Origin of the sequence: Agrobacterium sp. SOY23 (assembly GCF_027212525.1) — a bacterium.
GTDB classification, from domain to species: domain Bacteria; phylum Pseudomonadota; class Alphaproteobacteria; order Rhizobiales; family Rhizobiaceae; genus Agrobacterium; species Agrobacterium tumefaciens_I.
The window spans coordinates 113,612-194,381 of the sequence record NZ_JAPWDT010000009.1 but is presented as its reverse complement, the minus strand read 5'-3'; the positions used below and the strand labels follow the sequence as shown (position 1 = coordinate 194,381).

66 protein-coding genes and 1 riboswitch (1 of these 67 only partly in view) are annotated in these 80,770 nt (G+C 59.6%); of the genes, 39 read left to right on the top strand and 27 right to left on the bottom strand.

What is annotated here, in order from left to right:
- Positions 1-145: 145 nt before the first annotated feature.
- The 5 genes from O3S81_RS23245 to O3S81_RS23225 all read left to right on the top strand — a co-directional run bounded on the left by O3S81_RS23245 (position 146) and on the right by O3S81_RS23225 (position 7,895).
- Positions 146-1,096, top strand: coding sequence for a phosphoribosylaminoimidazolesuccinocarboxamide synthase (locus tag O3S81_RS23245; RefSeq protein WP_269347073.1), 951 nt, complete (start codon positions 146-148; stop codon positions 1,094-1,096).
- A gap of 2 nt (positions 1,097-1,098) precedes the next feature.
- Complete coding sequence (locus tag O3S81_RS23240; RefSeq protein WP_331284204.1) at positions 1,099-1,758, top strand: TetR family transcriptional regulator; 660 nt, start codon at positions 1,099-1,101, stop codon at positions 1,756-1,758.
- Positions 1,759-1,957: 199 nt separating this feature from the next.
- Complete coding sequence (locus tag O3S81_RS23235) at positions 1,958-3,160, top strand: efflux RND transporter periplasmic adaptor subunit (protein ID WP_269347072.1); 1,203 nt, start codon at positions 1,958-1,960, stop codon at positions 3,158-3,160.
- A 53-nt stretch (positions 3,161-3,213) separates the two neighbouring features.
- Positions 3,214-6,303: an efflux RND transporter permease subunit gene (locus tag O3S81_RS23230; protein WP_269347071.1), complete on the top strand. Its 3,090-nt coding sequence runs from the start codon at positions 3,214-3,216 to the stop codon at positions 6,301-6,303.
- A gap of 149 nt (positions 6,304-6,452) precedes the next feature.
- Complete coding sequence (locus O3S81_RS23225; protein WP_269347070.1) at positions 6,453-7,895, top strand: efflux transporter outer membrane subunit; 1,443 nt, start codon at positions 6,453-6,455, stop codon at positions 7,893-7,895.
- 114 nt (positions 7,896-8,009) lie between these two features.
- On the opposite strand, the gene efp is transcribed toward O3S81_RS23225, so the two are convergent.
- A complete protein-coding gene (gene efp / locus O3S81_RS23220) occupies positions 8,010-8,579 on the bottom strand; it encodes an elongation factor P (protein ID WP_269347069.1) in 570 nt (189 codons plus the stop codon).
- A gap of 251 nt (positions 8,580-8,830) precedes the next feature.
- Here efp and epmA point away from each other — a divergent pair, with 251 nt between their 5' ends.
- The 3 genes from epmA to O3S81_RS23205 all read left to right on the top strand — a co-directional run bounded on the left by epmA (position 8,831) and on the right by O3S81_RS23205 (position 11,522).
- A complete protein-coding gene (gene epmA, locus O3S81_RS23215) occupies positions 8,831-9,895 on the top strand; it encodes an EF-P lysine aminoacylase EpmA (RefSeq protein WP_269347068.1) in 1,065 nt (354 codons plus the stop codon).
- On the top strand, positions 9,892-10,956 hold the full coding sequence (locus O3S81_RS23210; protein ID WP_269347067.1) for a lysine-2,3-aminomutase-like protein: 1,065 nt from the start codon (positions 9,892-9,894) through the stop codon (positions 10,954-10,956). Before epmA ends, O3S81_RS23210 begins: the two co-directional genes overlap by 4 nt.
- Positions 10,957-11,333: 377 nt before the next feature.
- A complete protein-coding gene (locus tag O3S81_RS23205) occupies positions 11,334-11,522 on the top strand; it encodes a hypothetical protein (RefSeq protein ID WP_269347066.1) in 189 nt (62 codons plus the stop codon).
- Between the two features lie 187 nt (positions 11,523-11,709).
- On the opposite strand, the gene O3S81_RS23200 is transcribed toward O3S81_RS23205, so the two are convergent.
- Positions 11,710-11,946 (bottom strand): Lrp/AsnC ligand binding domain-containing protein, encoded by a 237-nt coding sequence (locus tag O3S81_RS23200; RefSeq protein WP_003521320.1) that lies wholly within the window; start codon positions 11,944-11,946, stop codon positions 11,710-11,712.
- A gap of 103 nt (positions 11,947-12,049) precedes the next feature.
- On the bottom strand, positions 12,050-12,976 hold the full coding sequence (locus O3S81_RS23195; protein WP_269347065.1) for a LysR family transcriptional regulator: 927 nt from the start codon (positions 12,974-12,976) through the stop codon (positions 12,050-12,052).
- 130 nt (positions 12,977-13,106) lie between these two features.
- Between O3S81_RS23195 and O3S81_RS23190 the strand changes: the two genes are divergently transcribed.
- The 4 genes from O3S81_RS23190 to modC all read left to right on the top strand — a co-directional run bounded on the left by O3S81_RS23190 (position 13,107) and on the right by modC (position 17,308).
- Positions 13,107-14,390, top strand: a complete 1,284-nt coding sequence (locus O3S81_RS23190) for an NAD(P)/FAD-dependent oxidoreductase (RefSeq protein ID WP_269347064.1) — start codon at positions 13,107-13,109, stop codon at positions 14,388-14,390.
- Between the two features lie 292 nt (positions 14,391-14,682).
- Positions 14,683-15,474: a molybdate ABC transporter substrate-binding protein gene (modA, locus tag O3S81_RS23185; RefSeq protein WP_269347063.1), complete on the top strand. Its 792-nt coding sequence runs from the start codon at positions 14,683-14,685 to the stop codon at positions 15,472-15,474.
- A 53-nt stretch (positions 15,475-15,527) separates the two neighbouring features.
- A complete protein-coding gene (gene modB, locus O3S81_RS23180; RefSeq protein ID WP_269347062.1) occupies positions 15,528-16,235 on the top strand; it encodes a molybdate ABC transporter permease subunit in 708 nt (235 codons plus the stop codon).
- The gene (gene modC / locus O3S81_RS23175; RefSeq protein ID WP_269347060.1) at positions 16,232-17,308 is read left to right on the top strand and encodes a molybdenum ABC transporter ATP-binding protein; all 1,077 of its coding nucleotides are present in this window, start codon (positions 16,232-16,234) and stop codon (positions 17,306-17,308) included. Before modB ends, modC begins: the two co-directional genes overlap by 4 nt.
- Here modC and O3S81_RS23170 read toward each other — a convergent pair.
- The 6 genes from O3S81_RS23170 to thiC all read right to left on the bottom strand — a co-directional run bounded on the left by O3S81_RS23170 (position 17,277) and on the right by thiC (position 22,542).
- On the bottom strand, positions 17,277-17,675 hold the full coding sequence (locus tag O3S81_RS23170) for a winged helix-turn-helix domain-containing protein (RefSeq protein WP_269347059.1): 399 nt from the start codon (positions 17,673-17,675) through the stop codon (positions 17,277-17,279). The two genes, modC and O3S81_RS23170, sit on opposite strands and share 32 nt — an antisense overlap.
- 3 nt (positions 17,676-17,678) lie before the next feature.
- Positions 17,679-18,683 (bottom strand): P1 family peptidase, encoded by a 1,005-nt coding sequence (locus O3S81_RS23165; protein ID WP_269347058.1) that lies wholly within the window; start codon positions 18,681-18,683, stop codon positions 17,679-17,681.
- Between the two features lie 85 nt (positions 18,684-18,768).
- Entirely contained in the window at positions 18,769-19,542 is a 774-nt protein-coding gene (locus O3S81_RS23160) for a thiazole synthase (protein WP_269347057.1), read from the bottom strand.
- 4 nt (positions 19,543-19,546) lie between these two features.
- Positions 19,547-19,744: a sulfur carrier protein ThiS gene (thiS, locus tag O3S81_RS23155; protein ID WP_269347056.1), complete on the bottom strand. Its 198-nt coding sequence runs from the start codon at positions 19,742-19,744 to the stop codon at positions 19,547-19,549.
- Complete coding sequence (gene thiO / locus O3S81_RS23150; protein ID WP_269347055.1) at positions 19,713-20,717, bottom strand: glycine oxidase ThiO; 1,005 nt, start codon at positions 20,715-20,717, stop codon at positions 19,713-19,715. Before thiO ends, thiS begins: the two co-directional genes overlap by 32 nt.
- Before the next feature lies 1 nt (position 20,718).
- On the bottom strand, positions 20,719-22,542 hold the full coding sequence (thiC, locus tag O3S81_RS23145; protein ID WP_269347054.1) for a phosphomethylpyrimidine synthase ThiC: 1,824 nt from the start codon (positions 22,540-22,542) through the stop codon (positions 20,719-20,721).
- Between the two features lie 95 nt (positions 22,543-22,637).
- Positions 22,638-22,749, bottom strand: a riboswitch (TPP riboswitch).
- A gap of 182 nt (positions 22,750-22,931) precedes the next feature.
- On the opposite strand from thiC, the gene O3S81_RS23140 reads away from it, so the two are divergent.
- Genes O3S81_RS23140 through O3S81_RS23120 form a run of 5 tightly spaced genes read left to right on the top strand, consistent with a single transcriptional unit; the run spans position 22,932 to position 28,720 of the window.
- Complete coding sequence (locus tag O3S81_RS23140) at positions 22,932-23,183, top strand: acyl carrier protein (RefSeq protein ID WP_003504852.1); 252 nt, start codon at positions 22,932-22,934, stop codon at positions 23,181-23,183.
- Positions 23,183-24,364, top strand: coding sequence for an acyl-CoA dehydrogenase family protein (locus O3S81_RS23135; RefSeq protein ID WP_269347050.1), 1,182 nt, complete (start codon positions 23,183-23,185; stop codon positions 24,362-24,364). The genes O3S81_RS23140 and O3S81_RS23135 overlap by 1 nt, the downstream gene beginning before the upstream one ends.
- Before the next feature lie 4 nt (positions 24,365-24,368).
- On the top strand, positions 24,369-25,277 hold the full coding sequence (locus O3S81_RS23130; RefSeq protein ID WP_269347049.1) for an amino acid--[acyl-carrier-protein] ligase: 909 nt from the start codon (positions 24,369-24,371) through the stop codon (positions 25,275-25,277).
- Positions 25,278-25,283: 6 nt separating this feature from the next.
- Positions 25,284-26,267, top strand: a complete 984-nt coding sequence (locus O3S81_RS23125; protein ID WP_269347047.1) for a DUF1839 family protein — start codon at positions 25,284-25,286, stop codon at positions 26,265-26,267.
- A complete protein-coding gene (locus O3S81_RS23120; RefSeq protein ID WP_269347045.1) occupies positions 26,264-28,720 on the top strand; it encodes a glycosyl hydrolase 2 galactose-binding domain-containing protein in 2,457 nt (818 codons plus the stop codon). Before O3S81_RS23125 ends, O3S81_RS23120 begins: the two co-directional genes overlap by 4 nt.
- On the opposite strand, the gene O3S81_RS23115 is transcribed toward O3S81_RS23120, so the two are convergent.
- Positions 28,688-30,508: an alpha/beta fold hydrolase gene (locus tag O3S81_RS23115; RefSeq protein WP_269347043.1), complete on the bottom strand. Its 1,821-nt coding sequence runs from the start codon at positions 30,506-30,508 to the stop codon at positions 28,688-28,690. The two genes, O3S81_RS23120 and O3S81_RS23115, sit on opposite strands and share 33 nt — an antisense overlap.
- A 344-nt stretch (positions 30,509-30,852) precedes the next feature.
- On the opposite strand from O3S81_RS23115, the gene O3S81_RS23110 reads away from it, so the two are divergent.
- From O3S81_RS23110 to O3S81_RS23095, 4 genes are all read left to right on the top strand, one after another.
- Positions 30,853-33,570: an ABC transporter transmembrane domain-containing protein gene (locus O3S81_RS23110; RefSeq protein ID WP_269347041.1), complete on the top strand. Its 2,718-nt coding sequence runs from the start codon at positions 30,853-30,855 to the stop codon at positions 33,568-33,570.
- 43 nt (positions 33,571-33,613) lie between these two features.
- On the top strand, positions 33,614-34,069 hold the full coding sequence (locus tag O3S81_RS23105; RefSeq protein ID WP_269347039.1) for a cyclic nucleotide-binding domain-containing protein: 456 nt from the start codon (positions 33,614-33,616) through the stop codon (positions 34,067-34,069).
- A gap of 190 nt (positions 34,070-34,259) precedes the next feature.
- The gene (locus tag O3S81_RS23100) at positions 34,260-35,120 is read left to right on the top strand and encodes an MBL fold metallo-hydrolase (protein WP_269347037.1); all 861 of its coding nucleotides are present in this window, start codon (positions 34,260-34,262) and stop codon (positions 35,118-35,120) included.
- Between the two features lie 267 nt (positions 35,121-35,387).
- Positions 35,388-37,082: an adenylate/guanylate cyclase domain-containing protein gene (locus O3S81_RS23095; RefSeq protein ID WP_269347035.1), complete on the top strand. Its 1,695-nt coding sequence runs from the start codon at positions 35,388-35,390 to the stop codon at positions 37,080-37,082.
- A gap of 32 nt (positions 37,083-37,114) precedes the next feature.
- Here O3S81_RS23095 and O3S81_RS23090 read toward each other — a convergent pair whose 3' ends face one another.
- Both O3S81_RS23090 and O3S81_RS23085 read right to left on the bottom strand, forming a co-directional pair.
- Positions 37,115-37,597 carry a class I SAM-dependent methyltransferase gene (locus O3S81_RS23090; protein ID WP_269347034.1) on the bottom strand — a complete coding sequence of 161 codons (483 nt, stop codon included), beginning with the start codon at positions 37,595-37,597 and terminating at the stop codon, positions 37,115-37,117.
- Between the two features lie 4 nt (positions 37,598-37,601).
- On the bottom strand, positions 37,602-38,942 hold the full coding sequence (locus O3S81_RS23085) for a nucleotide sugar dehydrogenase (protein ID WP_269347032.1): 1,341 nt from the start codon (positions 38,940-38,942) through the stop codon (positions 37,602-37,604).
- A gap of 127 nt (positions 38,943-39,069) precedes the next feature.
- Between O3S81_RS23085 and O3S81_RS23080 the strand changes: the two genes are divergently transcribed.
- Positions 39,070-40,167, top strand: a complete 1,098-nt coding sequence (locus O3S81_RS23080) for a glycosyltransferase family 4 protein (protein ID WP_269347030.1) — start codon at positions 39,070-39,072, stop codon at positions 40,165-40,167.
- Positions 40,164-40,907 carry a polysaccharide deacetylase family protein gene (locus tag O3S81_RS23075; RefSeq protein WP_269347029.1) on the top strand — a complete coding sequence of 248 codons (744 nt, stop codon included), beginning with the start codon at positions 40,164-40,166 and terminating at the stop codon, positions 40,905-40,907. The genes O3S81_RS23080 and O3S81_RS23075 overlap by 4 nt, the downstream gene beginning before the upstream one ends.
- On the opposite strand, the gene O3S81_RS23070 is transcribed toward O3S81_RS23075, so the two are convergent.
- The gene (locus O3S81_RS23070; protein WP_269347028.1) at positions 40,899-41,861 is read right to left on the bottom strand and encodes a glycosyltransferase family 32 protein; all 963 of its coding nucleotides are present in this window, start codon (positions 41,859-41,861) and stop codon (positions 40,899-40,901) included. The two genes, O3S81_RS23075 and O3S81_RS23070, sit on opposite strands and share 9 nt — an antisense overlap.
- A 210-nt stretch (positions 41,862-42,071) precedes the next feature.
- Here O3S81_RS23070 and O3S81_RS23065 point away from each other — a divergent pair, with 210 nt between their 5' ends.
- The 7 genes from O3S81_RS23065 (at position 42,072) to O3S81_RS23035 (ending at position 51,754) form a co-directional block, all read left to right on the top strand.
- Positions 42,072-43,964 carry an ABC transporter ATP-binding protein gene (locus tag O3S81_RS23065; RefSeq protein ID WP_269347026.1) on the top strand — a complete coding sequence of 631 codons (1,893 nt, stop codon included), beginning with the start codon at positions 42,072-42,074 and terminating at the stop codon, positions 43,962-43,964.
- Positions 43,961-45,862 (top strand): ABC transporter substrate-binding protein, encoded by a 1,902-nt coding sequence (locus O3S81_RS23060; RefSeq protein ID WP_269347025.1) that lies wholly within the window; start codon positions 43,961-43,963, stop codon positions 45,860-45,862. The genes O3S81_RS23065 and O3S81_RS23060 overlap by 4 nt, the downstream gene beginning before the upstream one ends.
- A 1-nt stretch (position 45,863) precedes the next feature.
- Entirely contained in the window at positions 45,864-46,862 is a 999-nt protein-coding gene (locus O3S81_RS23055) for an ABC transporter permease (protein WP_026363773.1), read from the top strand.
- The gene (locus O3S81_RS23050; protein ID WP_269347022.1) at positions 46,859-48,034 is read left to right on the top strand and encodes an ABC transporter permease; all 1,176 of its coding nucleotides are present in this window, start codon (positions 46,859-46,861) and stop codon (positions 48,032-48,034) included. The genes O3S81_RS23055 and O3S81_RS23050 overlap by 4 nt, the downstream gene beginning before the upstream one ends.
- 72 nt (positions 48,035-48,106) lie before the next feature.
- The gene (locus O3S81_RS23045; RefSeq protein ID WP_269347020.1) at positions 48,107-49,315 is read left to right on the top strand and encodes a glycosyltransferase family protein; all 1,209 of its coding nucleotides are present in this window, start codon (positions 48,107-48,109) and stop codon (positions 49,313-49,315) included.
- 43 nt (positions 49,316-49,358) lie between these two features.
- Positions 49,359-50,606 (top strand): glycosyltransferase family 4 protein, encoded by a 1,248-nt coding sequence (locus tag O3S81_RS23040; protein ID WP_269347018.1) that lies wholly within the window; start codon positions 49,359-49,361, stop codon positions 50,604-50,606.
- Positions 50,603-51,754, top strand: coding sequence for a glycosyltransferase family protein (locus O3S81_RS23035; protein WP_269347016.1), 1,152 nt, complete (start codon positions 50,603-50,605; stop codon positions 51,752-51,754). The genes O3S81_RS23040 and O3S81_RS23035 overlap by 4 nt, the downstream gene beginning before the upstream one ends.
- Here O3S81_RS23035 and O3S81_RS23030 read toward each other — a convergent pair.
- The 6 genes from O3S81_RS23030 to O3S81_RS23005 all read right to left on the bottom strand — a co-directional run bounded on the left by O3S81_RS23030 (position 51,720) and on the right by O3S81_RS23005 (position 58,940).
- The gene (locus O3S81_RS23030; RefSeq protein ID WP_269347014.1) at positions 51,720-52,460 is read right to left on the bottom strand and encodes a copper homeostasis protein CutC; all 741 of its coding nucleotides are present in this window, start codon (positions 52,458-52,460) and stop codon (positions 51,720-51,722) included. The genes O3S81_RS23035 and O3S81_RS23030 overlap by 35 nt on opposite strands.
- 77 nt (positions 52,461-52,537) lie before the next feature.
- A complete protein-coding gene (locus O3S81_RS23025; protein ID WP_269347012.1) occupies positions 52,538-53,743 on the bottom strand; it encodes an MFS transporter in 1,206 nt (401 codons plus the stop codon).
- A gap of 62 nt (positions 53,744-53,805) precedes the next feature.
- On the bottom strand, positions 53,806-55,239 hold the full coding sequence (locus O3S81_RS23020; RefSeq protein WP_269347010.1) for a M81 family metallopeptidase: 1,434 nt from the start codon (positions 55,237-55,239) through the stop codon (positions 53,806-53,808).
- Between the two features lie 12 nt (positions 55,240-55,251).
- Positions 55,252-57,171 (bottom strand): beta-N-acetylhexosaminidase, encoded by a 1,920-nt coding sequence (locus O3S81_RS23015; RefSeq protein ID WP_269347009.1) that lies wholly within the window; start codon positions 57,169-57,171, stop codon positions 55,252-55,254.
- A 44-nt stretch (positions 57,172-57,215) separates the two neighbouring features.
- Positions 57,216-57,998 carry an SDR family oxidoreductase gene (locus tag O3S81_RS23010; protein WP_269347008.1) on the bottom strand — a complete coding sequence of 261 codons (783 nt, stop codon included), beginning with the start codon at positions 57,996-57,998 and terminating at the stop codon, positions 57,216-57,218.
- Positions 57,999-58,076: 78 nt separating this feature from the next.
- Entirely contained in the window at positions 58,077-58,940 is an 864-nt protein-coding gene (locus tag O3S81_RS23005; RefSeq protein ID WP_269347006.1) for a MurR/RpiR family transcriptional regulator, read from the bottom strand.
- A gap of 243 nt (positions 58,941-59,183) precedes the next feature.
- Between O3S81_RS23005 and O3S81_RS23000 the strand changes: the two genes are divergently transcribed.
- A complete protein-coding gene (locus tag O3S81_RS23000) occupies positions 59,184-59,669 on the top strand; it encodes a hypothetical protein (RefSeq protein WP_269347004.1) in 486 nt (161 codons plus the stop codon).
- Positions 59,670-59,821: 152 nt separating this feature from the next.
- Here O3S81_RS23000 and O3S81_RS22995 read toward each other — a convergent pair whose 3' ends face one another.
- From O3S81_RS22995 to O3S81_RS22975, 5 genes are all read right to left on the bottom strand, one after another.
- Positions 59,822-60,934, bottom strand: coding sequence for an ABC transporter ATP-binding protein (locus O3S81_RS22995; protein ID WP_269347002.1), 1,113 nt, complete (start codon positions 60,932-60,934; stop codon positions 59,822-59,824).
- 190 nt (positions 60,935-61,124) lie between these two features.
- Complete coding sequence (locus tag O3S81_RS22990; RefSeq protein WP_269347000.1) at positions 61,125-62,357, bottom strand: ABC transporter substrate-binding protein; 1,233 nt, start codon at positions 62,355-62,357, stop codon at positions 61,125-61,127.
- A gap of 38 nt (positions 62,358-62,395) precedes the next feature.
- Positions 62,396-63,253 carry a carbohydrate ABC transporter permease gene (locus tag O3S81_RS22985; RefSeq protein WP_269346999.1) on the bottom strand — a complete coding sequence of 286 codons (858 nt, stop codon included), beginning with the start codon at positions 63,251-63,253 and terminating at the stop codon, positions 62,396-62,398.
- Complete coding sequence (locus O3S81_RS22980; RefSeq protein WP_269346997.1) at positions 63,250-64,134, bottom strand: carbohydrate ABC transporter permease; 885 nt, start codon at positions 64,132-64,134, stop codon at positions 63,250-63,252. Before O3S81_RS22980 ends, O3S81_RS22985 begins: the two co-directional genes overlap by 4 nt.
- A 13-nt stretch (positions 64,135-64,147) precedes the next feature.
- Complete coding sequence (locus tag O3S81_RS22975) at positions 64,148-65,329, bottom strand: Gfo/Idh/MocA family protein (protein ID WP_269346996.1); 1,182 nt, start codon at positions 65,327-65,329, stop codon at positions 64,148-64,150.
- A 440-nt stretch (positions 65,330-65,769) separates the two neighbouring features.
- Between O3S81_RS22975 and O3S81_RS22970 the strand changes: the two genes are divergently transcribed.
- Genes O3S81_RS22970 through O3S81_RS22955 form a run of 4 tightly spaced genes read left to right on the top strand, consistent with a single transcriptional unit; the run spans position 65,770 to position 69,656 of the window.
- Complete coding sequence (locus O3S81_RS22970) at positions 65,770-66,522, top strand: GntR family transcriptional regulator (RefSeq protein WP_269346994.1); 753 nt, start codon at positions 65,770-65,772, stop codon at positions 66,520-66,522.
- Between the two features lie 24 nt (positions 66,523-66,546).
- The gene (locus O3S81_RS22965; protein WP_269346992.1) at positions 66,547-67,569 is read left to right on the top strand and encodes an SIS domain-containing protein; all 1,023 of its coding nucleotides are present in this window, start codon (positions 66,547-66,549) and stop codon (positions 67,567-67,569) included.
- Positions 67,566-68,732, top strand: coding sequence for an N-acetylglucosamine-6-phosphate deacetylase (gene nagA / locus O3S81_RS22960; protein ID WP_269346990.1), 1,167 nt, complete (start codon positions 67,566-67,568; stop codon positions 68,730-68,732). Before O3S81_RS22965 ends, nagA begins: the two co-directional genes overlap by 4 nt.
- 3 nt (positions 68,733-68,735) lie before the next feature.
- Complete coding sequence (locus O3S81_RS22955; protein WP_269346988.1) at positions 68,736-69,656, top strand: ROK family protein; 921 nt, start codon at positions 68,736-68,738, stop codon at positions 69,654-69,656.
- A 12-nt stretch (positions 69,657-69,668) separates the two neighbouring features.
- Here the strand turns inward: O3S81_RS22955 and O3S81_RS22950 are convergent, their stop codons facing one another.
- Both O3S81_RS22950 and O3S81_RS22945 read right to left on the bottom strand, forming a co-directional pair.
- Positions 69,669-70,925, bottom strand: coding sequence for an FAD-dependent oxidoreductase (locus O3S81_RS22950; protein ID WP_269346986.1), 1,257 nt, complete (start codon positions 70,923-70,925; stop codon positions 69,669-69,671).
- A gap of 32 nt (positions 70,926-70,957) precedes the next feature.
- Positions 70,958-71,659 carry a phosphatase PAP2 family protein gene (locus tag O3S81_RS22945; protein ID WP_269347078.1) on the bottom strand — a complete coding sequence of 234 codons (702 nt, stop codon included), beginning with the start codon at positions 71,657-71,659 and terminating at the stop codon, positions 70,958-70,960.
- A gap of 175 nt (positions 71,660-71,834) precedes the next feature.
- Between O3S81_RS22945 and dxr the strand changes: the two genes are divergently transcribed.
- The gene (gene dxr, locus O3S81_RS22940) at positions 71,835-73,028 is read left to right on the top strand and encodes a 1-deoxy-D-xylulose-5-phosphate reductoisomerase (RefSeq protein ID WP_269346983.1); all 1,194 of its coding nucleotides are present in this window, start codon (positions 71,835-71,837) and stop codon (positions 73,026-73,028) included.
- 34 nt (positions 73,029-73,062) lie between these two features.
- Here dxr and hemA read toward each other — a convergent pair whose 3' ends face one another.
- Positions 73,063-74,280, bottom strand: a complete 1,218-nt coding sequence (gene hemA / locus O3S81_RS22935) for a 5-aminolevulinate synthase (protein WP_003521261.1) — start codon at positions 74,278-74,280, stop codon at positions 73,063-73,065.
- A gap of 371 nt (positions 74,281-74,651) precedes the next feature.
- Between hemA and O3S81_RS22930 the strand changes: the two genes are divergently transcribed.
- The 3 genes from O3S81_RS22930 to O3S81_RS22920 form a co-directional block, all read left to right on the top strand.
- Positions 74,652-74,903: a YMGG-like glycine zipper-containing protein gene (locus tag O3S81_RS22930; RefSeq protein WP_003504940.1), complete on the top strand. Its 252-nt coding sequence runs from the start codon at positions 74,652-74,654 to the stop codon at positions 74,901-74,903.
- Between the two features lie 175 nt (positions 74,904-75,078).
- Positions 75,079-77,004: an autotransporter assembly complex protein TamA gene (locus tag O3S81_RS22925; protein WP_269346980.1), complete on the top strand. Its 1,926-nt coding sequence runs from the start codon at positions 75,079-75,081 to the stop codon at positions 77,002-77,004.
- A gap of 45 nt (positions 77,005-77,049) precedes the next feature.
- On the top strand, positions 77,050-80,770 hold the 5' portion of the coding sequence (locus O3S81_RS22920; protein WP_269346978.1) for a translocation/assembly module TamB domain-containing protein. The gene runs 440 nt beyond the window's last position; the window shows 3,721 of its 4,161 coding nt (coding positions 1-3,721); the start codon lies at positions 77,050-77,052; its stop codon lies beyond the right edge, outside the window.

Genomic DNA, 80,770 nt, shown 5'->3' with positions numbered 1-80,770 from the left:
CAGTTTATGAGCATGGACAGGCCTGAAACGCCTCCCCCAGCTGGCGACTGGCCCTCCTCCGGGAAACATGCAATAGGAACGGACAGGATTTTTAGTCTGATCGGGGCGTCCGGCGCCCCTTATAAAGCCAAGAATTGGAGAGCCCGTGCGCATTCTTGATGAAGCCGTCATTCCCGAACTGCCGAATTATTACCGTGGCAAGGTGCGGGAAAACTACGATCTGCCCGACGGCAACCGCATCATCATATCCACCGATCGCCTGAGCGCCTTCGACCGGATCCTCACATGCATTCCTTATAAAGGACAGGTGCTCACCCAAACGGCGCGCTACTGGTTCGAGCAGACGAAGGATATTTGTCCTAACCATGTCGTGAGCTATCCCGACCCTAACGTCGTCATCGGCAAGAGGCTGGACATATTGCCGGTCGAAGTGGTGGTCCGCGGTTATCTGGCTGGCACCACCGGCACATCGATCCTGACCCTTTATAAGAAGGGCGAGCGGCAGATGTACGGCATGAGCCTGCCGGACGGGATGAAAGACAACCAGATTTTGCCTGAACCGGTGATCACCCCGACAAGCAAGGCATTCGACGGCGGTCACGACGAGCCGCTGACGCCGGCCGAGATTGTTGAGAAGAAGCTGTTGACGCAGGAGCAGTGGGACACGCTGTCCAATTATGCGCTGGCGCTGTTCAAGCGCGGTCAGGAGATTGCCGCAAAGCAGGGCCTCATTCTCGTCGATACGAAATATGAGTTCGGTACCGATGAAAACGGCACCATCATTCTCGCCGACGAAATCCACACGCCGGATAGCAGCCGCTACTGGATGGCCGACAGCTATGAAGAAAGCTTCCGCAACGGCACGCGGCCGGCGAGCTTCGACAAGGATTTCGTGAGAGCCTGGGTTGCCGAACGCTGCGATCCCTACAAGGACGACGTTCCCGAAATTCCACAGGACCTCGTTCTGCAGACCTCCAAGGTCTATATTGATGCTTACGAACGCATCACCGGACAGAGCTTCGTTGCCGACGATAGCGGCGAGACACCGCTTGCAAGAGTACGCCGGAATCTGGAGCCGTTCTTCCCCGGAGTCTGACCGTGAGCAAAATGATCGAACAGGCGAGAAAGGGTGACAGGAAGAACGACGCTTCCGTCAGACGCCGGCCTCGCCGTTCCGCCGAAGAAACGCGGCGGGACATTCTCGCCAAAGCCGAAGAACTTTTCCGGGAGCAAGGTTTCGGTGCGGTGGCAATTGCCGATATTGCCGCCGCGCTCGGCATGTCGCCCGCCAATGTCTTCAAGAATTTCAACTCGAAAAACGCGCTCGTCGACGCCATAGCGTTTGAGCAGATCAGCGAGTTCGAACGGAACATCCAGCCGCTGGACAAGGGCCAACCGCCGCTTTCAAGGCTGCGCCACCTCGCCCGCACCCTGATGGAGCTGCATCATCGGGACCTCAACGACAATCCTTATATTTTCGAAATGATCCTGATGACGGCCAAGCAGGATATGAAGTGCGGCGACTATTATAAATCCGTGATCGCGAACCTGCTGGCCGATATTATCCGCGACGGCATCGATGCCGGAATTTACGCCGAGGCCAATGTTCCGCCGCTTTCGGAAACCGTGCTTCATGCGCTCACAAGCGTCATCCATCCCGTTCTCATCGCACGGGAAGATATCGGCAATTTGGCAACACGTTGTGATCAACTCGTCGATTTAATCGATGCGGGATTACGCAATCCGCTTGCTAAGTGACGATTCCCAATTTACGTCACCTTCTCGCAATTGCTTGCGAAGCGCAAAAGCCTGCGCTTCTATGCGCGTGGCGGTCCGGACAGAATGAGCGAATCGGGTCCCTTCCAAGGCCCTCGCCTGTCGTGTCTGTTTCCGGACGCGCATCCGCCGAGCGACATTGCGCTTATAGTTGAATGCGATCAATACGCAGGGAAGAACGATGAGCCGACGTATTTTACCCCTATTTGCTTCTCTGTGTGTGGCCGCAGCTCTGGCGGGATGCAGCGATGGCGGCGACAGCAGCAAGACCGCCGGCCAGGGTGCCGAGCGGCCGCCGTCTCCGGTCAGCATCATCCTGATGAAGAACAGCGAATATCCCCTCACCACGGTTCTTCCCGGCCGCGCCAGCGCGTTCCAGACGGCGGAAATCCGCCCGCGCGTGACTGGCATCATCCGCGAAATTCCTTTCAAGGAAGGCAGCGAGGTCAAGCAGGGCGATATTCTCTACCAGATCGAGGACAACACCTACCTGGCAGAAGTAGCCCAGGCCAAGGCGAACGTTGCGAAGGCCGAAGCCAGCATTCCGAGCGCCCAGGCGAACCTTGCTCGCTATGAGCGGCTGGTCAATAGCGGCGCGACGCAGATCGAATATGAAAACGCCAAGGTGACACTGCTTCAGGCCGAAGCCGATGTGGCACAGACCAAGGCCGCTCTGGAAACGGCTGAGATCAACCTCGATCTCACCAAGGTCCGCGCGCCTTTCGACGGCATCACCAGCGCGACCGCTTTCAGCATCGGCAACGTGGTGACGGCAAACCAGACGACGGCCTTGACAACGCTGCGCCGTATCGATCCGATCTATATCGACCTGATGGAATCCAGCATCAATCTCCTGCGCCTGAAAAAGGCGATCTCGTCGGGCCAGCTCGGCGGCGATACGAAGGAGACCGGTATTCATCTGACGCTGGAAGACGGTACCGAATATAAGCATGACGGCAAGATCGACATGTCCGACATGGCGGTGAGCGAAACCACGGGCACCTTCTCCATCCGCGCCCTCTTCGACAATCCCGACGATCTTCTGCTTCCCGGCACCTATGTCCGCGCCACGCTGACCATCGGCAAGGAAAAAGGCTTCCGCATTCCGCAGCGCGCCGCAAGCCGCAACGCCAACGGCGAACTGACCGCAAAATTCGTGACAGCGGAAAACAAGGTGGAAACCCGCACCTTCCCGTCCAGCCAGCAGTCGGGCAATGCCTGGCTGGTGACGGAAAACGTCAAGGATGGCGACAAGCTCATCGTCGACGGTTTCCAGTGGATTGCCGATGGCGCGACGGTCGCACCGGTTGAAGTGACCATCGACGATCGCGGTATCGTCGTTCTGCCGCAGCAAGCTCCGCCTGCCGCCGCCCCCACGAAATAAGCATGAGCACGAAACCCTTGGTCGAAGCTCGTAAAAGGTAAGGCAGGACTGCCATGGCCCATTTCTTCATCCGGCGCCCCGTTTTCGCATGGGTTATCGCCATCGTCATCATGCTGGGAGGCGCCCTTGCGATCTGGACGCTTTCCATTTCGCAATATCCCGACATTGCACCGACAACCGTCCGCGTCAGCGCGACCTACAACGGCGCGAGCGCGGAGACCGTCGAGAAATCGGTGACGACCATCATCGAAGATGGCATGACCGGTCTCGATGACCTCACCTATATGACCTCGTCGTCCTCGACCGGCAGCGCCGAAGTGACGCTGACCTTCGGCAACAGCATCCTGCCGGACATCGCGCAGGTTCAGGTGCAGAACAAGCTGCAGCTTGTCCAGTCGCAGCTGCCCGATACGGTGCAGCAGCAGGGCATTCAGGTCAGCCGTTCCACATCGAGCATCCTGATGGTCGGCGCGCTCATCTCCACCGACGGCAAGCGCAATTCGGCCGATCTAGGCGACGTGTTCTCTTCGCGTGTCGAAGACCAGATCAAGCGCCTGGAAGGCGTCGGCAGTATCAACGTCTTCGGTTCCGAATATGCGATGCGCATCTGGCTCGATCCGTTCAAGCTCAACAAATACCAACTGACCACGGCAGACGTCACCAGCGCCATCCAGAGCCAGAATACCCAGGTTTCGGTCGGTTCGCTCGGCGCCGTGCCCGCCGTCAAGGGCCAGCAGCTCAACGTCACGGTGACGGCGCAGAGCCAGCTCACCACCGTCGCCGATTTCGAATCGGTCATCCTGAAAGTCGAAAAGGACGGCGCAACCGTCCGTCTCAGCGACGTTGCTCGTATCGAGATCGGTCAGGAAACCTATGGTGGCGATTCCCGCTCCAATGGCCGCCCGTCGGCCGGCTTCGCGGTCAATCTCGCCACGGGTGCCAACGCGCTCGACACGGCGGCGCGCGTGAAAGCGGCCCTGACCAATGTCGAGGGCTCGCTGCCGGAAGGCGTCGCGATCGAATATCCCTATGACACCACGCCCTTCGTGAAACTGTCGATCGAGAAGGTGGTGCATACGCTGATCGAGGCGATCATCCTCGTCTTCGTCGTGCTTCTGGTGTTCCTGCAAAACCTCAGGGCCACCTTCATTCCGATGATCGCCGTGCCGGTCGTGCTTCTCGGCACCTTCGGCATCCTGGCGCTCACCGGATATTCCATCAATACACTCACCATGTTCGCCATGGTTCTGGCCATCGGCCTTCTCGTCGACGACGCCATCGTCGTTGTCGAAAACGTCGAGCGCATCATGTCGGAAGAGGGCCTGTCCCCGGTCGAAGCGACCGAAAAGTCGATGGGCGAAATCACCGGCGCAATCATCGGCATCGCGCTGGTCCTGACCGCCGTGTTCATTCCCATGGCCTTCTTCGGTGGATCGACGGGCATCATCTATCGCCAGTTCTCGGTCACCATCGTTTCGGCCATGCTGCTTTCGGCCGTGGTCGCCATCGTTCTGACGCCGGCGCTCTGCGCAACGATGCTGAAGCCCATCGATCACCACAAGAAGCAGCGTGGGCCGGGTGCCTGGTTCAACCGCGGCTTCGGCAAGACGACGGACGGCTATGTGTCCTCCATCGGCTATCTGCTGAAACGCCCGCTGCGCGTGATGATCCTCTTCGCGATCGTCATCGGCGGCTGCACCTGGTTCTTCTCGAAGCTGCCAAGCTCGTTCCTGCCGCAGGAAGACCAGGGCGTGCTGCTGACGATCATCCAGACGCCGACCGGTTCGAACATCGAACGCACCAACGAGGTGGTGAAACAGGTCGAAAGCTACTTCCGCGAAAAGGAAGCCGCCAATGTCGAATCGGTTTTCGGCGTGCTCGGCTTCAGCTTCAGCGGTTCCGGCCAGAACAACGCCATCGTCTTCACCAAGCTCAAGGATTTCGCCGAACGAACCGCGCCTGATCAGCACGCCGGCGCCATCGTGCAGCGTGCAATGGGCACCTTCTTCGGTTTCCGCGATGCGCAGGTGTTCCCGCTTCTGCCGCCGGCCATTCAGGGCATGGGCACATCGAGCGGTTTCTCGATGTATCTGGTGGATAGCGGCCGCAACGGCACCGACGCCCTGACCGCCTCATCGAAGGAATTGATCGCGCTTGCCACCAGCAATCCGAAGATCAGCTCACTCCGAAGCGACAGTCAGGACAATGAAACGCAGATGAAGATCATTCTCGATCAGGAAAAGATGGGCGCCATGGGGGTCGATCTCGCCTCCGTGAACCTCATGCTGTCGACGATCTTTGCCGGCCGGGATGTCAATGACTTCACCCTGAACGGCGAATTGAAGCCCGTCTATGTTCAGGGCGACGCGCCCTATCGCATGCAGCCGGACGACCTCAAGTTCTGGTATGCGCGCAACACCAACGGAGAGATGGTGCCTTTCTCCTCCTTCAGCGAGGTGAAGTGGATCAACGCTCCGCCGTCTCTCGCCCGCTTCAACGGCACGGGTGCGATCTCGCTTGAAGGCACCGCCGGTGCGGGCGTCGCTTCCGGTGACGCCATGGACGAGATGGAGCGCCTGACGGCAGGCCTGCCGGGCGGTTACACGGTGGCATGGCAGGGCATCTCCTATCAGGAACGGCTTTCCGGCTCGCAGGCCCCGATGCTTTACGCGCTATCGGTGCTCATCGTGTTCCTTTGCCTTGCCGCACTTTATGAAAGCTGGTCGATCCCCTTCTCGGTCATCATGGCCGTGCCGGTGGGCGTTCTTGGCGCATTGACCGCGGCGCATTTCTTCGGCCAGTCGAACGACGTCTACTTCAAGGTGGGTCTTTTGACGACCATCGGCCTTGCCGCGAAGAATGCGATCCTGATCGTCGAATTCGCCAAGGAAAGACAGGAGCACGGTTTAAGCCTGATGGAAGCGACGCTGGAGGCGGCGAAGCTGCGCCTGCGTCCGATCATCATGACATCGCTCGCCTTCATCCTCGGCGTCGTGCCTCTCGCAATCGCAACCGGAGCGGGTTCAGCCGCACAAAATGCAATCGGTATCGGGGTTCTGGGTGGTATGCTTTCTGCAACACTCCTCGGAATTTTCTTCGTTCCGTCCTTTTTCGTCATCATTCGTCGCCTTTCAAGGCGTTAACAAAACAAAAATGGGCTGTGCCAACCGTTAATACGCTGCTAGAAATGTTGCCGATTTGGCAAATGCACGTTTCTACGGCATATCGACCGCGCAGCCCATTTGTCAGCAAGCCGCGCTCGGTAAGCCAACCAGAGAATTGGGAAAATTACATGCTGTCTATTCGCGCCACTCTTCCCCTGACAATGCTGCTGCTTTCAGGCTGCGTTGTAGGACCCGACCACAAGACGCCGGAAATCCAATTACCGGGAAAGTTTGCGGAAGCCGGAAAAACCGGCAATGGCGACATCAGCAGCGTGGCATGGTGGACTGCCTTTAACGACAGCCGCCTGAACGGATACGTTTCCACGGGCCTCGCACAGAACCTGACGGTGATGCAGGCGATCGAGCGCATCAACCAGGCGGAAGCCCAGGTGATCTCGGCCGGCGCAGGCGGTCTGCCCAGCCTCACGGCTCAGGGACAGCACACGACCAGCCAGACCAAGGGCAGCTACCGTGACGTTCCCGTCACCAACGCGTCCTCCGGCGGCCTCAGCGTTTCCTGGTTCCTCGACCTCTTCGGTCGCTATCGCCGGGCAACCGAAAGCGCCGATGCATCGCTCGATGCGGCTTACTCCACGGTCGACGTCCAGCGCCTGACGCTGATTTCGTCTGTCGCCGCCGCCTATATCGATGTGCGCTATTATCAGGAGCGTCTGGCGATTGCCCGCCAGAACCTGAGCTCCCGCCGCGAAACGCTGGATCTGACCAAGCTGCAGCTCGAAGCGGGCGCTGCCTCGCGCCTCGATGTCGTCCAGTCCGAAGGTCTGGTCAATTCCACGCTGTCGCAGATCCCTGGCCTCGAAACCAGTTTCCGCAAGGCCGCGCATCGCATCGCAACCCTGCTCGGCATGCCGGCCTCGTCGCTCATTGCCGAGTTGCAGAAGGGCGCGCGCCAGCCTGTCGCACGCGCAATTCCCCGCACCGGCATCCCGGCCGACCTCATCCGCAACCGTCCGGACATTCGCGTTGCCGAACGCAATCTCGCCGCTGCGGTCGCCTCGATCGGTGTTGCCGAGGCTCAGCTTTATCCGAGCATCGAACTCGGTGGCGCGATTACCCCGAGCTACAACTTTGTGAGCGGCGGAGGCCGTGGATCGGCCAATAGCTGGTCGTTCGGTCCGAGCCTCGTGCTGCCGATCCTCGATGGCGGCAAGCTTCGCGCCAATGTCGACCTCGCCAACTCCCAGGCACGCGAGCAATATCTCGTCTGGAAGGCGACCGTTCTCAACGCGGTGGAAGAAGTCGAAAACGCCCTGGCCGCCGTCAACCGCGACCAGCGTACCGTGGATGCACTGAGAAAGACCGTTTCCTCCTACCAGGAAGCGCTGCAGCTCTCCACCGCCAGCTACCGCGACGGCGCATCGTCTCTGCTCGATGTTCTGGATGCCCAGCGCTCGGTCTCGGATGCGCAGGCAAACCTTGCCACGGCAATCCAGCAGACCGCGCAGGATTATGTGTCGCTGAACGTGGCGCTCGGCGGTGGCTATGCCGTTGGCCAGCCCACGCCGAAGAAGTCTGCCGGCCCGACCGTGGCCGCGGCAAAGGGCATGTAAGAACGGCCCCCAAGGCAATTAAAAAAAGCCCGCGTCTCGACGCGGGCTTTTTGCTGTTGAGGGTATAAAAAAAGCACCGGTCACCCGGTGCTTTTTTCGAGCTGGCAATCAGGCTCAGTTCTTGGCGCGCTCGACGTAGGAATTGTCTTCCGTCGCGATGACGACGCGGATGCCGGCATCGATATGCGGCGGCACCATGGTGCGGATGCCGTTGGAGAGAATTGCCGGCTTGTAGGAAGAAGAAGCCGTCTGGCCCTTCACGACCGGTTCCGTTTCGGTGATTTCCAGCGTGACGTGACGCGGCAGTTCAACGGCCAGCGGGTTGCCTTCATGGATGGAAAGAACGCAGGTCATGCCTTCCTGCAGATAAGCCTTCTGCTCACCCATCGTTTCGACGTCGACAACGACCTGATCGTAGTTGTCCGGGTTCATGAAGTGGAAGCCTTCGCCGTCTTCATAAAGGAACTGGAAGTTCAGGTCTTCGACGAAAGCGCGCTCGACCTGTTCGGTGGTGCGCCAGCGCTCGGAAACCTTCACACCGTCAACGATGCGGCGCATGTCCACCTGCGTGACTGGCGTGCCCTTGCCGGGGTGAAAGTTCTGCGCGGTGAGAACGACGTAAAGCTTGCCGTCCACGTCGAGAACATTGCCCTTGCGGACGGATGAGGCGATAACCTTGACCATATGACTTCCTTGTAACTCGATGAAATGCGTCGTAAAGGACTGCGCGGCAGCACCGGCCCCGGCAGACGTTTTGTCTTTTTTCTGGGGCGCAACTACCTTAAATCCGCACGAATTGCCAGCCTTCTACAGCAATTCACGGAAGAGTGCCTAGCGGTTTTCCGCCCGGAATTGCTTTAAATGACGCGATCAGGCGTTTTGCGGGCCGTTTACCCGCAATTCAGCGCCGCAGAGAAGACGGAAAAGAACAGAAGATGCGCGCAGGCAAAGAGACAATGTCACCCTGGTGGACGCCCGACGTCCATGCCGACCGCCGCGCTTTTCTCCTTGGCCGCAATGCGATCCAGTCGGCGTTTCGCAGCTATTTCGCCCGTGCGGATTTTCTCGAGGTCGATACCGCCACCCTGCAGATTTCCCCCGGCAACGAGGCGCATCTACACGCATTTGCCACCGAGGGCCTGACTCCGGGCGGCGAGGCCGTGCCGCTCTATCTCCATACCTCGCCGGAATTCGCCTGCAAGAAACTGCTCGCCGCCGGTGAAAAACGCATTTCCTGTTTCGCCCATGTTTACAGGAACCGGGAAAGAGGCCCGCTGCACCACCCGGAATTCACCATGCTGGAATGGTATAGGGTCGGCGAGACCTATGAGAGCCTGATGAAGGACAGCGCCAATCTTCTGGCGCTGGCAGCCGAAACCGCCGGAACGAAACATTTCAGCTATCGCGGCCGCAGCGTCGATCCGTTTCTGGAGCCCGAACGCCTGAGCGTCGCCGAGGCCTTCGAGCGTTATGCGGGCATTGACCTTTTGGCGACCATCAGCCGAAATGGCGAAACGGATGAGCGCCACCTTGCAGCGAGCCTCACCCATGCCGGCATCCGCGTGGCCGATGACGATACCTGGGCGGATATGTTCAGCCGCGTCATCGTCGAGCGGGTGGAGCCGGAACTGGGCTTTGGCAGAGCGACCATTCTCGACGAATATCCCACCAGCGAAGCCGCCCTTGCCCGCAAGTCGCCGAAGGATGCGCGGGTGGCGGAACGTTTCGAGCTTTATGCCTGCGGCGTGGAACTTGCCAATGCCTTCGGCGAATTGACCGATGCGACCGAACAGAGGCGACGCTTTGAAATGGAGATGGCCGAAAAGCAGCGTGTCTATGGTGAAACCTACCCGCTCGATGAGGATTTTCTCGCCGCGCTCGCCATCATGCCGCCGGCAAGTGGCATAGCGCTCGGTTTCGACCGGCTGGTGATGCTGGCCACCGGCGCGCCCCGCATTGATCTCGTCATGTGGGCACCCGTTGCGGAATATGGACGATGACAGGGCTTGAAACCATCAAGACGCCCGAGGCGCTTCTCGAGGCGGGGCTGATCGAAGCCGACGCGCTGGAAAGCCTGCGCGCGGTCACCCAGCGTTACGCGCTGGCCATCACGCCTTCGGTTACCGGGCTGATGGACAGCCGCGATCCGCACGACCCCATCGCCCGGCAATTCGTGCCGGACGTCGCCGAACTCATCCAGCTTGCCGAAGAAAACGACGATCCGATCGGCGATGACGCCCACAGCCCCGTGCATGGCATCGTTCACCGTTATCCCGACCGGGTTCTCTTGAAGGCAGTACATGTCTGCCCGGTCTATTGCCGTTTCTGTTTCCGCCGAGAAATGGTCGGGCCGCAGGGCAATGGCATGATGACCCCGGAGGAGCTGGACGCCGCATTCGACTATATAAAGGCGAGGCCCGCCATCTGGGAGGTCATCCTCACCGGCGGCGATCCGCTGGTACTCTCCCCACGTCGCCTCTCTGATCTGATGAAGCGGTTGAGGGACATACCGCATGTGAAGATCGTCCGCTTCCATACCCGTGTACCGGTGGTCGACCCCGATCGCATCGACGGGGCCCTGATCGACGCGCTGAAAGCCAGCGGCAAGACCACCTATGTCGCCCTGCATGCGAATCACGCGCGTGAACTTGGCGAAGAAGCCCGATGCGCTTCGGCGCGGTTGATCGATGCCGGTATCGCCATGGTCAGCCAGACCGTGCTTTTGAAAGGCGTCAATGACGACCCGGCGATTCTCGCCGAGCTGATGCGCGCCTTTGTCGAGACCCGCATCAAGCCTTATTACCTGCACCATCCGGATCTCGCGCCCGGCACCAGCCATTTCCGGCTGACGATAGAAGAAGGGCAGCGAATCGTTTCCGCCCTGCGCGGACATGTCTCCGGTCTCTGCCAGCCGACCTATGTTCTCGACATTCCCGGTGGCCACGGCAAAGCGGCAATTGGCAGAAATGCGGCCGAAAAAACAAACGGTGGCTGTTATTCCGTGTCAGACTTCAACGGAAACGAGCATATTTACCCACCCCAGGCATTCGGTAGCGATTAAAAAAGCATAAAAAGCCCGCAGTGCCGGGCTTTTCGAGAGTGGCTTCGGACGAAAACAAAAATTTCACATTTCCGCCCCTCTCCTGTCATCATAAAGAAAAATATTCTACCTATAACAATCAGCATTGATTTTAGTGCTGGTCTGGATTATCAGTGTGGAACTGGAGAACGAGTCTCCTGATTCCGGGCCAACACCAATACAGGGAGTGTGTCATGTCAAAACATATCAACATTAACGCAATCCTTGGTCTTGAGTCCTGGAATGCTGGATTTAAATCCACGTGTTCCCGCTGCTGTCGAATGTGACCTGACGGTCTCAATTTCCTGAAAATCAGTTCGACAACATGCTGTGTGAATTAGCCACAGCGGGAGTATATTATGCAGAAGCAAGTCATTGAATTCGCTGGCGAACCCGTCGGCATCGTTATCCCGGACAATGACCGGTTGAAGTTCATCGCGGTGAAGTTCCACGTTCACGATCTGGACGAACAGAAGTTCGACAGCGCCGACGACGTGCAGATCGCCATTCGCGATCTCGTGCGCAACCGCAACCTGGCCGCGGCCTGATGCGGGAAAAGCATCGCCCGCTTGAAGAAATTTCAAAACCAGAGCGCGCCGAAAATCGGATTCCGAACACCGGGCCGACGGCGCGCTTTTCTTTTGTGTGACAATCCGCAGGCCCACATCGCCGGCCATATATCGCGTGTCAAACGTCACCAGTTGAACTGAAGCAGCTCCCCACTACCCGGACTTGTCAAAACGCCGTAAAGGTCAGCGTCGTCAGCGAACGCACGATGCCCGGAATATTGACGATGTTCTGGTTGATGAACTTGCCGATATCCTCTTCCTGCGGAAGATAGATTTTCAACAGCAGATCATATTCGCCGCTGGTGGAATAAAGCTCGGAAACCAGCTCCGTTTTATAGATGGCATCGGCGACATCATAGGTCTTGCCGGGTTCGCATTGAAGCTGAACGAAAATGGGCTTCACGGACATCTCCCGTATTGGAACTTTCGGTGCGTGGCGGCGCGCGCCACGCGTCATGCCGCACTATTGGCTGAGCCGCGCCGCTCTTGCAAGACCGCCCGCCGGTTTACGCCGAAAACTCCTCCGTCCTGCCACCGGCCCCACGGGCGGCCTCGGAAACGATCCAGCGCCGGAAACTCTCGAGCGGAGCATATCCGGCACGATCCGGCATGCAGGCGAGATAATAGGCCTCTTCGCTTTCCACTTCCCCTGCAACGGCCGCGACGAGACGACCGCTTCGCACCTCCTCCTCGATCATGAAGGAGGGGATGAGCGATGCTCCAACGCCCGCGCTCGCCGCCTCGGCAATGGTGGTGAACTGATCGAAAAGCATACCGTGCACATTCTCGAAACGCACATCATGGCCGCGAAACCACTGTTCCCAGGCATCTGGCCGGGTCGTCATGTGCAGCAGCGGCACATGCAGCAGGTCGCCAGGTGTCGAAAGTCCGTAGCGCGCCTTGAAGGCCGGGCTGCATACCGGAATGACCTTTTCATGCATCAGGAAAACCAGCTCGGTGCCCGGCCAGTGCGGCAAGCCGAAATGGATCGCTGCATCGACAGTATCGGTGCGGAAATCGAACAATGACGACCGTGTCAGGAGATTGACGGAAACGCCCGGATGCCGAGCGATGAAATCCGGAAGACGCGGCACCAGCCAGCGCGTGCCGAAGCTGGGCAGAACACCGAGGTTGAGCGTGCCGCCATCCGGATTGGCGCGCAGATTGAGGGACGCGGTCGAAATACGCCGCAAAGCCTCGCGGATTTCCCGCGCATAACCTTCCCCCGCCCGGGTCAACCGGATGGTCTGTCGTTCGCGCAGAAACAGCGCCACGCCAAGCTGCTCTTCAAGCGCCAGGATTTGCCGGCTGACCGCGCCCTGTGTCAGGCCAAGTTCCCGCGCCGCAGCCGTGACGCTGCCCGTGCGCGAAGCGGCTTCGAAAGCCGCCAGCAGCGAAAGCGACGGCAGAAAACGGCGCGGTGGCAGAACCATATTCCCTCACGGAATGAACTCTTGACGATATGTCGATATTCAACAGGCAGAAGCGCTTGTAAAGTCTCATAAACAAGGGCTTGTCACTCATACGAAAAACAAATGAACTTGCCCGGAACATGGTGGAACGATGTATAACGACCCCCGCTCGCACGGCCTCTGGGAAAAGACCGCGCCGCAACCGCCCGCAACTTCGGCCTTGCAGGGCCCGGCAGTTGCCGATGTCGTCGTCGTTGGCGGCGGTTTCACCGGGCAATCCGCCGCCCTTCATCTTGCCGAAAGGGGTGTGGACGTCGTTCTTCTTGAAGCAAAAGAAATCGGCTTCGGCGGCGCCGGCCGCAATGTCGGCCTCATCAATGGCGGCATGTGGGTCATGCCGAAGGAACTGCCCGGTGTGCTGGGGGAGACCTACGGCGAACGGCTTCTCGGCCTTCTCGGCAACGCCCCGCTTCTCGTGCGCGAACTGGTGGAAAAACACGAAATCCCCTGCGAAATCGAGAAAAACGGCACGCTGCATTGTGCCGTCGGCGAAAAAGGGCTCGCCGAAATCCGCGAGCGCTGCGAGCAATGGTCAGCGAGGGGCGCGCCCGTCCGTGTTCTCGATGCCGATGAAACGGCGAGACGCATCGGCAGCACCGCCTATTCCGGCGCACTTCTCGACACCCGCGCCGGCACACTCCAGCCGCTGGCCTATGTTCGTGGCCTGGCCGCAGCCGCACAAAAGGCAGGCGTGCGGCTGCACACCGCAAGCCCCGTGATAGCCACCGAACGCGACGGGGGGAAATGGCTGGTGAAGACACCGCAGGGCTCGGTAAGTGCCGACTGGATCGTTGTGGCCACGGAAGCCTATAGCACCGGCCCCTGGCAGATCGTTCGTGATGAGCAGGTCTACCTGCCCTATTTCAACTTCGCGACCCGGCCGCTCGGCGACAATCTGCAAAAAAGCATCCTGCCCGGCCGTGAAGGCTGCTGGGACACCAAGGAAATCCTCTCATCCTTCCGAATGGACAAGGCAGGGCGACTGGTCTTCGGCAGCGTCGGGGCCCTAAGGGGACCGGGCGCCACCATTCATCGGGCATGGGCAAAACGCTCGCTGAAGCGGCTTTTTCCGCAGCTCGGCGACACGGAATTCGAATGCGAATGGTATGGCCAGATCGGCATGACGGACAATGCCGTGCCGCGTTTCCATAAATTCGCGGAGAATGTCGTCGGATTCTCAGGCTATAACGGCCGTGGCATCGCGCCGGGCACGACCTTTGGCAAGGTGATCGCGCAGCATATTCTCGGAGAAATCGCCGAAGCCGATCTGCCCTTACCTGTGACGGAGCCGAAAGCCCAGGCTTTCCGCGCAGTGAAGGAAGCCTATTACGAGACGGGCGCGCAAATCGCCCATTTCGCCGGTGAGCGGTTTTGACGGCAAAAGCTGGCGGCCGTTTTGAGGTTAAATTCCCAACTGTCTCATACTCGACGTCATCCTTGGGCTTGTCCCAAGGATTTAATCACGTCGCATTCAAATGACACGTCGCAGATGCCCGGGACCGGCCCGAGCGTGACGGAAGTGGGATTTTCAGCCTAACCACCTGCTTACAGAAACATCCGCAGCCGCTGCTTTTCCGCACCCCAGTCGATATATCCTTGAAAATATAATGATTGCCCTATAGGCCTATCGTTATATTCATCGGAATATATCTAACTCGGGGGACGTCATGAGACTTATGCGCCGCAGCTTCTTCAAAACCATTGCCGCCGCCACATCCTTCTGGATGGCGGCCTCCTTCGTGGCTGTTCCGGCTCATGCCGCCGAAAAGGTCACGGTTTTTGCCGCCGCGAGCATGAAAAACGCGCTCGATGCCATCAATGCGGAATGGGCGAAGGAAAGCGGCAACGAGGCGACGGTTTCTTATGCCGCAAGCTCGGCACTCGCCAAGCAGATCGAACAGGGCGCACCGGCGGATATTTTCATCTCCGCCGACCTCGCATGGATGGACTATGTCGCCGACAAGAAACTGATCAATGCCGACAGCCGCTCCAATCTTCTCGGCAACCGCATCGTTCTCGTGGCGCCTGCAGACAAGGCAAAGCCGGTCGAGATCAAGCAGGGCTTCGATCTTGCCGCTCTCGTGGGTGATGGCCGCCTCGCCATGGGCGCGGTCGATTCCGTTCCCGCAGGTAAATATGGCAAAGCCGCGCTGGAAAAGCTGGGCGTCTGGTCCTCCGTCGAAACGAAAGTCGCCGGAGCGGAAAGCGTGCGTGCAGCACTGCTGCTCGTCTCGCGCGGCGAGGCACCCTATGGCATCGTTTACCAGACCGACGCCGCCGCCGATCCCGGCGTCAAGATCGTTGGCACCTTCCCCGAAGACAGCCATCCGCCGATCATCTACCCGGTTGCCATTCTTTCGGAAGCAAAATCGCCGGCAGCGAAGTCCTATCTGGATTTCCTGAAATCCGCGAAGGCGGCGCCCTTCTTCGAAAAGCAAGGCTTTACCGTTTTGAAATAAGCTTGCTTCAGGCCCGCTTCCCGGCGGGCCATGAAACATGACGATTGCAGGATATGACATTGCATTGGTGGACACTCAGCGCTGAAGAATGGACGGCGATCAGGCTCAGCCTGTGGGTGTCCTCCATCGCCATGCTTGCCAGCCTGCCCTTCGGCATCGCGGTGGCCGTGGCGCTGGCGCGCGGCCGCTTCTGGGGCAAGTCGCTGCTTAACGGCATCGTGCACCTGCCGCTCATTCTGCCGCCCGTTGTCACCGGCTTTCTGTTGCTCGTCCTCTTCGGTCGCCGTGGCACGATCGGACAGTTTCTCGATACGTATTTCGGCATCGTCTTTTCCTTTCGCTGGACAGGGGCGGCACTTGCCTGCGCCGTCATGGCCTTTCCACTAATGGTGCGCTCCATCCGCCTCTCCATCGAAGCGGTGGACCGCAAGCTGGAAGAGGCGGCGGGAACATTGGGGGCAAGTCCGCTCTGGGTGTTCCTCACCGTCACACTCCCCCTCACTCTACCCGGCATCATCGCCGGCATGATCCTCGCTTTCGCCAAGGCCATGGGCGAATTCGGTGCGACCATCACCTTCGTTTCAAACATTCCCGGTGAGACCCAGACACTTTCCGCCGCCATCTACACCTTCACGCAGGTGCCGGGTGGCGATGCCGGCGCATTGCGCCTCACCATCGTTTCGGTCGTGATTTCCATGCTGGCCCTGCTCGTCTCGGAATTTCTGGCCCGCATCATCGGCAAACGGGTGAGCATGGAATGACGCTTTCAGTTTCCGCGCGTCACCATCTCGGTGCCTTCGAACTCGACGCGTCCTTCACCTCTGACGGCGGGGTGACCGCGCTGTTCGGGCGTTCCGGCTCCGGCAAGACATCGATGATCCGCATCATTGCCGGCCTGTTGCGGCCGGATGAGGGACAGGTTTCGCTTGATGGCGAAGTGCTGGCCGATAGTGGAAAGTGCCTGTTTCTGCCGGCCCACAAACGCCGCTTCGGTTATGTTTTTCAGGAGGCACGGCTCTTCCCGCATCTCAGCGTGGCGCAGAACCTGCGATACGGCAGATGGTTCGCCGCAGGCAAAGAGACAAATGCGAATGACGACCACATCATCGACATGCTCGGCATCGGCCATCTTTTGCAACGCCGCCCGAACAGGCTGTCCGGCGGGGAAAAACAGCGTGTCGCCATCGGCCGCGCGCTGCTCTCCTCACCCCGACTGCTGCTGATGGACGAACCGCTCGCCTCGCTGGACGAGCAGCGGAAGGCCGAAATCGTCCCCTATCTCGAGCGGCTGCGCGACGAGACGAAAATTCCGATCGTTTATGTCAGCCATTCCATCCAGGAAGTCGCCCGCCTTGCCGACCGTATCGTCGTGATGAAGGACGGCAGGGTGGAGACGGAAGGAAAAGCGGCCGAGGTTCTGGCGAGACCCGATTTCAGCCTGCATCTCGAGCGGCGTGAAGCGGGCAGCATCCTGTCCGGGCGTATCGAAAGCTTCGATGAACGCCATGGCCTTGCCGCCGTCCGGCTCAGCACGGCACTGCTGCAGGTTCCGGCAAAGAAGGCGGCGCCGGGCAACCCCGCGCGGGTGCTGATACCGGCACGCGATGTCATGCTGGCTCTGGTGAAACCCGAGGGTCTCAGCGCGCTCAACATTCTCGAAGGCCATGTCGCCGATATCTCGACGAACGAAGACGGCATGGTGACGATCCAGGTGGATTGCGGCGGCGATATCATCCAGTCGCGCATCACCGACCTGTCCCGTGAGCGGCTGCAACTGGAACCCGGCAAACCGGTGCATGCGATCATAAAGTCGGCGGCTCTCGATCCCTATTGATGAGCGCATCATCAGGGTTGCGGTTGGCCTCCAGCCAGTCGATATCCGCGCGCAGAGCCTTGTTCATCCGCTCTTCCATGCCGCGATAACGCTCCAGCAATTCAGCGCCGAAGGCGGTCAGAGCCGCGCCGCCGCCCTGCTTGCCGCCGCGCTGGGATTCGATCACCGGCTGCCGGAACATGTGGTTCAGCGCATCCACCAGCAGCCATGCCCGGCGATAGGACATATCCATCGCCCGCCCGGCGGCCGAGATCGACCCGGTCTCGACAATCAGCTCCATCAACTCGACCTTGCCGTGACCCAGACGCTCTCCGGGAGGGAAGTCGATGCGTAGGACAGGCTTCAGCAGCGGGCGTGTCTCGCTCATGGTTCAAACACCCCGGCCATGAATGTCACGATAGGCCTTTTGTGCGCCCGCCACCGGCAGCGCCTTGGCCTCATAGACCCCGCGCGCCACCGCCCGCGCCATCACGATTGTCGCGAGATAGCAGAGTTCGGCGAAGTGAGCGCCACCCTCAAGCGGTTTGTCGCCAGTCGCGGCCGCGAACATGGTGTCGCCATCGCTCGGCAGATGGGCGGGAAGCACGGCGCGCGCCAACCCATCATGCGCCATGATGGAGAGGCGGTGGGCCTGCGCCTTGGTGAGTATGGCGTCCGTCACCACTGCGCCGATTGTCGTCGCGGTGAGATTGACGCCCTTGAGGCGCAATGCGGTATCATCCGCTGAAAAACGATCCGGAAAACCGCAATCGCCAAATTCGCCGTCAGCCTCAAAAGGCGCGGACCAGAAATGGCGGCTCGCGCCGACGGTGGCGGAGCCCAGCGCGTTGACGGCAACGATTGCCGCCACTTTGTATCCACCGGAACTGACGGCACTTGCCGAACCAAGCCCGCCTTTGAAAGTGGCCGTGGTCGCCCCCGTTCCGGCACCAACCGTTCCTAACGCGAAGGGGGCAGCGTGCGCCGCCTTGAAGGCCGCATATCCCATCTCGCGATAGGGCGAATGCAGCCCCCAATCCTTGCTCCCGCCGTTCAGCAGATCCATCAGGATCGCCTGCGGCACGATGGGCACGCGGGTGGAGCCCACCTGCAGGCCACGGCCGATCTCCCGCAAACCGGCCTGAACGCCACCCGCCGCATCCAGCCCGAAGGCCGAACCACCGGAGAGCACCAATGCGTCCACCGTCTCCACGGTCATGGCCGGGTCCAGCAGACCGGTATCGCGTCCACCGGGCGCACCACCAAGAACCGAACCGGAGGCGATGGCGGGCTTTTCGAAAACAATCGCCGTAACGCCGGAGCCGAGGGTAAGATCGGTGACATTACCGACCGAAACGCCGTCGATATCCGTGAGAAGATTGTTGCGTGCCGCCATGCCGTTTCCCTTTTCTTTCGGTATCCCGCCGCCACGGCGCACTGTCAACGCAAAAGACCTGCCCGCCTTCGGCCGAAAGCCGCTATCAGGAGAAAACCGCAGTGCCGATCACGGGTGTCGAAGGCACCGCCATATCCCTCGGCTCCAGCGGACCGGACCTGAAAGCCTGGTGGCCGGCCTCAATGGCACTGGCGAAAGCCGCCGCCATTCCGACAGGATCACCCGCGCCCGCAACCGCCGTGTTGAGAAGAACGGCATCGTAACCAAGCTCCATCACGGTCACCGCGTGCGATGGCCGGCCAATACCGGCATCGACGATCAGCGGCACCTCGGGAAATCGCGCCCGCATCGATTTCAGCGCCATCAGATTGAGCGGCCCCATGGCGCTGCCGATCGGCGCGCACCAGGGCATCAGCACCCTGCAGCCCGCCTCCAGCAGCTTTTCACCAACAACAAGATCGTCGGTCGTATAGGGGAAGACCTCGAAACCCTCCTCGCAGAGAATCTTGGCCGCTTCGACCAGCGCAAAGACATCGGGCTGCAAGGTATCGTGATGGCCGATGACTTCGAGTTTGATCCAGTTGGTGCGGAACACCTCCCGCGCCATCTTCGCCGTCAGCACCGCTTCCTTGACGGTATGGCAACCGGCCGTATTGGGGAGAATATGCCGGTCCAGTTCGCGGACCAGCTCGAAAAACTGACCGCCCTTCTTAGCCCCCGCCATTTCCCGGCGCAGCGAAATCGTCAGGATATCCGTGTTGCTCGCCCGCACCGCATCCGCGAGCACCGCGGGAGACGGATAACGCGCCGTGCCGAGCAGAAGACGGGACGAGACCTCGCGGCCATAAAGTGTCAGCATGGTTTCAGCCTCCCTGCATTGGCGAGAGGATTTCGACGCGATCGAAAGCCTTCAGCACGTAACCGGCACGCTCTTCCGAATGCACCAGATCGCCGTTTACTGCCGTCGCCAGCCATTCGCCTTCATATTCGAGGCTGGCGAGCAGACCGGCCAGCGTCTCAGTGGCGAGATCAAGCTCGTCGCCATTCACCAGAAGCTTCATGATCCTGTTCCTTGTAAGAGAGAGTTTCGCAGACGATTCCGGCTGCCTGCCGCGCCATGGCCGGCGAAAGCAGAAAGCCGTGCCGGTGCGCGCCGTTGATGAAGATGGTTCGGCCATCCTCGGTGACCTTCGGCAGATTATCGGGATAAGCCGGCCGCACGCCCGTGCCGGTTTCGATGATTTCCGCCTCCGCAAAGGCCGGATGAACCGCATAGGCGGCGTTGAGGAATTCCATCATCGAGCGGGCGGAAATGGCTCCCTTGTTCTCCGTCTCGATCATCGTCGCCCCCACCATGAAGCGGCCGGGCTCGCGCGGCACGATGTAGAGCGGAATGCGCGGATGCAGCAGCCGGATGGGGCGGGAAAGGGAAACCTCCCGCGTGGCGAGGTAGAGCATTTCCCCCCGCACACCACGAAGACGGGGAATCTTGCCCACCGCCGCAGGCCCGGTGCAATCCACAACCCGTTCGAACGACCGTTCATCCACGAGGACACCCATATGAAACCGGACACCCATGGCGCAAAGCCGCTGATACAGCGATGCTAGTGCAAGACGCGGATCGAGATGGCCTTCATCGGCAAAATAGAGCCCGGACCGGAAGCGGCCGGCAAGATCAGGCTCCAGATCGGCGATCTCGGCCTCACCCACCCATCGATAGCCGCTGGTCCTCGATGCAAAACGTGAAAGCTCCACCTTGTCACGGGCAGGCGCGACGACCAGCGTGCCGTTGCGGACCACAAGGCCGGGCGTCGCTTCATCCCACCAGTCGAGTGCCGCCTTGCCGAGCGTCAGAACCGCCTCGTCCGCACTTTCACGCTCGCACCAGGGCGCCAGCATGCCGCCCGCATAAAAGGACGCACCACGAGAGGGTTCGGCATTGCGCTCGCAAACCTCCACGGTGACCCCACCCCGTGCCAGCTCGAAGGCCGCCGTCAGTCCGGCGACCCCCGTTCCCTTGACAAGAACACGCATTTTATTCGGCGCTAGCGGACGCCGGCAGCGGCATGTAGAGCTCGCCACCCTCCTTGAAACGCGCGGCCATGGCCTCAAGCCCCTCCTTCTGTGCCTCGGCGCGGATATCGTGGGAAATCCGCATCGAGCAGAATTTCGGCCCGCACATGGAGCAGAAATGCGCGACCTTGTGCGCCTCCTTCGGCAGGGTCTCGTCATGGAAGGAACGTGCCGTATCCGGATCGAGCGACAGGTTGAACTGGTCCTCCCAGCGGAACTCGAACCTTGCGCGTGACAGCGCATCGTCCCGCACCTGCGCGGCCGGATGGCCCTTGGCAAGATCGGCGGCGTGGGCAGCGATCTTGTAGGTGATGACGCCGACCTTCACGTCGTTGCGATCCGGCAGGCCGAGATGTTCCTTCGGCGTGACATAGCAGAGCATTGCCGTGCCGAACCAGCCGATCATCGCCGCGCCGATGCCTGACGTGATGTGGTCGTAGCCGGGCGCGATATCTGTGGTGAGCGGCCCGAGCGTGTAGAAGGGCGCCTCGCCGCAGGTCTTCAGCTGCTTGTCCATATTCTCCTTGATCTTGTGCATCGGCACATGGCCGGGGCCTTCGATCATCACCTGGCAATCCTTCGCCCAGGCGATCTGCGTCAACTCGCCCAGCGTTTCCAGCTCGGCGAACTGCGCCGCATCATTGGCGTCGGCAATCGAGCCAGGACGCAGGCCGTCACCCAGCGAGAAGGAGACGTCGTAAGCGCGGCAGATGTCGCAAATCTCCTCGAAATGCTCATAGAGGAAACTTTCCTTGTGGTGATGCAGACACCACTTGGCCATGATCGACCCGCCGCGCGAGACGATGCCGGTGACGCGGTTGACGGTGAGCGGGATGTAATGCAACCGCACCCCGGCATGGATGGTGAAATAATCCACCCCCTGCTCCGCCTGCTCGATCAGCGTATCGCGGAACACCTCCCAGGTAAGATCCTCGGCAATGCCGTTGACCTTCTCCAGCGCCTGATAAAGTGGCACCGTGCCGATCGGCACCGGCGAATTGCGGATGATCCATTCACGGATATTGTGGATGTTGCGGCCAGTAGACAGGTCCATGACGGTATCCGCACCCCAGCGGATGGCCCAGACCATCTTCTCCACTTCTTCCGCCATGGAGGAGGTGACGGCGGAATTGCCGATATTGGCATTGATCTTGACGAGAAAATTGCGGCCGATGATCATCGGCTCAAGTTCGGAGTGGTTGATATTGGCGGGAATGATGGCGCGGCCGGCCGCCACTTCCTGACGCACGAATTCCGCCGTGACATAGTCGGGAATATGCGCGCCGAAACTCTCGCCGTCCCGCGCGAGCTTTTCCTTCGCAGCCTCGCGGCCGAGATTTTCGCGGATGGCGATGAATTCCATTTCCGGCGTGACGATGCCCGCCCGCGCGTAGGCAAGCTGCGTCACCGCCTTGCCCGCCGTGGCTCGCAGCGGCTGGTGGCGCATGGCAAATTCGGGCGTCAGGCGCTCGCCGGTGGCAAAGCCGTTATCCTCCGGCTTGACGTGCCGTCCCTCATAAGCCTCGACATCACCGCGCGCCACAACCCAGTCGTGACGCAGGCGCGGCAGACCCTTTTCGATCAGAACCGGATGCGTCGGATCGGTATAGGGACCGGAGGAATCATAGACCGTGACCGGCGGTTCACCCGCAGTCGGGTGCACCGCGATCTCTCGCATCGGCACGCGAATATGCGGATGTAAAATTCCGGGTTTATGGATTTTCGTGGAGGCAGCATGCGGCCCGGTGGTGACGACAAGCGGGTTGGTCTTGGCAACGATATTCATCTTGAGGCTCCAAAGTTTGACTGTGGAGACCCAGTTCGAGCCGGAATGATGGAAAATACCGAAGTGCCGATACCGGACGTCCTGACGCCAGCCGACCTTCGATCTTTGCACCGTCCCTACGCCAGTATGAACTGGATCAGGTTCAACGGGTCACTGCGCATGAAAGCAGAATCTCAGCCCCTTGACGGGACACCCCTGGTGAATGATCACAGCAAAAAACACCGCTCGGCTTTTGTCAAGGCCGCCGATCAACGCTTGGCAAAGGTGCGGGAATGGCGCATGCTGCCGTTAGTTGTAATTAACCTAACGGTTTAGGCGAATATTATCGTTTGCCACGTAACGATAAGCACAAACCATCCTGATGTGAAATTCATGGGAGATACGTCGGAATGAATGCGACTATACGTGAAATACTGGCCAAATTCGGCCAGCTTCCAACCCCTGTCGATACGATTGCAGATGAGGCCGATCTTTATGCGGCGGGCCTCTCTTCCTTCGCATCCGTGCAATTGATGCTGGGTATCGAAGAAGCTTTCGATATAGAATTTCCCGATAACCTGCTGAACCGCAAGTCTTTCGCCAGCATCAAGGCCATTGAAGACACCGTTAAGCTCATTCTGGATGGTAAAGAGGCAGCCTGATGAACGTGACCGTTGCGCCGCAGGATGAAACTCTGTCCGCGCGCGCGGGCCGTGTCGCGGCAATTGCCGCCAAACATGCAGATGAGGTGGATATCACCGGCCGCTTCCCTGAGGAAGCCGTCAATGCCCTGCGGCAGGAGCGCCTGCTCGGCATCCAGGTCCCCTCCTCGCTGGGCGGCGAAGGCACTTCCCTGCAGGAAATCGCCGATATCTGCGCCCGGCTCGGCCAGGCCTGTTCGGCAACCGCGATGATTTTCGCCATGCACCACATCAAGCTGTCGAGCCTGGTGGAACATGGCGTGGAGAGCACCTGGCATCCGGGCTTCATGCGCCGCGTTGCCGGCGAACAGCTTCTGCTCGGCTCCGCCACCACCGAAGGCGGCATCGGCGGCAATCTGCGCAACTCCATCTGCGCGATCGAAGTCGAGGGTGATTCCTGCCGGCTGGAAAAGGATGCCACCGTCATTTCCTATGGCAGCAATGCCGACGCCATCCTCATCACCTCGCGCGCCCACAAGGATGCCGCGCCCGCCGATCAGGTGATGACCGTGTTTCTGAAAAACCAGTACACGCTTGAAAAGACCCATGTCTGGGATACGCTCGGCATGCGTGGCACCTGTTCGGACGGTTTCCTGTTCCGCGGCGAAGCGCCGGCGGCACAGATCTTCCCGAAGCCTTTCGCGGAAATCGCCGCACAATCCATGCTGGCAAGCTCCCATCTCCTGTGGAGCGCCGTCTGGTATGGCATTGCCTCGGACGCCGTGTTGCGCGCCCAATCCTTCGTCAGAGCCGCAGCGCGCAAATCGCCCGGCACCGCCCCTCCGGGCGCCATCCGCCTTGCGGAAGTCTCCACAAAGCTGCAGGTGGTGAAATCCAACATCATTGCCGGCATCAAGGCTTACGAGGACACCAAGAGCGACCCGGAAAAGCTGATGTCGATGGCCTTTGCGGTGGCCATGAACAATGTGAAGATTTGCTCTTCGGAAACCATTCTCGAGATCATCGACCATGCCATGCTGGTCTGCGGCATCATGGGCTACAAGAACGGCACGCCCTACAGCCTCGGCCGGCATCTGCGCGACGCGCATTCCGCCCGGCTGATGATTTCCAACGACCGTATTCTCGGCAATTCCGCCAATCTCCTGCTGGTTCATAAGCAGGACACCAGCCTCTTGGGATAAGACCATGGACATGCAAACATCGTTTCTTGATCGACTGTTCGAAGAAGGCCTGCTGATTGAAACGGGTGTGGACGGTCTTTATGGGCGCAGCGGCCAGTTCGAGGACGTGATTGCCGCCTTCGAGCGGCTGATCGACCGCACCGGCGGTGCCGACGGCGCCGAAGCAATCCGTTTTCCGCCCGGCATCAACCGCGCCTATTTCGAAAAGAGCGGTTACATGAAGAGCTTCCCGCAGCTCGCCGGCACGGTCCATTCCTTCTGCGGCTGCGAGCTCGACCATGTCAGCCTGCTGAAAACCATGGATGAGGGCGGCGACTGGACCAAGGACCAGAAAGCCACCGACATCGTGCTGACGCCGGCGGCCTGCTACCCGCTTTATCCGACGATCGCCAAGCGCGGCGCCCTGCCGGCCGGTGGCGGCCTCTATGACATCCAGTCCTATTGCTTCCGCCATGAACCTTCCAAGGACCCCGCCCGCCAGCAGCTTTTCCGCATGCGCGAATATGTCTGCATGGGCACGGAGGCCGATGTTACCGAATTCCGCCAGAGCTGGATGGATCGAGGCGTGGAAATGATGAAAGCGGTCGGGCTCGACGTTACGATCGATGTCGCCAACGATCCCTTCTTCGGCCGCGCTGGCAAGATGCTGGCCAACAACCAGCGCGACCAGAACCTGAAATTCGAACTCTTGATCCCGGTCACCTCAACGACCAGCCCGACGGCCTGCATGAGCTTCAATTACCATCAGGATGCGTTCGGCCAGAAATGGGGTCTCAACCTCCAGAATGGCGATGTCGCCCACACCGCCTGCGTCGGTTTCGGGCTGGAGCGCATCGCGCTGGCCCTGTTTGCGCATCACGGTCTCGACGTGAAGAAATGGCCTGCAAAGGTCGTGGAAACCCTCTGGGGCTGATTATCCATGCGGCAGATTTTTCCGGGCCTCGATCCCAAAAACTATGTGCAGCATCCGCTTCATTCCTCGGAAAGAATGTGGCCGGAGACCAATTGCTACATCGATTTATGGATCGAGGTACTGGCCTCGAAAGGCTTATCCCCGGAAGCCATGTTCGGTTTCACCCTGACGCAGGATTTCGAAGGCGACCAGTTCACCTTTTTCAAGGTGCCGCTGGAAGACCTCGAAGCCCTTTATGGCGTTCGCGCCACCGAACTTGCGATCTTCGATAAGGTGGAAGACCACATCGAGGCGCAGCTGGAGCGCGGCCGCATCTGCCTGATCGAGATGGACAGCTTCTATATGCCCGACACCCATGGGGTCGGCTACCAAAAGGAACACGGCAAGACTACCATCGCCATCAACCGGCTCGATCTCGAAAAGCGGGAACTAGACTATTTCCACAATGCCGGCTTTTTCCATCTCTCCGGCGAGGACTTTGATGGGTTGTTCCAGCATCATCTGGCCGAGACCGACCCGCCTTTCCTGCCCTATACCGAATTTGCGAAATTCGCGGACGTCACTCCTTCTGCCGCGCATATTCGCAAGACGGCCGAACGGCTACTGAAGTTTCATTTTTCCAGGCGCCCCTCCGTCAACCCGGTCCGGGCTTTTGCAAAAGTATTTCCGGCCCAGGTGGAAAAGGTCGCCGACAGACCCTTCGGCTTCTTCCACAAATACGCGTTCAATACGCTGCGGCAGCTCGGCGCCAATTTCGAACTGGCAGCGAGCCATTTCGAATGGCTGGATGCGGATGGTTTTTCGGAAGCGAGAGACCACGCGCTCAAGATCTCGGAGGTTGCCAAAACCGTGCAGTTCCAGCTTGCCCGCGCCGTCACCCGCCGTAAATTCGATGCGCTGGCCACTGTGCTCGATCCGGCCGCGGATGCATGGGATGGCTTGATGGAAAGCCTTGGCGAAAAACTGTCCAATGCCAGCGAGGCCGCGTGAGGACCTATCTTCCCGGCGAAAGCGAGGAATTGCTGAGTGAAGGCTGGACGCTGACACTGACACCCGCCGATGCCTGCGAAACACCCTCCGACATTCCGGCATCGCTTGAAAGCCTGCATGTCTCCGTTCCCGGCACCGTCGCACAGGCTCTGGAAAACGCTGGGAAATTCGATCGCCTCGCCCCTGTCGCCTTGAATGACAGGGACGCCTGGTATCGGCTGACGATGATTTCCGACGCCCGGGAGCGGGCGACCCTGCGCTTCGATGGTCTTGCCACCATTGCCGAAATTTTCTTCAACGGCGGGCTGATTGCCGCAAGCCAGAGCATGTTCGAAAGGCTGGAAGTGCCCGTCGAGCTGACAGGCGCGGATGAGCTTTCGATTTGCTTTCGCGCGCTCGCCCCCCGGCTTGAAAAAACCGGTCCGCGCGCCCGCTGGCGGCCGCAGATGATGAATACACAAGGGCTGCGGCTGATCCGCACTACGGCGCTCGGCTACATGCCCGGCTGGTGCCCGGAAGTCCATGCCGCCGGCCCATGGCGGCCCATCAGCCTGATAAGGCAGGACGGACTGCTCTGCACGCTCCGGTCTTCGCTGGACGCGGACGGAACGGGAACGATGAGCATCGCGCTGGAAACCGACCGGCCCATAAAAACGGCACGGCTTGGCTGCGCCGGTTACAGCACCGACCTTTCCCAGGACAAGAACGGCAAACTTTCCGGCGAACTGCGCATATCCAATGTAGAGCAATGGTGGCCGCATACCCATGGCATGCCGGCTCTGCACGACGTCGTTCTGGAACTGGATGGCACGCAACATCACGTTGGACGCACCGGCTTCCGACGGGTCGAGGTCGATCACGGCGATGACGGCAAAGGTTTCGGCCTCAAGGTGAATGGCGAGCGCGTCTTCTGCCGCGGCGCGGTCTGGACGACAGCCGACATTGTCCGCCTGCCGGGAACAACGCCGGACTATGAGCCCTGGCTTCGAAAAGCCGCGGAAGCCGGCATGAACATGATCCGCATCGGCGGCACCATGGCCTATGAAACGCCGGAATTCTTCGCCTTCTGCGACGAACTCGGCATCATGGTCTGGCAGGATGCCATGCTCGCCAATTTTGATTATCCGGCGAAAGATGACGGCTTGCGCCAGCATATCGTCGCGGAAATCTCGCAGTTCCTTGAAGCGACGGCGCTTTCTCCATCATTCACTGTTTTCTGCGGCGGCAGTGAAATGTACCAGCAGGGCGCAATGCTTGGCCTGCCGGAGCAGATATGGAAGGGCGCGCTCACCGAGGAGGTCCTGCCGGAACTGCTCGCCGAAAAACGGCCGGGTGCGGCCTATGTCGCCAATTCCCCTTCCGGCGGCGCTTTGCCGTTTTTTCCTAACGCCGGCGTCGGCCATTATTACGGCGTGGGCGCCTATTGCCGGCCGCTGGAAGATGCCCGCCGCGCCGATCTGCGTTTTGCCGCCGAGTGTCTGGCCTTCGCCAATATTCCCGAACAGGAAACGCTGGACAGATATCTTCCCGGCGTTGCCGTTCACGATCCGCGATGGAAAGCCCGAGCACCGCGTGACCGCGGCGCCTCCTGGGATTTCGAGGATGTCCGCGACCACTATCTGAAGCTGCTTTACGAGGTTGAACCGGATGTGCTGCGGCGGGAAGATGGCAGCCTTTATCTCGACATGTCGCGCGCCGCGACGGCCGAGGTGATGGAAGCGACCTTCGCCGAATGGCGGCGCAACGGCTCCTCCTGTCAGGGCGCGCTGGTCTGGACGCTGCAGGACCTCGTTCCCGGCGCGGGCTGGGGCATCATCGATGCCACCGGCAGGCCCAAATCCGTCTGGCATGCGCTGAAAAGGGCGTTCCGCCCCGTTCAGGTCAGCCTTTCCGATGAAGGCACCAACGGGCTAGATATTCACATCCTCAACGAAACCGGCGATAGCCCGAACGTCATGCTGGAACTGACCTGCCTGCGCGAAGGCATCCAGCCCGTCGTTCATGCCAAACGGCCACTCACCCTGTTGCCGCGACAGAGCCAGACGATTACCGCAACCGACCTGTTCGGCGCATTTTTCGATACGACCTATGCCTATCGTTTCGGCCCGCCATCCCATGATGTGACGGTCGCCCGTCTTCGGGATATTGGGACCGGGCATGTTATCGCCGACGCGTTCCATTTTCCGCTCGGTCGGAAAAAGGCGTTGCATGCGGCAAACCTTCAGGTCGCAACCAGCGAAACGGATGGCAACTGGTGCCTCGAAATCGGCACGGACCGGCTGGCACAATCCGTCCATATCGCGGCGGAAGGGTATCGAGCCTTGGAAAACTGGTTCCATCTCGGCCCCGGCGAAACCAGAAAAATCAACCTTCTGCCGGAGACCGCGGCAACCGAAACCCCTCCCTCCGGAGAGGTCGTATCACTGGGTTCCAGCCGGCGGTTTTCCTTCTAGAGCCAGCTGCTTCACCGTTTCGATATAGATTTTCTTTGATTCCGGTGTGGAGAGATTGTGGTCGGCATCGGGAATGATGGTCAGCGACACATTGCGATAGGCTGCCAGCCCTTCACCATTGGCATCGAAATAATACTGGAAATGCTCGAGACCATCGTCATTGTCGCTATAGAGCAGACGAATGGTGGTGTCCTTCGCCTTCAGCCTGTCGAAAGCGCCGAAAACGGCACGCCCTTCCTCGCTGCCCCTGCGGAACAACCTTGCGGTTTTTGTCGAAAGCCGCTTCATCGTCGCCTTGAGGATGTTCAGACCGGCGCTTACCACATCGACATCGCCACTGATGAGACGCTTGAATGTCGCGCTCTGGCGAAAACGCTGGCTGTATTCCCCGAAGGAACGCGGCCGTTTGTGCAGCGCTTCATCCACCGAGCGGCCCTTGCGCCAATGGAAGACTACCGGATTGACCGCGACCACGGCACCGATCCGATCATCGGCAAGGGCGCCGTTAAAGGCGAGGTAGGCGCCACTGCACCGGCCCGCCGCAATGAAAGGCCCCGTGCTGCGCCTGCCGAGAAAATCGAGCGCGGCGGCCACGTCGTCATTCTGCGCGGCATCATAGAGAACCTGATCGGGCACGTTCTGGACGGGCGGACTGTCGGCAATATTGGCTGCGTCAAAGCGCAGCGACGCCACGCCCTCGCGCGCCAGGGAACGGGCCATCTGCACGGAAAGCCTGCCCCAGCCCGCATGCCGGTCATAGGCAGCACCCAGCAGAAGAACCGAAGACACCATGTCCCGGTCATCCGGCCCGCAAAACACGCCAAAAAGCCGCCCGCCTTCGCCGAACTGCACCGGCTGCTCGACGAAACCACGGCCGCGCTGCGGGACATTGAGGATGAAACTTTCCCCCGATACCATCGGGCTTTCGGCATGAGTCCGGGACAGAACCCACTCGACCAGCCGGTTCACCACATCGCTGGATATTCTCGAAAGCGTGGGGCTGGAGATGAGATCGTCATAGCCTGAAAACTCCGCCTCCTCCACCTGACCGCCGATCGTGGCGAGATGCCGGGCAAAATCGGCATCGGTCACACGGCCCGGTCGCGACAGAACCAGAATGGCGTGCGCCGGAGCGGCAGTCATATTGGAAAGATTGGCCTTCTTGATCGCATCCGCAACACCCGCCGGCATGCTCATGCCCGCAATCGCCCCAGCCTCCGCGAGGCGTTGCGCAGGCCGAAGGCCAAGGCCGTCATCGATCATGGATGACCACATCGCCAGTTCGCGCAGATAGGCACGGCCGGAAACGACCGGCGCCATGAACGCCATGGAACCGGCCTCGGAGAGACCGGCAAGCGCCTGCGCCGCGATCAGGCAACCGAGGCCCTGCGCAACGACAACCACTTCGGCACATCCGGAAAGACGCTTCAGATAGGCAAGCGCGGCACGCGTGTCTGAAAGCCAGTCCGCCGCGCGACCGGCATCATCCGGATCGAAGGCATCACCCGCGCCAAGATAATCAAATCGCAGGCTCGCGACGCCGCGAGCCGCCAGCCTCTCAGCCAGAACCCGCTGAAACTTGCGGCTGCATAGCTCTTCCATGCCCCATGGGCTGACGAAAAGAACGGCATGGGCCTGCCTTACATCCTTGCGCGCCGGATGAAAAATACCCGCAAGCCCTTCAAAAGACACGGGATGCGCAACGCCCCCTTTTGAGTCAACGCCGGCAAGCGGCAATGCATCAAGGAAAGGGTTGCCGCCTGCACGCTCTGAAATATCTATCGCCATCGACCTTGCCATCATTGCGCCAGTGTCTGGCTCAACCATTACGGGATCATTGTATCGAAGCGTCATAACGCCTGCGCTACAATAAAAACAACAATATTAGAGAACTCTAAAAATATAGTCGTATTTATATCGCCTGCCATCCATACGTTGTAAAAACAATCACCGGAGCGACGGACAAGTCCCGACGAGACCGCTATTTTGCTCGAAACCGCTTGAATATACTGATAAATAGCGAATCCCATACCTATTTGCAGGAGGAGGTTGCGCCACCCGGCCACCGGATCGTCTAGACATCGCGCAAACCAACACGCCGGGCCCCGCCCGACAGGTCATAGAAGTTATATATGGAACAAAGCCTTACGCGTTATATCTGGTCGCACACGAGGCGGCAGCAGCTTTTCATTCTGCTGATCGTAGCCCTGTCCATGATCCCCTATTTCCTTGCTTTCGACCTGCCCAAGCAGATCGTCAACGGGCCTATCCAGGGGGATGGTTTTGAAGGGGCGAACGCGACGCAGCTTTTCATGCATCTCACGGTCGATATTCCCTATTGGGGCACCGTGACCTTATTCCCCGGGCTTGAACTCGGCCGCATGTCGATGCTGATGGCGCTCAGCCTGACGTTCCTTGCGCTCGTCATCATCAACGGGCTCTTCAAATATTACATCAATACCTACAAGGGCCGCCTTGGCGAGCGGCTGCTGCGGCGTATCCGCTTCGAGCTCATCGACAAGATCCTGCGGTTTCCGCCAACCCACTTCAAGCGGGTAAAGGGCGCTGAAATCTCCAGCATGGTGAAGGACGAGGTGGAGCCGCTTGGCGGTTTTACCGGCGACGCCTTCGTACAGCCGGCACTTCTCGGCGGACAGGCGCTCTCTGCGCTCTTCTTCATTCTCGTGCAGAATTTCTGGCTCGGCCTGATCGCGGCTTTCATGGCGGCAATCCAGGTGGGCATTATCCCGAAGATGCGCCGTCGCCTGATCGAACTCGGTCGCCAGCGGCAGCTCAGCGCCCGCCAGCTGGCCGGGCGCATCGGCGAAATGGTTGATGGCATCGGCACAATCCATGCCTATGACACGTCGAATTACGAGCGCGCCGATGCCTCGCACCGGCTCGGCGACATCTTCAAGATCCGTTACGATCTCTACCAGTGGAAGTTTCTGGTCAAATTCATCAATAACTTCCTGGCACAGCTCACGCCCTTTTTCTTTTATGCGCTCGGCGGTTATCTCACCCTGAAGGGCAGCCTCGATGTCGGCCAGCTCGTCGCCGTCATCAACGCCTATAAGGAACTGCCCGGACCACTGAAGGAACTGATCGACTGGGATCAGGCGCGTCAGGACGTGCAGGTGAAATATGAGCAGGTCTTCGAGCAGTTCGACGCTCCGAACATGATCGACGAAAAGGTGCAGAAACTATCCCCCGGCGCCGTCGCGGCCATCACCGCGCCGCTCGTCGTCGCAAATCTGACGCTCGAGGACGACAGCGGCAGCCGGCTTCTGGAGCAGGCGTCGCTGAAGATCGAGCCTGGCGAAGTGATCGCCATCGTCGGTGGCTCGGGCGCCGAGGCGCTGGCGGATGCGATCGGCCGCACCCTCTGGCCGACCTCCGGCAAGATCAGCATCAATGACGTCGATATCCTGGAATTGCCGGAATCGCTGACCGGACGGCGCATCTCCTACGTCTCCTCGGACAGTTATTTTTTCCACGCCAGCCTGAAGGACAATCTGCTTTACGGCCTCAAACATGCGCCGCTTGTGGATAAGGACTATGAAGGCGCAGCACTTGAGCACCGCAAGTGGGAAATCCACGAAGCGCGGATGGCGGGTAATCCGCTGATCGACATCAACAGCGAATGGATCGATTATGCCTCGAGCCCGGCCGGCGACGGCAAGCCGGAAAATCTCATCAAGGCCGTTCTCGCCGTACTCGATAGCGTGGAACTGTCACAGGATATTCTGGAATTTGCCCTGCGCTCGTCAATCGATCCCCTGACCGACCTGCATCTGGCCGCCCGCATCGTTGAACTGCGACATGTGCTGCGCGCCGAACTGGAACGGGAAAATCTGAGCGGCCTCATCGCGCCGTTCGAACTGGAGAGCTACAACAGCGAAGCGACGGTGGGTGAAAACCTGCTGTTCGGCACCATGCGGGACCCGTCCCAAACGATCCGAACCGTCATCGAAAGCGACTATTTCCGCTCGCTGATGCGTGAGACCGGCCTTGTCAAAACCCTCTTTGAAATGGGGTACACCATTGCCGAAAACATCGTGGAAATCTTCGCCGACCTGCCGGGAGATCACCCCTTCTTCCAGCAGCTCACCTTCATGACGCCTGATGACATCCCGGTCTATCAGCAGATGCTGCAGCGGCTTCAGGGAAAGAGCTTCGACGAGGCCAATGAGAGCGAAAAGCGCGCAATGCTGCGGCTGAGTTTCTTCTACATCGAACCTCGCCAGCGTTTCGGTCTTCTCTCGCCGGAAATCATGAACCGGATCGTCGAGGTCCGGCACATGTTCCATGAGAACCTGCCCGACAGCCTGAAAAACGTGATCGAAATCTACGATCCGACCAAATACATGAGCGCCACCAGCCTTCTCGACAATATTCTCTTCGGCAAGGTCAGCCATCGCTATACCGACGCCTCGCGGCGCATTACCCGCATCGTGGCGGATGTCATGCGCATGCAGGGCGTTTATGAGCGCGTGCTGGCGGTGGGGCTGGATTTCAACCTGGGCGCCGGCGGCAAGCGGCTCGGCCCGCTTCAGCGCCAGAAGCTCAATCTTGCGCGGGCACTCATCCGCAAATCCGAATATTACATCTTCAACCGCCCCCTTCCCGGCCTCGATCCCCGACAGCAGGAGGAGATTGTCGAACGGGTCATCACACTCCTGAAACAGAACAACAATAACCCGTCCATCGTATGGGTTCTGTCGAACGCCCACCTCTCGCGCATGTTCGAGCGGGTCATCGTCGTTCATCAGGGCCTGATCACCGCCGACGGAAGTTACGAGACTCTCGCCGAGGAAAACGGTACATTCAAGGACATGGTCGCAACATAAATCCAAGAAGGTGACCGAGGTGGAACAAGAACAGGGTAAAGCAATGCTGTTTAAAGACGAAATTCAGATGCTGAAAAGGGTTCCGTTTTTTTCGGAAATGGAACCGTCCAAGCTCAAGCTGCTCGCATTCGCATCCGACCGGGTCTCCTATCACGCCGGCGATATACTGTTCCGGCAGGGAGATGTCGGCGATGCGGCCTATGTCCTTCTGACCGGAAAAGTGGATGTGCTGGTCGACTCCCCATCGGGACCGCTGAAAGTGACCGAGATGACCGGCAACGCGATCGTCGGCGAAATCGCCATCCTCTGTGACAGCGTCAGAACCGCGACCATCCGCGCCTCCACCAATGTGGAAGCCCTACGCATCGGCAAGGAACAGTTCTTCAAGCTCATGTCCGATTTCCCCGATATCACCATCAAGGTCATGCGCGTTCTGGCCGAACGCCTTACCCAGACGACGGCTGAGCTGAGCAAAGCGCGCGCAGGCGCCAAGACATAAACGGCAATTCCTTGCTACCTTGAATGGCGATATTGGAAAAATAAATGTCGTACTATTGCAATATAAATGAAATGCTGACTGAATAAGAGGTAAAGGGCATCCGCCCAAAAGGGCGGATATAAGAATCTGTAGAGACAACGGGCTTCATGGGAGGAAAGCGTGCAAGATTCCGTTGTTATTGGGGTGTGTCATGGTGTTCGATTCCGACACAGCAAGTCGGGAAAGTAATAGAAATTTTCGGGTAAAGATCTGGGGTGCGCGGGGAACGCTTCCCGTTTCAGGTGAAAACTTCCGAAAATACGGCGGGAATACCATCTGCATCGAAGTAAGGTGCGGCGATCACGTTCTTTTGTTCGATGCAGGTTCGGGCCTGCATCCCGCTGGTCTTGCCCTGCGGGCGGAAGGCATTACCGACGTCAATCTGTTCTTCTCGCACTGCCACTACGACCACATTGTCGGCTTTCCTTATTTCAAGCCCTTTTATAACAGCTCCAATGATGTCGCGATCTGGTCGGGCCATCTCGCCGGAGCCATGACGACCCGGGAAATGCTCAAGGATTTCATGAGCCCGCCCTGGTTCCCCGTGCCATTGGAGATATGCTGCGCCAAGATCGCGACCCGGGACTTCAAGGCGGGCGACGTGCTCGATGTGCATCCCGGTCTCTCGATCAGAACCGGAATGCTCAACCATCCAGGTAACGCCATCGGATACCGGCTGGACTGGGAAGGCAAGTCGCTGGCCATCATTACCGACACCGAACATGAGCCGGGCAGCATCGACGAAACCGTGCTCGATCTCATCAGGGACGTCGATCTTTTTCTCTACGACGCCATGTTCACCGATGAGGAAATGGGCCTTTACCGTGGTTACGGTCACTCCTCATGGCAGCAGGCGATCCGGCTCGCCAAACTCGCCGACGCAAAGAATGTCGGCTTCATCCACCACGCACCAAGCCGCAGCGACGAGGAGCTGGACACTATCGAAAAGCAGGCGAAAGCACAGTTTAGCGGCGCATTCGCAGCCATGGACGGCCAGATCATCGTACTCTGACCACAGCCTGGCGCCGGCGAAAGTTCAGGTTCCTGCCGTTTTTCGACATACGGAATGAACGTCCCTGGCCACGCGTGGGTTCGAACACGCACAATTGACCAAATCCGATCGATTGCTCCACGATATTGCCATGAGGCGGCCTGCATTTAGGGTATTTCCAGGAACAGTGGGGCTCGATTTTCCATCCGGAAATGTGACAGACGGTCTAAGGGATCGCCACTACATATTGCATGACTTGACGCCGAACGGCCATCTGATGGGATTTGCATGATCCGTTTCTTTTCGGAGACCAATTTGAGACGCGCCCGGATTTCATCCGGCCTCATCATATTTGCTTTCGTCTTTTCCCACCTTTCCAATCATTCCCTCGCACTCATCTCCATCGATACCGCCGAACGGGCGCGAAAATGGTTCAGCCTGATCTGGCTCAATCCCGTCAGCAGCCTGCTTTTTTATGGTTCGGTCGTGGTGCATGTCTGTCTTGTCCTGCGCTCGCTTTATTTGCGTAGAACGTTGCGCATGCCGCTGCGCGAAGCGCTTCAGGTGATATTCGGCCTGTCGATCCCGTTTCTGATCATCGGCCACGCCGTCAATATCCGCGTGTCGCACATGCTCTACGGCATCGACATCGGCTATTACACAATCGTTCGCCGGCTCTGGATCAACAACCCCATCGGCGGTGCCTGGCAAAGCCTCGCCCTGATCGTCATCTGGATCCACGGATGTATCGGCCTTTATTTCTGGCTGCGTTATCGGAACTGGTATCCGAAAATTGCCGGCCTGTTCATGACGGTGGCTGTGATGCTGCCGCTATTGGCACTGCTGGGTTTCAGCGATGCCGGCCGCTGGCTTGAAGAGGTCGATCGGAAATATTCGCTTCCTCCGGGGCTCACCGATAACACCGTGCAACGAGACGAAATTTCGCTGCAGCGGGAAATGGAGACCCGGATCCAGTTCATCACCGGCACGACGGAAGCGATTTTCGCCGGGGCGGTGGTGCTGGTCTTCTTATTGCGTGGCGCGCGCAGCTTCCGGCAGCGGCTGACCGCCATTGAAATCCGCTACGAACATGGCGCGCAGGCGCGTGTCCCGGCCGGGCTCAGCATTCTGGAAGCCAGCAGAATTGCCGGCATCCCGCATTATTCCGTCTGCGGCGGCAAGGGGCGCTGCTCGACCTGCCGGGTCAAGGTTCTCAGCAGCAAGGGCCCGCTTCCGCCGCCCGGCGATATCGAACAAACCACATTGCGGCGCATCCATGCCGATTCGGACGTTAGGCTTGGCTGTCAGTTACGCCCCACCAGCGATCTTGACGTCGCACTTCTCGTTTCACCGCCACAGCAGAGCGACCTGCCGGCGGATGCGCAGCCTGCCCGGCCCGGTCGGGAAGAGGAAATCGCCATCCTCTTCTGCGATCTGCGCAATTTCACCACGCTGTCGGAAGCGAAGCTGCCCTATGATGTGGTCTTTCTTCTCAACCGCTACTTCACCATCGTCGGCCAGGCCGTCGAACAGGCCGGTGGCCACCTCGACAAATTCATCGGCGATGGCGCCATGGCCCTTTTCGGACTGGGCGACAACGCCGAACACGCCTGCCGCAACGCCATGAAGGCGGCAGCAGCTATATTGCGGGATATCGCAATCCTGAACGAGGGATTGGAGAAACAATTCGCCGTCCGTCTGGAAGTCGTGATCGGCATTCATTCCGGCCCGACCATCGTCGGCGTCATGGGATATGGCGCCGCAAAAACCCTGACGGCCATCGGCGACACGGTGAATGTAGCAAGCCGGCTCGAATCCAAGGCGAAGGAATTCGGTGCCGCCATCGTGGTCTCCGAACCGGCCCTCATTCAGGCGGGACAGAATATTGCCGATCTCAGAAGCGAAGATATCGCCATTCGCGGGCGAAACTCGCAGATGAAAGTGTTTCTGCTCTCCAAGGAAGAGAGCGAGCGCTATTTATAAGCCCGGCGCTGCTGCGGCCGGGCTATTCGGCCTCAAATCTTCCGATAGAGAAAATAACGGTCCGTCGGCACGCTTTCCGGCACCGGCAGCGGTTTCAGCATGGCATGATCGAGCGGCAGGCCGCTGATGGCGATACCGCCTTTCGCCAGCATGCCCGCGGCAAGATCGGGCAACCATGTCAGGGTGACGGCATCCTTTTCCGGATAGCCCGTGCCGATATCGGCATGCACCATCGCCGCATCTGTGCCGATGAAAGCCGGAGCGGTTTGCGAGATTTCACCGATCACCAGATCCTCTTCCGGTGGAACGGAGGAGGCATGCGCACCCATGGCCCTGTCAAAAGCGATGATGCGGCGGTTGGGAAACAGTTCCCGCAGATGATTGAAAGTGCGCCCGTTTCCAAGCCCGATTTCCATGAGCGCGCCCTCATCCGGCAGATCAAGATCGGCCTCGACATGGTTGAGGATATCGCGCTGCGCGGTTAACCGGCGAATGAAGCTGTCCAGTCTGCTCATAATATCAGGCCTTGATGATGTGTTTTGCGGCAATGTCCCGGCGCGCGAAGACATTCCGCGTGTCAATGATCAGCGGCGCCCAGTCGCTGAGCGCAACATAATCGACATTGTCGTGATCGGTCGCGACAAGAACGGCATCGAAGCCGCCGATGGTCTCACTATCCCAGGATACGGATTTCATGCCCATAAGGTGGCTATATTCCCGGGTTTTCGGAATTTCCGCCACATAGGGATCAAAATAGGCCGCTTCGCCGCCGCGCTCCTGAATAAGCTCCATGAGCTTCAGTGACGGGCTTTCGCGAATGTCAGGCACGTTTTTCTTGTAGGCGAGACCGACCACCAGCACCTTGGAGCGGCTGAGCGCCTTGCCGGAATGGATATCGAGCGCTTCGGCGACCCGCCCGACGACATGGCGCGGCATGCCGGTATTGATTTCGCCGGCAAGCTCGATGAACCGCGTCGGCAATTCATATTCGCGCGATTTCCAGGTGAGGTAGAACGGGTCGATCGGTATGCAATGGCCGCCGAGACCCGGACCGGGATAAAACGGCATGAAACCGAACGGCTTGGTTTTCGCCGCATCGATCACTTCCCATATGTCGATACCCATCGCCTCGTAGACGACCTTGAGTTCGTTGACGAGCGCGATGTTGACGGCACGAAAGACGTTTTCGGTGATTTTCACCGCCTCCGCCGTGGCATTGGTCGAGACCGGAACGATCTTCTTCACCACCGAGCCGTAAAATGCCGCCATCAGCTTTCCGGCGGCCTCACCGTCACCGGCGACGACCTTCGGAATGGTCGAGGTTTCGAAATCGCGATTGCCGGGATCCTCCCGCTCAGGTGAAAAGCCGATGAAGAAATCGACGCCGGAGACGAGGCCGGTGCTTTCCAGAATGGTCTTCACCACCCCGTCGGTCGTGCCGGGATAGGTGGTCGATTCCAGCACCACAAGCTGTCCCTTGCGCAGATGGGCGGCGATCTCCCGGCAGGTCTTTTCGACATAGGAAAGGTCCGGCTCGCGATATTTCGTCAGCGGCGTCGGCACGCAGATGGCGATCACATCACATTCGGCCAATCTGGAGAAATCGCTGGTGGCAGCGAAACCGTCATCCTGCCGCACACTTGCCAGCACCTCATCCGAAACCGCCTCGATATAGCTGCGGCCCGCTTCGATCGCGGTAATTTTACCGGGGTCGATGTCGAAACCGACGACCTTGAAGCCGGCCTTGGCAACCGTCATGGCAAGCGGCAGGCCGACATAGCCGAGGCCGATCACCCCCGCTTTGGCACTTTTGTTTTCAATGCTGGAAAGCAGGGTCTGGGAAATGTCTGGAGAAGTCAAAGCGTGTCACGCTCCGCGCATGTGCAAAAGATGCCTTTCAGTTGGGCAAGAATGACTGACCTGTCAAGGCTCGGGCCTTTCAAATTCCGGTTGACGCCCAAGCTGCCGGCGACGCACAACCATCGGCATGAAGATCGCCTTTTATTCGCCGCTCAAATCACCCAACCATCCCGTTCCCTCCGGCGACCGGCTGATGGCCCGACTGTTGATGAAAGCGATGACGATGGGCGGCCATGACGTTTTTGTCGCCTCGGAACTGCGCAGCTTTCTGAAACAGCCGGACGATCCGGCGCGGCCGTCGCTCGCCGAAGCCGCCGAGCGCGAAATCGAAACGATCTCGCGGCACTGGCGGCAGGAGGGCGCACCGGACCTCTGGTTTTGTTATCACCCCTATTACAAGGCCCCTGATTTGCTCGGCCCGGAACTGGCGCGACGTTTCGGCATCGCCTATGTGACCGCCGAGGCATCCTATTCGCCGAAGCGCAACGGCATGGGCTGGCAGGCGGTTCAGGATGATTTGCTCGCCGCATTGAACGGGGCTGCGGTCAATATCTGCTTCACCGCGCGGGATCGCGAAGGGCTGGTGCGCGCTTCCCCAACCCTGCAATGGGCGATGTTGCCGCCCTTCATCGAAGCCGCAGCGTTTCTCCACAACACACCGCGGCCGGAGCATGGAAGGCTCGTCACCGTCGCCATGATGCGGGCGGGCGACAAGCTCTCAAGCTATCGCACACTTTCCGAAGCGCTGGCCTTATTGCCTGAAAATCTCGACTGGACGCTGGATATCGTCGGCGACGGCCCGGAACGCGCAGCCGTAGAGGCCATGTTCAGCACGTTTCCCGATTACCGCCTCGTCTGGCATGGGGAAAAAGGCGCAACGGAGATTGCGGCACTTCTTTCAAAAGCGTCCCTCTATGTCTGGCCGGGCCATGGCGAGGCCTATGGTCTCGCCTATCTCGAAGCACAGGCTGCTGGCCTGCCCGTCGTGGCCGAAAAAGTGGCCGGCGTTCCCGAAGTGGTAAAATCCGGCACGACAGGATTACTGACACCGGAAAATGATACAGCCGCCTATGCCGAGGCGATACGGACCCTGCTCGGTGATGACAGGCAGCGTGAGGAACTGGCAGAAGCGGCCCGCCGGTTCGTCATCGATGAACGATCTCTGGAAAACGCCGCAACGAAACTGAACCATATCCTAATGCAGGCAAAGGCACGAAGATCATGAGTCTGGAAAAACTCGTCGCGGCACTGGATGAATGCAGCCGACGCGGCATAAAGGCCGATCTCTGGCTCCGGGACGATGATGCAGTGGAGCCGACACAGGCGCTCGACATGCTGCTTGATCTTTGCGGCAGCTTTTCCGTTCCAGTCACACTCGCGGTTATTCCCGAGATGACGACGGACAAGCTTGCAACGCATCTGGATGTCTCGGATATCGCTGAGATCGCCGTCCATGGCTGGTCCCATGTGAATTATGCCGGAGCCAAGGAAAAGAAACAGGAACTCGGATCGCATCGCGACCCGGACATCGTTCTCGATGAATTGCAATCCGGACTGGATAAGCTCCACGACCTGCATGGCGGACGTCTGGTGCCGATGCTCGTGCCGCCATGGAACCGCATCGATGCCGGTATCGTCAAGGGGTTGGCCGATCTCGGATATCGGGCCTTATCCGTTTACGGTCCAGAGAAAAACACCGTGCCGCCTTGCGTGAACACCCATGTCGATGTGATCGACTGGCACGGCAGCCGTGGCGGCCGTGACGACGACATCTTATTTGCCGAGACCGCCGCCCGCATCCTGCGCACCGCCGAAGAAGGCGGCGAGACCGGTATCCTTACCCATCATCTTGTGCATGATGACAATGTCTGGCGCTTCCTGCGACGGCTTTTCGAAATAACCGCCGGGCATCCCGCCGCCCGCTGGCGTTCCTCGAAAGACCTCGTCGACGAAATTTCACCATGACTTCCAGGCGATCAGTATCCCGCCTGCGTCGGCCGCAAGTTTCTGCCTGACCTCCTCCACCTCCTCAAACGGCGCGCGGTCGGGAAGTGACGCGGCAACGAACGCCGCCGGGGCAAGGCTGATGCTGCCCGCCCGGGCGATGACGGTGAAGATCAGCGGGCCGGTCGACCACCAGGCCGGTGCACGCGGCATCTCCTCGATGACACCCGGAAAAGCCTGCAACATCTTGCGGAAGACCGGATGTCCGGCCGGTGCTGCGATGAAGGAATTGGCAAGCAGCGTGCTGCCCTGCCCCGTATCGCGCGGCGTTTTTTCGTCAAACGCCGTCAGCCCCGCCAAGGGCAGGAAGGAATCGAAACTCACATCGTCGCGCGCCGGATACCAGTCGCAATCGAGATAGATGCCGCCAAAACGTTCCAGCAGGATATAGCGGGCCACATCCACCGCGCCGGGATAATCGCCCTCGCCCAGCATCCTGTTGAAGATGCTGTTCGAAAACACGCCCTCCCGCTCAAGATCGTCCTCCCGCCAGAGGCGATAATCGTACCCGTGCGTTGCGGCATGGGCAGCCCAGGCTTTGACCGATACCGGCGGAGCTTTTTCCCCGATCCATATCTGGTGAATGAGCCGCGGCACATCCTCCCGGCTTTTGAGATTGATCATGCGCCGTTCTTCGGCGGAAAACCGGGCATATTTTGCCAGCGCCTGCGGCGGCGGAACCAGCGTATATTGATACCCGACCCTGGCGACCAGATCGCCTTCGGCCTTGGCGAGACGCAGCCGCGCGGCATGCAGACGGCGCGGCAGGCCGAGCACGGTTCGCTCACCCATCAGATGCGCGTCCTTTGCTGCAACCAGCGATAAGAGAAGCGCGTTGGCTTCGCCATATCGGCCATCATTTTGCAACTGCCGGGCTTTATCGAGCTCAGCGTCATAATATTTCTTGTCGGACATGGATCCTCATTCAAAAGCGCCCGTCAACATATCACGAAACAGGCGCCATCAGGCAAGCCGCCGCATTTCGGCAGCCGGCTTTGAATTTGCTAAACAATTCGATGTTTCAGAGGCATAGACAGACAACAAACCCTGCGATAACGTGAATTTAAGTCCTCCTGAACAATTGTCACAAGGCAACGATAAAGAGACGGCAAGGAACCTTTTGGCATGAGTGCTGGCGCAGATTTGCTCCGTATTGAAAATCTGCGGGTCTCTTTTTCTCTCATGGGCGGCACCATCGATGCCGTCAGGGGCGCAAGCCTTCGTATTCTCCCGGGAAAAGTCACGGCTCTCGTCGGCGAATCCGGCTCCGGAAAGTCCGTCATCGGCCAGACCATCATGGGCATCCATCCCAAGACGGCGCGGGTGAACGGGCGCGTGCTGTTTACCGACCCCGAGAATACCGCCACCGGCCCGATCGATCTGCTGCAATTGCCGAAGGACGGCCGGGAAATCCGCTCGATACACGGCAATCGCATCGGTCTGATCTTTCAGGAGCCCATGACCTCGTTTTCGCCGCTGCACACCATCGGCAACCAGATCGATGAAGCGCTCAGAATCCACAGCATCCTGTCGCCGGCCGAGCGCGCGGAAAAAATGTATGAAACGCTCGATCTCGTAGGGTTTTCCAAGCCCAAGAAGGTCGTGAACATGTATCCCTTCGAACTGTCGGGCGGCATGCGTCAGCGCGCCATGATCGCCATGGCGCTGATCTGCCGGCCTGCACTGCTGATTGCCGATGAGCCGACGACGGCGCTGGATGTGACGATACAGGCGCAAATCCTAAAGCTGCTGCGCGATCTCCAGAGCCGGCTGAACATGAGCATGCTGCTCATCACCCACGATCTTGGTGTGGTCGCCAACATCGCCGACGAGGTCGCCGTGATCTATCAGGGTGAGATCATGGAAGCCGGCACCGTCGATGACATTTTCAAGTCCCCGGGCCATCCCTATCTCAAGGGCCTGATGGCCGCCGTACCGCATTTCGACATGAAGCCCGGCGAGAGGCTGAAGGCGCTACGCGAAATCAAGGTGGACCACGAAAGCCTTGTCGGCAAAAAGACCGCTGCGGTCAACAAAACCCCCGGCCCGCTTCTGACCGTCGACAATATCAGCAAGACCTTCACGACCCGCAAATCCAGCTGGTTCCGCAAAAGCGACGCCAATGCCACGAAGGCGGTCAACAGCGTCAGTTTTGAAATCCGCCGCGGCGAATGCCTCGGACTGGTCGGCGAAAGCGGCAGCGGCAAAACCACCGTCAGCAAAATCCTCATGCGCGCCGTTCGCCCGGATGAAGGCTCGGTGACCTTTCACCGGCCAGAGGGCGATATCGATGTCCTCAATGCGACGAACGGCGACCTCAAGGAATTGCGCTCGAAGATACAGATGGTCTTTCAGGATCCGATTTCATCGCTGTCTCCCCGCATGACCGTCGGCAATATCCTGAGCGAACCTCTCGAAATCCACGGGCGCGGCGATGCGAAATACCGCGCGGAAAAAGTCCGTAATCTCGTCAGGGCCATTGGCCTTGGAGAAAGTGCGCTGAACCGCTACCCCCATAGTTTTTCCGGCGGCCAGAGGCAGCGTATCGGCATTGCCCGCGCCCTGGCGCTCGGCCCCGAATTGCTGATCTGCGATGAACCAGTCTCCGCCCTCGATGTTTCGGTGCAGGCGCAAATCCTCAATCTGCTGAAGGATTTGCAGCAGGATCTCGGGCTCACCTATCTCTTCATCTCGCATAATCTCGCGGTGGTGGATTATATGGCAGACCGCGTGGCGGTGATGTGCGAAGGTCGCATCGTGGAACTGGCGCCGCGGGAAATCCTGATGCGCTCTCCGGTCCATCCCTATACGAAATCCCTGCTGGCCGCCGTGCCTTTCCCCGATCTCGACCGTCCGCTCGATTTCCGCACCATCGGCAAGATCAGCGCAACGGGCAAATTCGACTGGGGCAAACAGTTCCGGGACGAGGGTGATGGCGACATGATTTCCGCCGATCTCGGCGAAGGCCATTTCGTCCTCGCCAACGGCAATGCCGATATCCGGGAGCTTCGCCCTTGATCACGCGCCGCACTACGCTTGCTTTGCTTGCCTCCGTTTTTTTGCCGGCCTATGCGCGCGCCGCCTATGTCGATCCCGCTTATTTCAAGGAAAAGCGGGAGAAGGGCGAATTGCCGGACGTGGCGGAACGCCTGCCGAAAAATCCGCGCGTCATTGACATGAAAGCGCTTGGCCGGGAGCCGGGAAAACATGGTGGCTCCGTGCGCATGCTCATAGGCGGCCAGCGTGACATCCGGCTCATGCCGATCAGCAACTATGCCCGCCTGGTCGGTTATGACGAAAAATTCGAGCTCCATCCGGACATTCTCGAAAGCTACGATGTTCAGGAAGAGCGCATCTTCACCTTCAGGCTACGCGAAGGCCACAAATGGTCCGACGGCAGCGATTTCACCGCAGAGGATTTCCGCTATTTCTGGGAGGACGTCGCCCTCAACCGGGAAATCCACAAGGGTGGTCCGCCGATCGAACTTCTGGTCAACAGCAAGCCACCGCTGATCGAGGTCATCGACCCGCTGACCGTCCGTTACACCTGGGATGGTCCGAACCCCGATTTTCTGGCGAAGCTCGCCGCCGCTTCGCCGGCGCGGCTGTTTTTGCCCGCCGCCTACATGAAACAGTTCCACGTCAAATATCAGACGGCGGAAAAGCTCGCCAAGCTCATCAAGAAAAACAAGACGGATGACTGGAGCGGTCTGCATATCAAGATGTCGCGGCAGGTGCGCCCCGAAAACCCTGATCTGCCGACGCTCGATGCCTGGCGTAACACCACCGCGCCGCCGGCCGAACAATTCGTCTTCGAGCGCAACCCCTATTATCACCGTGTCGACGAAAACGGCCTGCAGCTGCCCTATCTCGACCGGTTCCTGCTCAACGTCACCTCTTCGGATATCATCTCGGCCAAGACGGCATCGGGCGATAGCGACCTGCAATATTTCGGCCTCGACTTCGCCGATTACACCTTCCTGAAGGATGCCGAAAAGCGTTTCCCGCTGAAGGTCAATCTCTACAAGCGTTCTCAGGGCTCGCGCATCGCGCTTTTGCCCAATCTCAATTGTGCCGACCCGATCTGGCGCAGCGCTTTCCAGGACGTGCGCGTGCGCCGTGCCCTGTCGCTCGCAATCAACCGGCATGAAATCAACATGGTCTGCTTTTACGGACTGGCAAAAGAAAGCGCCGATACCGTCCTGCAGGAAAGCCCGCTCTACCGGCAGGAATTCGCCGAAGCATGGAGCGCTTTCGATCGCGCGACGGCCAACCGGCTGCTTGATGAAGCCGGTCTCGACAAGCGCGACAATGCCGGCCTCCGGCTCCTGCCGGATGGGCGACCGGCCTATATCATCGTCGAGACGACAGGCGAAAGCACGCTCGAAACCGACGTGATGGAACTGGTGACGGATCACTGGCGGCATATCGGCATTGCCGTTTCCGTGCGCCCCACCCAGCGCGATGTCTTCCGCAAGCGCGCCATGGGCGGCGAGGTGCTGATGTCGGTATGGATGGGCATGGACAATGGCGTGCCCACACCTGACATGCTGCCCTCCGGTCTCGCCCCCACCGGCGACGATCAGCTGCAATGGCCGGTCTGGGGCATTCATTATCTATCCGGCGGGCGCGAGGGCAAGGAGCCTGACCTGCCGGAGGCGGCGCATCTTCTCGATCTCCTGAAAAAATGGCGCAGAAGCGTCACCGAGGAAGAACGCGAGGCGATCTGGCTGGAAATGCTCGGTATTTATACGCAGCAGGTGTTTTCCATTGGCATCGTCAATGGCGCGCTGCAACCCGTCGTCCATGTCAAACGCATGCGAAACGTGCCGGAAAAGGCGCTTTTCGGTTACGAACCCACATCCTATCTCGGCGTCTACCTGCCGGATGCCTTCTGGTACGACGGAGACGCCTGAGATGCTGCGGTATATTTTAAAGCGCATCCTCGTCATGATCCCCACGCTGATCCTGATCTCGATGCTGGTCTTCACCATCATCGAACTACCGCCGGGCGATTATTTCGAAAGTTATGTCGCCGAACTGCGTGCCATGGGCGAGACGGCAAACCTTGCCGAAATCGAGGAACTGCGCGTCCGCTACGGTTTCGACCAGCCGGCACCGATCCGTTATTTCCGCTGGGCGACCGGCATGCTGGTTGGCGATTTCGGTTATTCCTTCGAATATCAGCTGCCGGTCAGCGATGTGGTGGGAGACCGCCTCTGGCTGACGGTTCTGGTCTCCTTCGTCACCATCATCGTCACCTGGATCCTTGCCTTTCCGATCGGCATATATTCCGCCACGCATAAATACAGCTGGGGTGACTACGGGCTAACCTTCCTCGGCCTGCTCGGCATCGCCATTCCCAACTTCATGCTGGCGCTGATCCTGATGTATTTCGCCAATATCTGGTTCGGCATCTCCATCGGCCATCTGATGGACCGGGAATATCTGAACCAGGCGATGAGCTGGGCGAAGTTCAAGTCGATCCTCGAACATATCTGGATCCCCGTCCTCATCATCGGAACGGCGGGCACGGCCGGCATGATCCGCCGCCTGCGCGCCAATCTGCTGGACGAGCTGCAGAAACAATATGTGGTGACAGCCCGCGCCAAGGGGCTGCATCCCTTCAAGGTGCTCACCAAATATCCGCTGCGCATGGCATTGAATTTCTTCATCTCGGATATCGGCTCGATCCTGCCCGCCATCATCTCAGGCGCGGAAATCACCGCCGTCGTCCTGTCGCTCGAAACCACCGGCCCGATGCTCATCCGGGCTTTGCAAAGCCAGGATATGTATCTGGCCGGCTCGTTCCTGATGTTCCTGGCTTTCCTGACGGTGATCGGCGTTCTGGTGTCGGATATCGCCCTTGCCATACTCGACCCGCGAATCCGCTTCGGAGGTGGTAACGTCAAATGACTTCATCCATTCCGAACCCCGGCGAAGCCCTGCCGCACTATGTCTCGACCGCGCCCTTCGATCCGTCTCTGATCGAACCCAACACATCGGGAATGGCGGCCTTCAGCAAGGCCTCGCAGCTGCGCCTCATGTGGTGGCAGTTCCGCCAGCACAAGGTCGCGGTATGGTCCGGCGCTTTTCTGGTCGTGCTTTATCTCTCGATCCTGATCAGCGAGTTCCTCGCGCCCTATAATCTCCATACCCGCAATATCGAGCATATCTACGCGCCGCCGCAGGCCATTCATCTCTTCAACGACGGAAAATTTGTCGGCCCCTTCGTTTATGGCCGGGAAATGACGCTCGACATGGATAATCTGCGGCGCGTCTACCGGGATGTGCCGACGGATATTCAGCCGCTGCGTTTCTTCTGCAAGGGCGATACCTATCGCTTCTGGGGCCTGTTCGAGGGCAGAACCCATCTCGTTTGCCCGGCAGAGGGCGGTGAATTCTTCCTGCTCGGCACCGATCGTCTCGGCCGTGATGTGCTGTCCCGCATCATTTACGGCGCCCGTATTTCGCTGACCATCGGCCTTCTTGGCGTCGCCATGAGCTTCGTTCTCGGCATTGTGATCGGTGGTCTGGCGGGTTATCGCGGCGGCACCTTCGACCTGATTGTCCAGCGCATCATCGAGGTGCTGCAATCCATCCCCAGCATTCCGCTGTGGCTGGCGCTGGCGGCAATCATGCCGGTGACCTGGAGCCCGATCCTCGTCTATCTCGGCATCACCATCATTCTCGGCATGCTGGACTGGACGGGGCTAGCGCGCGCCGTGCGCTCCAAACTTCTGGCGCTTCGTGAGGAAGACTATGTTTTGTCTGCGCAATTGATGGGTGCCGGTACGCCGCGCATCATCGGCAGACACCTCATTCCCGGCTTCATGTCGCACCTCATCGCTTCGGCCACCCTGACGATACCGGGCATGATTCTCGGCGAGACAGCGCTGAGCTTCCTCGGCCTCGGTCTCAGGCCACCGATCACAAGTTGGGGAATTCTGCTTACGGAGGCGCGCAGCGTCAGCGTCATTGCGCTATATCCGTGGCTCCTCATCCCGACGATCCCGGTCGTTCTCGTCATTCTGGCCTTTAATTTCTTCGGTGACGGACTACGTGATGCAGCGGACCCGTTCAAATAAAATGGAATATACCTTGATATACTGCCCTTCCGACGCCGCCTTCATCGTGAAAGGCAACAAGAGGTGTGGCCCATGAGTTCCCGTTTGAACGACGCGCGCATCCTCATGTACAGTCATGATTCCTTCGGCCTCGGCCATCTGCGGCGGTGTCGCACCATCGCGCATGCCCTGGTGGAGGATTATCGCGGCCTCAACGTCCTCATCATTTCCGGCGCGACCATTGCCGGCGCTTTCGATTATCGCGCCCGCGTCGATTTCGTGAAAATCCCGAGCGTCATCAAGCTGCGCAACGGCGAATACACTTCGATGGACAGACATATCGATCTTCAGGAAACGCTGAAGATGCGCCGCTCCATCATCTACCACACTGCCGAAAGCTTCCAGCCGGACATCTTCATCGTCGACAAGGAGCCCATGGGCCTGCGCGGCGAGGTGGAAGAAACGCTCGCCTATCTCAAGGGACAGGGCACCAAGCTCGTCATCGGCCTGCGCGACGTCATGGACGCACCGCAGCTGCTTGAGGCCGAGTGGAAGCGCAACAACGTCATGACCAAGATCGGCCAGTTCTATGACCATGTCTGGGTCTATGGTCCGCCGGATTTCCACGACCCGCTGACCGGGCTCAATGTTCCGCAGACCGTGCGCGACAAGATGGATTTCGTCGGCTTTCTGCAACGATCAAAGACGCAGGCCGAAACCGTGTCGCACCGACCGGAAGGCGATTATCTCCTCGTCACCACCGGCGGTGGCGGCGATGGCAGCGAATTGATCGATGACGTCATCAACGCCTATCGCCATGACTGCGAACTGACGCATAAGTCGCTCGTCGTGCTCGGCCCCTATATGCCGGCGGATCAGCGCCAGCGCTTCATGAACAGCGTTGTCGATATTCCGCATATAGAGATCATCGAATTCGACAATCGCATGGAAGACCTCGTCGCCGGTGCGCAGGCCGTTGTCTCCATGGGCGGCTACAACACCGTCTGCGAGATATTGTCCTTCGACAAGCCGGCCCTCGTCGTGCCGCGCACAGTGCCACGGGAGGAGCAGCTCATCCGCGCCAGCCGGGCATCCGAGCTTGGCCTTTTCGACATGCTTCTGCCGGAAGACGCGGAGAACCCCGCCAAGATGGCAGCGGCTCTCAAAGCCCTGCCGAACCGCGCGCCACCTTCCGTCAATTCGCAGAATCTGAAGCTCGACGGCCTGGAAAACATATCGCGCCGGATCGCCGAATGGCTGCCGCCCGAGAGCGAAAAGGCGCCTATCACGCTCACCGCGTGAGCGGTTCCCCGACCACCACCGCTTCAAAAGAGACACGCGCAACGTGACCGACACAAGAAAAATCGTGGTGCTCCTCAAGGGCTATCCGCGCCTGTCCGAGACTTTCATCGCCCAGGAGCTTCTGGGGCTCGAAAAGGCCGGGCTGAAACTCGAACTCATGTCCATGCGCCGTCCGACGGATAAGAAGCGCCACCCCGTTCATGACGAGATCCGTGCGCCCGTCACATATCTGCCGGAATATCTGCATGAAGAGCCGCTGCGGGTTCTGAAGGCGCTATGGGCCTGCCGCAGGAAGCCGGGCTTCGGAAGCGCGCTTCGCCGGTTTTTCAGCGATCTGCCGCATGATCTCAGCCGCAACCGTTTCCGCCGTTTCGGGCAGGCCGCGGTGCTGGCCCACGAATGGCCTGTGGATGCTGAATGGCTGCATGTTCATTTCATCCACACGCCCGCCTCCGTCGCTGCCTATACCCATCTCATAACAGGCACCCCGTGGACGATTTCCGCCCATGCCAAGGACATCTGGACCTCCAGCGACCGCGACCTCGCGGCCAAGCTGCAAAGCGCCCGCTGGGCCGTGACCTGCACCGCCGGCGGCTTTCAGCACCTGCAGGCTCTTTCCGGGACAATGCGGAATGTGCATCTGAGCTATCACGGGCTCGACCTTACCCGTTTCCCGCATTTTGATGGACCGCGCCCCGCAAGGGACGGATCGAACGCTGATGATCCGGTCAAAATCTTGAGTGTCGGCCGCGCGGTCAAGAAAAAGGGCATCGATATTCTGCTGCGGGCACTCGCTTCGCTTCCCCGCACCATCCATTGGCGCTTCACCCATATCGGCGGTGGCGACGAACTCTCCGTGCTGAAAAAACTCGCCGACGAACTCGGTATTGCCGACAGGATCGTCTGGACCGGCGCCATGGACCAGAAACAGGTACTGGAGAACTATCGCCAAGCGGATCTCTTCGCGCTTGCCTGCCGCATCACCAGCGATGGCGACCGCGACGGTCTTCCCAATGTGCTGGTCGAGGCCGCGAGCCAGGCACTGACCTGCATTTCCACCAATATTTCCGGTATTCCGGAATTCTTCGTCAATGGCGAAAACGGCCTGCTGACGGAGCCGGAAAATCCGGCGGCGTTCGCAGAAGCGCTGCGCACCGCGATCACCGATCCGCAATTACGCCAGCGTCTGGGCGCTGCCGCCGAAAACCGTGTACGAACGGCTTTCGACCATCGCACCAGCATCGCCGAATTGAAGGCTCTGTTCGAGACCGAGTGGGAAAAGATACCATGACCGAAATGGAAAAGCGCCCTTCCGTTTTCTTCTACGTGCAGCATCTTCTCGGCATCGGCCATATCGCCCGCGCCAGCCGCATTGCCAATGCCTTGCAGGCGGATGGTTTCGACGTCGTTCTGGTCACGGGCGGCACCCCGGTTCCGGGTTTTCCGGGCGAGGGCATCCGCCATGTCGAATTGCCGCCGATCGCTGTCAGCGATGGTAATTTTTCGGGCCTTGTCGACAGTTCCGGCAAGCCGGTGGACGAGATATTCAGGAAACTCAGAACCGACATGCTGATCGGCGCCTATCACGGCGCAAAGCCTGATATCGTCATCATCGAGGCGTTTCCCTTCGGTCGCAGACAGGTGCGTTTCGAATTGCTGCCGCTGCTGGACGAGATCGAGGACAGCGAACCGCGCCCGCTCGTCATGACATCGCTGCGGGATATCCTGCAGGAAAAGACCAAGCCTGGTCGGGACGAAGAAACCGTCTCTCTGATCAAGAAACATTTCGACGCCGTGCTCGTGCATGGCGACCCGGATTTCGCCCGACTGGAGGATACTTTCCCTCTGGCAAACGAAATCAGCCAGCGCGTTGTCTATACCGGGCTCGTCGCCCCGCTGCCACCGCCCGAGCCGGCGGAAAAATTCGATATCGTCGTTTCCGCAGGTGGCGGCGCCGTCGGTGCAGCGCTCATCCGGGCGGCTCTTGAGGCAGCCCCGCTGCTGGATGGCATCAAAAGCTGGTGCCTCGTCACCGGTCCCAACATGCCGCAGGCGGATTTCGACGAGATCTCCGCTGAAGCGCCGGACAATGTCTCTGTCTTCCGCTTCCGCAAGGATTTCGCCAGCCTGCTTGCCGGCGCGCGGCTTTCGGTCTCACAGGCCGGCTACAACACCGTCTGCGATATTCTTCAGGCCAAATGCCGCTCGCTTCTGATTCCCTTCGCGGCCGGTGGAGAAACCGAGCAGAGCACCCGCGCCGAGCGACTGGCGCGGCTGGGCTTGGCACAGGTGCTGGAGGAACAACACATCTCCGCGCAGTCCATGGCCGAGGCCATCAAGGCGACGCTGGCGCTGCCGGAACCGGGCAAGATCCACCTCGATCTCGATGGCGCGGCCGGCACCGCTAGAGCACTGCGCCGCCTTTATGATGAGCGCTGAGGATCGTCTTTAATTCGCGCACGGCGGCCTCATCCGTCGCCTTGCGCCCCGCGCCGGTGAAACCGAGCTTCGCCACTCTGCTTTCCGGGTCATAAAACGGGACGGCGGAACAGGACGCATGGATTTCCGTAATCGGAAAGCTATCCAGCAAAGCCTGAACGCTTTGCGGACGCACACCCGCTCCAGGCATGATGACAATCCGGCCTTTTGCAATCTCCGACAGGTGTGCGAGCGTCTCGACGCCCTCAAGTGCCGATCGCGCGCCGCCGGAAGTCAGAATGCGCGGGAAACCAAACGAAATGGCGGCCTCCAAGGCCTCTTCCATATCCGGTACGACATCAAACGCCCGGTGCAGTGTCGCATCCATTCCATCGGCGTGACGGCGCAACTCTTCGAGCAAAGCCAAATCAAGTGAGCCATCGCCACGCGATGCGCCGAGTACAACGCCGGAGAGCCCTGCCGCGCGCGCCGCATCGATATCGCGTTTCATCACATCTGCCTCGGCGCGCGTGAACACGAAATCCCCGGCGCGCGGCCTGATCATGACGCTCACCGGCAATCCGTAGGTCGCCGCCCGCTGCATGAACCCCGCCGATGGCGTCACGCCGCCGCCGGACAACGCCGCGCAAAGCTCGATCCGGTCGGCCCCGCCCCTGACCGCCGCTTCCAGACCGGCCACATCGTCCACGCAAATCTCGAGTATCATTCTAACCTCTTTTGTCTGGCTGTGGCCTGTTCACGCGCCGGATCGTCCGAAAACCGCCTACACTCTTGGCCGACGCTCTACCTGCGGCGACCCGTCCCATCAAGCGCATAGAGCATATAAACCCCGCCAAGACCCACGATCGCTCCCAATATGGAGGTTCCGGAATAGCTGGAAACCAGGGTCCCAACGGCAAAAATCAGCGCACCGAGACCGGCGCCAAGGAAGATATTGACCGCGATCAGCGAGCTTCCGAGCCCCGGCCGGTCGGCGATCAATTCCTGCAGATAGGTGATGGGAATGCTGATGATGGCGGCGGCACCGAGAGCGCTGATAACGGTCTGCGCATAGATGTGCCAGGGCGCGGAAGCGAGCCCCTGCAGGATGAGATAGATGGCGTAAAGCACCGCGCCCGCCGCCAGCGTCAGCGTTTGCGGCACCTTCTTTTCAATCCAGCCCCACAGGAGAATGAAAACGATTTCCAGCGCGGCGACGATACCCGCGACGATACCGATATCCGCGACTGTACCCTTCGCCTGCCCGGTTATGATGAGCGAGCGAATGGAATCATTCAGATGCAGCATGGAGCAGATCAGGGCGATGGCAATGATCCGCAAAAGCACCCGCCGCGATCCGATTTCCGCAAGGGAAGCCATGAGGCCGAAGCGCGCTTCGTTATTAACGACCGCCGGCGTGGCGGCGCGCGGCAGGCAGAAAGCGACCAGCAGGAAACAGATAAGCGCGCAGATGCCCGAAAACAGGAATGCCAGAAGCATATTGCCGGAATTCACCAGAAAAATGCCGACGATGCCGGGCACCAACACCCAGGACAGCGAGATAGTGGCCCGCATGATCGAATTTACGGCAATCATGTCGCCGGTCGAAAGATTGCGGGCATCGGCACGCACATGCGCGAAGATCAGCGAGTTCATCGCCCCGAAAATCGGCAGCAGAATAAGCTTGGCACTGACGAAAGCCGTGGCGTTGCCGACCAGATAAACCAGCAGATAGCCGCTGACGCCGAAGAGCGCGATGAGCAGCATCGGCTTGCGATATTCGCCCAGTCGGTCGGCAACGATGCCCATGAGCACGCTGGCGCTGACATTGATGACGGCGGCAAACAGCATCAGCAGCGAATAGACGCTGTTGCTCAGCCCGATTTCACGAATGCCGATGACCGCCTGATAGGGTGCGGTCGCCGCATTCGAAAAGCCGAAAAACAGGATGGCGAGCGCCCCGATGCGGATCGACGGATTGTTGATGACGATGGAAAGAGCCGACGGCATGGATATTCGCCTGAGATGATCCGGCAAGGCCGGATCGCTGGGTAAAAGCTACCGAACCGCTGTCATCGCCAGCGGGCCGAAAGGATGGGTTCGGGTGTATAGTCGAAATCCGGCTTCCATGGATAAAAATCGCCAGACCGGCGGTGATTGGGAAGGTTTTCGATATCCTGATTGATAACCCCTTCCGTCAACGCCATGAGATTGGGATTGGCGATCGGCGCAAGTTCCGGCGAAAGATAACCTGACTTGACGACCAGCAGCCTGACTTCCTTAGGATCGAAGCCCAGACGGGTGAAATCCGAAATCATGTGATAGGGCCTGCGCCGCGCCGCCAGAATGATCGTGATGCCACCGATGACAACCACCGCCTGCCGCTGATCGGCAGCGCCGGGATCGTCCAGTTTCAGAACCTGAGCTTCGGCGGTGACGGACGGGCTTTGCGGATCGAGACTGCCGCCGATCTTCAGAGAAAGGCGCGCGCCCTCACCTGCCGCAAAACAGGCTTCGACAGCCGGCCGGTCGGTGATGCCGCCCAGAAGAGCGCCCTGCCAGTTACGCTCAAGCAGCGCCGAAAGAACATCAGCGCGGTCACCCACCCCGCCGCCGGTCGGGTTATCGCCGGAGTCGGCAAGGATGATGGGTCGGGTGGTTGTCTTTTCCACAATATCCATGATGGCGTCGAGCGGCTCCGTCACAGGCCCGAAACGAAAATCCTGCCGGGCGTTCCAGTAGGATTGTGCGATCTCTGTGGCGACGGCCTTTGCTGCCGCTTTGTCGGTTCCCGTCACCACCGCACAGGCCGTCGCCCGGGGTTCATCGGCCCAGACGTAACCGATCATGAAATTCGCATCCCATATGCCGGGCCGCGCATCGTGATCCGGCAGAACTGCATAGAGGCTTTTGGTGGGCTCGTCTTCCGTAGAGGTCTTTTCACCCGGCAGCAGAACGGGGATCTTCGCCCAGGCCACACCGGGCTTTTCTCCCGTCTTAAGGGCCTTCAACAGCATCGCCCACGCCCGCACCATTGTCTCACGCACATCGATATGCGGTGCAGTTCGGTAGCCGGCAAATATATCCAGCTGATCGATGATGGTCTGGCTGACATTGCCGTGCAGGTCGTAGCTCGCAGAGACCACGACATCCGGCCCGACCACGGCGCGGGCACTGGAAATCCAGTCACCTTCCGCATCATCCATGCCGTCGACATTCATCGCACCATGCATGGCGAGATAAAGCCCGTCCAGCGGCAACGAGGCCTTCAGGCGATCGAGGAATTCCTGCTTGAATGCGTCATAGGCCGCACGCGACACCGGGCCGCCCGGCACGGCGCGGGCGTGCAACAGCGGCAATACTTTCGCTCCGCCTTCGCCGAGAAAATTGAAATACTCGGCTTCCAGCAGTTCCGCGTCGCGAAAGACGCGAAAATCCTCCTGCCCCATCAGAACAGGAGAATAGGTGCTGCATTCGGTATGGATTCCACCTACGGCAATACGCATCTCGCCTTCCCCTCAATAAACCGGGTTCAAGGGGACGATGACGGAAAAACGCAGCCAGTCCTTCTGCGCTTTTGGCGTCCATGCCGCTTCGGCAATGGCCGGCAGCCTTGGGAAAACCAGATGGTTGAAATAGGCGCGGTTGAGGAAATGTTCAGACCAGATGCAGGCCTGCACGCCCTTCATCCGCTCCTTCAATTCTTCTGGAAAGTCACCGACAGCTTCATAAGCATAGGTGTGCGACGGCGGAACCGTGCCGGCCCAGCTTGCGCCGGGCTCCTGCCAGGCTTCGTCCTGCACCATGTCGAGATAATAAGCCTGACCCGGCGTCATCACCACATCATAACCCTGCCTTGCAAGCTCAAGTCCGACTTCCGGCTTCTGCCATGCCATCAGCAATGTTCCGGCTGGATCAACGCCGCCGCCATGTGAAACCTCGTCCCAGCCCGCAAGCTGGCGTCCGCGCTCATGCAGCATCCCCTGAATGCGTTTCATGAAATAGGACTGGATGCCGAAGGTGCCGTCCAGCCCCTCTTTCTCCATCAGCGACTTGGCGAGCGGCGAAGCGAGCCACGAGCCATCCGCAACCTCGTCGCCGCCGATATGGATCAGCCGCGACGGGAACAGCTCCACCATCTCGTCGAATATCTTGCCGAGAAATTCATAGGTCGGCTCGATCGCCGGGTTGAGCGCGTTATTGGGATACCCCTGCACCGAGCGATAGCTGTCCGGCGCCTCCTGCCCGTCCGTCAGTTCCGGATAGGCAACAAGAGCCGCCGTGCTATGACCGGGAATATCCACCTCCGGCACGATTTCGACATTCAACGCCGCCGCATGCGCCACGACCAGACGCACATCATCCTGCGTGTAATAGCCGGAAACCGGTTCCGCCCCATTGCCGAGCTGCGGCAGAAGCGGCGCATCCGGACCACGCGTCGCGCCGACGGTGGTCAGCAGCGGATAGGCCTTGATTTCCAGACGCCAGGCTTCGTCATCCGTCAGGTGCCAATGGAAGCGGTTCATGCGCAGCCATGCGAGAATATCGATCAGCCGCAGCACATCATCAGTCGGATAAAATTGCCGCGAAACATCCAGATGGCAACCGCGCCAGCTATAACGCGGCGCATCGCTGATGGTGCCGGAGGCCGGGAAACGGAACTTCGGATCGATACGCGCGCCATGCAGCAGCTGCGCCAGAACCGTCAGGCCATATTGCAGGCCGGCAGCGGCCGAATATTCCACGGTAACGGCTTCGTTGGAGAAAGTGATGCGATACCCTTCCGCTTCGAGCCCGCTATGCTGCTTGAAATGCAGCGGTTTTCCCTCATGAACCGGTGCAAGGCTGAAAGGCACATGCCCGACGGCAAAGAGCCTGCGGAACAGCGACAGCACGGTTTCCACCGCAAGCACTTCTTCCGCCCTGGCGTCTTCCATCGGGAAAAGCACGACGGGAAAGCCCTTCCCCGGCTCGGCATCGATTTCGGCCGGCCAGGGCTGAATGGCGAAGGGCAGATCGAGCTTGCCTTCGGGAAGCAGCACCGGCGCCGGCTCGCTGTGGCGCCCATCCAGCATCAGGTCACCCACATCCACGGCACGATGTGTGCCATCGGCAAGGCTGACATAGGCGGATTTTGCGCCGTCCGTGCGATGCCGGGCCGGTCTCAGCAGACCATCGACGGTGAAGCGCCAGGATTTTCCCGGTTCCAGCACGAAACCGGATGGGGGTGCAAATTCATGGAAATTGGCGTTGCGGCGCAGATAGATGGCGTTGCCGCACACTGGCCTGTCCACCGTCCGCGTCAGCGACGTATAGACGATGCGAAAATCCTTCAACGGTTCGCGGGATAGATTGACCAGCGTGAAGGTGAAGCCGCCGGATGCGGAGTCTGCGAGCGGATGCCATGAATTTTCAAGACGATACTGTGCGAGCGCCATGATGCTCCCCTTTATTGCGCATTGAACCCGTCAGAGGGTTTCAGTCAGTAATGTTCGGATTGTGAAAAAGTCCGGGCCAGCGGCGCCTGCCCCGCCGTCAGCCCACAATCAACCGGCAGGCACACGCCGCTGATGGCGGCGGCCTGCGGGCCGGCCAGAAAGGCAACCGCGTTGGCCACATCCTCGGGTCTGACGATGCGCTGCAGCGGATACCAGTGCTTGGCTTCCTCGAAGACCTGGGGATTGGTGGCGGCACGCGCCTCCCATGCCTGCGTGCGCACGGTGCCCGGCGCGACCGCGTTGGCGCGGATGCCGAATTTGCCGTATTCGACGGCGATCAGCCTGGTCAGATGGATCAGCCCGGCCTTTGCCGCGCTATAGGCCGGATGGCCGAACACCGCCATGCCATTAACGGAGGTGATATTGACCACGGAGCCCTGGGTGCGCTTCAACGCCTCCTCGAAAGCCCTGAAGCAGAGAAACGGCGCTTCCAGATTAAGCGCATTGTCCTTGCGCCATATCTCAGCGGTCGTGTCGTGCAGGCAGACAGCCCGTGCCGCACCGGCATTATTGACGAGGGTGGCAACTTCGCCCAGCTCCGCGACCTCGGCGGCCAGCCGCGCAAGATCCTGCGGATCGGTAACATCACAGGTTTTAGCAACGAAGCCCGAACCGGAAAGCCTGGAAAGCGCATCTGACAGGGCGTCGGCATCGATATCGACCAACACCACCTTCGCATGGCTTTCAGAAAGTGCCGCAGCAATCGCCCGGCCAATATCCCCTGCCGCACCGGTTACGATGGCGAGCTGGTCTTTCCTGTCCTTCATCACCTTTACAACTCCCTTGAAGCTTTCCGACCCACCGCAGGGGTCTCAGGCAAAACTGCCTGTATTGTTTCCTCGCCCTCAGTCACCGAGCAATTGCTTATCATCCGGATCGCGATGCTCCACGAGCTGCTGTTTGATGTGGCGCAACGTCACCATCGATCTCTGCCGCTGGTGGTAGGCGGCAAGCGTCGCCAGTATGTCGACCGCGGCCAGATAGGCGTAACGGGACGAAGTCGGCCGGAAGATATTGTTCCCTTCGGGCACATTAACGGCCACCACCATGTCAGCTGCGGCAGCAACCGGCGTATCGCTCTGGGTAAGCGCGATGGTAGTGACCCCCATTTCCCGCGCCAGCCTGAAACACTTCACCAGTTCCATGTTGCGGCCGGAAAAGGACGAACCGATAATCACGTCTTCCCTGCGCGCCGCAGCCGTCATCATCAGCTGCATGCTGTGATCGGCACTGGTCGAAACGCGCAAACCCAGCCGGAAGAGCCGGTTCTGGATTTCCGAAGCGATCATCGAGGAGTTGCCACCCGCGCCGAAAGCATAGATCATGCCGCTATTGGCAATCCTGACTGCCGCTTCATCGGCGATCGCGGGATCGAGCGTCTTGTGCAGCAGGAACAGCGCTTCCTGCGCCTTGGCCAAAACCTCTTCCGCAACATCCGAAGGGCCGGTGCTGGAAGGTTCGGAGGTGAGATACCGCACACCCACATAGGCCGTCTTGGCAAGGCTGACCTTGAAATCCGAAAAGCTCTGGCAACCGAGACGACGGCAGAACCGTGTCACCGTCGGCGGCGAGACTTCGGCGCGGGCCGCAAGCTCGATGATCGACGCATTGACGGCGAATTCGAAGTCCGAAACCAGAACATCGGCGATCCGCCGTTCCGATTGCGAGAACTGCCCCTTGTCTTCCTGTATCCTTGCGAAAATATCCATGCTCACCGGTCTCCGTTCCGCCAAAACTTAAAGCCTGGCCCCGTTGCCGATGCACCCTAATAAAGCGCGCCCGTCAACCGCATAGACCCATGAATCGACCATGTTTCGTCCCCTTGACGACACGACGGACACCTTTGATTTGAAAATTATTTTCTCTGTTGATTGAGAGATGAGCATATGCCAACAATATTCACCAGAAAAATCTCCAAATCTTGAAAATAATTTCAACAACGGACCCAAGCCATGCGCGATCCCTTCAAAAACCCCTTTCCCGAAACCGACACCGCCCGCCATTCCATCTGGGAGATGCTGGTGACGCGCGATATCGACGCTTTCCTTGCGGCCGACTGGTCGAAGGTCGCGGATGATTTCGTTGAGGACGGTTTCCTCGGCATCAACGCCAACCGTGATGCGAACCCGGACAATTGGCGCCTGTCCTTCCCCTCGCTTGAGGCCTATCGTGACGAGTGGCTGCGGCAGGCGAAGGATTTCCAGACCCAGCAATTCGCGGAAGACCCGCGCCATGCGATTTTCACCACCACCACGCTGGAAGAGATCGAAGTGGAAGGCGAAACCGCGCTGGTGCGCAAGAAGTTCGACGGCGGGCTCCGCAAGGCCGATGGCAGCTTCGACGTCATGAAGTGGCAGACGCTCTATTATTGCCGGCTGCATCAGGGCCGCTGGAAGATCAGCGGCTTTACCGGCTACATGCCCAACCCGATGCCGTGATCCAGCGGGCATGCACGACACCCTTGAACGCCGGGCCGAAAGCCCGGCGTTGTTTTTTCTCCTCGCGGCGACGGACGAAAAACGCCGAAAACGGATCTCATCAGGAAAAGCCGGGCATGGAAAGACAGAATACATAGCCCGGCTCCTGCCCCTTATTGGATCAGCTTGAGGACTGACAGGTCGACGCGACGCTCCAGCGCGATGCCGCTTTCATCGAACAGATGGCAATCCGATGCCTTGATGCCGGTAACGATCGGCTCATCCACGACAACGGGTGCGGAGCCGGGAAGCAGAGCACAATAATTCTCACCCGTGGGCGCAACGCCATAAGCGATGGTATTCACCCCAAGCCGCTCGATCACGCTCGGCGCGACCTTGATGTTGAGATCGGCCGCTTCGAGACCGGTATGTTCCGGACGAATGCCGAGTGTCAGTTGCTTACCCTCGAGACCGGCACGGGGCTCCACCGGCACGGTGATCGTCTGTCCTTCATAGGCCACCGTCACGCCCTCGGCGCTGACCGATTTGCAGGTGACCTTCAGGAAATTCATTTTCGGATTGCCGATGAAGCCCGCCACGAACAGGTTCGCCGGCTTGTGATAAAGCTCGAGCGGCGCACCGACCTGGGCGATTTCGCCGGCATTCAGCACCACGATACGGTCAGCCATGGTCATGGCTTCCACCTGGTCGTGGGTGACATAGATCATCGTCGCCTTCAGCGTCCGGTGAAGATTGGTCAGTTCGATGCGCATATCGGCGCGAAGGGCGGCATCCAGGTTGGAAAGCGGCTCATCGAACAGGAATATCTTCGGCTCGCGAACGATCGCACGGCCGATCGCCACGCGCTGGCGCTGGCCGCCGGACAAATTGCCGGGGCGCTGCTGCAGGCGCTGGTCGAGCTGGAGGATTTTCGCGACACCCTCGACCTTCTGTTTGATTTTCTCCTCCTCCATCTTCTCGACACGGAGGGGAAAAGCGATGTTTTCAAAAACCGTCATATGCGGATAAAGCGCATAGGACTGGAACACCATGGCAATGCCGCGTTTGACCGGCGGTAATTCATTGACCTTCACGCCGTTAATGACGACGTCGCCGGCGGAAATCTCCTCAAGGCCGGCAATCATGCGCAGCAATGTGGATTTACCGCATCCCGAAGGGCCGACAAAAACGACGAACTCGCCATCCTTGATGTCGAGCTGAACGCCCTTGATGACTTCGAAATGTCCATAGTTCTTGCGGACGTTGTTGAGATAAAGCTGACCCAAGACTTGCCTCTCCCGTCAGCGGCCGACATCAGGCCACGTTCAGAGATGTTCCGAAACAGGGACAAAACCGCGCCGGATCGGAACCGTTGAAAAACACGGGGACGGAGCGCCAGAAAGGGGCGCAGGCATTCCCGCGGCGAAATTGAGAGGATGCGGGCGGCCTTACGCCCGCATCCGTGTTCATGAGGAATTATTTGTACTGCTCGAGAGCGGCGGAAGCCTTCTTCGCGGCGTCTTCCGGTGTTGCCTTGCCGGTGACGACGGACTGTACCATCTCGATCATCGTGTCCTGGAAGCCCTTGTAGTCGGTGAAGAGCGGCTCAGGACCACCATAGGCGATACCGTCGATCAGCGGCTTCCAGAAGGGATCCTTGGCGACAAATTCATCGACCTTGGCCGACGGACGCAGCGGGGTGAGGCCAGCGCCGCCCTGCAGCTCATATTCGCCCTGCGGGCCGGGCGAGGTGATGAATTTGGCGAATTCGGTCGCCTTTTCTTCCACACCGGTTCCCTTGAAGATCGCAAGGCTGTCGGTGATGAGCAGCGTGCCGGGACCCTTGGCTTCAGGGCCGAGCGGCAGGGTTGCGATGCCCCAGTTGATCTTGGTTTCCTGCAGACGGGTTGCAGCACCCGAGCCCGCCTGGATCATGCCGACCTTGCCATCAAGGAAGATCGCGCGGATTTCGTTCTGCTCGTAGGCGGTCGGGCCTTCGACGGAATAGGGCGTGATGTCCTTGTAGGCCTTCAGCGCTGCAACAACCTGCGGGCTGTCGACGGTGATCTTGTCGCCGTCAATTACCTTGCCATTATTGGTGTAAACCCAATGCATGAACTGGTGCATGGTATTGTCGAAGGTCTTGGCGGGCAGGCCGTAACCGGCAATGCCGGTCTTTTCCTTGATCTGCTTGGCAAAGGCGATTTCTTCAGCCCAGGTCTTCGGCGGCACTTCCGGATCGAGGCCGGCCTTCTTGAACAGGTCCTTGTTCCAGTAAAGCGCCTTGGTCGAGAAAGCGACCGGCACGCCCCATTGTGTGTCCTCGAAAGTGACCGTGTCGACGATGTTGGGATAATAGCTCTTCTTTTCGTCTTCGGTCATCGGCACCGGAACGATCAGATCATTCTGCGCGAACTGCTTCAGCGTGCGCGAACCGACATAGGCCATGGCGACCGGTGTGCCGGCAGCGGCGAGCGTCGTGGCCTTGTCCTGGCACTGCTCCCAGCCGACGACCTCAGGCACAACCTTGAAGCCAGCGTTCTTGCCTTCCCATTCCTTGATGTATTTTTCATGGATGGGGTCCATCTTGTCGCCGCAATAGATCCAGCTGATCTCCTTGTCGGCGGCATGTGCCGCCACCGTGCCAAGGGCGGTGGAACCGGCAAATGCGAAAGCGCAGAGCGCCAATCCGTAATGTTTCAGTGCCATAGTTAGTCTCCCGTTTTGGTAGTCGTTCCGGTTATTGCTTATTTCACCGCGCCGGCGGTCAGCCCGCCGACGAGATATCGTTGCATCAGGAAGATCGCGATCATCGCCGGCGCGATGCCCACGAAGCTCGCCGCCATCAGCTCGTTCCAGACGACTTCCTGCCGACCGAAATAGGCAAACAGCCCGACCGGCAGCGGCATGTATTCCGTCTTGGAATTGAAGGTCAGCGCGTAGATGAATTGCTGCGCATAGGCCTCGATGAAGGAGGAGATCGCGACAACGGCGATGCCCGGCGTTGCGATCGGCAAGACCACCCGGCGAAGCGTGTAGAGACGGCTCGCCCCATCCACATAGGCCGCTTCCTCTAGCTCGCGCGGGATACGACGCATATAGGTCACGAGAAGCAGGATGCCGGTGGGAATGATGAATGCGACACCGGGAATGATCATCGCGAAATAGCTGTTCAGCACGCCGATGGACCGCATCAGACGAAACAGCGGAATGAGCAGGACCGCGCCGGAGAACATCTTCACCGCCAGGAATACTCCCAGCAACAGGCCGGCTCCCTTGAACTCGAAGCGCGCGAAGGCGTAGGCGGCAGGGATGACGAGCACAAGCACGATCAGGGTGATCGAACCCGCGATGAAGAACGAATTGAAGATATAAAGCGCAAAACCCGGCACGCTCACCCACATCGTCCGGTAGGCCTCGAAGGAGCCATTCTCCGGCCAGAACCTGTAGGGGGACGAAAACAGCAGGCTGAGCGGCTTCAGCGACACCAGAAAACCTTCGACGAAGGGCGCCAGCACGAAGGTCAGGAACACGGCGATACCGCAATAGATTCCGACCATTTCATACCAGGTGTAGCGGTTGATCCTCGCATGTCTGTCGGTCATCGGCTGGCCTCCTGCGAGATACGGCGGGTAATGCGGAAATAGAAGAAGGTGAAGATCGACAGGAAGATGCAGATGAGCACTGCGCGCGCGGCACCTTCACCATATTTGTAAGCGCCGATCGCCGTCTTGTAGGTGTCGATGATCATCGTTGTGGTTTCGCCGTTCGGACCGCCACGCGTGAGGATCCAGATGATATCGAAGGAATTGAACGTCGAAATCAGCGACAGGACCGACATGGTGATCATGGCCGGCAGCATCAGCGGCAGCGTGATGCGGCGGAAGCGATAGGCACGGCTGGCGCCGTCCGTCCATGCCGCTTCGTAAAGGTCCTGCGGAATGGACTGGATCGCGGCCAGCAGATAAAGCGTCACCATCGGCACGCCAATCCACACATCGGTGACGATCGTCGCCCAGAAGGCCGTTCTGCCATAGGCAAGGAAAGCCACCGGACCATCCACCAGGCCGAGATTCTGCAGCACCCCGGAAATCATGCCGAACTGGCCATTATACATCCAGCCCCACATGAAGATGCCGATAGCCATCGGCACGATCCATGGCGGCATGGTCAGGATACGAAACACGGCACGGCCGGGCACGGCGGAATTCAGCAACACCGCACCAAACGTGCCGATGATCATCTTTATCGAGACGGAAAAGAACGTCCAGATAAAGGTCCGCGTGATGACATCGGCAAAAGTCGCGTTGAAGATCTTCTCGTAATTGATGAAACCAACCCAATTCGTCACTTTTTTAAGCGACGCATCGGTGAACGACAGGATGAAAGTATCGACGAGCGGATAGGCGACGATCAGTGTGATGTAGAGGAGCGCCGGCAGAAGAAGAAACCAGGCGAAAATGACTGCGCTGCGTTTTGCATCCATCGCGCAGTCCCCCTCAAGCCGTTTTCACGGCGGGGGATTTCGGCTGACCGTGCAGCGCCAGATCGTACTCCTCCCATACCGGTTTGAGATCGACCACCTTGCGGCCATGGCGCGCTTCATCCATGGCAAGCGCCAGAATGCCGGCCTCGATCGCGTCGAGCGCGGAAACCGGCAAGGGCGCGCCCTTGACGATATGGGCGATCACGTCCTCGGCCATCTGCTCATCCGCACCATAATGCTGCGAGAGCGTGGTCGCAGCCGAATAGGTCTTGGCGACTGTCTTCTCATTGGTGCGGGCATTGTGCACGTTCAGGAAACCGCGCACGAAATCCCCCTCCGCCATGCCCTTGGCGCCGATGACGCAGAAGCGGCGGAAATCGTCGGGAACGTTGAGATTGGTATGGAAGGCGAGCGAGGCGCCGTTTTCATATTCAACGATCGCCGTCTGGTAATCGATGATGTCGCCGTCGCTGTCGAAGACCTTGTCGGAGCCCATCCAGCCGCTCGGCTTGCGGTGATAGACCTCCATGTCGTTGATGCCATCATTCTGCGGCGCGTTTGCCGGCGTGAAGCTCTTGCGACCGCCGAAGCTCGATACGAAACGCGGACGCGCGCCGACCACACCATTATAGAGATCGAGATCGTGGCAGCATTTTTCCAGCATGAAGGAGCCGGAATAATTCTCATACCGCCGCCAGTCACGCATGAAGAATGCGCCATGATAGGGCGGGATATGTTCGGAAGCCTCGATGGAAACGACATCGCCCAGTTTGCCTTCCGCCTGCGCGGCGCGCAGATCGCGGTAAAGCGGCGAATAACGCAAAACCAGACCAACGAGCAGCCGCTCGTGACCATGCTTGTTGAGCAGCCGGGCGAGCTCGAGGCTTTCTTCGATGCTGACGACAATGGGTTTTTCCGAGAAGATGGTGCAGCCGGCCTCAAGGCCGATGCGGATATGCTCCAGATGCATGTGGTTCGGAGAGCCGATCATCAGGAGGTCGAATTTTTCGCCGGCGATCAGCGCTTCCGGACTATCATAGGCCTTGCCGGCCGAAATGCCTTTTTCCTGCAAACCCGGCAGACCAGCCGGATGAGGATCGACATAACCGACGATCTCGAAATCCTTGTCGATCTCGTGAAAAACGTAGCCCAGATAACCGAGACGGAATCCGAGTCCGATAATTCCCACCTTCATGAACTTTGTTCCCTGCTTATTCGTAAATAATTTTCGCAGAAGCAACCATTTCTACGTTGGTCATTCAGTTATCTGCGATAATTTCCAACCATGATGAAATTAGTTTTCACAACGGTCAAGCAAAATTCGATTTACTCTGGCAAGTCGCGGATAAGAAACCGATTCTTCCAGGCCAGTGGGACGCGCAACAGCTATTCACCGGCAACCGATGCCAAAACAATACCAAAAAAATGCCAATCGTCTAGAGCAATTACGGCGATGGGAAAATTTTTTTGGTTAATGCGGAAATTTCGATCACGAGGCCTTAATTTGAGGCATTAGAACGAAAAATGCTCCGATTAATCATACAAGTTCGCGAATGGTTCTATTTTGGTATTGCCGATCGCATCTTCTGTGGTATAGCCAGAAGCAGCCATATCGGATTGTGACAGAGGTTATGGATGAACGGGGCAGCGCTTAATCTGGAGGACCTGCAATCAGGCGGCGGCCCGCTTTACCTGAAATTGCGCCAGACGATCGAAGACGCCATCAATGGCGGCCGCCTGAAGCATGGTGACGCCCTGCCGCCGGAGCGCGATATTGCTGAAAGCGCCTGTGTCAGCCGCGTCACCGTGCGCAAGGCGGTGGATGATCTCGTTCGCGACGGCCTTCTCGTTCGCCGGCATGGTTCGGGCACCTTTGTCGTCAAGCCCATCACCCGCATGCAGCAGCCACTGACCAAGCTCACCTCCTTTACCGAGGACATGCGCCGGCGCGGCATGACAGCGAGCACACGCTGGCTGGACAGGGGCCTGTTCCACCCCACCGGCGATGAGATGATGGCACTCGGCCTTTCCCAATCCGCCATGGTGGCGCGGCTCACGCGCCTGCGTCTTGCCAATGACCAACCGATCGCACTGGAAGTCACCAGCCTGCCGGGCGATATTCTACCCGATCCGCAGCTCGTCGAAAACTCGCTTTATCTGGAGCTTGAGAAAAACGGTATCCGCCCCGTGCGCGCCATTCAGCGCATCTCGGCCCGCAATCTCACCGATGAGGAAACCCTGCTGCTTGGGGTTCCGCTCGGCTCGGCAGCGCTTTCCGTTCAGCGCATGGCCTATCTGGAAAGCGGGCGCCTCATGGAAATATCCCGCGCGCTTTACCGCAGTGATGCCTATGACCTCGTCGCCGAACTGACGATGGGTCCAGAGTGAAACATTGACCAAGGACACGAAACAATGACAACCCTGATGCGCCAGGAAATCGATGAGATTCCCGATGCTGTCGCCCGCCTGCTGGACAATGCCAAGACCGACTTCCTGGAGGCCGGCAGCAAGCTGAAGACCCGTGACCCTGCGGTCGTCGTCACCATTGCCCGCGGCTCCTCCGATCACGCCGCACATTTCCTGAAATATGCGATCGAATTGCAGACCGGTCTGCCGGTCGCCTCGCTCGGCCCCTCGCTCGCCTCCATCTACCAGACGAAACTGCGGCTTGAACGGGCAGCGGCCTTCGCCGTCTCGCAATCCGGCAAGAGCCCGGATATCGTCGCGCTCGCACAAAGTGCCCGCAAGGGCGGCGCGCTCACCTTCTCGCTCGTCAACACCCTGCCTTCTCCCCTGGGTGAGGCGGCCGATCATGCCATCAATATTCAGGCAGGACCGGAAAAAGCCGTGGCAGCAACCAAATCCTTCGTCAATTCCATCGTTGCGGGTCTGGCGATCCTTGCCGAATGGACCGAGGACAGCCTGCTTGCCAAGGCCGTCAGCGCCCTGCCGCAGAATTTCGCCAAGGCCATCGCGCTTGATTGGAGCCATATCGACGAGGCGGTGAAGGGCGAAGAATCGCTTTACATGCTGGGCCGCGGCCCTGCCCTTGCCATTGCCGCGGAAGCCGCGCTGAAATGCAAGGAAACCTGCGAGCTACATGCGGAAGCCTATTCCTCGGCGGAAGTCATGCACGGCCCGGTCTCGCTGGTCGCGCCGCAATTCCCCGTCATCGCCTTTGCCGCCCGCGACCGTGCCGAGACCTCCGTCACGGATATCGCCGCAGGTCTTGCCAATAAAGGTGCAAGCGTTTTCGTTACCTCCACAAAGGGCAGCCCGGCCAAGCCCCTGCCTTTCGTGGAGACCAACCACCCGCTGACCGACGCATTGCTGCTGATTGCACCGTTTTACAGCTTCATCGAACAATTGTCCCGAGCACGCGGCTTCAACCCGGATGCACCCGTGGCATTGAAGAAGGTAACGGAAACCCAATGAGCGGCATCAAGGCATTTGTCGGCGCCCGCATTTTCGACGGTGCCGTGTGGCACGATGACAAGGTGCTCCTGACCGGCGGCGGGCATGTCACCGCCATCTCGGACGGCGTGCCAGCCGAGGCCGAAACGATCGATGTGAAGGGACTGCTGATCGCGCCGGGCTTCATCGATCTTCAGGTCAATGGCGGCGGCGGGGTGATGTTCAACAACCAGCCCGATGTCGATGGCATTGCCCGCATCTGCTCGGCCCACGCCAGGTTCGGCACGACAGCGCTGATGGTCACGCTCATCACAGACCGGCCGGATGTGACGGCAGAAGCGGCGCAGGCGGGTATTGCCGCCGGCAAGAAGCAGGTGCCGGGCTTTCTGGGCCTGCATTTCGAAGGGCCGCATCTTTCCGTCGCACGCAAGGGCACACATGATCCGGCGCTGATCCGCAAGATGGAGACGGCCGATCTTGCCATTCTGACCGGCTGCAAGGCGGAGCTTGCCTTCGTGATGACGACCATTGCCCCTGAGAACGTGACCGAGGGGCAGGTCTCTGCCCTCAGAAAAGCCGGCATCACCGTCAGCCTCGGCCATACCGATACCGGCCTTGGTGTTGCGACGGCCTATGCCGAGGCCGGCGCTTCCATGGTGACACATCTTTTCAACGCCATGAGCCCACTCGGCCATCGCGAACCGGGTCTGGTGGGCGCAGCCCTCTCGAACGGCGGACTGGATTGCGGGCTGATCGCCGACGGTTTCCATGTCGATCCCGCTGCCATCGGCATTGCGCTACGCGCCAAGAATGGCCCCGGCCGGATTTTCCTCGTCACCGACGCCATGTCGACCATCGGCACGGATGATGATGGTTTCGAACTGAACGGCAGGCGCGTCTATCGCAATGGCGGGCGGCTGACGCTTGAAGACGGCACGCTGGCGGGGGCGGATATAGACATGCTCTCCTGCGTCCGCTTCATGCATGAGAAGCTGGATACGCCGCTGGAAGAAGCTTTGAGAATGGCATCCGCCTATCCTGCGCAGGCCATCGGCGCGTCGGATAAGGGAAAACTCCTGCCCGGTTTCGATGCCGATTTCGTTGTGCTGACACCCGATGTCCAGATGCATTCGACCTGGATTGGCGGGGAAAAAATCTACGATGCCGCGCATTCCGGAGTGTGAACCATGATCGTTTGTTTCGATATTGGCGGAACGACCATCAAGGGCGCGGTTGCCCATGCCCCGGACGATATTCGCCCCGTGCCGCGCATACCAACGCCGAAAACCAGTTTCGAAGACTTCGCCGCCGGCCTCAAATCCGTCATCGATGCGAGCGGCGGCACGCCCGGCTGCGTATCGTTGTCAATTGCCGGTGTCATCGATCCCGACACCGGCAAGGCTACCGTTGCCAATATTCCGAGCATCCATGGCCGGGTCCTGAAGGACGAGCTGGAAAAAGCCCTCAACCTTCCCGTCATCGTGTCGAACGACGCGGATTGTTTCGTGATCGCCGAATCGGAAATCGGCTCGGGTCAGGGCCACCGCGTGGTTTTTGGCGTCATCCTTGGAACGGGTGTCGGCGGCGGCCTGGTGATCGATGGCAAGCTCATCAACAGCCATGGCGGTTTCGCCGGCGAATGGGGCCATGGTCCGGTGGCCGCGACACTGGCCGGCAATCCGCCGGTCTCGCTGCCCCGCTTCGAATGCGGCTGTGGCCTCACCGGCTGCGTCGATGCCATCGGCAGCGCCCGCGGCATGGAAAAGCTGCACGCGCATCTTCACCGGCAGGAGATGACCAGCGAGGACATTATCGCCGCCTGGCAGGCAGGCGATGCAAAAGCCGCCAGAACCATCGATGTTCTCATCGATATTCTCGCCTCGCCGCTGGCGATGGTGATCAATGTCACCGGCGCGACCATCGTTCCGGTTGGCGGTGGCCTTTCGAACTCAAAGGAGCTTCTTGCCGCGTTGGATGAAGCGGTCAGGGCCCGCATTCTCAGACGTTTCGACCGCCCGCTGGTCGTGCCCGCGATCTGCCGCATCGAGCCCGGGCTGATCGGATCGGCCGTTATCGGACTGAAATATGCGCAGGAGATCGCCGGATAGTCCTGACCGGCCTCACAACGTTTCGATCTTTTCCCGCCGGAAACCGAGCCCAACCAGCCGGCCCGTCAGGTGGGAAAGAAGCGGAAACCGAATGATCGCCCGCACGAAGGCAGGCGGGCCTTTGGGTTTTTCCGATTTTTCCTCCTGCCCTTTCTTGCGACCGATGCGTATCATCCGCTGCAGAGACTGCGTGGCTTTTGTCGGGAAGGACCGCCGCTTTTCGATTGCGGCGAGGTCGTCGTCACGAATAGCCCGGCCGGACACCAGCACCGGCACCAGTATATTGGCGGCCGCAACCGCATCCTGAATGGCCAGATTGACGCCGACGCCGCCGACGGGCGACATGGCATGGGCCGCATCTCCGATGCAGACCAGGCCGGGTTTCCACCAGCGCTTCAGCCGGTCGATACGAACGGTCAGGAGATGCACATCGTCCCAGCTTTTGATCTCATCGAGCCTTTCGCGCGGGAAAGGGCAGATTTGCGCGACCCTGTCCCGGAAGGCTTCCAGCCCCTCAAGCTTTATGTCCGCGAAAAATCCCTTGCGCACCACATAACCGCACTGCCAGTAGTCACCCCGGTTGATCATTACGAAACCCTGGCGCGAACCGGCATGCCCCATGGTTTCGGTCGGATCCTCAGGTTGTTTCGAAAGGCGCAGCCAGAGCACCTCGGTCGGAATTCCAAAGCGCTGGATCTCGAGCCCCGCCGCCTCGCGGACGATGGAGTTGCGGCCATCCGCACCGACCACCAGTTCGGCGGCAATCTCGATGACGCCGTCAGAGGTTTCGACGGTGAAACCGCCCACCCTCCCGTCCTGTTCGAGGAGGCCGGTCACCGGAGCGTTCATCAGCAGCCGGAAATTTTCATACTGGCCTGCCTTGCCGACGATGAAATTGAGAAAATCCCATTGCGGCATGAAGGCGATGAAACGGTGCCGGACCGGCAGGCGGGAAAAATCCGCAATCGTAACACGCTCGCCACCGATAACCGCGTTCAGCCGCGGCGCACGCGTATGCGGAAGGCTCAGGAACTCGTCGATGAAACCGAGCTGCTCCATCAGTTCAAGTGTGGAAGGATGGATGGTATCGCCGCGAAAATCGCGCAGGAAATCCCCGTGTTTTTCGACGACAACCACATCGATACCGCTGCGGGCAAGCAGCAGGCCAAGCATCATGCCCGCCGGCCCACCACCGGCCACAGCAACGCAGGTGCGAATATGCTGAACAGCCTTGCCGTCCTTTTCATGCCCGGCTTTCGCGTCTTCCATCGCCTACCCCCATTCCGTCCCGTTAAAAGTCCCTATCTTATCTCCGTCGCCGGCAGGTTTGCATTTTTCGGCTGCGGCCAACCATGCGCATCGAAACGAAACAGCATTTCGGACCGGGCGAAGATAAAGGCGAAGGCCATGGCCGTCCACAGGCCGAGCAACAGCCCGGCGGCAACGTCGCTTGGATAATGCGCGCCAACGATGACGCGCGAAACACCGATGATAAGCGCGAACAGCAGGAACACCCAGCGAAAGCGCGGCATCAGCATGGCAAAAACGCCAAAAAATGCCCCGGCCGCGGTCGAATGACCCGAGGGAAAGCTCTCATAGAGATTATCGCCGGTAAAAGGCGTGAGGCTGTAGGCGCCCATTTCCAGCAGAAGCTCCGGCCTTGCCCGTCCGATCAGGAATTTCAGCGTATGGACAAGAATGCTCGCCGTTCCGATCGTCAGGAAAAAATAGGCGAGAAGCCGCCATGCCGTTCTCAAACGCCCGGCATAGGTTCGCGCCTGCAGGACCCGCGCGCCGACATAGGCAAGAATAGCGAGCGCGCCGGTGGAATAAAGCATCCAGCGGAACGTTCCGAAATCGGTAATGGCGCGGTTGAAGGAGACCACCCTGCCCGGCAGGGCCTGCGCGGTTTCGGAAAGGCGCGGGTCGAAAGGAATGAAGACCAGCACCAGCACAAGGCTTGCCGCAAAAATCCACCCGCTGGAAACCAGGAAACGTCGCATCATCGTCCTCTCATCGTTTTTCTTGCATATGGCTTTGCCCTCCCCAAAAACAATAGGTGGGCTTTGTCCTTGTTATGGCTGGTTTTCACGAGTAGAGGCTAATGCATGTCGCCCGAAGATGTGCAGCGGTTTCGGGAGAACGGCATGTGAACCGAAAACCACCGACGAGCTGAAGATGACGAATGCCAGTGAAATGCCACGCAAGCTGACCATATTGGGTTCGACGGGTTCGATCGGCACCAATACGCTGGACGTCGTGCGTCAGCTGGGCGGCCGCGACGGGTTCGAGATCATGGCTCTGACCGGTGCGGGAAACATCGCACTTCTGGCGGAACAGGCGCGGGAATTTGGCGCGCAACTCGCGGTCACTGCGGACGATGACAAATACGAAGCGCTGAAATCCGCCCTTGCCGGCACCGGCATCAAGGTTGCTGCGGGCAAATCCGGCCTCGAAGAGGCAGCCTCGATGGAAGCCGGATGGGTGATGGCGGCGATTGCGGGAACCCCCGGCCTCGCGCCCACACTGACGGCCGCCCGGCGCGGTGCCGATATTGCACTTGCCAACAAGGAATGTCTGGTTTCGGCAGGCGATGTTTTTCTGCGCACGATCAGGCAGGGTGGCGGCCGGCTGATCCCGGTCGACAGTGAACACAGCGCGATCTTCCAGTGCCTGACGGGCGAACACAAACAGGCCGTGGAACGCATCGTGCTGACGGCCTCCGGCGGGCCGTTCCGCACCTGGTCACGCGACGAAATGTCCAATGTCACGGCGGATATCGCCCGCGCCCATCCCAACTGGTCGATGGGGCTGAAGGTCTCGATCGGCAGCGCCTCGATGTTCAACAAGGGGCTGGAAATGATCGAGGCGAAATATCTCTTCGATCTCAGGCCCGACCAGGTGGAGGTGATCGTCCACCCGCAGTCGATCATCCATTCGATGGTGGGTTACACCGACGGCTCCTATATCGCCCAGCTCGGCTCCCCCGATATGCGCACCGCCATTTCTTATGCCCTCACCTATCCGCAACGCGGTAATCTGAATGTCGAGCGGCTGGATTTCGCAAAACTGGCACGGCTCGATTTCGAAGCGCCGGATGAAACCCGGTTCCCGGCGCTCCGGCTCGCGCGCATGGCGCTGGAGCGTGGCGGTTTGCAGGGTGCTGCCCTGAATGCCGCCGAGGAGACTGCCTTTCACGCCTTCGTTGCCGGCGGCATCGGTTTTCTCGATATGGCCGAGATCGTCGAAACGGTCATGGACCGCATGCATGACGGGCGCTCCGCCGAGACGATGGACGATGTTTTCACGGCGGACGAGGAAGCCCGAAGCCATGCGCTGGAACTCATCGCCACAAAAGAAAAGGCCGCGTAAACGCGGCCTGACTTCTTCTATCTGAACCGCGGCCTCACGCCACCGCACGCGCCAGCGCACAATGCGACCAAAGCTGGTGCAACGCACCGACCAGATGCTCGATATCCGCATCGCTATGCAGCGGTGTCGGCGTAATGCGCAGGCGCTCGGTCTTGCGCGGCACGGTCGGATAGTTGATCGGCTGTACGTAGACGCCGTGATTGTCGAGCAGGATATCCGAAATCCACTTGCACTTGGCGGCATCGCCGACCATGACCGGCACGATGTGGCTTGGATTGTCCATATGCGGAATACCGCGGGCATCGAGAAGACCGCGCAGCTTGCGCACCCGGTCCTGATGGCGGGCGCGCTCGAAGGGGCTGGCCTTCAGGTGCTGGATCGAGGCGATCGCACCGGCGGCGAGCGACGGCGGCAGGGCCGTCGTGAAGATGAAGCCGGATGCGAAAGAACGAATGAAATCACAGACCGCGGTGGAGCCGGTAATGTAACCGCCCATCACGCCGAAGGCCTTGCCAAGTGTACCCTCGATGATCGTCAGGCGATCCATCAGACCTTCGCGCTCGGCAATGCCGCCGCCGCGCGGACCATACATGCCGACAGCGTGGACTTCATCGAGATAGGTCATGGCGCCGTAACGGTCGGCCAGATCGCAGATTTCCTTGATCGGCGCGATGTCGCCATCCATCGAATAGACGGATTCAAAGGCGATGAGCTTCGGCGCATTCGGATCGGCGGCCTTGAGCTTCGCCTCAAGATCTTCGAGGTCGTTATGTTTCCAGATCACCCGCTCACAACGGCCGTAACGGATGCCCTCAATCATCGATGCGTGGTTGAGCGCATCGGAGAAGATGATGAGGCCCGGAATTTTCTGGCCAAGCGTGCCGAGGGTTGCCCAGTTGGAAACATAACCCGAGGTGAAGATCAGCGCCGATTCCTTGCCGTGAAGGTCAGCAAGTTCGCGCTCGAGCAGGACGTGATAATGGTTGGTGCCAGAAATATTCCGGGTGCCTCCCGCACCCGCGCCACAGTGATCGATGGCGGCTTTCATGGCTTCGATGACTTTTGGGTTCTGGCCCATGCCGAGATAGTCGTTGGAGCACCAGACGGTTACATCCTTGCGCTCGCCATTGGCGTTGTACCGTGTCGCGCGGGGAAAATTGCCCTGTTGGCGCTCGATATCCGCAAAAACGCGATAGCGTCCCTCAGAATGCAGGCTTTGCAGTTCCGTCGTGAAAAATGCCTCGAAGTCCATGCCATGCTCCAGAATTGACCAGATCGTTTTCTGCCTCGATACGGGGACCGTCAACCCTTGCGGGTCACTTTAACCGTGTCTGCGTCAATTCGCCGTTGTTTTGAACCATTCCAATAAACCGTTTATAGAACCCAATGAAAAGTACAAAATTGATTCACATCAAAAAACCCGGAATTTTGGAACCTTTTTCGCCCGGCCCCGTTGTTTGGGACGCAATCGATTTACGCTCGGCGGAAAGCCTGAAAGAGGAGGCTTCCCTAAACGACATCGAATTGTTAGTTATCTGTGGCGGTCGGAGGTAGCAGTCGCCGCAGATAAATATGGGACGCCTACCGAGCCGAAGAGCTCATTGTAACGTTGGAGAGAGTTTCATGAAAAAGGCAATCATATTTGCGCTCGTCGGCCTGTCGCTTGCAAGCTGCACGCAGACTGAAAAGGGCGCTTCGATCGGCGCCGTTTCCGGTGCCGTCATTGGTGGGGCCATTACGGGTAACGTTCGCGGCGCAGCAGTTGGCGCGGCAATCGGCGGCGTGGGCGGTGCTCTGATCGGCAATGCTTCCGAGCCGGGCTATTGCTATTATCGCGACCAGTACGGTCAGCGTTACACGGCACGTTGCCGCTAATCGCTGCGCGACATACCGTTGCACAGAAGCCCCGGTCATCCGGGGCTTTTTGCGTTATGGCGGGCAAAACTCAGGCGGAAGGGTCCTCAAAGCCGTTTATTTATGATTAAATTGCAATGTTAACGGACAGGAAACGGGTTAGAGCGACAATAAATGCTCAACCATAAAGCAGCTTATGCGAAGAACACGAACTAACCCGAAGACAGGTATTGCGTATCGGAAAGCTGGCACCGCCCTTGCGGTTGCTTTCACGTTCGCCCTGTATCCGGCGTTTACCCGTGACGCCTTCGCCTTCAAACTGTTCGGCATGCGCCTCTGGGGTTCGGAAGAACCGGAGGTCGAGGTTATCAACCCGGTCAAATATGCCGTCACGCTGAATGCTGCCGATGCGGATAAATCCCTGCAAGACAGCCTGGAGAACAGCTCGCTGCTCCTGGCGGACAAGGACAAGCCCGCCTCCGGTGATCTCGGCCTCCTGATAAAGGCGCGAGATGACAGGGACAGGATGATCGCGGCGCTTTATGAAAATGCCCGTTATGGCGGCATCGTCAATGTTACGGTGGCCGGAAAGAACGTCGATGACCTGCCACCCAATCCGGTTTTCGATCACAGTGCGCCCGTACCCGTCGTCATAACGGTGACGCCCGGCCCGAAATTCACGCTCGGCAACATTCGCCTCGAAGGCGATGTGACCGGCCGCAACCTTGAAGAATATGGTCTGACGGCTGGCGGAGATGCCGGGTCTCTGGCGATCATCCGCGCCGGCAACAAGCTGATCGACGATCTGAAGGCGGAAGGCCGCCCGCTTGCCAAGCTGACAAAGCGCGAAGCAGTCGCAAACCACGCGACGAACACGGTCGACATCACCATGGCGGCCGAAGGCGGCCCCGTCGCGCCGCTCGGCACGGTCACCGTCACCGGTGAAAAGACCGTCGATGGCGACTTCATCCGCCGTTATTCGCGTCTCAATGGCGGCGAGCCCTATTCGCCGGAAAAGCTGCGCAAGGCCGCAGACCGGCTGCGCCAGCTTGGCGTTTTTTCCAGCCTGACCATCAAGGAGGCGGGGACACTCGCCCGCGACGGCACGATTCCGCTGACCATCGAGGTCTCCGAAGGCAAACACCGTTATTTCGGCGTCGGCGCGCAATATTCCACCACGGAAGGCATCGGCCTCCAGGGCTATTGGGGTCACCGGAACCTGTTCGGGCAGGCGGAATCGCTGCGTATCGAAGGCTCGGTTTCGCGCATCGCCGAAGCATCGAGCGTCGAAGGCATGGATTATTCGGCGGGCATCACCTTCACCAAGCCCGGCATGTTCAATCCACGCACCACCTTCAAGACCAGCCTGATTGCCAAGACCGAACATCCCGATACCTATGAGGCCAAGACCATAACCGGAACCGCAGGTTTCAGTTATGAGCTGAACGACACCGACACCGCCGCCGCCGGTCTCGAAGTGCAATGGGCCGATACGGAAGACGCCTTCGGCAGGAATGAATATCTCACCACCTCGATCCCGCTGGAATTCGTTCGCGATACACGCGACGACAAGCTCAATCCTACCGAGGGCTTCCGCGCATCGCTGGCCGCCAAGCCGAGCTATGAAGCGCTGAATGGCACCTTCTTTTCCTCTTTCGAAGGCTCCATTACGGGCTACAAGGGGCTAGGCGCCGAGGACCGGTTGATCATGGCCGGAAAACTTTCCGGCGGCGTGCTCGTCGGCGGCAGCGACCTGCAGGACATACCCACCACACGGCGCTTTTATGCCGGTGGCGGCGGATCGGTACGCGGCTACAGCTATCAGGAAATATCGCCCTATAATGCGGCGGGCGACGCAACCGGTGGCCGCTCCTATGTGGTCGGTTCCATCGAAGCCCGCATCAAGGTCACCGATACGATCGGCATCGTGCCCTTCATCGATGCCGGCGTGGTTTCGGATGATGTGGCCCCCGATTTTTCCGATATCCGGGCTGGCGCCGGTATCGGCCTGCGTTACGCCACGCCCTTCGGGCCTCTGCGTCTCGATGTCGCCATGCCGCTCGACAAATACGATGGCGGCAACAGTTTCGGCATTTATGCTGGCATCGGCCAGTCTTTTTAAACGCCGCAGTCGAACACCCTTACAACAGAGTGTAGATTACCCTTGATGAAAACGTTGATTCGATTGCTGAAATGGCTGGGCTACGCTGCTTTGTGCGGCGTGGTGCTGGTGTTGCTTGCGGTTCTGTTCGTCGGTTTTACCCCGATGGGCGCCCGAATTGCCGCAAAGCAGATTTCATCGCTCGTTTCCACGCCCGATCAGACGATCGAAATCTCGCCTCCCAGCGGGCTTTTGACCGGCCGCCTGCGGCTCGACAATGTTACCCTTTCAGACCGGCAGGGGGCCTATGCCCGTGTGAACCAGATCGCCGTCGACTGGTCGCCGCTCTCGCTGCTTGCCGGCACCTTCCATGCCGACCGGATCTCGGCCGGATCGATCGATGTCGAACGCAAACCGCTTGCCCCCGAGCAAACGGCGGCGAAGAGTGCCGGCAATTCATCGCTGCCGATCGAAATCACCATCGACAATTTCAGCTTTCCCGATATCAGCCTCGGGCAATCGCTTCTCGGCCGTGCCTTCGATCTGAATGCCGAAGGCAACCTTACGGCTGCCCAGGACGATATGCGGCTGTCGCTCACCGCCCACCGGCTGAATGCGCCGGATGCGGAGGTCAATGCCGACATCGCCTTCCTTCCCAACGAAAATGTCCTGAAGCTGAAAGCGGAGATGAAGGAACCCGAAGGCGGGCTTCTTGCCACGTTGCTTTCGCTTCCCGGCACGCCCGCAGTGGCGATAGATCTCAATGGCGAAGGCCCGCTTTCCGACTGGACAGGCAGCCTGCGCGGCAATGTCGCCGGCAACCCTGTCGTCAACGTTACCGGCCGCCATCTTCTCGGCGACGACGGCACCCGCCGTATCGAGATTTCAGGCGGCGGCCAGCCCGACCTGCTCCTGCCGCCCGCCTTCCGCCAGCTTTTTGCCGGCGAAACCAAACTCGATGCAAATGCGTCTCTCTCACCGCAGGGCCGCATTGAAATCGGCAGCAGCACCCTGGAGACCGGCACATTATTGCTGACCGCCTCGGGCACCGTCGATCCGAACGGTGAGAACGATCTCGCCGCCAACCTCATCGGTACGGCGGGGCCTGTCGATTTTCGCTGGCCGCTCAACAATGGCGAGGTTCAGGCCCTCATCAACGGCCTCGATCTTTCCCTCAAGGGTGATGCAAACGCCGCACATCTCAACACGACCGCATCGTTGCGCAGTCTCTCCCTGCCGCAGGGCCGGCTTGAGGATGTCAAACTGACCGCCGAAAGCGCCGATCTCAATATCGCCAACCGCAGCGGCACGATCGTCACCGTCCTTTCCGTGGCGCAATCGTCCTTCGTCAGCCCGGATATCGACCGGCTGGTGCGCGCACCCCTCACCGTCAAGGCGCCGCTCAGTCTCTCCGCTTCCGCCATCGGCTTTGACGGCGCAACGCTGGAAAGCGCCAGTGTCGGTGGCACGCTGAAAGGCAGTTTCGATCTCGTCGACAACCGCCTGACTTCGAGCATTCAGCTCTTCGCATTGCCCGCCACGCTTCCACCGGCGCTCGCGGAAAAATTCGACACGACCATTGCCCTCCAGGGCGACATAGACCTGACCATCGGCGGACGCACCAGCGTTGAGAACCTCGTCGTCAAATCCGGAACGATCGAGGCGGCCGGTAATGTCAGCCTCGAAAACGATGCGCTGAGCGCCGACCTCAAGGGTAAATTCCCCGCTCTCGAAAAGCTGGCACCGCAGGCGAAGGGCGTTGCCGATTTTGCAATCGAAGCCAGCGGTGCACTTGCTGCACCCGACTTTAATGTCACCCTGAGTTCCGAAAGCGCGATCCTTGCCGGACGAAAGCTCGAGGCGCTGAAGATCAATGCCTCGGGCAAGGCCGACCCGGCTGCGCCGCAGGCGAAGCTGACGGCCAGCGGTAGTCTCGACCGGCAGAAAATCGACGCCAATGCCAATGTGGTTCAGACCGAAAACGGCACGGCAATACCCGAGCTGCATGTGGCGGTGGGCCGCAACATTTTGAACGGGCAGCTGCAATTTTCGCAGCAATTCCTGCCTTCCGGCAATCTCTCCTTCAATTTCCCCGATCTCGCCCTGCTGGCCGCACTCGCCGCGCAGCAGGCGGATGGCGATATTGCCGGCGATATCGCGCTGAGTAACGCCAATGGCCAGATCGCCGCGACGATAAAGGCAAATGGCGGCAGCATCCGCCAGGGCACCACGGTGATCTCGAAGCTGGCCGCCGATATTTCCATTGACGATCTCCAGGCGCTCGCGATCAATGGCAAGGTCAGCGCCGACAGCGTCAATGCCGGCGCGACCGCGATTTCCGGCCTGAATGCCACGATTGGTCATTCCGGTACGACGACCCAGTTCGACGTCAACGGTCGGTACGATAATGCGCCGCTGGTGGTGAAGGGCAGTGCCGACACTGGCGGATCGCCGATGACGGTGCGGGTGGACGCCTTTTCCGCTGCCCCGAAGGGAATTGCGGTTCGCCTTGAAAAGCCAAGCACCGTTGCCATCCAGAATGGTACGGCCCGCATTTCCAATCTGACCATCATCACCGGTGACGGGCGTGTCGAGGTCAACGGTACGGCCGGATCGACGCTCGACATCAAGGCCGATATTCGCTCGCTTCCCGCGAGCCTGGCCAATGCCTTCGCCACCGGGCTGGATGCGGCGGGCAACATCTCCGGCTCGGTCAGTGCCAAGGGCGCGGCATCAGACCCTTCGGTCGAGTATAATCTGAACTGGGCCAATGCCGAGGTCGCGCAGACGCGCGCCGCGGGGCTTGCCGCACTCGGCATCAGGGCGAACGGCCGCTTTGCCGCCGGCATGCTGCAGATCGACACGAATGTAACGGGTCAGGGCGGCATGTCGCTTTCCGGCGGCGGCTCGCTCGGCATCGCCGGCAATCGCCCGCTTGCCATGGCCTTCACCGGCAAACTGCCCTTCTCCGCCGTCGCGGCGCAGACTGCGGCGCAGGGCCTCGATGTGGACGGCACTGCCGCCATCGATGTGAGAATCTCCGGCAGCGCTTCCGCACCGGTCGTTACCGGCAGCATCACCACCGATGGTACCCGCCTGACCGATGTGCGCCGGAACCTGACGATCAACGGGCTGGGAGCAACCGTTACCTTCGATCGCGATCGCGCCGTCATCTCCCGGTTGACGGGCAAGCTGGCAGGCGGCGGAACGATCTCCGGAACCGGCAACATCGGCATTGCCGGTGGTTCGGGTTTCCCGGCCGATATTACGATTACGCTCGACCGCGCCGGTTATAATGACGGAACGCTGGTGACGACGGTGGTAAGCGGCACGCTGACACTGAAAGGCCCGCTTCTCGGTTCTCCGGTGCTGGGCGGCAACCTGACGCTGGACAGAAGCGCCATCACCATTCCTGAGAAACTTCCAGCCTCGCTGACGGAAATCGACGTCAAGCACAAGAACGCTCCGCCAAAGGTGCGCGCGCAGGCAAAGTCACTCGGGGCCGACCAGGGCGGCAGCGGCAGCTCATCTCCCATCAATCTCGATTTGCAGGTGAATGCGCCGAGCGGCATCTTCGTGCGCGGGCGCGGCATTGATGCGGAATTGACCGGCAATCTGACGATCCGCGGCACGGCGGCCGTTCCCGTCATTTCCGGCGGCTTTGAAATGCGCCGCGGCCGGCTGGAGATCCTGACCCGCCGCCTTGATTTCACCACCGGCAATATCAGCTTCGGCGGCGGCCTCATCCCGGTTCTCGACATGAAGGCGGACTCGACGGTCGGTTCGA

Coding starts and splice junctions, on each gene's coding strand:
- efp (WP_269347069.1), bottom strand. CDS start 8,579: ATGGTCAAGGTTATCGCCTCATCCGTCCGCAAGGGCAATGTTCTCGAC.
- O3S81_RS23055 (WP_026363773.1), top strand. CDS start 45,864: ATGCTGCGGTATATTTTAAAGCGCATCCTCGTCATGATCCCCACGCTG.
- O3S81_RS23030 (WP_269347014.1), bottom strand. CDS start 52,460: ATGATACTCGAGATTTGCGTGGACGATGTGGCCGGTCTGGAAGCGGCG.
- O3S81_RS23080 (WP_269347030.1), top strand. CDS start 39,070: ATGAAGATCGCCTTTTATTCGCCGCTCAAATCACCCAACCATCCCGTT.
- O3S81_RS23075 (WP_269347029.1), top strand. CDS start 40,164: ATGAGTCTGGAAAAACTCGTCGCGGCACTGGATGAATGCAGCCGACGC.
- dxr (WP_269346983.1), top strand. CDS start 71,835: ATGACGAATGCCAGTGAAATGCCACGCAAGCTGACCATATTGGGTTCG.
- O3S81_RS23130 (WP_269347049.1), top strand. CDS start 24,369: ATGGACATGCAAACATCGTTTCTTGATCGACTGTTCGAAGAAGGCCTG.
- O3S81_RS23170 (WP_269347059.1), bottom strand. CDS start 17,675: ATGAGCGAGACACGCCCGCTGCTGAAGCCTGTCCTACGCATCGACTTC.
- O3S81_RS23230 (WP_269347071.1), top strand. CDS start 3,214: ATGGCCCATTTCTTCATCCGGCGCCCCGTTTTCGCATGGGTTATCGCC.
- O3S81_RS22985 (WP_269346999.1), bottom strand. CDS start 63,253: ATGACCGACAGACATGCGAGGATCAACCGCTACACCTGGTATGAAATG.
- O3S81_RS23045 (WP_269347020.1), top strand. CDS start 48,107: ATGAGTTCCCGTTTGAACGACGCGCGCATCCTCATGTACAGTCATGAT.
- O3S81_RS23210 (WP_269347067.1), top strand. CDS start 9,892: ATGACAGGGCTTGAAACCATCAAGACGCCCGAGGCGCTTCTCGAGGCG.
- O3S81_RS23190 (WP_269347064.1), top strand. CDS start 13,107: ATGTATAACGACCCCCGCTCGCACGGCCTCTGGGAAAAGACCGCGCCG.
- O3S81_RS23205 (WP_269347066.1), top strand. CDS start 11,334: ATGCAGAAGCAAGTCATTGAATTCGCTGGCGAACCCGTCGGCATCGTT.
- O3S81_RS23135 (WP_269347050.1), top strand. CDS start 23,183: ATGAACGTGACCGTTGCGCCGCAGGATGAAACTCTGTCCGCGCGCGCG.
- O3S81_RS22925 (WP_269346980.1), top strand. CDS start 75,079: ATGCGAAGAACACGAACTAACCCGAAGACAGGTATTGCGTATCGGAAA.
- O3S81_RS23195 (WP_269347065.1), bottom strand. CDS start 12,976: ATGGTTCTGCCACCGCGCCGTTTTCTGCCGTCGCTTTCGCTGCTGGCG.
- O3S81_RS23015 (WP_269347009.1), bottom strand. CDS start 57,171: ATGGCGCTCGCACAGTATCGTCTTGAAAATTCATGGCATCCGCTCGCA.
- O3S81_RS23090 (WP_269347034.1), bottom strand. CDS start 37,597: ATGAGCAGACTGGACAGCTTCATTCGCCGGTTAACCGCGCAGCGCGAT.
- hemA (WP_003521261.1), bottom strand. CDS start 74,280: ATGGACTTCGAGGCATTTTTCACGACGGAACTGCAAAGCCTGCATTCT.
- O3S81_RS23225 (WP_269347070.1), top strand. CDS start 6,453: ATGCTGTCTATTCGCGCCACTCTTCCCCTGACAATGCTGCTGCTTTCA.
- O3S81_RS22955 (WP_269346988.1), top strand. CDS start 68,736: ATGATCGTTTGTTTCGATATTGGCGGAACGACCATCAAGGGCGCGGTT.
- O3S81_RS23100 (WP_269347037.1), top strand. CDS start 34,260: ATGGTGTTCGATTCCGACACAGCAAGTCGGGAAAGTAATAGAAATTTT.
- O3S81_RS23065 (WP_269347026.1), top strand. CDS start 42,072: ATGAGTGCTGGCGCAGATTTGCTCCGTATTGAAAATCTGCGGGTCTCT.
- O3S81_RS22970 (WP_269346994.1), top strand. CDS start 65,770: ATGAACGGGGCAGCGCTTAATCTGGAGGACCTGCAATCAGGCGGCGGC.
- O3S81_RS22950 (WP_269346986.1), bottom strand. CDS start 70,925: ATGGAAGACGCGAAAGCCGGGCATGAAAAGGACGGCAAGGCTGTTCAG.
- O3S81_RS23115 (WP_269347043.1), bottom strand. CDS start 30,508: ATGGCGATAGATATTTCAGAGCGTGCAGGCGGCAACCCTTTCCTTGAT.
- O3S81_RS23165 (WP_269347058.1), bottom strand. CDS start 18,683: ATGGCGGCACGCAACAATCTTCTCACGGATATCGACGGCGTTTCGGTC.
- O3S81_RS23095 (WP_269347035.1), top strand. CDS start 35,388: ATGATCCGTTTCTTTTCGGAGACCAATTTGAGACGCGCCCGGATTTCA.
- O3S81_RS22975 (WP_269346996.1), bottom strand. CDS start 65,329: ATGAAGGTGGGAATTATCGGACTCGGATTCCGTCTCGGTTATCTGGGC.
- O3S81_RS22945 (WP_269347078.1), bottom strand. CDS start 71,659: ATGCGACGTTTCCTGGTTTCCAGCGGGTGGATTTTTGCGGCAAGCCTT.
- O3S81_RS23035 (WP_269347016.1), top strand. CDS start 50,603: ATGACCGAAATGGAAAAGCGCCCTTCCGTTTTCTTCTACGTGCAGCAT.
- O3S81_RS23020 (WP_269347010.1), bottom strand. CDS start 55,239: ATGCGTATTGCCGTAGGTGGAATCCATACCGAATGCAGCACCTATTCT.
- modA (WP_269347063.1), top strand. CDS start 14,683: ATGAGACTTATGCGCCGCAGCTTCTTCAAAACCATTGCCGCCGCCACA.
- O3S81_RS23025 (WP_269347012.1), bottom strand. CDS start 53,743: ATGCCGTCGGCTCTTTCCATCGTCATCAACAATCCGTCGATCCGCATC.
- O3S81_RS23000 (WP_269347004.1), top strand. CDS start 59,184: ATGCGCGATCCCTTCAAAAACCCCTTTCCCGAAACCGACACCGCCCGC.
- O3S81_RS23140 (WP_003504852.1), top strand. CDS start 22,932: ATGAATGCGACTATACGTGAAATACTGGCCAAATTCGGCCAGCTTCCA.
- O3S81_RS23010 (WP_269347008.1), bottom strand. CDS start 57,998: ATGAAGGACAGGAAAGACCAGCTCGCCATCGTAACCGGTGCGGCAGGG.
- thiC (WP_269347054.1), bottom strand. CDS start 22,542: ATGAATATCGTTGCCAAGACCAACCCGCTTGTCGTCACCACCGGGCCG.
- O3S81_RS23125 (WP_269347047.1), top strand. CDS start 25,284: ATGCGGCAGATTTTTCCGGGCCTCGATCCCAAAAACTATGTGCAGCAT.
- modB (WP_269347062.1), top strand. CDS start 15,528: ATGACATTGCATTGGTGGACACTCAGCGCTGAAGAATGGACGGCGATC.
- O3S81_RS22930 (WP_003504940.1), top strand. CDS start 74,652: ATGAAAAAGGCAATCATATTTGCGCTCGTCGGCCTGTCGCTTGCAAGC.
- thiO (WP_269347055.1), bottom strand. CDS start 20,717: ATGCGTGTTCTTGTCAAGGGAACGGGGGTCGCCGGACTGACGGCGGCC.
- O3S81_RS23160 (WP_269347057.1), bottom strand. CDS start 19,542: ATGCTGACACTTTATGGCCGCGAGGTCTCGTCCCGTCTTCTGCTCGGC.
- modC (WP_269347060.1), top strand. CDS start 16,232: ATGACGCTTTCAGTTTCCGCGCGTCACCATCTCGGTGCCTTCGAACTC.
- O3S81_RS23005 (WP_269347006.1), bottom strand. CDS start 58,940: ATGGATATTTTCGCAAGGATACAGGAAGACAAGGGGCAGTTCTCGCAA.
- O3S81_RS23050 (WP_269347022.1), top strand. CDS start 46,859: ATGACTTCATCCATTCCGAACCCCGGCGAAGCCCTGCCGCACTATGTC.
- O3S81_RS22990 (WP_269347000.1), bottom strand. CDS start 62,357: ATGGCACTGAAACATTACGGATTGGCGCTCTGCGCTTTCGCATTTGCC.
- epmA (WP_269347068.1), top strand. CDS start 8,831: ATGCGCGCAGGCAAAGAGACAATGTCACCCTGGTGGACGCCCGACGTC.
- thiS (WP_269347056.1), bottom strand. CDS start 19,744: ATGAAGCTTCTGGTGAATGGCGACGAGCTTGATCTCGCCACTGAGACG.
- O3S81_RS23235 (WP_269347072.1), top strand. CDS start 1,958: ATGAGCCGACGTATTTTACCCCTATTTGCTTCTCTGTGTGTGGCCGCA.
- nagA (WP_269346990.1), top strand. CDS start 67,566: ATGAGCGGCATCAAGGCATTTGTCGGCGCCCGCATTTTCGACGGTGCC.
- O3S81_RS23110 (WP_269347041.1), top strand. CDS start 30,853: ATGGAACAAAGCCTTACGCGTTATATCTGGTCGCACACGAGGCGGCAG.
- O3S81_RS23070 (WP_269347028.1), bottom strand. CDS start 41,861: ATGTCCGACAAGAAATATTATGACGCTGAGCTCGATAAAGCCCGGCAG.
- O3S81_RS23105 (WP_269347039.1), top strand. CDS start 33,614: ATGCTGTTTAAAGACGAAATTCAGATGCTGAAAAGGGTTCCGTTTTTT.
- O3S81_RS22965 (WP_269346992.1), top strand. CDS start 66,547: ATGACAACCCTGATGCGCCAGGAAATCGATGAGATTCCCGATGCTGTC.
- O3S81_RS22980 (WP_269346997.1), bottom strand. CDS start 64,134: ATGGATGCAAAACGCAGCGCAGTCATTTTCGCCTGGTTTCTTCTTCTG.